96 protein-coding genes (1 of these 96 running past the window's edge) are annotated in these 115343 nt (G+C 65.8%); 42 read left to right on the top strand and 54 right to left on the bottom strand.

The features are described from left to right. The 3 genes from K8M09_RS20115 to K8M09_RS20105 all read left to right on the top strand — a co-directional run. On the top strand, nucleotides 1–1432 hold the 3' portion of the coding sequence (locus tag K8M09_RS20115; RefSeq protein ID WP_160785780.1) for an aldehyde dehydrogenase family protein. It extends 2 nt beyond the left edge of the window; 1432 of the gene's 1434 nt are visible here — the last part of the coding sequence; its start codon straddles the left edge of the window (only 1 of its three bases is visible, at nucleotide 1); its stop codon occupies nucleotides 1430–1432. 274 nt (nucleotides 1433–1706) lie between these two features. Continuing rightward, the gene (locus K8M09_RS20110; protein ID WP_229342491.1) at nucleotides 1707–2585 is read left to right on the top strand and encodes a DMT family transporter; all 879 of its coding nucleotides are present in this window, start codon (nucleotides 1707–1709) and stop codon (nucleotides 2583–2585) included. Between the two features lie 80 nt (nucleotides 2586–2665). After that, a complete protein-coding gene (locus tag K8M09_RS20105) occupies nucleotides 2666–3574 on the top strand; it encodes a DMT family transporter (protein ID WP_160785781.1) in 909 nt (302 codons plus the stop codon). Here the strand turns inward: K8M09_RS20105 and K8M09_RS20100 are convergent. Together K8M09_RS20100 and K8M09_RS20095 are read right to left on the bottom strand one after the other, a co-directional pair. Continuing rightward, on the bottom strand, nucleotides 3567–3962 hold the full coding sequence (locus K8M09_RS20100; protein WP_160785782.1) for a VOC family protein: 396 nt from the start codon (nucleotides 3960–3962) through the stop codon (nucleotides 3567–3569). The genes K8M09_RS20105 and K8M09_RS20100 overlap by 8 nt on opposite strands. Nucleotides 3963–4023: 61 nt before the next feature. After that, a complete protein-coding gene (locus K8M09_RS20095; protein ID WP_160785783.1) occupies nucleotides 4024–4839 on the bottom strand; it encodes a MerR family transcriptional regulator in 816 nt (271 codons plus the stop codon). Between the two features lie 203 nt (nucleotides 4840–5042). Between K8M09_RS20095 and K8M09_RS20090 the strand changes: the two genes are divergently transcribed. Then, the gene (locus K8M09_RS20090; protein ID WP_160785784.1) at nucleotides 5043–6320 is read left to right on the top strand and encodes a 4-aminobutyrate--2-oxoglutarate transaminase; all 1278 of its coding nucleotides are present in this window, start codon (nucleotides 5043–5045) and stop codon (nucleotides 6318–6320) included. Nucleotides 6321–6411: 91 nt separating this feature from the next. Continuing rightward, nucleotides 6412–7893 carry an NAD-dependent succinate-semialdehyde dehydrogenase gene (locus K8M09_RS20085; RefSeq protein ID WP_160785785.1) on the top strand — a complete coding sequence of 494 codons (1482 nt, stop codon included), beginning with the start codon at nucleotides 6412–6414 and terminating at the stop codon, nucleotides 7891–7893. Between the two features lie 35 nt (nucleotides 7894–7928). Here K8M09_RS20085 and K8M09_RS20080 read toward each other — a convergent pair whose 3' ends face one another. From K8M09_RS20080 to K8M09_RS20065, 4 genes are read right to left on the bottom strand one after another with little or no spacing between them, the layout of a single operon-like run. Further along, nucleotides 7929–8324 (bottom strand): type II toxin-antitoxin system VapC family toxin, encoded by a 396-nt coding sequence (locus K8M09_RS20080; protein WP_160785786.1) that lies wholly within the window; start codon nucleotides 8322–8324, stop codon nucleotides 7929–7931. Beyond that, on the bottom strand, nucleotides 8324–8563 hold the full coding sequence (locus K8M09_RS20075) for a type II toxin-antitoxin system VapB family antitoxin (RefSeq protein WP_160785787.1): 240 nt from the start codon (nucleotides 8561–8563) through the stop codon (nucleotides 8324–8326). Before K8M09_RS20075 ends, K8M09_RS20080 begins: the two co-directional genes overlap by 1 nt. Before the next feature lie 57 nt (nucleotides 8564–8620). Beyond that, nucleotides 8621–9265, bottom strand: a complete 645-nt coding sequence (maiA, locus tag K8M09_RS20070; protein WP_160785788.1) for a maleylacetoacetate isomerase — start codon at nucleotides 9263–9265, stop codon at nucleotides 8621–8623. A 4-nt stretch (nucleotides 9266–9269) separates the two neighbouring features. Then, nucleotides 9270–10286, bottom strand: coding sequence for a fumarylacetoacetate hydrolase family protein (locus tag K8M09_RS20065; protein ID WP_160785789.1), 1017 nt, complete (start codon nucleotides 10284–10286; stop codon nucleotides 9270–9272). Between the two features lie 113 nt (nucleotides 10287–10399). Here K8M09_RS20065 and K8M09_RS20060 point away from each other — a divergent pair, with 113 nt between their 5' ends. Further along, complete coding sequence (locus K8M09_RS20060; RefSeq protein WP_170299471.1) at nucleotides 10400–10960, top strand: DUF2585 domain-containing protein; 561 nt, start codon at nucleotides 10400–10402, stop codon at nucleotides 10958–10960. Nucleotides 10961–10962: 2 nt separating this feature from the next. Here K8M09_RS20060 and hmgA read toward each other — a convergent pair whose 3' ends face one another. After that, a complete protein-coding gene (hmgA, locus tag K8M09_RS20055) occupies nucleotides 10963–12291 on the bottom strand; it encodes a homogentisate 1,2-dioxygenase (RefSeq protein WP_160785790.1) in 1329 nt (442 codons plus the stop codon). Nucleotides 12292–12372: 81 nt separating this feature from the next. On the opposite strand from hmgA, the gene K8M09_RS20050 reads away from it, so the two are divergent. Then, nucleotides 12373–12828, top strand: coding sequence for a MarR family winged helix-turn-helix transcriptional regulator (locus tag K8M09_RS20050; RefSeq protein WP_160785791.1), 456 nt, complete (start codon nucleotides 12373–12375; stop codon nucleotides 12826–12828). A gap of 11 nt (nucleotides 12829–12839) precedes the next feature. On the opposite strand, the gene K8M09_RS20045 is transcribed toward K8M09_RS20050, so the two are convergent. Further along, a complete protein-coding gene (locus tag K8M09_RS20045; RefSeq protein WP_160785792.1) occupies nucleotides 12840–13031 on the bottom strand; it encodes a DUF3008 family protein in 192 nt (63 codons plus the stop codon). Between the two features lie 87 nt (nucleotides 13032–13118). Continuing rightward, nucleotides 13119–13601 (bottom strand): Lrp/AsnC family transcriptional regulator, encoded by a 483-nt coding sequence (locus K8M09_RS20040; protein WP_160785793.1) that lies wholly within the window; start codon nucleotides 13599–13601, stop codon nucleotides 13119–13121. A gap of 165 nt (nucleotides 13602–13766) precedes the next feature. Here K8M09_RS20040 and K8M09_RS20035 point away from each other — a divergent pair, with 165 nt between their 5' ends. The 7 genes from K8M09_RS20035 to K8M09_RS20005 all read left to right on the top strand — a co-directional run bounded on the left by K8M09_RS20035 (nucleotide 13767) and on the right by K8M09_RS20005 (nucleotide 22663). Then, a complete protein-coding gene (locus K8M09_RS20035) occupies nucleotides 13767–13976 on the top strand; it encodes a hypothetical protein (protein WP_160785794.1) in 210 nt (69 codons plus the stop codon). Between the two features lie 35 nt (nucleotides 13977–14011). Then, the gene (gene putA, locus K8M09_RS20030) at nucleotides 14012–17674 is read left to right on the top strand and encodes a trifunctional transcriptional regulator/proline dehydrogenase/L-glutamate gamma-semialdehyde dehydrogenase (protein ID WP_160785795.1); all 3663 of its coding nucleotides are present in this window, start codon (nucleotides 14012–14014) and stop codon (nucleotides 17672–17674) included. Between the two features lie 422 nt (nucleotides 17675–18096). Then, nucleotides 18097–18840, top strand: coding sequence for a septum site-determining protein MinC (gene minC, locus K8M09_RS20025; RefSeq protein ID WP_160785796.1), 744 nt, complete (start codon nucleotides 18097–18099; stop codon nucleotides 18838–18840). A gap of 26 nt (nucleotides 18841–18866) precedes the next feature. Beyond that, the gene (gene minD / locus K8M09_RS20020; RefSeq protein ID WP_160785797.1) at nucleotides 18867–19682 is read left to right on the top strand and encodes a septum site-determining protein MinD; all 816 of its coding nucleotides are present in this window, start codon (nucleotides 18867–18869) and stop codon (nucleotides 19680–19682) included. Then, nucleotides 19679–19942: a cell division topological specificity factor MinE gene (minE, locus tag K8M09_RS20015; RefSeq protein WP_160785798.1), complete on the top strand. Its 264-nt coding sequence runs from the start codon at nucleotides 19679–19681 to the stop codon at nucleotides 19940–19942. The genes minD and minE overlap by 4 nt, the downstream gene beginning before the upstream one ends. Nucleotides 19943–20067: 125 nt before the next feature. Further along, nucleotides 20068–20253 (top strand): hypothetical protein, encoded by a 186-nt coding sequence (locus K8M09_RS20010; protein ID WP_160785799.1) that lies wholly within the window; start codon nucleotides 20068–20070, stop codon nucleotides 20251–20253. Nucleotides 20254–20512: 259 nt separating this feature from the next. Further along, entirely contained in the window at nucleotides 20513–22663 is a 2151-nt protein-coding gene (locus K8M09_RS20005; protein WP_160785800.1) for a right-handed parallel beta-helix repeat-containing protein, read from the top strand. Nucleotides 22664–22713: 50 nt separating this feature from the next. Here K8M09_RS20005 and K8M09_RS20000 read toward each other — a convergent pair whose 3' ends face one another. Then, nucleotides 22714–23577, bottom strand: a complete 864-nt coding sequence (locus K8M09_RS20000) for a DMT family transporter (RefSeq protein ID WP_160785801.1) — start codon at nucleotides 23575–23577, stop codon at nucleotides 22714–22716. Between the two features lie 102 nt (nucleotides 23578–23679). On the opposite strand from K8M09_RS20000, the gene K8M09_RS19995 reads away from it, so the two are divergent. Continuing rightward, on the top strand, nucleotides 23680–25092 hold the full coding sequence (locus tag K8M09_RS19995) for an aminotransferase-like domain-containing protein (RefSeq protein ID WP_160785802.1): 1413 nt from the start codon (nucleotides 23680–23682) through the stop codon (nucleotides 25090–25092). A 7-nt stretch (nucleotides 25093–25099) separates the two neighbouring features. On the opposite strand, the gene K8M09_RS19990 is transcribed toward K8M09_RS19995, so the two are convergent. The 5 genes from K8M09_RS19990 to K8M09_RS19970 form a co-directional block, all read right to left on the bottom strand. After that, complete coding sequence (locus K8M09_RS19990) at nucleotides 25100–25852, bottom strand: ABC transporter ATP-binding protein (RefSeq protein ID WP_160785803.1); 753 nt, start codon at nucleotides 25850–25852, stop codon at nucleotides 25100–25102. Then, nucleotides 25849–26658 carry an ATP-binding cassette domain-containing protein gene (locus K8M09_RS19985; RefSeq protein ID WP_160785804.1) on the bottom strand — a complete coding sequence of 270 codons (810 nt, stop codon included), beginning with the start codon at nucleotides 26656–26658 and terminating at the stop codon, nucleotides 25849–25851. Before K8M09_RS19985 ends, K8M09_RS19990 begins: the two co-directional genes overlap by 4 nt. Then, nucleotides 26655–27512 (bottom strand): ABC transporter permease, encoded by an 858-nt coding sequence (locus K8M09_RS19980; protein ID WP_160785805.1) that lies wholly within the window; start codon nucleotides 27510–27512, stop codon nucleotides 26655–26657. Before K8M09_RS19980 ends, K8M09_RS19985 begins: the two co-directional genes overlap by 4 nt. Beyond that, nucleotides 27509–28474, bottom strand: coding sequence for an ABC transporter permease (locus K8M09_RS19975; RefSeq protein ID WP_160785917.1), 966 nt, complete (start codon nucleotides 28472–28474; stop codon nucleotides 27509–27511). The genes K8M09_RS19980 and K8M09_RS19975 overlap by 4 nt, the downstream gene beginning before the upstream one ends. Before the next feature lie 75 nt (nucleotides 28475–28549). Next, entirely contained in the window at nucleotides 28550–30073 is a 1524-nt protein-coding gene (locus K8M09_RS19970; RefSeq protein WP_160785806.1) for an ABC transporter substrate-binding protein, read from the bottom strand. 198 nt (nucleotides 30074–30271) lie between these two features. Here K8M09_RS19970 and K8M09_RS19965 point away from each other — a divergent pair, with 198 nt between their 5' ends. Further along, the gene (locus K8M09_RS19965; protein WP_160785807.1) at nucleotides 30272–31501 is read left to right on the top strand and encodes a M24 family metallopeptidase; all 1230 of its coding nucleotides are present in this window, start codon (nucleotides 30272–30274) and stop codon (nucleotides 31499–31501) included. Nucleotides 31502–31513: 12 nt separating this feature from the next. Here K8M09_RS19965 and rhaI read toward each other — a convergent pair whose 3' ends face one another. Next, the gene (gene rhaI / locus K8M09_RS19960; RefSeq protein WP_160785808.1) at nucleotides 31514–32806 is read right to left on the bottom strand and encodes an L-rhamnose catabolism isomerase; all 1293 of its coding nucleotides are present in this window, start codon (nucleotides 32804–32806) and stop codon (nucleotides 31514–31516) included. Nucleotides 32807–32830: 24 nt separating this feature from the next. Further along, nucleotides 32831–34927: a bifunctional rhamnulose-1-phosphate aldolase/short-chain dehydrogenase gene (locus tag K8M09_RS19955; RefSeq protein WP_160785809.1), complete on the bottom strand. Its 2097-nt coding sequence runs from the start codon at nucleotides 34925–34927 to the stop codon at nucleotides 32831–32833. Between the two features lie 201 nt (nucleotides 34928–35128). Between K8M09_RS19955 and K8M09_RS19950 the strand changes: the two genes are divergently transcribed. The 13 genes from K8M09_RS19950 (at nucleotide 35129) to K8M09_RS19895 (ending at nucleotide 50319) form a co-directional block, all read left to right on the top strand. Further along, nucleotides 35129–35941, top strand: coding sequence for a DeoR/GlpR family DNA-binding transcription regulator (locus K8M09_RS19950; protein WP_160785810.1), 813 nt, complete (start codon nucleotides 35129–35131; stop codon nucleotides 35939–35941). A gap of 49 nt (nucleotides 35942–35990) precedes the next feature. Further along, entirely contained in the window at nucleotides 35991–36986 is a 996-nt protein-coding gene (gene rhaS / locus K8M09_RS19945; RefSeq protein ID WP_160785811.1) for a rhamnose ABC transporter substrate-binding protein, read from the top strand. Between the two features lie 64 nt (nucleotides 36987–37050). Then, a complete protein-coding gene (locus K8M09_RS19940) occupies nucleotides 37051–38586 on the top strand; it encodes a sugar ABC transporter ATP-binding protein (RefSeq protein ID WP_160785812.1) in 1536 nt (511 codons plus the stop codon). Nucleotides 38587–38598: 12 nt separating this feature from the next. After that, the gene (locus K8M09_RS19935; protein WP_119254938.1) at nucleotides 38599–39588 is read left to right on the top strand and encodes an ABC transporter permease; all 990 of its coding nucleotides are present in this window, start codon (nucleotides 38599–38601) and stop codon (nucleotides 39586–39588) included. 5 nt (nucleotides 39589–39593) lie between these two features. Then, the gene (locus tag K8M09_RS19930) at nucleotides 39594–40601 is read left to right on the top strand and encodes an ABC transporter permease (RefSeq protein ID WP_160785918.1); all 1008 of its coding nucleotides are present in this window, start codon (nucleotides 39594–39596) and stop codon (nucleotides 40599–40601) included. Further along, the gene (rhaM, locus tag K8M09_RS19925; RefSeq protein WP_160785813.1) at nucleotides 40601–40915 is read left to right on the top strand and encodes an L-rhamnose mutarotase; all 315 of its coding nucleotides are present in this window, start codon (nucleotides 40601–40603) and stop codon (nucleotides 40913–40915) included. The genes K8M09_RS19930 and rhaM overlap by 1 nt, the downstream gene beginning before the upstream one ends. Beyond that, nucleotides 40912–42300: an FGGY-family carbohydrate kinase gene (locus K8M09_RS19920; protein WP_160785814.1), complete on the top strand. Its 1389-nt coding sequence runs from the start codon at nucleotides 40912–40914 to the stop codon at nucleotides 42298–42300. The genes rhaM and K8M09_RS19920 overlap by 4 nt, the downstream gene beginning before the upstream one ends. 194 nt (nucleotides 42301–42494) lie before the next feature. Then, nucleotides 42495–42581 carry a K(+)-transporting ATPase subunit F gene (gene kdpF, locus K8M09_RS23785; RefSeq protein WP_160785919.1) on the top strand — a complete coding sequence of 29 codons (87 nt, stop codon included), beginning with the start codon at nucleotides 42495–42497 and terminating at the stop codon, nucleotides 42579–42581. 18 nt (nucleotides 42582–42599) lie between these two features. Continuing rightward, nucleotides 42600–44309, top strand: coding sequence for a potassium-transporting ATPase subunit KdpA (gene kdpA, locus K8M09_RS19915; protein WP_160785815.1), 1710 nt, complete (start codon nucleotides 42600–42602; stop codon nucleotides 44307–44309). A 10-nt stretch (nucleotides 44310–44319) separates the two neighbouring features. After that, the gene (gene kdpB / locus K8M09_RS19910) at nucleotides 44320–46356 is read left to right on the top strand and encodes a potassium-transporting ATPase subunit KdpB (protein ID WP_160785816.1); all 2037 of its coding nucleotides are present in this window, start codon (nucleotides 44320–44322) and stop codon (nucleotides 46354–46356) included. 2 nt (nucleotides 46357–46358) lie between these two features. Further along, the gene (kdpC, locus tag K8M09_RS19905) at nucleotides 46359–46928 is read left to right on the top strand and encodes a potassium-transporting ATPase subunit KdpC (protein WP_160785817.1); all 570 of its coding nucleotides are present in this window, start codon (nucleotides 46359–46361) and stop codon (nucleotides 46926–46928) included. A gap of 8 nt (nucleotides 46929–46936) precedes the next feature. Beyond that, nucleotides 46937–49627, top strand: coding sequence for a sensor histidine kinase (locus tag K8M09_RS19900; RefSeq protein WP_160785818.1), 2691 nt, complete (start codon nucleotides 46937–46939; stop codon nucleotides 49625–49627). After that, nucleotides 49624–50319, top strand: coding sequence for a response regulator (locus K8M09_RS19895; protein WP_160785819.1), 696 nt, complete (start codon nucleotides 49624–49626; stop codon nucleotides 50317–50319). Before K8M09_RS19900 ends, K8M09_RS19895 begins: the two co-directional genes overlap by 4 nt. A 184-nt stretch (nucleotides 50320–50503) precedes the next feature. Here the strand turns inward: K8M09_RS19895 and K8M09_RS19890 are convergent, their stop codons facing one another. From K8M09_RS19890 to cyoA, 5 genes are read right to left on the bottom strand one after another with little or no spacing between them, the layout of a single operon-like run. Next, nucleotides 50504–51223 carry an SURF1 family protein gene (locus K8M09_RS19890; RefSeq protein WP_380734751.1) on the bottom strand — a complete coding sequence of 240 codons (720 nt, stop codon included), beginning with the start codon at nucleotides 51221–51223 and terminating at the stop codon, nucleotides 50504–50506. A 17-nt stretch (nucleotides 51224–51240) separates the two neighbouring features. Then, nucleotides 51241–51627, bottom strand: coding sequence for a cytochrome o ubiquinol oxidase subunit IV (gene cyoD, locus K8M09_RS19885; RefSeq protein ID WP_160785820.1), 387 nt, complete (start codon nucleotides 51625–51627; stop codon nucleotides 51241–51243). Then, nucleotides 51624–52247 carry a cytochrome o ubiquinol oxidase subunit III gene (cyoC, locus tag K8M09_RS19880; RefSeq protein WP_160785821.1) on the bottom strand — a complete coding sequence of 208 codons (624 nt, stop codon included), beginning with the start codon at nucleotides 52245–52247 and terminating at the stop codon, nucleotides 51624–51626. Before cyoC ends, cyoD begins: the two co-directional genes overlap by 4 nt. 3 nt (nucleotides 52248–52250) lie before the next feature. Further along, nucleotides 52251–54254: a cytochrome o ubiquinol oxidase subunit I gene (cyoB, locus tag K8M09_RS19875; protein ID WP_160785822.1), complete on the bottom strand. Its 2004-nt coding sequence runs from the start codon at nucleotides 54252–54254 to the stop codon at nucleotides 52251–52253. A gap of 60 nt (nucleotides 54255–54314) precedes the next feature. Continuing rightward, nucleotides 54315–55373: a ubiquinol oxidase subunit II gene (cyoA, locus tag K8M09_RS19870; protein WP_380734753.1), complete on the bottom strand. Its 1059-nt coding sequence runs from the start codon at nucleotides 55371–55373 to the stop codon at nucleotides 54315–54317. 312 nt (nucleotides 55374–55685) lie between these two features. Between cyoA and K8M09_RS19865 the strand changes: the two genes are divergently transcribed. Then, nucleotides 55686–57014 carry an MFS transporter gene (locus tag K8M09_RS19865; RefSeq protein WP_160785824.1) on the top strand — a complete coding sequence of 443 codons (1329 nt, stop codon included), beginning with the start codon at nucleotides 55686–55688 and terminating at the stop codon, nucleotides 57012–57014. A gap of 54 nt (nucleotides 57015–57068) precedes the next feature. Here K8M09_RS19865 and K8M09_RS19860 read toward each other — a convergent pair whose 3' ends face one another. Together K8M09_RS19860 and K8M09_RS19855 are read right to left on the bottom strand one after the other, a co-directional pair. Then, on the bottom strand, nucleotides 57069–57779 hold the full coding sequence (locus K8M09_RS19860) for a YczE/YyaS/YitT family protein (RefSeq protein WP_160785825.1): 711 nt from the start codon (nucleotides 57777–57779) through the stop codon (nucleotides 57069–57071). A gap of 155 nt (nucleotides 57780–57934) precedes the next feature. Next, complete coding sequence (locus K8M09_RS19855) at nucleotides 57935–59662, bottom strand: amidohydrolase family protein (RefSeq protein WP_160785826.1); 1728 nt, start codon at nucleotides 59660–59662, stop codon at nucleotides 57935–57937. Between the two features lie 219 nt (nucleotides 59663–59881). Between K8M09_RS19855 and K8M09_RS19850 the strand changes: the two genes are divergently transcribed. The 8 genes from K8M09_RS19850 to K8M09_RS23675 all read left to right on the top strand — a co-directional run bounded on the left by K8M09_RS19850 (nucleotide 59882) and on the right by K8M09_RS23675 (nucleotide 73332). Next, nucleotides 59882–60499, top strand: a complete 618-nt coding sequence (locus K8M09_RS19850; RefSeq protein WP_160785827.1) for a helix-turn-helix domain-containing protein — start codon at nucleotides 59882–59884, stop codon at nucleotides 60497–60499. A gap of 46 nt (nucleotides 60500–60545) precedes the next feature. After that, nucleotides 60546–61616, top strand: coding sequence for an extracellular solute-binding protein (locus K8M09_RS19845; protein ID WP_160785828.1), 1071 nt, complete (start codon nucleotides 60546–60548; stop codon nucleotides 61614–61616). A 70-nt stretch (nucleotides 61617–61686) separates the two neighbouring features. Further along, nucleotides 61687–62544, top strand: a complete 858-nt coding sequence (locus K8M09_RS19840; RefSeq protein ID WP_160785921.1) for an ABC transporter permease — start codon at nucleotides 61687–61689, stop codon at nucleotides 62542–62544. A 3-nt stretch (nucleotides 62545–62547) separates the two neighbouring features. Next, nucleotides 62548–63333: an ABC transporter permease gene (locus K8M09_RS19835; protein ID WP_160785829.1), complete on the top strand. Its 786-nt coding sequence runs from the start codon at nucleotides 62548–62550 to the stop codon at nucleotides 63331–63333. Between the two features lie 2 nt (nucleotides 63334–63335). Then, nucleotides 63336–64451, top strand: coding sequence for an ABC transporter ATP-binding protein (locus K8M09_RS19830; protein WP_160785830.1), 1116 nt, complete (start codon nucleotides 63336–63338; stop codon nucleotides 64449–64451). Nucleotides 64452–64467: 16 nt separating this feature from the next. Continuing rightward, nucleotides 64468–65853 carry an NAD(P)/FAD-dependent oxidoreductase gene (locus K8M09_RS19825; RefSeq protein ID WP_160785831.1) on the top strand — a complete coding sequence of 462 codons (1386 nt, stop codon included), beginning with the start codon at nucleotides 64468–64470 and terminating at the stop codon, nucleotides 65851–65853. An 18-nt stretch (nucleotides 65854–65871) separates the two neighbouring features. After that, the gene (locus K8M09_RS19820; protein ID WP_160785832.1) at nucleotides 65872–66231 is read left to right on the top strand and encodes a cupin domain-containing protein; all 360 of its coding nucleotides are present in this window, start codon (nucleotides 65872–65874) and stop codon (nucleotides 66229–66231) included. Nucleotides 66232–66528: 297 nt separating this feature from the next. Beyond that, nucleotides 66529–73332, top strand: a complete 6804-nt coding sequence (locus tag K8M09_RS23675; RefSeq protein ID WP_160785833.1) for a hypothetical protein — start codon at nucleotides 66529–66531, stop codon at nucleotides 73330–73332. Here K8M09_RS23675 and K8M09_RS19805 read toward each other — a convergent pair. Beyond that, entirely contained in the window at nucleotides 73317–74612 is a 1296-nt protein-coding gene (locus K8M09_RS19805) for a GGDEF domain-containing protein (protein WP_160785834.1), read from the bottom strand. The two genes, K8M09_RS23675 and K8M09_RS19805, sit on opposite strands and share 16 nt — an antisense overlap. Before the next feature lie 178 nt (nucleotides 74613–74790). Beyond that, nucleotides 74791–75195: a MerR family transcriptional regulator gene (locus K8M09_RS19800; RefSeq protein WP_160785835.1), complete on the bottom strand. Its 405-nt coding sequence runs from the start codon at nucleotides 75193–75195 to the stop codon at nucleotides 74791–74793. 51 nt (nucleotides 75196–75246) lie between these two features. Here K8M09_RS19800 and K8M09_RS19795 point away from each other — a divergent pair, with 51 nt between their 5' ends. Beyond that, a complete protein-coding gene (locus tag K8M09_RS19795) occupies nucleotides 75247–76029 on the top strand; it encodes a MauE/DoxX family redox-associated membrane protein (protein ID WP_160785836.1) in 783 nt (260 codons plus the stop codon). A 10-nt stretch (nucleotides 76030–76039) separates the two neighbouring features. Here K8M09_RS19795 and K8M09_RS19790 read toward each other — a convergent pair whose 3' ends face one another. The 4 genes from K8M09_RS19790 to K8M09_RS19775 form a co-directional block, all read right to left on the bottom strand. Continuing rightward, nucleotides 76040–78628: an AMP-binding protein gene (locus tag K8M09_RS19790; RefSeq protein ID WP_160785837.1), complete on the bottom strand. Its 2589-nt coding sequence runs from the start codon at nucleotides 78626–78628 to the stop codon at nucleotides 76040–76042. Between the two features lie 108 nt (nucleotides 78629–78736). After that, nucleotides 78737–80458: an acetyl/propionyl/methylcrotonyl-CoA carboxylase subunit alpha gene (locus K8M09_RS19785; protein WP_160785838.1), complete on the bottom strand. Its 1722-nt coding sequence runs from the start codon at nucleotides 80456–80458 to the stop codon at nucleotides 78737–78739. Beyond that, on the bottom strand, nucleotides 80455–82062 hold the full coding sequence (locus tag K8M09_RS19780) for a 5-oxoprolinase subunit B/C family protein (RefSeq protein WP_160785839.1): 1608 nt from the start codon (nucleotides 82060–82062) through the stop codon (nucleotides 80455–80457). The genes K8M09_RS19785 and K8M09_RS19780 overlap by 4 nt, the downstream gene beginning before the upstream one ends. A gap of 4 nt (nucleotides 82063–82066) precedes the next feature. Next, nucleotides 82067–82834 carry a LamB/YcsF family protein gene (locus K8M09_RS19775; protein WP_160785840.1) on the bottom strand — a complete coding sequence of 256 codons (768 nt, stop codon included), beginning with the start codon at nucleotides 82832–82834 and terminating at the stop codon, nucleotides 82067–82069. 177 nt (nucleotides 82835–83011) lie between these two features. Here K8M09_RS19775 and K8M09_RS19770 point away from each other — a divergent pair, with 177 nt between their 5' ends. Further along, nucleotides 83012–83674: a GntR family transcriptional regulator gene (locus K8M09_RS19770; protein ID WP_160785841.1), complete on the top strand. Its 663-nt coding sequence runs from the start codon at nucleotides 83012–83014 to the stop codon at nucleotides 83672–83674. 2 nt (nucleotides 83675–83676) lie between these two features. Here K8M09_RS19770 and K8M09_RS19765 read toward each other — a convergent pair whose 3' ends face one another. The 14 genes from K8M09_RS19765 to K8M09_RS19700 all read right to left on the bottom strand — a co-directional run bounded on the left by K8M09_RS19765 (nucleotide 83677) and on the right by K8M09_RS19700 (nucleotide 102458). After that, nucleotides 83677–85689 carry a putative bifunctional diguanylate cyclase/phosphodiesterase gene (locus K8M09_RS19765; RefSeq protein WP_160785842.1) on the bottom strand — a complete coding sequence of 671 codons (2013 nt, stop codon included), beginning with the start codon at nucleotides 85687–85689 and terminating at the stop codon, nucleotides 83677–83679. A gap of 447 nt (nucleotides 85690–86136) precedes the next feature. After that, nucleotides 86137–87762 (bottom strand): GMC family oxidoreductase, encoded by a 1626-nt coding sequence (locus tag K8M09_RS19760; RefSeq protein ID WP_160785843.1) that lies wholly within the window; start codon nucleotides 87760–87762, stop codon nucleotides 86137–86139. Then, on the bottom strand, nucleotides 87759–89288 hold the full coding sequence (locus tag K8M09_RS19755) for an FGGY-family carbohydrate kinase (RefSeq protein WP_160785844.1): 1530 nt from the start codon (nucleotides 89286–89288) through the stop codon (nucleotides 87759–87761). Before K8M09_RS19755 ends, K8M09_RS19760 begins: the two co-directional genes overlap by 4 nt. Nucleotides 89289–89319: 31 nt before the next feature. Next, nucleotides 89320–90162, bottom strand: a complete 843-nt coding sequence (locus K8M09_RS19750; protein ID WP_160785845.1) for a class I fructose-bisphosphate aldolase — start codon at nucleotides 90160–90162, stop codon at nucleotides 89320–89322. Beyond that, complete coding sequence (locus K8M09_RS19745; protein WP_160785846.1) at nucleotides 90135–91883, bottom strand: glycerol-3-phosphate dehydrogenase/oxidase; 1749 nt, start codon at nucleotides 91881–91883, stop codon at nucleotides 90135–90137. The genes K8M09_RS19750 and K8M09_RS19745 overlap by 28 nt, the downstream gene beginning before the upstream one ends. 12 nt (nucleotides 91884–91895) lie before the next feature. Then, nucleotides 91896–92891, bottom strand: coding sequence for an aldo/keto reductase (locus tag K8M09_RS19740; RefSeq protein WP_160785847.1), 996 nt, complete (start codon nucleotides 92889–92891; stop codon nucleotides 91896–91898). Beyond that, nucleotides 92888–93886: a sugar-binding transcriptional regulator gene (locus tag K8M09_RS19735; RefSeq protein WP_160785848.1), complete on the bottom strand. Its 999-nt coding sequence runs from the start codon at nucleotides 93884–93886 to the stop codon at nucleotides 92888–92890. Before K8M09_RS19735 ends, K8M09_RS19740 begins: the two co-directional genes overlap by 4 nt. A 1-nt stretch (nucleotide 93887) precedes the next feature. Next, nucleotides 93888–94877: an ABC transporter permease gene (locus K8M09_RS19730; protein ID WP_160785849.1), complete on the bottom strand. Its 990-nt coding sequence runs from the start codon at nucleotides 94875–94877 to the stop codon at nucleotides 93888–93890. Nucleotides 94878–94899: 22 nt separating this feature from the next. Beyond that, entirely contained in the window at nucleotides 94900–96426 is a 1527-nt protein-coding gene (locus tag K8M09_RS19725; protein ID WP_160785850.1) for a sugar ABC transporter ATP-binding protein, read from the bottom strand. 67 nt (nucleotides 96427–96493) lie between these two features. Beyond that, on the bottom strand, nucleotides 96494–97522 hold the full coding sequence (locus K8M09_RS19720) for a substrate-binding domain-containing protein (RefSeq protein ID WP_160785851.1): 1029 nt from the start codon (nucleotides 97520–97522) through the stop codon (nucleotides 96494–96496). A 254-nt stretch (nucleotides 97523–97776) separates the two neighbouring features. Further along, nucleotides 97777–98727 carry a CDF family Co(II)/Ni(II) efflux transporter DmeF gene (gene dmeF / locus K8M09_RS19715; protein WP_160785852.1) on the bottom strand — a complete coding sequence of 317 codons (951 nt, stop codon included), beginning with the start codon at nucleotides 98725–98727 and terminating at the stop codon, nucleotides 97777–97779. A gap of 23 nt (nucleotides 98728–98750) precedes the next feature. Then, nucleotides 98751–99023, bottom strand: a complete 273-nt coding sequence (locus K8M09_RS19710; RefSeq protein ID WP_160785853.1) for a metal/formaldehyde-sensitive transcriptional repressor — start codon at nucleotides 99021–99023, stop codon at nucleotides 98751–98753. Between the two features lie 85 nt (nucleotides 99024–99108). Continuing rightward, the gene (locus K8M09_RS19705; protein ID WP_160785854.1) at nucleotides 99109–101550 is read right to left on the bottom strand and encodes a GcvT family protein; all 2442 of its coding nucleotides are present in this window, start codon (nucleotides 101548–101550) and stop codon (nucleotides 99109–99111) included. Beyond that, a complete protein-coding gene (locus K8M09_RS19700; RefSeq protein WP_160785855.1) occupies nucleotides 101547–102458 on the bottom strand; it encodes a phosphotransferase in 912 nt (303 codons plus the stop codon). Before K8M09_RS19700 ends, K8M09_RS19705 begins: the two co-directional genes overlap by 4 nt. Nucleotides 102459–102660: 202 nt before the next feature. Between K8M09_RS19700 and K8M09_RS19695 the strand changes: the two genes are divergently transcribed. Further along, nucleotides 102661–103422, top strand: coding sequence for a DeoR/GlpR family DNA-binding transcription regulator (locus K8M09_RS19695; protein ID WP_160785856.1), 762 nt, complete (start codon nucleotides 102661–102663; stop codon nucleotides 103420–103422). A gap of 75 nt (nucleotides 103423–103497) precedes the next feature. Here K8M09_RS19695 and K8M09_RS19690 read toward each other — a convergent pair whose 3' ends face one another. The 6 genes from K8M09_RS19690 to K8M09_RS19665 form a co-directional block, all read right to left on the bottom strand. Then, nucleotides 103498–105003, bottom strand: coding sequence for a tripartite tricarboxylate transporter permease (locus K8M09_RS19690; protein WP_160785857.1), 1506 nt, complete (start codon nucleotides 105001–105003; stop codon nucleotides 103498–103500). A 9-nt stretch (nucleotides 105004–105012) separates the two neighbouring features. After that, nucleotides 105013–105474: a tripartite tricarboxylate transporter TctB family protein gene (locus K8M09_RS19685; RefSeq protein WP_160785858.1), complete on the bottom strand. Its 462-nt coding sequence runs from the start codon at nucleotides 105472–105474 to the stop codon at nucleotides 105013–105015. Between the two features lie 97 nt (nucleotides 105475–105571). Next, entirely contained in the window at nucleotides 105572–106555 is a 984-nt protein-coding gene (locus tag K8M09_RS19680; protein WP_160785859.1) for a tripartite tricarboxylate transporter substrate-binding protein, read from the bottom strand. A gap of 197 nt (nucleotides 106556–106752) precedes the next feature. Continuing rightward, nucleotides 106753–108108 carry a sigma-54-dependent transcriptional regulator gene (locus tag K8M09_RS19675; RefSeq protein ID WP_160785860.1) on the bottom strand — a complete coding sequence of 452 codons (1356 nt, stop codon included), beginning with the start codon at nucleotides 108106–108108 and terminating at the stop codon, nucleotides 106753–106755. Continuing rightward, nucleotides 108105–109928, bottom strand: coding sequence for a sensor histidine kinase (locus K8M09_RS19670; protein WP_229342488.1), 1824 nt, complete (start codon nucleotides 109926–109928; stop codon nucleotides 108105–108107). Before K8M09_RS19670 ends, K8M09_RS19675 begins: the two co-directional genes overlap by 4 nt. A gap of 112 nt (nucleotides 109929–110040) precedes the next feature. Further along, nucleotides 110041–110541, bottom strand: coding sequence for a heme-degrading domain-containing protein (locus K8M09_RS19665; RefSeq protein ID WP_160785861.1), 501 nt, complete (start codon nucleotides 110539–110541; stop codon nucleotides 110041–110043). Nucleotides 110542–110677: 136 nt separating this feature from the next. Here K8M09_RS19665 and K8M09_RS19660 point away from each other — a divergent pair, with 136 nt between their 5' ends. Continuing rightward, nucleotides 110678–111259: a LysE family translocator gene (locus K8M09_RS19660; RefSeq protein ID WP_160785862.1), complete on the top strand. Its 582-nt coding sequence runs from the start codon at nucleotides 110678–110680 to the stop codon at nucleotides 111257–111259. 2 nt (nucleotides 111260–111261) lie between these two features. On the opposite strand, the gene K8M09_RS19655 is transcribed toward K8M09_RS19660, so the two are convergent. From K8M09_RS19655 to repA, 4 genes are all read right to left on the bottom strand, one after another. After that, nucleotides 111262–111540, bottom strand: coding sequence for a DUF6074 family protein (locus tag K8M09_RS19655; protein ID WP_160785863.1), 279 nt, complete (start codon nucleotides 111538–111540; stop codon nucleotides 111262–111264). 90 nt (nucleotides 111541–111630) lie between these two features. Continuing rightward, complete coding sequence (gene repC, locus K8M09_RS19650; RefSeq protein WP_160785864.1) at nucleotides 111631–112953, bottom strand: plasmid replication protein RepC; 1323 nt, start codon at nucleotides 112951–112953, stop codon at nucleotides 111631–111633. A gap of 156 nt (nucleotides 112954–113109) precedes the next feature. Beyond that, on the bottom strand, nucleotides 113110–114132 hold the full coding sequence (gene repB / locus K8M09_RS19645) for a plasmid partitioning protein RepB (RefSeq protein ID WP_160785865.1): 1023 nt from the start codon (nucleotides 114130–114132) through the stop codon (nucleotides 113110–113112). Nucleotides 114133–114134: 2 nt separating this feature from the next. Next, nucleotides 114135–115337 (bottom strand): plasmid partitioning protein RepA, encoded by a 1203-nt coding sequence (gene repA / locus K8M09_RS19640; protein WP_380734723.1) that lies wholly within the window; start codon nucleotides 115335–115337, stop codon nucleotides 114135–114137. Nucleotides 115338–115343: the final 6 nt, after the last annotated feature.

Genomic DNA, 115343 nt, shown 5'->3' with positions numbered 1-115343 from the left:
GCTCGACAAGCGCAAATTCTACATCGACGGCCAGTGGGTCGACCCGCTGAAGCCCAATGACCTCACCGTGATCAACCCGGCGACGGAAAAGCCGGTCGCGGTCATCACCATGGGCACCGCCGCCGATATCGACCGCGCCGTCGCCGCCGCCAAGAAGGCTTTTGCGACCTACAGCCAGACCAGCGTGGAAGAGCGCCTCGCCTTGCTCGAAAAGCTGCTGGAAATCTACAAGCGCCGCTATGACGAGATGGCCCGCACCATCACGCTCGAACTCGGCGCACCGATCACCATGAGCACCGAGCAGCAGGCCGATGTCGGCGTCGGCCACCTCCAGGGCTTCATCGATGCGCTGAAGCGCCTCAAGAACCGCGAAGTGCTGCCGAACGGCGACGTCGTGCGCCGCGAACCCATCGGCGTGTGCGGCCTCATCACACCCTGGAACTGGCCGATCAACCAGATCGCGCTGAAGGTGGTTCCGGCGCTCGCCACGGGTTCGACCTGCGTGCTGAAGCCTTCCGAATTCACCCCGCTCAACGCCATGCTCTATGCCGAGATGGTGCATGAGGCCGGCTTCCCGGCGGGCACGTTCAACCTCGTCAACGGCGACGGCATCGAATGCGGCGCGGCGCTTTCCAAGCACAAGGACGTCGACATGATGTCCTTCACCGGCTCCACCCGCGCCGGCATCGCCGTCAGCAAGGATGCGGCCGAAACGGTCAAGCGCGTGACGCTGGAACTGGGCGGCAAGTCGCCGAATCTCGTCTTCGCCGATGCCGACCTTGAAGACCGCGTTTCCGGCACCATCCGCGAATGCTTCAACAATTCCGGCCAGTCCTGCGACGCGCCGACCCGCATGCTCGTCGAACGCTCGGTCTACGACAAGGTGGTCGAGATCGCCGAGCGTACCGGCAAGGAAGCCACCGTCGGCAACCCGGAGGAAGAGGGCACGCATATCGGCCCGCTCGTCTCGCATATCCAGTTCGGCCGGGTGCAGGCGCTGATCGAGGCGGGTGTTGCCGAAGGCGCGCGGCTTCTCGTCGGCGGCCCCGGCAAGCCGGACGGTTTCGAGACCGGCTATTTCGTCAAGCCGACGATCTTTGCCGATGTGAACAACAACATGCGCATCGCGCGGGAAGAAGTGTTCGGCCCGGTTCTCGCGATCATCCCCTTCGACACGGAAGAGGAAGCCATCGCGATCGCCAACGACACGGCCTATGGCCTTGCCGCCTATGTGCAGACGGGCAACCCCGACCGCGCCGAGCGCGTCGCCGCCCGCCTTCGCGCCGGCATGGTGCATATCAACGGCGGACCGCACCGCTACGGCAGCCCCTTCGGCGGCTTCAAGCAGTCCGGCAACGGTCGCGAAGGCGGCATGTTCGGCCTCGAGGACTTCCTTGAAGTGAAGACGGTTCACCGGCCGGACGCAGCCTGAGACAGGCCCAAAGGCGGCGTCCGACAGGACGCCGCTAAACATCTGCCCCCTCTCTTTCGTCATGCCCGGGCTTACCCCGGGCATCTGCGAACCTCGCGATCTTCGATAGGTTGGCAGATCCCCGGCACGAGGCCGAGGATGACGGAGAGAGTGGAGAGCGGCTCGCCGAAGCCCTCGGCACCCGAAAGATTCCCCCTAAATTAGCGCCCGCCATCTGGTTCAAACCGGTGCGGTCTGATAGCTCGCTGGCACCCTCCCCATTCGGACTGCCATCGTGTCGTCACTTGCCGCCTCCCGCCATAGCCGCCTTGCCCTGATCGCCCTTCTCATCGGGGGCGCCGCCATCGGCGGGTCGCCGATCTTCGTGCGACTTTCCGAGGTGGGGCCGATGGCCACGGCCTTCTGGCGCGTCTCGCTGGCGCTGCTGCCCTTCCTCCTGATCTCGCGCGTGACGAAGCAGGCGGACGAGACGCCCGCCGGCCTCCGCGACTACCTTTTCCTGGCGCTGCCCGGCGCATTCCTCGCCATCGACCTTGCCGCCTGGCACCTCTCGCTCACCATGACCTCCGTCGCCAATGCAACGCTGCTCGCCAACCTCGCGCCCGTCTTCGTGACGATCGGCTCCTGGCTCATATTCCGCACGCGCATCACCCCGGTCTTCCTCGCAGGACTGGCGCTGGCGCTCATCGGCGTGATCGTGCTGAAGGGCGGGCCGGCAGCCATCGGCGGCGGGCAGCTTGCGGGCGATGCGACGGCCATCGTCGCTGCGATCTTCTATGCCTGCTACATGCTGTCGCTCGGCCATGTGCGCTCGCGCTTCTCCACCCTGCGCATCATGATCTGGACGACCTTCTCGGCCGCCGTCTGCATGCTGCCGCTCGCCTTCTTCTTCGAGAGCGGCATGGTGCCGGTAACGCTCTTCGGCTGGGCCATGGTGCTGGGCCTTGCCTTCATCAGCCATGTCGGCGGACAGGGGCTGGTGACCTACGCCCTCGCCTATCTGCCGACGGCCTTCTCCTCGCTGACGCTGCTCCTGCAACCCGTCGTCGCGGCAATCCTCGCCTGGCTTCTCCTGTCGGAACCCATCGGCCTCCTGCAGGCTGTCGGCGGCCTGATCGTGCTCGCCGGCATCCTCGTCGCCCGACGCGGCTGATCGAGCCATCAAAATTGCTGATTGGATCGGCCGGGTGGAATGTGCCAAAGCCCTGCCGTTCCAATATCCGGGTTTCCGCCATGTCCGATATCGCCGCCTCCCCATCCGCCTCCGGCTCCGCCCGTCTCGGCGTGCTGCTGATGCTGCTCGGCATGGTGATGTTCTCGCTGAACGACGTGCTCGGCAAATGGCTGGTCGCGACCTATTCCGTCGGCCAGCTCATGCTGATCCGCAGCTTTGCCGCGCTCGTCGTTCTCGCCCCCTTCTTCTGGCGGGTGGGCTGGCGGCGGCTGATCGAGGTCGACCGGCCGAGGCTGCATCTGCTGCGCGCCGCCCTCTTCGCCTTCGAAGCCTCGGGCTTCTACTTCGCCGTCGCCTATATGCCGCTTGCCGACGCCATGACCTATTGGCTCGCCGCCCCCATCTATGTCGCCGCGCTTTCCTCCTTCATGCTGGGCGAAAAGGTCGGTTGGCGGCGCTGGACGGCGATCATCGTCGGCTTCGTCGGCGTGCTGATCGCGCTTTCGCCCTCGAAGGAAACCTTCACCCTGCCGGCCCTGATCGCGCTGGCCGGCAGCATCGCCTTCGGCCTTGCCATGGTGCTCGGCCGGTCGCTGCGCGCCGCGCCCGATACGACGCTGGTCTTCTGGCAGGTCGCCGGCGCGGGCATCTTCGCCGCCGTCATGTGCCTTGCCGATCCCGCCGGCTGGGCGCCGGTGAGCGGCGTCGATTTCGGCCTGCTGAGCCTGCTCGGCATCGTGGCGATGAGCGCACATATGCTGGTCAACCGCTCGCTCAAGCTGGCGGATGCCGCAACCGTCGTGCCGCTGCAATATACGCTGCTGCTCTGGGCCGTGGTCTTCGGCTGGATGTTCTTCGGCGACATGCCGCGCCCGGCCATGCTGGTGGGCGCCGGCTTCATCGTCGCCTCAGGCCTTTTCATCTTCTTCCGCGAACAGCAGTTGAAGCGGCGCGCGCCCTCTACTTGAAGCGGCCGTGCCGCTGCAGGACCTCGATCTTGTAGCCGTCCGGATCCGTGACGAAGAAGAAACGGGCCAGGAGGCCGCCGTCGCGGTTGAAGTCGACGATCTTGCCGGGCGCAAGGCCAAGATCGCGCATGCGGGCGTGCTCCGCATCGAGATCGCCGACCGAAACCGCGAAATGGCCGTAGCCATCGCCAAGCTGGTAGGGTTCGGTACGGCCCTTGTTGACCGTCAACTCCAGCTCGAATTCGCTTTCCGCATTGCTGAGATAAATGAGCGTGAAGGTCTCGAAATCGAGCCTTTCCGCGACGGCAAGACCGAAGGCCCTGCCATAGAAGTCCACGGATTTTCCCTCATCCAGCACGCGGATCATGGAATGGATGGATTTCGCCATGGCTTTCTCCTGTTTTTCAGACGCTGCGGACAGGAACCCCATGGCCGGCGGCGCGTCAAGCTCAGAAGGTCGGCGGCGTATTGATCCAGATCAGCACCGTCTCGCTGTCGTGGCGGTTGCGCCAGGCGTGTCCCCGGCAGCTTTCGAAATAGAGGCTGTCGCCGGGGCCGAGGTCGTGGAACTCGTGGCCGTCGAGCACGATCTCGATGCGGCCGGCAAGTACATGGACGAACTCCTCGCCGTCGTGCCGGTACGCGCCATCGCTCGACGCGCCGGGGGCGAGCACGAAGCGGTGGCAGTCCATCATGTTGCGCCCATCGGCCAGCACCTGCACGGTGACGCCCGGCGATGTCTCCGGCCACAGCTTCCATTCTCCCGCCCGGACGATGGAGCGGTTGTCCTGCTCCTCCTCGCCCGAGAGCTTCGAGACGGTCGTGCCGTAGTAATCGGCAAGGTCGTGCAGCACGCGGAAGGTCACGCCCTGCGAGGTGCGCTCGAAGGTGGAGAGAACGGAAGTTGCGACGCCGATATCGCCGGCGACCTGCTCCAGCGTCTTGCCGGCGGCATGGCGCAGGCTGCGCAGCTTGCGCCCGACGCCCTGCGGCGCGTCGCCCTCGAATGCGCCGGTATCCGTCGCCGGCTCCTCGGCCTCCAGCGCCTCGCGGATGGCGGCGGGGTTGAGGCCGCGTTCGGTGCGATACCAGGCGATGCGCTTCAGCCGCGCAACGTCCTCGGCGCTGTATTGCCGGTGGCCGGTATCCGAGCGGCCGGGCACGACGAGGCCCTGCGCCTCCCAGAGCCTGAGCGTGGAGGCCGAAACGCCGGCAATCCGCGCGGCTTCCGCCACCTTGTAATGCACCGGCTCGCCGGAACCCATCGCGTCAAATCCCTGATTCTGTGGTATCGTTCTATCGCATTCCCGCGTGAGCCGCGCGGGGTTTGAAATTCCGTCGCATTGCGCTCGTAAAATGCCATTGCATTCTTGCAGAAAAAATGTAGGAATTCCACTTGAGACTTGCAGAAAAAATGCAAGTTAATGCAAATCCCGCAAAACGAAGCCTCCAGATTCAGGATAGCGCCATGACCGCCACGCCTCTGACAGACCGCAAGAACGCCGCCATTTCGCGCGGCGTCGGCATGACCACGCAGATCTATGCAGACCGCGCGGAGAATGCGGAAATCTGGGACAAGGAAGGCAATCGCTATATCGATTTCGCCGCCGGCATCGCCGTGGTCAATACCGGTCACCGTCACCCGCGCGTCATCGAGGCCGTCAAGAAGCAGCTCGACCGCTTCACGCATACCTGCCATCAGGTCGTGCCTTACGAGAACTATGTCGAACTGGCCGAGCGCCTGAACGCCGTCACCCCCGGCAACTTCGCCAAGAAGACGATTTTCGTCACGACCGGCGCGGAAGCCGTCGAGAACGCCGTGAAGATCGCCCGCGCCGCCACCGGCCGCCAGGCCGTCATCGCCTTTTCGGGCGGCTTCCACGGCCGCACCTTCATGGGCATGGCGCTGACCGGCAAGGTCGTGCCCTACAAGGTCGGCTTCGGCGCCATGCCGGGCGACGTCTTCCACGCGCCCTTCCCGATCGAAGCCCACGGCACGACGGTCGAGCAGTCGCTGAACGTCTTGAAGAAGCTCTTCGCCGCCGACGTCGACCCGAACCGCGTCGCCGCGATCATCGTCGAGCCGGTGCAGGGCGAAGGCGGCTTCTACCCGGTTCCGGCCAGCTTCATGAAGGCGCTGCGCGAGATCTGCGACCAGCACGGCATCCTGCTCATCGCCGATGAAGTGCAGACCGGCTTTGCCCGTACCGGCAAGATGTTCGCCATGGAGCATTACGGCATCGCGGCCGACCTGATGACCATGGCCAAGGGCCTCGGCGGCGGCTTCCCCATTGCGGCCGTCACCGGCCGTGCGGAAATCATGGATGCCCCCGGCCCGGGCGGCCTCGGCGGCACCTATGCCGGCAGCCCGATCGGCGTTGCGGCGGCCCATGCCGTTCTCGACGTCATCAAGGACGAGGACCTGTGCAACCGTGCTGAAAACCTCGGCGCGCGCCTCAAGCAGCGCCTCGCCTCGTTGCAGGACAAGATTCCGGAAATCGTCGACATCCGCGGCCCGGGCTTCATGAACGCCGTCGAATTCAACGACGTCGCCACGAAGCAGCCGAGCGCCGACTTCGCCAACAAGGTGCGCCTGAAAGCCCTCGAAAAGGGCCTGATCCTGCTCACCTGCGGCGTACACGGCAACGTCATCCGCTTCCTCGCGCCGATCACCATCCAGGACGAGGTTTTTGCCGAGGCGCTCGACATTCTCGAAGCGTCCATGGTCGAAGCCCGCAGCGCCTGACCGGCACAAGCGACCGAACCCAATCCTCTCAAGGCGACACCCGGGGCATAGCCCCGGGTGAACGGCCTTCCATGTCCCAAAGGAACGAACCATGGCTTTCCATGATGCTCTTACGAAGCACCTGAAGTCGACCGACCTCCTGCGCGATGCCGGCTATGTCAACGGCAACTGGATCGGCGGCAACGGCGCTGCGACCTTCGACGTCCTAAACCCGGCGACCGGCGAGAAGCTGGCGACGCTGCCGGAAATGGGCGCGAGCGAGACGGCCGCCGCCATCGACGCTGCCTATGCGGTCCAGCCGCTCTGGGCCGCCCGTCCGGCCAAGGACCGCTCCGTGCTGCTGCGCAAGTGGTTCGACCTGATCATCGCCAATGCCGATGAACTCGCCGCCATCCTCACCGCCGAAATGGGCAAGCCGCTGGCCGAAGCCAAGGGCGAAATCCTCTATGCCGCCTCCTATATCGAATGGTACGCGGAAGAGGCCAAGCGCATCAACGGCGAGACGATCCCGGCTCCCTCCGCCGACAAGCGCATGCTCGTCATCAAGCAGCCGGTCGGCGTCGTCGGTACGATCACGCCCTGGAACTTCCCGGCCGCAATGATTGCGCGCAAGGCCGCCCCGGCGCTTGCCGTCGGCTGCACGGTGGTCTCCAAGCCGGCCGAGCAGACGCCGCTTTCGGCCATCGCCCTTGCCGTTCTGGCGGAAAAGGCCGGCATTCCGGCCGGCGCCTTCAACATCATCCTCGGCACCGATGGCCCCGCCATCGGCAAGGAGCTGTGCTTCAATCCGAAGGTGCGCAAAATCTCCTTCACCGGCTCCACGGAAGTCGGCCGCATCCTGATGCGTCAATGCTCCGACCAGATCAAGAAGGTCAGCCTGGAACTTGGCGGCAACGCGCCTTTCATCGTCTTCGACGATGCCAATCTCGACGCCGCCGTCGAAGGCGCGATGGCCTCGAAGTACCGCAATGCCGGCCAGACCTGCGTGTGCGCCAACCGGCTCTACGTGCAGTCGAATGTCTATGACGCCTTTGCGGAGAAGCTGGCGAAGAAGGTCGCCGAGCTTTCGGTTGGCGACGGCTTCGACAAGGGCACGACCATCGGCCCGCTGATCGAGGAAACCGCCATCGACAAGGTCGAGGCGCACATCGCCGACGCCGTTTCCAAGGGCGCGACGGTCATTGCCGGCGGCAAGCGCGTCACGGGCAAGGGCACTTTCTTCGAGCCGACCGTGCTGAAGGGCGTCGCCCGCGGCATGACGGTGGCGAAGGAAGAGACCTTCGGCCCCGTCGCCCCGCTCTTCCGCTTCGACACGGTCGAGGATGTGATCGAGCAGGCCAACGACACCGAATTCGGCCTTGCCGCCTACTTCTTCGCCGGCGACCTCAAGAAGGTCTGGAAGGTGGCGGAAGCGTTGGAATACGGCATGGTCGGCGTCAATACCGGCCTCATCTCCTCCGAAGCCGCCCCCTTCGGCGGCATCAAGCAGTCCGGCCTCGGCCGCGAGGGCTCGGCCCACGGCGCGGATGATTATCTGGAGCTGAAATACGTCTGCATGGGGGATGTCGCCTGACGATCCCGAATCGCCCCGCTTCGGCGGGGCGGTTTCTATGCGGCTTCGATATCCGTTTTGGCGAAGTCATCGCCTTTGTAGAGCAGCGGCATGTTGAAATGCCGGGCGCAGGCATAGGCGAAGCAATCGCCGAAATTGAGGCCCGCGGGATGACGCCCCTTGCCGAAACGTTGATAGGCATCGACGGCAGCCGCCGTCATTGCCGGCTCGATCGCAGCGACGGTAACATCGAAGGGACGAATATAGGCCTGAACCTCACGCAAGGCCGCTTGCGGCTCAAGTCCGAAAATCCTGCTGTAAGCGACAGACGCTTCCCAAAGCGCCATCGGCGATGTCACCCTCGTACCAGCGCTCATCAAACGCGCGGATAGTATCGTCGCATCGCTTTCATCCGCCATCATGGCGACGATGGCCGAGGCATCGATAAACATCAGTCCTCGTATAGGCTATCGATGAAGGCCTTATCGGCCTTGAGACCAGTCGGAGAATACTTCTGGTTCAGCGCTCGGGTCATGGCGACAGCCTTCTCCACCAGCGTCGGCTCGCTTTCAACCCGCTCCAGTTCATGCGCCAAAGCCTGCCGCACCGCCTCGGTCTTGCTGACCTTGCGCAGAGCGGAAAGCCGGTCGGCGAGCCTGTCGACTTCCTGATCCTTCACATAGAGCGGCATGGTATATCCCTTTACTGCTAGGGGTATATATAGCACGCTTCATCCGCCTTTCAAAGCTCAAGCCCCCTTCGCCGCCTCCGGATGCGCCGCCTTGAAGGCCGGTAAATCGAGGCAGGTTTCGGCGATGCGGCGCACCTGCTTCAGGCCGGATATGTCGGCACCCCAGCGGTTGGCGTTGTAGACCTGCGGGACGAGGCAGAAGTCGGCCATGGTGGGGGTGTCGCCGTGGCAGAAGGTGCCGGTGGCGGGGTTGTCGAGCAGGGCTTCGACGGCGGCGAGGCCTTCGCCGATGAATTTCTTCATCCAGTTGCTGCGAACCTCGTCTCCACCACCGGTGATATCCATGACGTGGCCGACGATGCCCGTGTTGCAGACGGCGTGGATTTCCATGGCGATGGCATAGGAGAGCGTGCGTACGCGCTGCCGCCCGAGCGGATCGGCGGGGAGGAAACGCGCCTCGGGGCGCGTTTCCGAGAGATATTCGATGATGGCGAGGGATTGCGTCAGCGTCTGACCGTCGATCACCAGCGCCGGGACGAGGCCCTGCGGGTTGCGGGCGCGGTGTTCCGGGGCGCGCTGTTCACCGGCCAGAAGGTCCACGGAGACCCGCCTATAGGCGAGGCCGAGGCTTTCGAGCGCGATGCGCACGCGATAGCTGGCGGAAGAGCGCCAGTAGTCGTAGAGCACGATCTCCTCGCTCATCGGGTCAGTCCTTTTCGTAGCGCGTCACGGTCTGCTCGATGGCGCCGAAGATGGAGTGGCCGGACTTGTCCTTCATCTCGATGCGCACGATGTCGCCGAACTTCATGAAGGGGGTCTTCGGCGCACCGGTCGAGATCGTCTCGATGGTGCGGACCTCGGCAATGCAGGAATAACCCGCCCCGCCCTCGGAAACCGGCTTGCCGGGACCGCCGTCGAGCTTGTTGGAGACCGTGCCGGAGCCGATGATCGAGCCGGCGACGAGCGGGCGAGTCTTGGCCGCATGGGCGACGAGCTGACCGAAATCGAAGGTCATGTCGACGCCGGCATTGGCCTTGCCGAAGGCCTTGCCGTTGAGCGAGACGAGGAGCGGCAGGTGCAGCTTGCCGCCGTCCCAGGCGTCGCCCAGCTCATTCGGCGTCACGGCGACGGGGGAGAAGGCGGAAGACGGCTTCGACTGGAAGAAACCGAACCCCTTGGCAAGCTCGCCCGGAATGAGACCGCGCAGCGAGACGTCGTTGACGAGCATGACGAGGCGGATCGCATCGCGCGCCTCTTCCACGCTCGCGCCCATCGGCACGTCGTCGACGACGACGGCGATCTCGCCCTCCATGTCCACGCCCCAGGCCTCGTCGGAAGCGAAGATCGGATCGCGCGGACCGAGGAAGCTGTCGGAGCCGCCCTGGTACATCAGCGGGTCGGTCCAGAAGCTCTCCGGCATCTCGGCATTGCGGGCCTTGCGCACCAGTTCGACGTGATTGACATAGGCCGAGCCATCCGCCCACTGGTAGGCGCGCGGCAGCGGAGAGGTTGCGTCGTGCTCGTGGAAGCGGGTTGTCGGCTGCGAGCCGGTTTCCAGCCCTTCGGCGACCCGTTCCAGCCGTGGCGCGACATGCGCCCAGTCGTCCAGCGCCGCCTGCAGGGTGCGGGCGATATGGCCCACTTCCGAGCAGCGCGTCAGGTCGCGCGAAACGACGACCAGACGGCCGTCGCGGGTGGAATCCTTCAGTGTCGCAAGTTTCATGCGTGTCGCTCCCGATCTTGTTTCCGGCCGGCGGATCGTGTCATCTTCCGGCCGCCTGTCTCCACCCGCATGCGCCGCATCCGCGCCGCATCGCCTCTCCAAGGAAATCCCGCTTGAACCGCACGGTCCGAAATTCCCTGCTGATCACCGCCGGCTTCATCGCCGCGACGGCAGCCATCCTTTATACGATGGGTCAGCCGCTCATCTGCAAGTGCGGATATGTGAAACTGTGGCATGGCGTGGTGTTTTCTTCGGAAAACTCGCAGCACCTTTCCGACTGGTACACGCCGAGCCACATCATTCACGGCATCCTGTTCTACGGCCTCTTCACATTGATCCTCCCCAGGGCGGGCATCAATGTGCGGCTGACGCTGGCGCTCATCGTGGAATGCGCCTGGGAAATCCTCGAAAACACCGACATGATCATCAACCGCTACCGCGAAGCGACGATCTCGCTCGACTATTTCGGCGACAGCGTGATCAATTCCAGCGCGGATATTTTCGCGATGGTCGTCGGCTTCTTCCTCGCTTCGCGCCTGCCCGTCTGGGCAAGCGTCGCGCTCATCGTCGTCTTCGAGGCAACCACGACCTGGCTCATCCGCGACGGGCTGGCGCTGAACATCCTGATGCTCGTCTGGCCGCTGGACGCCGTGAAGGCCTGGCAGGGTGGTTAGGTTCACTTAATACCCGGCGTGCCGTCGAACTTGCGTTCCAGACCGTCCCAGCATTCGAGATAGTTGTCCTGCAGCGTCTCCAGTTCGGCGGCGAACCTGGTGAGTTGCTGCGGGAAGCGCGTCTCGAACATGAAGGCCATGGTGTGGTCGAGCTTGACGGGCTTCAGCTCGGTGTTGGACGCCTTCTCGAAGCCCGTCGCGTCCGGGCCGTGCGGCAGCATCATGTTGTGCAGGCTCATGCCGCCGGGCACGAAGCCCTCCTCCTTGGCGTCGTACTGGCCGTGGATCAGGCCCATGAACTCGCTCATGATGTTGCGGTGATACCACGGCGGGCGGAAGGTGTGCTCGGCCACCATCCAGCGCGGCGGGAAGATGACGAAGTCGATATTCGCCGTGCCGGCCTCCTCGGTCGGGGCCGTAAGCACAGTGAAGATCGACGGATCGGGATGGTCGAAGAGGATCGCGCCGACCGGGGAATAGGTGCGAAGGTCGTATTTGAACGGCGTGTAGTTGCCGTGCCAGGCGACGACGTCGAGCGGCGAATGGCCGATCTCGGTGACGTAGAACTTGCCGCACCATTTGACGTGCACGCGGCAGGGCGTCTCCTTGTCCTCATAGGCGGCGACGGGGGTCTTGAAGTCACGCGGATTGGCAAGGCAGTTCGCGCCGATCGGGCCGCGATCCGGCAGGGTGAACTTCGCGCCGTAGTTCTCGCAGACATAGCCGCGCCAGACATCGCCCTCGCCGATACGCGAGACCTTGAACATCATGCCGCGCGGGATGAGGCAGATTTCCAGCGGCTCGACATCCATGATGCCCATTTCGGTGAAGACGCGGATCGCGCCGAGCTGCGGCACGACCAGCAGTTCGCCGTCGGCATTGAAGAAATAGTCGTCCACCATGTCGGCATCGAACGTATAGGCGTGTGCGGCCATGCCGACCTGCGTCAGCACGTCGCCGGCCGTCGTCATGGTGCGGAGGCCTTCGAGAAAATTCTGCGTTTCCTCCGGCGCGGGCAGCGGGTTCCAGCGGAGCTGGCCGAGCGGCAGGGAGTGGTCGTCGAGGCAGGGCGCGGTCTTCCAGTGCGGATAGCTGGCATTGGAGAAACGGCGGGTGTGGCGCACGCTCGGGCGGATGCGATAGAGCCAGGAGCGCTCGTTGGTGCCGCGCGGGGCAGTGAAGGGCGAGCCGGAAAGCTGCTCGGCATAGAGGCCATAATTGCACTTCTGCGGGCTGTTCTGGCCCTGCGGCAGCGCGCCCGGCAGGGATTCCGTCTCGAAATCGTTGCCGAAGCCCGGCATGTATTTCAGGCTGCTGGTGCTCTCCGCCATGGCTTGCCCTCCTCTGCAAGGCTCTTTATCAGATGGTTGCAGATGTAACTGTCCATTTTGTAACCATCAAGGCGGCCTGCCATGGATTTCAAGCTCGAGACTTTCCTGCCCTACCGGCTCAACCAAGCGGCCGAGCGGGTGAGCCAGCGTTTTGCCGCGCAATATCGCAGCCGCTACCGGATGACCCGGCCGGAATGGCGCGCGCTCGCCGCCCTCGGGTCCTATGGCCGCATGACGGCGACGGAGATCGGCGCCAATTCCAGCATGCACAAGACGAAGGTGTCCCGCGCGGTGCGCGCGCTGGAGGAAAAGCGCTGGCTGAAGCGCAGCGAGGACATGAGCGACCGCCGCATCGAGCATCTGGAACTGACGCCGGCGGGCAAGCGCATCTACGGCGAGATGATCACACTTGCCCGGGCCTATGAGGAGGAGATGGCGCGGCTTCTGGCGGACGGCCTCCGGCAGCTCGAAGCGGGCCTTGCGGCCATCGAGGCAAAACTGCCGCCGGAACCCGTCCGGCGCGGCCCGAAGGATTGACGGCGCCCGCGTCAGCCCGATTTCGATACGTGCTCAGGCTTGCCCTTGTGGCTGGTCGAGGCCAATTCCTCCAGTTCCTTTTCCGACATGGATTTTTCCATGCTCCGTGATGCGCCCTTGAGCGCGCTCTTCTTCATGTCGCCGCGTTTCGCGGCGAGCGCCGCTCCCGCAGCTTTCTGCTGCGCTTTCGATTTTGCCGGCATGGCGGCCTCCCTTGACGATATCAGCGTCGATATCGGCAAACGCCCGCCGTCACCCGATGTTCCGGGGTGGCCGTGCCGAACGGCTCGTCACCCCCGCTCCTTCACCGTCTCCATCGCCACATTGGTCGAGGTATTGGCGACGTAAGGCAGGTTCGAGATGCGCTCGCCGAGCACGAGGCGGTATTTCTTGATGTCGCGGGTGCGGATCTTCAGAAGATAGTCGAAGCGGCCGGCGATCATGTGGCACTCCTCCACTTCCTTGATCTTCTTGACCGCCGCGTTGAAGCTGTTCAGCGCCTCCTCGTGGGTGTTGGTCAGCTTCACCTCGGCGAAGGCGATATGGTCGAGGTTCATCTTCGACGGGTTGAGGATCGCCTTGAAGCCCTGGATGAAGCCTTCCGCGATCAGCCGCTTGAAGCGGTTCTGGCAGGGCGTCTTGGAGAGGCCCACCTTTTCCGCCAGCTCCGCGACGGGGATGCGGCCGTTTTCCGTGAGTTCCTCGAGGATTTTCCGGTCGAAGGCGTCCAACGACCCATCCACATGGGAAATATCAGGCAAATCGCCCTCCATTCTTCAAAAAATAGATGCGATCAGCCTAAACGAAGACAATTTGAAGTCCATTTGTTTTTCAGCATCGTGATATTGTCCGCGCCAGTTTCCCGGATCGACCATGCAAGATCCGGCCGTCTTCGATGCGGCCGGCGCGCGCGGCGATCCGGCGTCAAGCACAGGGGGATGATGGTGCACGACAAGAGCTTCGATGATAGCATGCGGCCGGACCTTCTCAGCCACTACAAGCCGCTCGGCATAAGGGCGCTGGTTGCGGCCTGCAGCATCAAGGCGGAGCGGTCCGCGCGCGGTGAGCCGAGCATCCTGCTCCACCACGCGCCGGAGTTCCATGACGTCCCCGACTGGGACGAGCCGTCGATTGCCTTCATCCGCTGATTTCCTACCGAACCCCGCGTCTCATAGGTCTTTCCATGCAGAACCCCTTCGCCAATTTCGCCCCGCCGATCCGCCCGCAGAGTGAACTGCGCCAGGCCATCACCGCCGCCTATCGCCGCCCGGAAACCGAATGCCTGCCGCCGCTCGTCGCTAGCGCCCGCGTCACGGAAGCCGAGCGCTACGACATCCGCAGCACCGCCCGCACGCTGATCGAGGCGCTGCGCGCCAAGCACAAGGGCACCGGCGTCGAGGGTCTGGTGCAGGAATATTCGCTGTCGAGCCAGGAAGGCGTGGCGCTGATGTGCCTTGCCGAAGCGCTGCTGCGCATTCCGGACACCGACACGCGCGACGCGCTGATCCGCGACAAGATCGCCGAGGGTGACTGGACCTCCCATATCGGCGGCGGCAAGTCGATGTTCGTCAACGCCGCGACCTGGGGCCTCGTCGTCACCGGCAAGCTCACCTCCACCGTCAACGACCGCGGCCTTTCCGCCGCGCTGACGCGCCTCATCGCGCGCGCCGGCGAGCCGGTCATCCGCCGCGGCGTCGACATGGCGATGCGCATGATGGGCGAGCAGTTCGTCACCGGCGAGACCATCGAGGAGGCGCTGAAGCGCTCCAAGCCGCTCGAAGCGCGCGGCTTCCGCTATTCCTACGACATGCTGGGCGAAGCCGCGACGACGGCCGCCGACGCCGAGCGCTACTACCGCGACTACGAGAAGGCCATCCACGCCATCGGCAAGGCCTCGGACGGGCGCGGCATCTATGACGGCCCCGGCATCTCCATCAAGCTCTCGGCGCTGCATCCGCGTTATGTCCGCGCGCAGGCCGAGCGCGTCATGGGCGAATTGCTGCCGAAGGTGAAGGCGCTCGCCGCCATCGCCAAGAGCTACGATATCGGCCTCAATATCGACGCCGAGGAAGCCGACCGTCTGGAACTCTCGCTCGACCTGCTTGAAGGCCTCTGCTTCGACGAGGACCTCAAGGGCTGGAACGGCCTCGGCTTCGTGGTGCAGGCCTATGGCAAGCGCTGCCCCTTCGTGCTCGACTTCATCATCGACCTTGCCCGCCGCTCCGGCCGGCGCGTCATGGTGCGCCTCGTCAAGGGTGCCTATTGGGACGCCGAGATCAAGCGCGCCCAGCTCGATGGTCTCGAAGGCTTCCCGGTCTATACCCGCAAGATCTATACCGACGTCGCCTATGTCGCCTGCGCCCGCAAGCTGCTGGCCGCGCCGGATGCCGTCTTCCCGCAATTCGCCACGCACAACGCCCAGAGCCTTGCGACGATCTACCAGCTCGCCGGCCCGGATTTCTCCGTCGGCAAGTATGAATTCCAGTGCCTGCACGGCATGGGCGAGCCGCTCTACGACGAGGTCGTCGGCAAGGAGAAGCTGGACCGGCCCTGCCGCATCTACGCGCCCGTCGGCACGCATGAGACGCTGCTGGCCTATCTCGTCCGCCGTCTTCTCGAGAACGGCGCGAACTCCTCCTTCGTCAACCGCATCTCCGACCCCAAGGTCTCGGTGGAATCGCTGATCGCCGATCCGGTCGATATCGTCGCCGCCATGCCCGTCGTCGGCGCACAGCACGACCAGATCGCCCTGCCGGGCGACCTCTTCGGCAAGAACCGCGAGAACTCCAAGGGCCTCGACCTCTCCAACGAGACGACCCTTGCCGAGCTTGCCGGTGAGCTCGCCGGCACCGCCGCGAAACAGTGGCACGCCGCACCGCTTCTGGCGGATGGCTCCACCGCCGGCGAGACGAGCGACGTGCTGAACCCCGCAGACCACCGCGATACCGTCGGCAGCGTCACCGAGATCAAGGCGGAGCATGCCGAGCGCATCGTCGCCATGGCCGCCGACAGCGTCGCGGCCTGGGCCGCGACCTCGCCTGCCGAGCGCGCCGCCTGCCTCGACCGCGCGGCGGACCTCATGGAAGCCCGCATCGAGCCGCTGATGGGCATCATCATGCGCGAAGCCGGCAAGTCGGCGGCCAATGCCATCGGCGAAGTGCGCGAGGCGGTCGACTTCCTGCGCTACTATGCCGAACAGGCGCGCCGCACGCTCGGCCCGGCGCATCTGCCGCTCGGCCCGATCGTCTGCATCAGCCCGTGGAACTTCCCGCTCGCCATCTTCACCGGACAGGTCGCCGCCGCACTCGTCGCCGGCAATGCCGTGCTGGCAAAGCCTGCCGAGGAAACGCCGATCATCGCCCATGAGAGCGTGAAGATCCTGCACGAAGCCGGCGTTCCGGCCGGCGCGCTGCAATTTGTGCCGGGCGCAGGCCGCGTCGGCGCGGCGCTTGTCGGCGCGTCGAAGACGGCCGGCGTCATGTTCACCGGCTCGACGGAAGTCGCCCGCCTCATCCAGGCCCAGCTTGCCGAGCGCCTTTCGCAAACCGGCAAGCCGATCCCGCTGATCGCCGAAACCGGCGGGCAGAACGGCATGATCGTCGATTCCTCGGCGCTTGCCGAACAGGTCGTCGGCGACGTCATCGCCTCGGCCTTCGACAGCGCCGGCCAGCGCTGCTCGGCGCTGCGCGTGCTCTGCCTGCAGGACGACGTCGCGGACCGCACGCTCACCATGCTGAAGGGCGCGCTGAAAGAACTGACGCTCGGCCGCACGGACAGCCTCAATGTCGATATCGGCCCGGTCATCACCGCTGAGGCCCGCGACGGCATCGTCAAGCATATCGAGCACATGCGCGAACTCGGCAACAAGGTCGAGCAGCTTCCGCTGCCGGCCGGCACCGAGAACGGCACCTTCGTTCCGCCGACGATCATCGAGCTGAAGACGCTCTCCGACCTCAAGCGCGAGGTCTTCGGGCCCGTGCTGCACGTCATCCGCTTCCGCCGCGCCGATCTCGACCGGCTGATCGACGACATCAACGCCTCCGGCTACGGCCTCACCTTCGGCCTGCACACGCGCCTCGACGAGACGATCGCGCATGTCGTCAGCCGCATCAAGGTCGGCAATATCTACGTCAACCGCAATATCATCGGCGCGGTCGTCGGCGTGCAGCCTTTCGGCGGACGCGGCCTTTCCGGCACAGGCCCCAAGGCCGGCGGCCCGCTCTATATCGGCCGCCTCGTGCAGAAGGCCCCGGTCCCGCCGCAGCAGGATTCGGTGCATACCGACCCGGCGCTGCGCGACTTCATCACCTGGCTCGACCACAAGGGCAAGGCGGCGGAAGGCGGCACGGCGCGCAGCTTCGCCAACCGCTCCGCGCTCGGCCTGGAACGGGAACTGCCCGGCCCGGTCGGTGAACGCAACATCTATGCGCTGCATCCGCGCGGCCGCATCCTCCTCGTGCCGAAGACCGAAGACGGCCTCCTGCGCCAGATCGCGGCGGCGCTCGCAACGGGCAACCAGATCGTCATCGACAGCGTCGATGCGCTGAAGCCCGTCCTCGCCGACCTCCCCGCCTCCGTCGCCGCCCGCCTGTCGTGGACGGCGGACTGGGCGAAGGACAGCCCGTTCGCCGGCGCGCTCGTCGAGGGCGAGGCCGAAGACGTGCAGCGCGTCAACCGCAAGATCGCCGCCCTTCCCGGCCCGCTCGTGCTGGTGCAGGCGGCGACCACCGCGGAACTGACCAGCGACCCGGAAGCCTATTGCCTCAACTGGCTGCTGGAGGAGGTTTCGACCTCCATCAACACCGCCGCCGCCGGCGGCAATGCCAGCCTGATGGCCATCGGCTGATCCTATGTCGCGGCGGGTTCCGCCGCGACACTCTCTTCAGGACGGCCCCTCATCCGGCCTGCCGGCCACCTTCTCCCCGTAAACGGGGAGAAGGGATATGCCGCGCCGTTTTCCCAAATCACCAATGTTGCGTGGGGCACGTCCCCTCTCCCCGCTTGCGGGGAGAGGGCTAGGGTGAGGGGCAGTGCTCCACACGCCCCCCAATTCCCGTGCCCGAATCACCCCACATCACCCCCGCCAAAATCGCCTCCGCCACCCGCCCCGGGCGCGGCAAATAAGGCGCGTCTACCTCTACGTTTCCTCCTGCCGCCGGATCGCCGATATCGGCGTCGGCAAGGCATGCCTCGCGCCAGCCTGACCTGCAAATTAACCATTTGTTAACCATTTCACCGCTACACCGGGGCTACCGAAAATTAACCAAGATGACTGACGTGTTAACTCAACCCCGGCCGATCCGCCTCAAGGGGCGGTCCTTCCTTGCGCTTGCGCTGACCCCGGAGCTGCCCTTCGCGGACTGGCTGCGGCGGCTCGACGACCTCGCCGCCCGTTCGGCCGGCTTCTTCCTTCGCCGGCCGGTGGTGCTGGACGTCGAAGGGCTGGATATCGACCGCGCGGAGCTGCGCGAGCTGGTCGACCAGCTCAATGCGCGCAATGTGCGCGTCATGGGCATCGAGGGCGCGCGCTCCTCCCTGCTCGGCCCCGACATGCCGCCGGCCATGACCGACGGACGCCCGGCGGGCGATATCGAGGCCCCGGAAGGCGAGCCGGCGGCACCGGCGCAAGCCGCCAGACCGGTGGCAGACCCGGCACCCGTCGCCGCCGTGCCGGTCCCGACGACGCCGTCGCTGGTCGTCTCGCGGCCCGTGCGTTCCGGCCAGTCGATCTTCTTCCCGGAAGGCGACGTCACCATCATCGGTTCCGTCGCCTCGGGCGCGGAGATCGTCGCGGGCGGCTCCATCCACGTCTACGGCCCCCTGCGCGGCCGGGCGATGGCGGGGTCCACGGGCAATGCCGCAGCGCGCATTTTTTGCCGCAAGCTGGAAGCCGAGCTGATCGCCATCGACGGGTTCTACAAGACGGCGGACGACATGGAGCCGGAGCTGCGCGGCAAGCCCGGGCAGGTCTGGCTGGAAGGCGAAACAATCAAGGCCGCGACTCTCGGCTGACGAAATCCAACGCACTGGAGACACATATGGGCAAGGTAATCGTTGTCACATCGGGCAAGGGCGGCGTCGGCAAGACGACGTCGTCGGCTGCACTGGGCGCCGCGCTGGCGCAGAACGGCGAGAAGGTCGTGGTCGTGGACTTCGATGTCGGCCTGCGCAATCTCGACCTCGTCATGGGCGCCGAGCGCCGGGTCGTCTACGACCTCGTCAACGTCATCCAGGGCGAAGCCAAGCTGACGCAGGCGCTGATCCGCGACAAGCGCGTCGAGACGCTCTACCTGCTGCCCGCCTCGCAGACCCGCGACAAGGACAATCTCACGCCCGAAGGCGTCGAGAAGGTCATCGCGGCCCTGAAGAACGCCTTCGACTGGGTGATCTGCGACAGCCCCGCCGGCATCGAGCGCGGCGCGACGCTCGCCATGCGCCACGCCGACGTCGCCATCGTCGTCACCAATCCGGAAGTCTCCTCGGTGCGCGACTCGGACCGCATCATCGGCCTGCTCGATTCCAAGACGCTGAAAGCGGAAAATGGCGAGCGCATCGAAAAGCACCTGCTGCTGACCCGCTACGACGCCGTGCGCGCCGAGCGCGGCGACATGCTGAAGGTCGACGACGTGCTGGAAATCCTCTCCATCCCGCTGCTCGGCATCATCCCGGAAAGCATGGACGTGCTGCGCGCTTCCAACGTCGGCGCCCCCGTGACGCTGGCCGACGGCCGCAGCGCCCCGGCGCTCGCCTATTTCGAAGCCACGCGCCGCCTCAAGGGCGAGGACCTGCCGGTCACGGTTCCAGGCGACAAGCGCAGCTTCCTCGGCAAGATTTTCGGAAGGAAGGCGGCATGAACCCGTTCCGTTTCTTCTCCCGCAACCAGTCGGCCCCGGCAGCGCGCGAGCGCCTGCAGGTGCTGCTCGCCCACGAACGGGCCTCCACCGGCGACTCGGACCTCGTCAACAAGCTGCGCGATGAAATCCTGAAGGCGATTTCCAAGCACATGCAGGTCGACGACGAGAAGGTTTCCATCAAGATGGAACGCGGCGCGCAGGTCTCGACCCTCGCCGTGGACATCGAGATCCCGTTCGACGCCGGCAAGAAAGCCGCCTGACACCCACCCGTCTCTCAATCCGGGCATCCGCGGATGCCCGGCGCTCCGGAAGCGAAGGACCACCCAGACCAAACCGGCTCCCATCAAGCCGGCCATTACATCACCAGTTATCGAAGGAGTATGTCATGACCCGTTTAGCTCTTCTGGAAAGGCTGAAGGCAGCCCAGCAGACGCCCCGCCACCAGGGACGTGACATCACCACGATCAGCGCCATCCTCTCCAATCAGGCGCTGGCGCGGCATGTCGAAGTCTGCGAGCAGGCCGCCGGCATCGCGGCCCCGCAGGACGAGCCTGCCGGCAAGGTGAACTGAAAACCCGCCAGCCCGTCTCGCGCGCCTGGCTGCCCCCCTTCCAACCAGTGAACGACCGCCCTCCCCGCCCGGAAGGCGGTCGTCTGTTTTTCGGCCCCGCTTCGACAGATCGCGCCCCGTCCCCGGCAATTCCAAAAGCGACCCGGGCACCCGCTCAAAAGCGTCATCCACAGCCTTCGATTCTTAAAGTTGACTCTTCTAGTCATATATAATATCGGCCATCGCATCCGCTCCCCGGATAGTCGAACTGGAGATATTTATGAACATTGTTAAAGGGTTAGCCGGGTCGCTAGCAGCGGTGGCCGTTGGGGTCGCGCACGCCCATGCCACGGATATTCGTGGCTTCACCGAATTCGAAGGACGATGGCTGGGCGGCGAGGCTGCAGGCGATCTCGGCATCATGCTGCCCTTCCGCCTCGACGACAGCCAGTCGTTCTTCCTCGACCTGAGCGGCACGCTCGTCGAGGGCGGCATCCGCCAGGGATCGCTCGGCGCGGGCTACCGCATGGGAACGCCGGGTCAATGGACATTCGGCTTCTACGGCTACTACGATTATCTGCAATCGAGCTACGGCAACGACTTCCACCAGCTCTCCTTCGGGGCGGAAGCTCTCGGCCCCGTCTTCGAAACGCGCGCCAACATCTATCTGCCGCAACACGGCAGCAAGGCGGCGGACGGAGCCGGACGCGGCGAGATCGTCAACGGCGCGCTGAAGTTCCGTGCCGCGCGTGAAGAAGGCCGCGCGGGCGCGGATGCGGAAATCGGCGTCAAGGTTCCGGGCATCTCGCCGGATGGCAATGCCGAACTCAAGCTCTTCGCCGGCAGCTACTGGTACAACGGCCGCAATGTCAGCGACATGTTCGGCGGCAGGCTGCGCGCCGAACTCACGGTCGCCAATATCGCCGGCCTTCCCGGCGGCTCGACATTCTCCTTCGGCGCCAGCGCTTCCTACGACAACGAGGACAAGCTGACCGGCGGCGTCATGGCGCGGGTCCGCATCCCGTTCGGCGCGCCCGCCGGCGAGACGGTCGACCCGTTCGACGCAACGACGCAGGCCGTTCGCCGAAGCGCATCCATCCGCACCGAGGTCGCCGCGAGCGGCGCGCTGGAAGACGCCGTCTTCCTCGTCAACGGGCAGACCGTGGGCACGGTGCTGAACATTTCCGGCGCTAGCGGCAACGCCGCCGCCATCAACGCCCTGATGGCCGGAGCCGGAAACGGCGCCCTCATCCTGGCGAATGGCGATCTCGGCCTCAACGGCTCGCTGGCGCTCGGCGAGGGCCAGACGCTGCTGGGCGGCGGCGGGACGCTGGCCCTGCGCGGCGCATCGAGCGGCGGACGCGGCACATTCACCAACCGGGGCGCGGCAACGACCCTGACCGGCTACAATCCCGCGCAGGACGTGGTGACCATGGCGTCCGGCAGCATGCTCTCGTCGCTGGCGATCACCGGCGGCCTTGCCGGCATCGGCAGCACCGATACGTCCGGTGTCGTCATCGACTCCGTCGACATTTCCCGCACCGCCCATGACGGCATCCGCCTGACGCGCGTCGACGGCGCCACCGTCGCAAACAGCGTCATCCACGATCTCTACATCTGCACGAACAACACGACCTGCGAGTTCGCCGTCGGCGATCCGAACCGCGCACCCTATGCCGCCATCAGCGCGCACGGCACGAAGAACCTCACGGTTCGCGACACGACCATCGACAGCGTCACCTACGGCATCTTTTCCGGCAGCGCGATCGACGATACCGGCTGGCCGCCGGTCATTACCGATCTCGCCAGCAACATCGTGATCGACAATGTGACGATTTCCCGCTCGCGGCGCGAGGGCATCCTGCTCGTCGCGGCCGACGGCGTGAGCATGAACAAGGTGACCATCGACAATACGGCGCAGGATCGCGATATGGACCTTGTGGTGCTACAGGCGACGTCGAATGTCAGGATCACCGACATGTCGCTGAAGGGCGGCATCAACGGCCTGATGCTGGTCACCGCCTCCACGCTGGAAGACGTGGGCCGGACGACCAATGTCAGCGTCGATGGCCTGAAGATCGACGGCCCGACCAATGCCGGCATCTTCTTCAACCCCGTCTCCGGGATCGACCTGAAGAACGTGACGATCACCAATGCCGGCACATATGGCATGTTCTTCTACGGCTCCGACTGGACCGGCCCCGTCGCCGACATCTCCTTCGAGAACGTCGTCATCGACAATGCCAGGCAGGCCGGGATTTATCTCATGGGACCGTTGGAGGACCTTTCCGGCAGCGTCACCCTCAAGAACACGCCACGCGATTGCGAGACGAACCCCTGGCTGGGAAGCTCGATCACGCAGTCAGGTGGTTCGGTCTTCATCGTGAACGGCCAGGAGCTTGGCGCAAGCACTCTCGCGCGGTGCGATTGAGCGAAAACAGGGTCTCGCGGGGCACGGCCGCGGGACCCCCGTCGACCATGCTAGCGCGCGAACTTTCGCGCGCCGGCAACGCAAAGCACGATGGCGAGCGTCGTGGCGATCATCAGCGGGCTGACCTTCTCGTGCAGCAGCACGGCGGCGAGCAGCAGGCCGAAGAAGGGCTGGAGGAGCTGCAATTGCCCCACGGCCGCAATGCCGCCAACGGCGAGGCCGCGATACCAGAAGACGAAGCCGACCAGCATGCTGAAGATGGAGACATAGGCAAGGCCCGCCCATGCCCCGCCGGTAATGCCGGCCCAGGTCGCGGGAAGCGAGACCAGCGCGACGACGGCCATTGGCGGCAGCGCGATCACCAGCGCCCAGGAAATGACCTGCCAGCCGCCGAGCCGACGGGAAAGCTGCGCGCCCTCCGCATAACCGAGACCGCAGGCGATGATGGCGGCGACCATCAGGAGATCGCCGGCAAGCGAGATTTCCGCGCCGGAATTCAGCGCGAAGCCCACCACCATGGCGCTGCCGAGGCAGGAGAAGAGCCAGAAGAGCGGCTTCGGCCGCTCCCCGCCGCGCAGCACGCCGAAAATGGCGGTCGCCAGCGGCAGCAGGCCGACGAAGACGATGGAATGGGCGGCCGTGATATATTGCAGCGCCAGCGCCGTCAGCAGCGGGAAGCCGACCACCACGCCGAGCGCCACGACGGCCAGCGAGAGGAGATCGGTCCGGGACGGTTTGGGCTGGCGCAGGGCGAAAAGCAGCGCCGCGCCGAGAAGCGCGGCGATGACCGCCCGCGCCGATGTCAGGAATATCGGTGAGAAATCCGCGATGGCGACGCGCGTCGCCGGCAGCGACCCGCTGAAGATGACGACCCCGAGCAGCCCGCTGCCCCAACCTTCCAGAGATGTTTTCATGATACCTCGCATTCTCCCTTCTCCATAATATCGGGGGGCTGGCGAAGGCAGAGACAAAACAGTACAATTCTTCAAAACTGTACTGATACATGAGACCATACAATGAGAATACAGGCGACGACCGAAGCCGGCGGGAACCGGACCCTCGACGTCATGACGGCCATACGCGGGCGGATTGCCGGGCGCGCCCTCGCACCGGGCGACCGGCTGCCTTCCATCCGCCGTTTCGCGGCGTCCATGGGCGTCTCGCCATCGACCGTCGTCGAGGCCTATGACCGTCTCGCGGCGGAAGGACTGATCCGACCGCAGCGAGGGTCCGGCTTCTATGTCTCGAACGCCGCGACGCCGCCCCTGAAACTGGCGGAAGCGGAAACGCCGAAGGCGCGGGCGGTCGATCCGTTCTGGGTGTCACGCCAGTCGCTCGATGCGGACGAGGCCGTGCTGAAACCGGGCTGCGGCTGGCTTCCGGCCGACTGGATGCCGGACGAGGCGTTGCGCCGGGCGGTGCGCAGCCTTGCGCGCGGCGGCGGCGACCTTCTCACCTACTACGGCAGTACCCGCGGCTCGCCGGCGCTGCGCCGCCTGCTGCTCGGGCGGCTCGGCGAAGACGGTATCGAGGCCGGGCCGGGCCACCTGATGCTGACCAGCACGGGCACGCAGGCGCTCGACCTCGTCTGCCGTTTCCTGCTGCGGCCGGGCGATACGGTGCTTGTCGACGATCCCTGCTATTTCAACTTCCAGGCCCTGCTGAAGGCGCATCAGGCGCGGATCGTCGGCGTGCCCTATAGCGTGCACGGCCCCGATATCGCGGCGTTCGAAGCCGTGCTTGCCGCCGAGCGCCCGCGGCTCTACATCACCAATTCGGCGATCCACAACCCGACCGGCGCGACGCTTGCCCCGCAGGTGGCGCATCGGCTGCTGAATGCCGCCGCGGAGAACGACACGATCATCGTCGAGGACGATATCTTCGCCGATTTCGAGCCGGAACCCTCGACCCGGCTTGCCGCGCTCGACGGGCTTTCCCGGGTCATCCGCATCGGCAGTTTTTCCAAAACCCTCTCCGCCTCCGCGCGCTGCGGCTATATCGCGGCGCGGCCCGACTGGATCGAAGGGCTGGTCGACCTGCAGATCGCCACCAATTTCGGCGGCCCAAGCCCGGTTTCCAGCGAAATCCTCGCGCATATGCTGGCGGGCGGCGGCTATCGCAAGCATATGGAGGAACTGCGCCGCCGCCTCGTGCGCGCAAGGCGCGAGACCGCCGACCGGCTGCATCGGCTGGGTATCGAGCCGGTGCTTCTGCCGCGCGGCGGCTTCAATCTGTGGTGCCGGTTGCCGGAGGGCATGGATTCGACGCCGGTGGCGCAGGCCGCCGTCGCCGAAGGCGTGGTGCTCGCGCCCGGCAATGTCTTCAGCGTCTCGCAGGGCGCTGCCGGCTTCATGCGCTTCAATGTGGCGCATATGATCGAACCGCGCGTCTATAGCGTTCTCGAGGCGGCGATGAAGCGCGCGAGCTGAGCGGGGATCAGGCCCGTTTGGGCATGCGCGGCGTGCCGGCCAGCAGCTTCTGCGTATAGGGATGAGCGGGGCGCGCAAGAATATCGCGCGTTGCGCCCTGCTCCACGATCCGCCCCTTCTCCAGCACGACAAGCCGTTCGCAGAGCAGCGCGACGAGCGCGATATCGTGCGAGACGACGATGAAGGTCGTGCGCGCCGAAAGGGTGCGCAGGAGATCGATGATGCGGGTACGCGTGGTCAGGTCCAGCGCGCTCACCACCTCGTCGGCGATGATCAGGTCCGGGTTGGCGACGATGGCTCGTGCGATGGCGATGCGCTGGCGCTGGCCGCCGGAGAATTCGTGCGGATAGCGCTGCGCGGCGTCGGCCGGCAGATCGACGTCCCGCAAGGCCTGCGCCACGGCTGCCGCGATATCGGTCTCGATCTTCAGCGAGCGCAGCGGCTCGGCGATGATGTCGAAGACCCGCTGCCGCGGATCGAGCGAAGAATAGGGATCCTGGAACACCGCCTGCACGCTGCGGCGGAACCCGCGCATGAAGGTCCGCTCAGTGGTATCGAGTGCAGTGCCCCGGAACGCGATCGTCCCTGTGGAGACGCGCTCCAGCCCCAGCAGCAGCTTCAAGAGGGTCGTCTTGCCGGAACCGGATTCCCCGACGATGCCGAGATTGTCGCCGGCGGCCACGGCAAGGTCGATGCCGTGCAGCACCGTCTTTCCCTTCGCATAGCCGAAGGATACGCCGGAAAGGTCGAGCAGCGTCACAGGGCGGCCTCCAGGGCTTCGTCGAAGGCGCGGGCGGCAGCGACCAGCCCTTGCGTGTAGGGATGGACGGGGCGGTCGAAGAGCGTGCCGACCGGGCCGTGCTCGATCAGTTCGCCCTGGCGCATCACCAGCGCCCGCTCAGCGATGGTGGCGACGACCGGCAGGTCGTGGCTGATGAAGAGAAGGCCCATACCCTCGTCGCGCACCAGCGTTTCCAGCAGTTTCAGGATCTCGGCCTGTGTCGTCACGTCGAGCGCCGTCGTCGGCTCGTCGGCGATCAGCAGCTTCGGGCGGCAAGCGAGCGCCATGGCGATGGCCGCGCGCTGGCGCTGCCCACCGGAAATCTCATGCGGGAAGGCGCGGGCGATACGCTCCGGTTCCGGCAGGGCGATGCGTTGCAGAAGCCCCGCCACCTTTGCCTTCACATCCGCCCCGGCGAGCGTGGCCCCATCGCGCCGCGACCTGCGCCGCACCACCTCGGCCACCTGATCGCCGATGCGCATCAGCGGGTCGAGCGCGGTCATCGGCTCCTGGAACACGGCGGCGATGCTGCGGCCGCGCAGGGGCACGAGGTCACGGTCGCGCGCGCCGACGACCTGCCGGCCATCCAGCAGGATGGAACCGGAAACGCGCATCGTTTCCGGCAGGAGGCCGAGCACGGCAAGCGCCGTCAGCGACTTGCCGGAGCCGGATTCGCCGATAAGGCCGATCCGTTCGCCCGCAGCGAGCGAGAAGGAAATGCCGGAAACCAGCACGCGGTCGGCCGTGCGGATTTCGAGGTTTTCGACGGACAGCAGCGCGCTCATCGGCTCCTCCTGCGGGTGGGATCGGCGATGTCGCGCAAGCCGTCGGCAAAGAGGTTGAGGCCGATGACGAGGGAGACCAGTGCAAGGCCGGGCGCAATCGCGCCGAAGGGCGCGGTGTAGACGGAGGCCTGCGCCTCCTGCAACAGCCGCCCCCAGGAGGCGTTCGGCGGCGGCGCGCCGAGGCCGAGATAGGAAAGCGAAGCCTCGGCAATGACCGCAAGGCCGAATTGCAGGGCGAAATTGACGATCAGCATCGGCCAGATATTCGGCAGGACATGGATGCGCACGATGCCCGCCCAACCCGTGCCGGCAACCCGCGCGGCGGTGATGTAGTCCATGGCGAGGACACGCTTGGAGAGGATGCGGGTCAGCCGCGCGACGATGGCCGACCCGGCGATGCCGATGGCGAGGATCGCCGTCCACAGGCTCGCCCCGTCGCTGGAGGCGACGATCAGCATGGCGAGAAGCAGCGTGGGGAAGGCGATGAGGATATCGAGCGCGGCGGCGAGGATATCGTCGAGCGTGCGGCTGGCGAAAGCGGCGAAAACGCCGGCCGTTACGCCGATCATCGCGCTCAGCGCCACCGCGCCGCAGCCGACGAGAAGGGCAATGCGCGAGCCGATCATGATCTGGGTCATGAGATCGCGGCCGAGCCGGTCCGTTCCCGCCCAATGGGCAAGCGATGGGCCTTCCAGACGCCCGCCCACCATGTCGCCGACCCCGTAAGGCGTCCAGACGAGGGAAAGCAGCCCGACGACGACATGCAGGCCGACCAGAAACCCGCCGCCGGCCAGCGGCCACGGGATCGGGGCTTTTTTCGCGGTGCTTTCGCCCGAAGACACGGTATCGCTCATGCGCCGCCTCCCGCTGCCCGGCCGCGCAGGCGCGGATCGACCAGCCTTTGCAAGAGGTCGGCGGCAAAGCCGACCAGCAGCACCAGCAGCGTCGAGACGAACAGCACGCCCTGCACATTGGGGTAGTCGCGCTGCTCTATGCCGAGCAGCAGCATGGAGCCGAGGCCCGGCAGGGCGAAGACCCGCTCCACCACCACCGCGCCGAGCAGCGTCGAGGCAAGCTCGATGCCGAGAATGGAAATGACCGGCACCGCGCCGTTGCGGATACCGTGGCGCAGCAGCGCCTCGGAAAAGGTAGACCCGAGCGCGCGGGCCGTGCGCAGGTAGTCGCTGCCCAGCACGTCCTGCGTGGCCGAGCGCACATAGCGGATCAGCGAGGCGGACATGACGAGGGCGATGGTCGCGACGGGCAGGACGAGGTTCTGGAAGGCGGCGCCCGGCGCCTGCCAGCCGCGCGAGGGGAAGCCGCCGGAGGGAAAGAGCCGGAGATTCACCGCAAAGACCGTAACGAGAAGGATACCGATCCAGAACACCGGTATGGCGATGCCGAGCTGGGAGACGACGGAGATGAGCCCGCCGTACCAGCGGTTCTGCCGCACGACCGAGAGGATGCCGAGCGGCACCGCGAGCACGATGGCGACGACGAAGGCCATCAGCGTCAGCGGCACGGTGACGACGAGGCGCTTGCCGATCTCCTCCAGCACCGGCGCGCCGCTGACGAAGGAATGGCCGAGGTCGAAACGGGCGAGGCTGCCGGCAAAGCGCACGAACTGTTCAAGGAGCGGCAGGTCGGAGCCGACCTGCTTGCGCGCGGCCTCGATCTGCGCGGCGTCCGCCCCGACGGAGACGAGCGCATTGGCGGGATCGCCCGGCAGGAGACGCAGCAATATGAACAGGATAACGGCGGCAATGACGACCGACAGCGCCAGGATGGCGGTGCGGCGGACTATGTAGGAAAGTATGGTATCAACCTCTCATGGAGACGCCGCCCGAACATAGTTCAGGCGGCATTTCATGTCGAGCATCCCGGCCGGCGCTTACTCGGCCTTGGTGATGCCGTAGGCGAAGAACTGCGAGTTCAGGCCGTTGACCGGGTAGCCGCTGACGGTGTTCTTCGACACCACGATCTGCGGATAGAGATAGAACCAGTTGCTGGCCGCATCCTCCGCGATGATCGTGTTTGCTTCCTTCAGCTTCTCGGTCTGCTCGGCTTCCGTCGCGCTGGCTTCGGCTTCCTTGATCAGGTCGACGACCTTGGGGTTGTTGTAGCCCCAGTAGAAGTCCGGGTTGCCGTAGAAGACGATGTCGCGGTGGTTGACGTGCTCCTGCAAGGTCGCCTGGAAGTCATGCGCCTTGTAGACCTTGGTGTACCACTCGTTGGCCGTGATGACGTTGATGTTCACCTTCACGCCGATCTTGGCCAGCTCGCTCTGGATGAACTGCGCGGCGATGGGGTGCGGATCGTAGTTCGGCGTGTCGATGGTGAAGGTGAAGCCGTCGGGATAGCCCGCCTCCTTCAGCAGCGCCTTGGCGCTTTCCGGGTCGTAGGCGTCGGTCTTGGTGAGGTCCGAATACCAGGCGTCGGTCGGCGGCACGAAGGAGCCGATCAGGGTGCCGTAATCGCCCCAGACGGCCTTCAGCAGCTTCTCGTCGTCGATGGCGCGGGCGAGCGCCTTGCGGACCTTCACATTGTCGAAGGGCGCGACGCGGTCGTTATAGGCGAGCAGCAGCTTGGTGGTCGACTTGCCCTCGCTGACGGTGAATTCCGGGTTGTCCTTGAACTGCGCCAGCGAATCCGGGCTTTGCACCGAGGTGACGATATCGACCGAGCCGGTCAGCAGCGCGTTGTTGAGCGCCGTCGCCTCGGTGAAATACTGGAAGACGACCTCGCCGTTCTTCGGCTTCTCGCCCCAGTATTTGTCGAAGCGGGCAATCGAAAGCGACGAGCCGCGGCGCCATTCCTCCAGCGCATAGGGACCGGTTCCGTCTTCCTTCGACTGGAAATCCGTCGCCTCGTCATTGGCGATCCAGACATAGCTCAGATTGTAGGGCAGCGAGATCGAGCGCGAGGCGAGCTTGACGACCACGGTCGCATCGTCCGGCGTCTCGATGCTGGCGATGGATTTCAGGCTGTTCTTGCGCGAGCTTTTCGAGGCTTCCGCCGTCACGCGCTCGATGGAGAACTTGACGTCCTTGGAGGTCAGCGGCGCGCCGGAATGGAAGGTGACGCCCGGCTGCAGCGTGAACGTATAGGTCAGGCCATCGTCGCTGACCTTGGTGTCCTTCGCCAGAACCGGCTCCACCGTGCCCGCATCCGTCAGGCGGAACAGCGCCTCATAGACATTGCCGTTGAAGGCTTCGTTGATGCCCTGGCCGGCGCCGGCCGTGTTGTCGAGGTTCTGCGGCTCGTAGAGCGAGCCGATATTGATCGTGGCGTCGGGATCACTGTCCGCGGCAAGGGTCTGGCCGGAAACGCCCAATGCAAGCGCGGCCGCGAGCGCCGCGATCACGGCCCTGTTGCTGCGGCCCGCGGCTCCGCCGAGGATGTTGAAACCGTTCATCGCATTCTCCTGTTTCGATGCGGGCGCAATCGACGCCCGCCATGGGGACAGATTGTATTGATCCTAACGGGACAACGGTATGCGTTTCCACTCCAATTTGCGGAAATTAAAGGGAATTGTCTTTCAAGGAGCGGCAAATCCATGGATAGTTTTCGCGCCTGCGAAGCAGGCCGCGACGAAGGAAGAGGCGAGGCACGAATGAGCGACTTGAACCGCATGAGGGCGCAGGCGCTGCTTGCGGCGGACGGACTGGACGGGATGATCCTCTTCCGGCCGGAGGCTTTCCGCTATGCGACCGGCCTTGCCGCCGGCGTCGCGACCATGTGGGGCCGCGCCGGCTCGGCCACCGCCCTCGTGCCTGCGGATGCGGCCGCGCCCTTGGCCGCCGTCATGAGCGATCACGCCGCGGCCGGCGCAAGGCATCTTGCGGAAACGATCGATATCCGCACGCATCGTATCTGGATCGACGGCGTGACGCTCACGGATGCGCGCATGGTGGCGGATATCGACGCCGCCTATCGCGCGGACGGCAATGTCGGGCCGCGCCCGGAAACCTTCGACCAGCCGGCCTGCTTCCGCCTTCTTGCCGATATCCTCGCCGAGCGCGGGCTTGCCGGGGCACGGCTCGGGGTGGACCTCGACTTCATGCCCGCCGCCGATTTTTCTGCGCTGAAGGCGGCCATCCCCGGCGTCGACTGGCGCGACGCCTCCGATATTCTCCGCCGCCTGCGCCTCATCAAGAACGAACGGGAGATCGAACGGCTGCGCCGGGCGGCCCATTGCGCGGAAGCAGGGCTTGAGAGCCTGATGCGGGCGGCGCAGCCCGGCGTGCGCATTCCGGAGCTTTCGGCGGCGTGGCTTGCCGGCGCGCGCGAGGCGGCAAGGCTCGGCGGATACGGGCTTTCCGGCCACTGGGACTATATCTCCATCGGCCCGAACCTGCAGGATACCGCCGCTGCCCTCGGCCCTGGCGGTCTCGTGAAGGCGGATGTCGGCACGCTGGTCGAGGGCTATTCGTCCGACGGCGCGCGCACCTTCGTCTGGGGCACACCCTCGCCGCTCGCCGCAGACATCTACAAGGCCCTGCTCGATGCGTTCCTTGCAGGCGTCGAGGTTCTGCGGCCCGGCAACACCTTCGGCCATGTACATGCGACGATGCTCGCCGCCATGCGCCGACACGGCTTCCATGAATATTACCGGGGGCACTTCGGGCATTCCGTCGGTGCGGCGGCGGGCATCGAGGAATGGCCGTTCCTCTCCCATGGCAACGCCATCGTCATCGAGCCGGGCATGGTGCTGGCGCTCGAGGCCCCCTTCTATGCCGAGGGCCTCGGCGCGCTGATGATCGAGGAACAGTTCCTCATCGCGCCGGACGGTCCGCAGACCATGAACCGGCTGCCGCGCGAGCTGGTCTCGCTCGGAGCCTGAGCCGGGCGACCTTCAGATGATGCCGCCGCCGCCGGCCGCCGATGCCGGGCGCTCCGCCGCGACTTTCGCCCGATAACCGCTGGCGCGATAGGTCGCGACCGGATCGATTGCGCCGCCCGTGCGCCGGCGGGCTTCCGCGAGGATCGGCTCCACATCGGCGCGATAGGCGCGCTTCAGCGTTTCCGTCGCCATCAGGGCGTCGTTGTCGTCCTGATAGCCGGCGAGCGCCGCGCGGTCGACAAGCAGGGCCTGCGCATAGGCGCGGCGGATTTCATTGGCGCTGTTGATCAGGCTCTCGATCGGGTCGGTGACATTGTGCGACTGGTCGATCATGTGGGCCGGATGGAAGCCTTCGACGCCCCGCGCCTCCGCATCCACAAGCTCGTTGAAGACGAGGAACAGGCGGTAGGGTTCTATCGCGCCGGCATCGAGGTCGTCGTCGCCGTATTTGGAATCGTTGAAGTGGAAGCCGCCGAGCTTGCCGAACTGGATGAGCCGGGCGACGATCATCTCGATATTGGTGTTCGGCGCGTGATGGCCGAGATCGACGAGGCATTGCGCCTTGGGGCCGAGGGTCTGGGCGATCAGGTAATTGGTGCCCCAGTCCTGCACGACCGTCGAATAGAAGGCCGGCTCGTACATCTTGTGTTCGGAGAAGAGCTTCCAGTCGTCCGGCATGCCCTTGTAGATTTCCGCCATCGCCGCGAGGTAGCGCTCGAAAGCCTTGGTGAAGTTGCTCTGGCCGGGGAAGTTGGAGCCGTCGCCGACCCAGACCGTCAGCGCCTTGGAGCCGATGGCCTTGCCGATCTCGATGCATTCCAGATTGTGCTCGACCGCCTGGGCGCGCGTCGCCGCGTCCGTATGGCTGAGCGAGCCGTATTTGTAGGAATGCGTCTGGCCGGGCGCGTCGGAGAAGGTGTTGGAGTTCATGGCGTCGAAGCCGAGGCCGAGCGCATCGCCCCTGGCCTTCAGTTCCTTCGGATCGGCCTTGTCCCACGGAATGTGCAGCGAGACGGTAGGTGTGGCGCGCGTCAATTGCTGGATGACGGCGCAGTCGTCCAGCTTGTCGAAGATGCCGCGCGGCTCGCCGGTTCCGGGAAAGCGCGCGAAGCGCGTGCCGCCCGTGCCGACGCCCCAGGAGGGAACGGCGACGAAGAATTTCTCGACCTTGCGCGTGATCGCCTCGATATCGACGCCGCGCCGGGCGAGATTCGCGCCGAGCGCCACGTAGTCCTCCTTCAACGCCGCGGCCCGCTTGTCGTTTTCCCGCGCGACCACATCCGCTGCGATCCTGAACTCAGCCATTCCGTCCTCCCTGACCCACGCGGCTTAGCGCGGGAAACTCTGCGCGTTGCCGGCATCCACATTGATGATGTTGCCCGTCGACTTGGCCGAAAGGTCCGAAGCGAGGAAATAGATCGCCTCGGCAATGTCCTCCGGGAAGACGTTGAGCTTCAGCATGGAGCGTTTGCGGTAATGCTCCTCCAGCTCGCTCACCTCGATCTTCGAGGAGGCCGCGCGCTGCTCGCGCCACTCGCCGCCCCAGATCTTCGAGCCGCGCAGCACCGCATCGGGGTTCACCGTGTTGACGCGGATGCCCGCTTCCGCGCCCTCCAGCGCAAGGCAGCGCGCAAGGTGGATCTCGGCGGCCTTGGCCGTGCAATAGGCCGAGGCGTTGGGCGAGGAGGCAAGGCCGTTCTTGGAGGCGACGAAGACCACGTTGCCGCCGATATTCTGGCGACGGAAGAGGCGGAACGCCTCCCGCGAGACGAGGAAATAGCCGGTCGCAAGAATCTCGATGTTCTTGTTCCACATCGAAAGCTCGGTGCTCTCGACCGGGGCCGAGGAGGCAATGCCGGCATTGGAGACGAGGATATCGACACCGCCGAATTCGACGCAGGCCTCCGCGAAGGAGGCGATGACGCCCGCTTCGTCCGTCACGTTGAGCGTGACGGTGCGCACCGCATCGCCGCTGTATTTCTTCGCGAAATCCGCGCCGACCTCCGCCAGCGCATTGGCGTCGATATCGGCCAGAACCACGCAGGCGCCCTCGCCCGCCAGCCGTTCGGCCGTCGCGCGGCCGATGCCGCCGGCCCCGCCCGTCACGAAGGCGACGCGGCCGGCAAGGCTCTTCGGCTTCGGCATGCGCTGGAGCTTCGCTTCTTCCAGCAGCCAGTATTCGATGTCGAAGGCCTCCTGTTCCGGCAGGCCCTGATATTCGGAAACGGTGGACGCGCCGCGCATCACATTGATGGCGTTGACATAGAATTCACCGGCGATGCGCGCGGTCGCCTTGTCCTTGGCGAAGGAGAGCATGCCGACGCCGGGAACGAGGAAGATCACCGGGTTGGGATCGCGCATGGCGGGCGAATTGCGGCGCTTGCAGGTCTCGTAGTAGCGCGCGTAGTCGGCGCGGTAGTCCTCCAGCGCCTTGTCGAGACCGGCGATCACGGCGTCCACATCGGGCCTTGCCGGGTCGAAATCGACGATCAGCGGGCGGATCTTGGTGCGCAGGAAATGGTCCGGGCAGGAGGTGCCGAGCGCACCAAGCGGCTTCAGGTCCTTCGAATTGACGAATTCCAGCACGGCGGCCTGATCGTCGAAATGGCCGAGCTTGCGCTCGCCCTTGCCGATGCGGCCACGGATTTCCGGCATCAGCTTCGCGGCAACGGCGCGGCGCTCGGCTTCACCGAGGCTTTTTGCGACGGCACCGCCGAAGATCGTCTTGCCCTCCGTCTCCATTGCGAACCACTCGATCGCACGGTTGATGATGTCGAGCGTCAGCAGATAGCAATCCCTGGCGTCGTCCGCCCAGGTGAAGAGGCCGTGGCTTTCGAGCACGACGCCCTTGGCCTTCGGATTGGCCTTCACGAAGGCTTCGAGGTCGAGGCCGAGCTGGAAGCCGGGGCGGCGCCAGGGCAGCCAGCCGATCTCCTCGCCGAAGATATGCGCCGTCAGCGCCTTCGAGTTCTTCGAGGCTGCGATGGCGATGATCGCATCGGGGTGCATGTGATCGACATGCGCGTAGGGCACGAAGCCATGCAGCGGCGTATCGATGGAGGCGGCGCGCGGATTGAGGTTGAAGGTGCAGTGCGGCAGGAAGCCGACCATGCGGTCTTCGTCCTCGACGCCCTTGTAGATGCCCTTCAGCGCTTCCAGCTTTTCCATGTAGAGGGTGGCGAAACCGTCGAGCTTGATGGTTCCGACGTCGCCGCCGGACCCTTTCACCCACATGACGCGGGCCTTTTCGCCCGTCAGCGGGTCGGTTTCCAGCACCTTGGCCGAGGTGTTGCCGCCGCCGTAATTGGTGATGCGCTTGTCGGCGCCAAGGAGATTGGAGCGATAGAGCAGCTTGCCCGGCTCATCGAGTCCTGCGGCATGGGCGTCGTCCCAACGGTTTTCGAGAAGGCGGGTCTGACCCGTCATGACATCCTCCCTGGTCTGTCCAATCACGGGAATCCGCGGCGGCTTCCCGTCTCCTTTCTTCGAGCTATGGCGCATCTCCCTTCGCAATGTCAATCAATTTTGATCATGAAAGATCATTGTGCAGCGCAGCATGATCTTTTTTGATCGTTTATGATTGACAGGATAAATTGAATGCGAATAAATCATACTTAGGAGGAGACCATGCACGAACGCGAACGCCATCGCATCATTTTGAGCGCCATCCAGGAAAAGCCCGTCGTGACGGTGCAGGATATCGCCGAACTGACCGAGGCATCCGAGGCCACCATTCGCCGCGATATCGCCGCGCTGCATGTGCAGGGCAAGCTGCGCCGCGTGCGCGGCGGCGCCGAGGCCGTGCATCCGCCGCAGCTCGGCAATCTGGCGGCGCGTCCGTTCAAGGTGTCCGAATCGATCAACATCGATCGCAAGCGCGCAATCGCCCGTCGCGCGGTGGAACTGTGCGAGGAAGGCGACTCGATCATCATCAACGGCGGCACCACGACCTTCCAGATGGTGCATTTCATGTCGGCCCGCCGCCTTCAGGTGATGACCAATTCCTTCGCCATCGCCGAGCATCTGGTAAAGCACTCCAAATGCACGGTGAGTGTTCCGGGCGGCGCGATCTATCGCGACCAGAGCCTCATCCTCTCGCCCTTCGACAATGACGCGATCCGCAATTTCTATGCGCGGCGCATGTTCATCGGCGCGCAGGGCGTCAATGCGCTCGGCATCATGGAAGCGGACGCGCTGGTCATCCAGAGCGAGCAGAAGCTGATGCGGCAGGCGGAAGAGCTGATCGTGATGGTCGATTCCAGCAAGTTCGAGCGGCGCTCCAGCCTCATTTTATGCCCGCTGGAGAATGTGACGACGATCATCACCGACGACAGGATTTCGGACGAGGCGGCCGCCATGGTCGCCCATGCCGGCATAAGGCTCATCACGGTCAAGCCGATGGCTTCGGCCGAGAGGGAGGATTCCACCTCGGCGGCCTGACAAGGCGGCGGCCGGGAGGAGTGAACGGTTCAACACTGGGAGGAAGACCATGAAACTGACCACGAAACTGCTCGCCGGCGCGGCGTTCGCGCTTGCCGCCATGGCATCCACGGCCAATGCCGCGGACGTGAAGATCGCCCTGCTCGTCAAGTCGCTCGGCAACGGTTTCTTCGAGGCCGCCAACAAGGGCGCCGAGGAAGCCGCCAAGGAATTGGGCGGTGTCGAGATCATCTATACCGGCCCGACCACGACGACGGCCGAAGGCCAGATCGAAGTCATCAATTCGCTGATCGCCCAGGGCGTCGACGCCATCGCGATCTCCGCCAACGACCCGGACGCCGTCGTGCCGGCGCTGAAGAAGGCGCAGCAGCGCGGCATCAAGGTCATCTCCTGGGATTCGGGCGTGGCGCCGGAAGGCCGCATCATGCACCTCAACCCCTCCTCCAACGAGCTGATCGGCAAGATGTGCCTGCAGCTCGCCAAGGACCACCTGCCGGACGGCAAGGGTGACTTCGCGATCCTCTCGGCAACGACGACCTCGACCAACCAGAACACCTGGATCGAGGAGATGAAGAAGCAGATCAAGGACTTCCCGGGCCTCAACCTCGTCACCACCGTCTATGGCGACGACCTTGCCGACAAGTCCTACCGCGAGGCGAACGGCCTCCTGACCTCGCAGCCGAACGTCAAGGTCATCGTCGCCCCGACGACGGTCGGCGTTCTCGCCGCCTCGCAGGCCGTCAAGGATGCCGGCAAGATCGGTGAAGTCTACGTGACGGGCCTCGGCCTTCCCTCCGAAATGGCCGGCGCCATCAAGTCGGGCGCGACCAAGGAATTCGCCATCTGGAACCCGATCGACCTCGGCTATTCCGCCACCCAGATCGCCTATCGCCTCGTCAAGGGCGAGACGGACGGCGCGCCGGGCTCGGAAATCGAAGCCGGCCGCATGGGCAAGATCAAGGTCGGCGACAATGGCGAAGCCGCCATGGCCGATCCCTTCGTCTACGACGCCTCGAACATCGACCAGTTCTCGAAGATCTTCTGATCCTTCGAAACAGCCTCCCGGCGGCTCCGGCCGCCGGGTTTCCTTTCCTTTTCCGGTGTAGTCGATGACGAGCGCAGCAGCTTCCATTCCGGTCGCAAGGGCCGAGGCGGCGGGAACGCCCATTCTGGAGATGCGCGGCATCTCGCAGATCTTTCCCGGCGTGAAGGCGCTCGACGGCGTCGATATCGCCCTTTATCCCGGCGAAGTGACAGCGCTGATCGGCGAGAACGGCGCGGGAAAATCGACACTGGTGAAAATCCTGACCGGCATCTACCGCCCGAACGAGGGCGAGATCGTCATGGACGGCAAGCCCGTCACCTTCGCCAATGCGCAGGCCGCCATCGATGCCGGCGTTACCGCCATCCATCAGGAAACCGTGCTTTTCGATGAGCTGACGGTCGCGGAAAACATCTTCCTCGGCCATGCGCCGCGCACGCGCTTCGGCCTCATCGACTGGAAGACCATCAACGAGCGCGCCCGCGCGCTGATGCACCAGCTCGAAAGCAATATCGACCCGACGATCAAGCTGAAGGACCTTTCCATCGCCCAGCGGCATCTGGTGGCGATCGCCCGGGCGCTTTCCGTCGAGGCGCGCATCGTCATCATGGACGAGCCGACGGCCGCCCTTTCGCGCAAGGAGATCGACGATCTCTTCCGCATCGTCGGGAACCTGAAAAAACAGGGTAAGGCGATCCTCTTCATCAGCCACAAGTTCGATGAGCTTTATGAGATCGCCGACAGCTACGCCGTCTTCCGCGACGGGCGCATGGTCGGCGCAGGCCGGCTCAAGGAAACGCCGCAGGAGGAGATCGTGCGGCTGATGGTCGGCCGCGACGTGCATGACGTCTTCCCCAAGAGCAAGGTCGCCATCGGCGAGACCGTGTTCCGGGTCGAGGGCTATTGCCACGATACGGAATTCCGCGACATCTCCTTCGACCTCCGGCGCGGCGAGATTCTCGGCGTCTATGGCCTGATCGGCGCGGGACGCTCGGAACTCTGCCAGTCGCTGTTCGGCATGACCGTCCCTGCCTCTGGAAAGACCTTCCTCGACGGGCGCGAGATCGCCATCCGCTCTTCGGCCGATGCCATTGCCGCCGGCATCGTCTATGTGCCGGAAGAGCGCGGCCGCCACGGCCTTGCGCTGGAAATGCCGATCTACCAGAACATGTCGCTGCCCTCGCTCGCCCGCACCTCGGCGCGCGGCTTCCTGAAGGCGGTCAACGAATTCGCGCTGGCGCGCAAATATGCCGAGCGGCTGGACCTGCGCGCCGCCGCGCTCTCCGTGCCGGTCGGCACGCTTTCGGGCGGCAACCAGCAGAAGGTCGTCATCGGCAAGTGGCTCGCCACCAAGCCGAAGGTGATCATCCTCGACGAGCCGACCAAGGGTATCGACATCGGCTCGAAGGCGGCCGTGCATGCCTTCATCTCGGAACTTGCCGGCGCGGGCCTTTCCATCGTCATGATCTCCTCCGAACTGCCGGAAATCCTCGGCATGTCGGACCGCGTGATGGTGATGCGTGAGGGACTGATGGCCGGCATATACGACCGCGAGGGGCTGACGGCGGAAACGCTGGTGCGCGCGGCGACCGGCAATGCATAGGGGCGGATGAGCATGCAGCGTCTTCTCAAGAACCGTGAACTCCTGCTGGCGCTGATCATCCTCGTGATGATCGCCGGCTTTGCGACGCGCGCGGCCGGCTTCGCCTCCCCCGCCAATCTCGCCAATATCTTCAACGACACGTCGATCCTGATCATCCTTGCCCTCGGCCAGATGACGGTCATCCTGACCAAGTCCATCGACCTTTCCGTCGCGGCAAATCTTGCCTTCACCGGCATGGCCGTCGCCATGCTGGATGCGGCCTATCCCGGCCTGCCGCTGGCGCTGCTCATCGTGCTCGCCGTCGGCATCGGCGCGGCGCTCGGCGCGATCAACGGCTTCCTCGTCTGGCTGCTGCAAATCCCGCCTATCGTCGTGACGCTCGGCACGCTCACCATCTATCGCGGCATGGCCTTCGTGCTGTCGGGCGGCGGCTGGGTGAACGCCCACCAGATGACGCCCGACTTCCTCAATCTGCCGCGTTTCCCCGTCCTCGGCCTGCCGATCCTCTCCTGGCTCGCCATCGCCATCGTGCTGATGATGTGGTTCGTGCTGACGCGCACGCCCTTCGGCCGCGCCGCCTATGCGTCCGGCGGCAACCCCACGGCTGCCGTCTATGCCGGCATCGATGTCGGCCGCTCGCGCTTCCTCGCCTTCGTGTTGTCGGGCGCGCTCGCCGGCCTTTCCGGCTATCTCTGGGTGTCGCGCTATGCGGTCGCCTATGTCGACATCGCCGCCGGCTTCGAGCTGGACAGCGTCGCGGCCTGCGTCATCGGCGGCATTTCCATTGCCGGCGGCATCGGCAGCGTGATCGGCACCGTGCTCGGCGCGCTCTTCCTCGGCGTCATCAAGAACGCACTGCCCGTCATCGGCATCTCGCCCTTCGCGCAGATGGCCATTTCCGGCGTCGTCATCATCCTCGCCGTCGTCTTCAACGCCCGCGCCGAGAAGAAGAAGGGCCGCATCATCCTGCGCGACCGCGCCGCCAAGGAGAAGCTGGCATGACCCAAATGGCACCGGGCGAGACCACGATCCGCCGCCAGATTCCCGACCGGCTCGGCACGCCGATGAAGCGCCTGCTGGCAAGCTGGGAGGTGCTGCTCTTCTGCGTGGCCGTCCTCATCTTCATCGCCAATTCGCTGGCCTCGCCCTATTTCCTCGACGCCTGGAACCTCTCGGACGCGACGTTCAACTTCACGGAAAAGGCGCTGGTCGCCTTCGCCATGGCGCTGCTGATCATCGCCGGCGAAATCGACCTTTCCGTCGCCGCGATCATCGCGCTCGCCTCGACCGCCATGGGCGCGGCGGTGCAGATGGGCGTCGGCACGCCGGGCCTCGTCCTGATCGGCATCGGCACCGGCCTTGCCTGCGGCGCGTTCAACGGCCTGCTCGTCGCAGGCCTCAAGCTGCCCTCCATCGTCGTCACCATCGGCACGATGAGCCTCTTCCGCGGCATCTCCTATATCGTGCTCGGCGATCAGGCCTATGGCAAATACCCCACCGACTTCGCCTGGTTCGGCCAGGGCTATGTCGCCTGGGTCTTCTCCTTCGAATTCATGCTCTTCCTCGTCATGGCCGTGGTCTTCGGCGTGCTGCTGCACCGGACGAATTTCGGCCGCCACGTCTATGTCATCGGCAACAATGCCATGGCCGCGCGCTTTTCCGGCATCCCGGTCGACCGGGTGAAGTTCATCCTCTTCCTGCTGACAGGCCTGATGAGCGGTATCGCCGCCGTCTGCCTCACCTCGCGCCTCGGCTCCACGCGTCCCTCCATCGCGCAGGGCTGGGAACTGGAGATCGTCACGATGGTCGTGCTCGGCGGGGTCTCGATCCTCGGCGGGGCGGGCACGATTGCCGGCGTCGTCATCGCCGCCTTCGTCATGGGTCTCGTCACCTTCGGTCTCGGCCTTCTCAACGTGCCGGGCATCGTCATGTCCATCTTCATCGGCCTACTGCTGATCGTCACCATCGCCCTGCCGATCGTCGCGCGCCGGATCAAGCATGCGAGGAAAGCCTGATGGAACGCCATGCTTTCAAGATGAAACTCCATCCCGGCATGGAGGCCGAATACAGGAAGCGGCACGACGAGATTTGGCCGGAACTGGTCGACCTGCTGCACGAGGCCGGCGCGTCCGACTATTCCATCTATCTCGACCCGGAAACGAACATCCTCTTCGGCATCCTCACCCGGCCGAAGGATCACGCCCTCGCCGCTTTGCCCGAGCATCCCGTGATGAAACGCTGGTGGGCGAATATGGCGGATATCATGGAGACCAACCCGGACAACTCTCCGGTCCAGAGCGACCTCGTTCCCGTCTTCCACATGCCATGACTGCTTATCGTCGCATCGCCGTCCTCGATATCGGCAAGACCAATGCCAAGGTGGTCGTCCTCGACGCCGCGACGGGCGCGGAAATCGCCGCCGCCCGGATGGCCAATGTCGCGCTCAAGGACGGCCCCTACCCACATTACGACGTCGAAGCCCTCTGGTCCTTCGCGCTCGACGCTTTCCGCCGCTTCGCGAAAGCGCCGGGCTTCGATGCCATTTCGATCACGACGCATGGCGCATCGGCCGCCCTGCTCGATGCGGATGGCCGGCTCGCCTTGCCGGTGCTCGACTACGAACACGAATACCCACAGGCGATCCGCGAAGCCTATGACGCGATCCGCCCGGCCTTTGCCGAGACCCGCTCACCGCGTCTGTCGATGGGCCTCAATGTCGGGGCACAACTGCACTACCAGAAGACCGCGTTTCCCGACGAATTCGCCAAGGTCGCGGCCATCGTCACCTATCCGCAATACTGGGCGGCGCGGCTGACCGGCGTTTCGGCCAACGAAATCACCTCGCTCGGCTGCCACACCGATCTCTGGAACCCCGAGACCGGCGACTATTCCACGCTTGTCGACACGCTCGGCATCCGCCCGCTGATGGCCCCGATCCGGTCTGCCTTCGATACGCTCGGCCCCGTCCTGCCCGAAATCGCCGAAACCCTCGGCGTCCGCGTGCCCGTCTATTGCGGCATCCACGATTCCAATGCCTCGCTGCTGCCGCATCTGGTGACGCGGCAAGCGCCCTTCTCGGTCGTCTCGACCGGCACATGGGTGATCAACTTCGCCGTCGGCGGCGATCTGGAGCATCTCGACCCGGCGCGCGACACGCTCGCCAATGTCGATGCCTACGGCCGCGCCGTCCCCTCCTCCCGCTTCATGGGCGGGCGCGAATTCGAAATTCTTTCGGCCGAGATCGGCGACGCGGCGGAGGCGGATATCCGCGCCGCCCTGCCGTTCGTGATCGAAAGGGGGCTGATGCTCACGCCGAATGTCACGCCCGGCTCCGGCCCCTTCCCCGGGCACGAGCGGCAATGGCTGAACGCCGAAGGCGCAAGCGCCGCCGAGCGCCACGCTGCCGCCTGCCTCTACCTCGCCCTGATGAGCGAGGCCTGCCTCGACCTGATCGGGGCCGGGGGACCGAGCATCGTCGAAGGCCCCTTCGCCGCGAACGGCCTCTACCTCACCCTGCTCGCCGCCCTGACCGGGCGGCCGGTCGCCGCCGTACCCGGTTCGACGGGCACGAGCCAGGGCGCGTCCCTCCTTGCAGGCATCGCGCCCGTGGCGACGCCCGAGACCGTCGTCCCGCCGGCCGCGATAGCCGGGCTGGCGGCCTACCGCACCACCTGGCTGACCGCTCTCGGGCAGAAGCCGAACCGCGCGGGATAAAGCGGCACCTTTATCTTTTCCTTACGTCGCCCCGACGCCTTCCCAATCGAAACCTGACCCCAGCCGGGCCTAGTCTCTCCTTGCAAAACAGGAGAACGGACATGTCCGATGTCATCTTTCTTACGCTCGGCTGCGGCGCGTTCATCGTCTTCGCCGCCTATGCCCGCGCGCTCGACCGGCTGTGAGGCGACGCGATGATCGAACCTCTCTTCGGCCTTTTCGTCGCCCTCGCCCTCGGCGTCTATCTCGTGGTCACGCTGCTGCGGCCCGAACGCTTCTGAGTTTCCAGGAGAAATTCCATGACCATGATCGGGTGGCTACAGATCGCCATCTTCTTCCTCGCGGTTCTGATCACCGTCAAGCCGCTCGGCCTCTACATGGCGCGCGTCTTTTCCGGTGAGCGCACCGCACTATCGCCGGTTCTCGGGCGGCTTGAAACCGACCTCTACCGCCTTTCCGGCGTCTCACCGGGCAAGGAACAGGGCTGGCTCGCCTATACGGTCTCCATGCTGGTCTTCTCGCTTGCCGGTTTCGCCGCGCTCTATGCGATCCTGCGCCTGCAGGCCTATCTGCCGCTCAATCCGCAGGGCTTTGCCGGCATGGCGCCGGACCTTGCCTTCAACACGGCGGTATCCTTCGTCACCAACACCAACTGGCAAAACTACGGCGGCGAAACCACGCTCAGCCATTTCAGCCAGATGGCGGGTCTGACGGTGCAAAACTTCCTGTCGGCCGCAACCGGCATGGCGCTCGCCGTGGCGCTGACGCGGGCGCTGGCCCGCTCCAAGGTCTCGACCCTCGGCAACTTCTGGGTGGATATGACGCGGGCGACGCTCTACGTCCTGCTGCCGCTCGCCGTCGTCGTGGCGCTCGTCTTCGTCGCCATGGGCCTGCCGCAGACGCTCGACGCCTCCGTCACGGCAACGACGCTCGAAGGCGCGAGCCAGACGATCTCGCTCGGCCCGGTCGCCAGCCAGGAGGCGATCAAGCAGCTCGGCACCAATGGCGGCGGCTTCTTCAACGTCAACGCCGCCCATCCCTTCGAGAACCCGACCACCTTCTCCAACTATCTCAACATCTTCGCCATGCTGTCGATCTCGGCCGCGCTGGTCTACACCTTCGGCGAACTCGTCGGCAACCGCCGGCAGGGCTGGGCGATCATCAGCGCCATGGCGGTGCTGCTGATTGCGGGCGTTGCGACCGTCTACTGGGCGGAGGCGGCCGGCAACCCGATCCTCACCGCGCTCGGCGTCGATGGGTCAGCCGGCAACATGGAAGGCAAGGAAGTCCGCTTCGGCCAGGCCATGACGGCGCTCTACGCCGCCGTGACGACCGGCCTTTCCGATGGCGGCGTCAACGGCATGCACGGCTCCTTCACCGGGCTTGGCGGCCTTGCGCCGATGTTCCTGATGCAGCTCGGCGAAGTGCTGCCGGGCGGCGTCGGCTCCGGTCTCTACGGCATGCTCGTCTTCGCGCTGCTCGCCGTCTTCGTGTCCGGCCTGATGGTCGGCCGCACGCCGGAATTCCTCGGCAAGAAGATCGAGGGCCGCGAGATGAAATACGCCATGCTCGCCGTGCTGGTCCTGCCGCTCGCCATTCTCGGCTTCACCGCCGTCTCCGCCATGCTGCCCTTCGCGGTCGCCAGCATCGGCACCGCCGGCCCGCACGGCCTGTCGGAAATCCTCTATGCCTATACCTCGACGGCCGGCAACAACGGCTCGGCCTTCGGCGGGCTGACGGGCAACACCGTCTGGTACAACACGACGCTCGGCATCGCGATGCTGCTCGGCCGCTTCGCCTATGTCGTGCCCGTCATGGCGATTGCCGGCTCGCTGGCCGCCAAGGTCAAGGTGCCGCCGTCGTCGGGCACGTTCCCCACGGACGGGCCGCTCTTCGTCGGCCTGCTGATCGGCATCATCCTCATCCTGGGCGGCCTGCAATTCTTCCCCGCGCTCGCCCTCGGCCCCATCGTCGAGCACCTCGCAATGCTCGCAGGCCAGACCTTCTAAGGAAAAGAGCATGTCCAAGGACCATCACGCTCCAAGCCTCCTCGCCCCCGCCATCCTGCTGCCGGCCGTGCGCGACGCCTTCGTCAAGCTCGACCCGCGCCAGCTTGTGCGCAATCCCGTGATCTTCGTCACCGAAGCCGTCGCGGCGGTCGTCACCGTGCTCTTCCTGCGCGACCTTTCCACGGGCAGCGCGGAAGCCGGCTTCTCCGGCCAGATCGCCGCCTGGCTCTGGTTCACGGTGCTGTTCGCGACCTTCGCGGAGGCCGTCGCCGAAGGGCGCGGCCGGGCGCAGGCCGACAGCCTCAAGCGCACGAAATCCGAACTCGTCGCCCGGCGGCTCACCGCCACGGGCGCGGCCGAGACGATCCCGGCGACCACGCTTGCCGTCGGCGACATCGTGCTCGTGGCCGCCGGCGAGCTGATCCCCGGCGACGGCGAGGTGATCGAAGGCGTCGCCTCGGTCAACGAAAGCGCCATCACCGGCGAATCCGCCCCCGTGATCCGCGAATCCGGCGGCGACCGCTCGGCCGTCACCGGCGGCACGCAGGTGCTGTCCGACGAGATCAGGGTCAGGATCACCGTCGCGCCCGGCTCCTCCTTCGTCGACCGCATGATCGCGCTCATCGAGGGCGCGCAGCGCCAGAAGACGCCGAACGAGATCGCGCTTTCGATCCTGCTCTCCGGCCTCACGCTGATCTTCCTCTTCGTCTGCGTCGCCATCTGGGGCCTTGCCGGCTATTCCGGCACTGTCCTCACCGTCACAGTGCTCGCCGCCCTCCTCGTCACGCTCATCCCGACGACCATCGGCGGCCTGCTCTCGGCCATCGGCATCGCCGGCATGGACCGCCTCGTGCGCTTCAACGTCATCGCCACCTCGGGCCGCGCGGTGGAGGCGGCCGGCGACGTCGATACGCTGCTGCTCGACAAGACCGGCACGATCACCTTCGGCAACCGCATGGCCAGCGACTTCCTGCCCGCCCCTAGCGTCTTACAGGCCGAGCTTGCGGAAGCCGCACTCATCGCCAGCCTTTCCGACGAAACGCCGGAGGGCCGCTCCATCGTGGCGCTCGCCGCCGGCGAATTCGGCGTCAAGGCACCCGAAGCCCGCTTCGACGCGGTGATCGAGTTCACCGCCGAAACCCGCCTGTCGGGCGTGGACGTCGCCGGCCGCCGGCTGCGCAAGGGCGCGGTGGATGCCGTGCTGCGCTTTGCCGGCACCACCGAGAACGAAGCCTCCGACGAGTTCCGCCGCGCCGTCGAGACGATCGCCCGCAGCGGCGGCACGCCGCTCGCCGTCGCCGACGGCAACCGGCTCCTCGGCGTCATCCACCTGAAGGACGTGGTGAAGCCCGGCATCAAGGAGCGTTTCGCGGCGCTGCGCGCCATGGGCATCCGCACCATCATGGTGACGGGCGACAACCCGGTCACCGCCGCCGCCATCGCCTCGGAAGCCGGCGTCGACGATTTCCTCGCCCAGGCCACCCCGGAAGACAAGCTCGCCTATATCCGCCGCGAACAGCAGGGCGGCCGGCTCATCGCCATGTGCGGCGACGGCACCAACGACGCCCCTGCACTGGCCCAAGCCGATGTCGGCGTCGCGATGCAGACCGGCACGCAGGCGGCGCGCGAGGCGGCGAACATGGTCGACCTCGATTCCAGCCCCACCAAGCTCATCGAGATCGTCGAGATCGGCAAGCAGCTCCTCATGACGCGCGGCTCGCTCACCACCTTCTCCATCGCCAACGACGTCGCGAAATATTTCGCGATCATCCCGGCGCTGTTCGTCGCGACCTATCCGGCCCTTAACGCGCTCAACGTCATGAACCTCGCCTCGCCGCAATCGGCCATCCTGTCGGCGGTCATCTTCAACGCGCTGATCATCGTCGCGCTCATTCCGCTGGCGCTGCGCGGCGTCGCCTACCGCCCGGCGGGCGCGGCCGCGCTCCTGCGCCGCAACCTCCTCGTCTACGGCCTCGGCGGCCTGATCCTGCCCTTCGCCGGCATCAAGGCCATCGACCTTGCCGTCAGCGCTCTCCATCTGGTGTAATCATGCTGAATCATCTTCGCCCGGCCATCACCCTCGTCCTCACGCTCACAGCCCTTCTGGGGCTTGCCTATCCGCTCGCCGTGACGGGCGTCGCGCAGGCCGTCATGCCCGCCGCGGCAAACGGCTCTCTGATCGAAAGGGACGGAGCCGTCGTCGGCTCCGCCCTGATCGGCCAGTCCTTCACGACGGACCGCTACTTCTGGCCGCGCCCCTCCGCGACCGGCCCCAATGCCTATAACGCCGCCTCTTCCTCCGGCTCGAACCTCGGCACGACCTCGGCCAGGCTCAAGGAGCGCGTCGCGGCCGATGTCGAGCGGCTGAAGGCGGCGGGCTTGGCTACGCCCGTTCCCGCCGATGCCGTCACCACCTCCGGCTCCGGCCTCGACCCGCATGTCTCGCCCGCCTTTGCGCGGGCGCAGATCGCCCGGGTGGCAAAGGCCCGGGGACTTTCGGAAACGGACGTGGCAACCCTTGTCGAAAGCCGTATAGAAGGCCGGCTTTTCGGATTCATCGGCGAGCCGCGGGTGAACGTGCTACAGCTCAATCTGGCGCTCGACGCACACGGAACATGAGAGTGAGAATGACGGACAACGAGCGCGACGACAGTCGCAGGCCCGATCCCGATGCATTGCTTGCCCTGGCGGAGAAAGACCGCCGGGGCAAGTTGACCGTTTTTCTGGGCGCGGCCCCCGGCGTCGGCAAGACCTACGCCATGCTCTCGCGCGCCAGACGCCTGAAGGCGGAGGGCGTGGACGTCGTCGTCGGCCTCGTGGAGACCCACGGCCGCAGCGAGACGGCCGCCCTGCTCGAAGGGCTGGACGTGCTGCCGCGCCTCGAAGCCAGCCATCGCGGCAAGGCGCTGGAAGAGTTCGACATCGACGGCGCGCTCGCCCGCCGGCCGCGCATCGTGCTGGTGGACGAGCTTGCCCATTCCAACCCCGAAGGAAGCCGGCACCCCAAGCGCTACCAGGATATCGAGGAGCTGATCGCCGCCGGCATCGACGTGTGGACGGCGCTCAACATCCAGCATCTGGAAAGCCTCGCCGACCTCGTGGCGCAGATCACCGGCGTCACGGTGCGCGAGCGCGTGCCCGATGTCGTCCTGAAGAAAGCCGACGAGGTCGTGCTGGTCGACCTGCCGCCGACGGAGCTGATCGAGCGTCTCAAGGAAGGCAAGGTCTACCTGCCGGAAAGCGCCAGCCGCGCCGTCGACCGCTTCTTCCGCCTCGGCAACCTGACGGCGCTGCGCGAGCTTGCCCTTCGCCGCACCGCCGACCGGGTGGACGACCAGATGGTCGACTATCTCAAGCAGAACGCCATCGAAGGCCCATGGGCGACGGGCGAGCGGCTGCTCGTCTGCGTCGGGCCGGACGCGCTTTCGGAAAAGGTCCTGCGCGTGGCGAGCCGCCTTGCCTCCGGCCTCAACGCGCCCTGGCTCGTCGTCTCCATCGAGCGCGCCGACCGCGAGGTGGAAACGACCGAGCGGCTGCAGCGCATGGAAGCGCTGTTCCGCCTTGCCGAACAGCTCGGCGCGGAAACCCGGCGCGTGGTCGGCAACGACTTCGTCGAGGAAATCCTGAAGCTCGCGCGCCGCGAGCATGCGACGCAGATCGTCATCGGCGCAAAGCGCCGGCGCGGCTTGACGCGGTTTCTCTCCCCTTCCCTGCCGGATTCGCTTTCGCGCAAGGCGGCCGGCATGGGCGTCCATTTCGTGACGCCGGAAAAGGCCGAGAAGGCGCCCGCCGCGGCGCGCCCCTCCCTTCCCGCCGTCGCCTCCTACCGCCAGTCGGCACTGATCGCCGCCGGCCTCACCGCCGTCATGGCGGTCGTCGGCAAGCTGGTCTATGTCTTCGCGGAATTGCCCAATATCTCGCTGCTCTTCCTGCTGGCCGTTCTCGGCGCGGCGGTGCTGGGCGGCTACGTCTCGGCCTTCATCGCGGCGATCCTCTCGGCGCTCGCCTACAACTTCCTCTTCATCGACCCGCTGCACACCTTCACCATCACCGCGCCGCACGAGGTCTTCGCACTGTTCGTCTTCCTATCCGTGGCGATCATCGCCGGCGGCTTCGCCTCGCGCATCAAGGAGCAGGCGGAGGTCGCGCGCGTGCGCGCCACCGCCCTGCAATCGCTCTACGATTTCTCGCGCAAGCTCTCGACCACCGCGACGGCGGACGATGCGATCTGGGTGGCGGTCTCGCATCTTCAGGCAAGCCTCAAGCGCAACATCGTGCTGCTGCTGCCGGACAGGGCCGACCTGCGCGTCGCCGCCGTCTGGCCGCCGGACACCGAACTCGACGTCACCGACTTCACGGCGGCGCGCTGGACGCGCGACAAGCAGGAAACCGCCGGCTCCGGCACCGGCACGCTGCCCAACAGCCGCTTCGAGTTCCGCCCGCTGATGGGTCCGCACGGACTGGTCGGCGTCTGCGGCATCCAGCAGACCGAGGAGCGGCTGGACATCAACGCCGAACGCGCCCTCTCGGCGATCCTCGACCAGACTGCCATCGCCATCGACCGCGCCCGGCTTTCGGAGGAGAGCGTGGAACAGGCGGCCAAGCTCGAGGGCGAGCGCTACCGCGAGGCGCTGCTTTCCTCCATCTCGCACGACCTGCGCACCCCGCTTGCGACGATCATGGGTGCCGTCACCAGCCTGCGCCAGCTCGGCGACCGCATGACCTCGGAAAGTCGCGACGACCTGCTCCAGTCCATCGAGGAGGAGGGCAGCCGCATGAGCCGCTTCGTTTCCAACCTTCTCGACATGACGCGCATCGAATCCGGCACGCTGAAGCCGAAGGGCGACTGGCTCGACGTCTCCGACGTGGTGCAGGCCGCCGTCGAGCGCGCCCGCAAATATTTCCCCGGCAAGGTCATCGAGACCGGCATTGCACCCGACCTGCCGCTCGTCGAGGGCGATAGCGTGCTGCTCGGGCAGGTGCTCTTCAACCTGCTCGACAATGCGGTGAAATATGGCGGGGACGAGCCGGTCAACGTCTATGCCCGCAAGGACGGCGGCGACGTGCTGATCTCCGTCACCGATCTGGGCAAGGGCATTCCGCCTTCGGAGATCGACCGTGTCTTCGAGAAGTTCTACCGCCGCGGCAAGCCAGACGGCCGCGCACCCGGCACGGGCCTCGGCCTTTCCATCGCCCGCGGCTTCGTCGAGGCGATGGGCGGCAGAATCCATGCGGAAAGCCCCGCCGTGAAGAAGCGGGGCACGCGCATCGTCATCCGCTTCCCGGCCAGCGAGAAAAAGGCGGGCGGGGCGAAATGACGAGCGAACGCATCCTCGTCGTCGACGACGAGCCGCAGATCCAGCGTTTCCTGAAGCCCGCCCTCAAGGCGGCCGGCTACGACGTCGTCGAGGCCGCAACCGGCGGCGAGGCGCTGAAGGCGGTGGCGACGGCCGCGCCCGATCTCGTCATCCTCGACCTCGGCCTGCCGGACATGGACGGCAAGGAGGTCGTGGCCAGCCTGCGCGGCTGGACGACCATTCCGATCATCATCCTCTCGGCGCGCGAGCGCGAGAGCGAGAAGATCGCCGCCCTCGATCTCGGCGCGGACGACTATATCGAAAAGCCCTTCGGCATCGGCGAGTTGACGGCGCGCATCCGCACGGCGCTGCGTCACCGCGAGCGCGCCGCCGCGCCGCCGGCGACGCTTTCCACCGACGGCCTCATCATCGATACCGTGCGCCGGCTGGTGCTGCGCGAGGAAGAGCCGGTCCGGTTGACGCCGAAGGAATACGACCTCCTCACGCTGCTGGCCCGCCATGCCGGCCGCGTCGTCACCCACAAGACGCTGCTCACCTCCGTCTGGGGACCGGCGCATGGCGAGGACCTGCATTACCTGCGCGTCTTCATCGGCCAGCTTCGCCAGAAGATCGAGCGCGATCCGACACACCCGACGATCGTCCGGACAGAGCCGGGCGTCGGCTACCGGCTGGTGGTCGATCAGGAGGCCTAGGCGGCCGGCTGCGCATTTTTTTGCACAACCGTACCGGATTCGCCGAATCAGACCTTCCCTGCGCCCCCTTCAGACCCTACTTGAAAGATCACTCGCGCAACCCGCGAGCTTCCCCGCGTCATTGGGAGCCAACCGTGACGCTTGCTGCCCCGCTTCGTGCGGGGCTTCTTTTTTCCCGCAACACTCACGCCAGCCGGCGGCGATGGACCTGCCAGGCCGCAAACGCGCTCATGGCCGCCAACGCAAACCATGTCAGCGCATAGACGAGATGGCTGTTGCGGAAGGAAACGACCGTCAGGCCGCCGATGGGAAGACCGCCCGGATTGGGCGTCGCATCCGCATCGATGAAATAGGGCGCGACATCCTCCAGCCCTTTGGCGGCGGCAATCGCCGTGACGTCGCGGGAGAACCAGCGATCTTTCGCCGGATCGTTGGAGCGCAGGAACGCGCCGCCCGGCTCGCTCATACGCAGAAGGCCGGTGACCGCGACGGGGCCGGCTGCAAGCTCGCTCGCCACGCGCGCGTCGGGCGAACTGCGCTCGGCGGGCACGAAGCCGCGATTGACGAGCAGGGTGGAGCCATCAGCAAGGGCAAGCGGCGTCAGCACCCAGAAGCCGGCGCCGCGCTCCGTCACGGCCTGGACCAGCGCCGTCCTGTCATGCCGGAAAAGGCCGGTCGCGGTGACGCGGCGGTATTCGTCCTTCTGACGGGTGACGTCCGGCCATTCCGCCCGCACCGGCGCGGCCACGGGCGCGGCGTGGATGCGGCTTTCGACGCGCTCGATCAGGTCGAGCTTCCAGAAGAGCCGCTGCACCTGCCAGACGCCGAGCGCGAGGGAGACGGCGGCGAGGCAGGCGAGGAGGCCGGTGAGCAAGTGTCGGGCGCGAGGGGACGGCTCGGGCATCGGCTCGCACACCCGCATCAAGGCATGTTCTTCATCATCTCGTGGGTCATCGGCATCATGTTCGCATTGAGGTGATGCATGACCCAGAGGGAGCCGGCGATGGCGATGCCGACGATGATGAGCGTGAAGATCAGCGCCATCATCGTCCAGCCGCCTTCCGAACGCGGGTTCATGTGCAGGAAATAGACCATGTGAACGACGATCTGCACGACGCCGATGCCCATGACGATGACCGCCGTCAGCAATTTGCTGTCGAGCACGCCCGCCATGACCAGCCAGAAGGGAATGGCCGTCAGGATGACCGACAGGACGAAGCCGGTCATGTAGCCCCGGAAGGAGCCGTGGCCGGCCTCGTGGCCATGGCTGTGCGAGTGATGGGCGTCAGAAGCGCTTTCGTGGCTCATCCGAGAACTCCCAGGAGGTAGACGAAGGAGAAGACGCCGATCCAGATAACATCGAGGAAATGCCAGAACATGGAAAGGCAGGTCAGCCGGCGGCGATTTTCATGAGTGAGGCCGTGCTTTCTCACCTGCACCATCAGCGTGACCAGCCAGAGGATGCCGAAGGTGACGTGCAGGCCGTGCGTGCCGACAAGCGTGAAGAAGGACGACAGGAAGGCCGAGCGCGTCGGGCCTGCGCCCTCGGCGATCAGATGATGGAACTCGTAAAGCTCCAGCGCCAGGAAGGCCGCGCCGAAGACGCCGGTGATGCCGAGCCAGACCAGCGTCTCCATCTTCGCATTGCGCTCCATCTGGAGCATGGCGAAGCCATAGGTGATGGAGGACAGGAGCAGCATCGCCGTATTGATGGCGACGAGGTTGAGGTCGAAGAGGTCCGCCGGCGAGGGACCGGCCGCATAGCTGCGGCCGAGCACGCCATGGGTCGCGAAGAGCACGGCGAAGATCAGGCAGTCGCTCATCAGGTAGAGCCAGAACCCCAGCGTGGTGCTGTTTTCCGGGTGATACTCTTGCGTCAGGTAGAAGACCGGCTTTTCGTCCGGGTTGTGGACTTGGGTCGCGCTCATGGCTCAGGTCCGTTCTGCAAGCAGTTTGGTGCGCGCCTCTTCCGTCGCCGTCACCGTTTCGGCGGGGATGAAGAAGTCGCGGTCGTAGTTGAAAGTATGGGCGATCGACACCGCGAGGATCGCGATGAAGGAAACGGCCGCCAGCCACCAGATGTACCAGATCAGCGCGAAGGCGAGCACGACGGAGAGGCCGGCGAGGATAACGCCCGTCCCCGTGTTCTTCGGCATATGGATCGGCTTGAAGCCTTCCAGCGGGCGTACATAGCCGCGGTTCTTCATGTCGTACCAGCTATCGTGATCGTGGACGACGGGCGTGAAGGCGAAGTTGTAGTCCGGCGGCGGCGAGGAGGTCGACCATTCGAGCGTGCGGCCGTCCCACGGATCGCCGCTGTCGCAGCGAAGCTGGTCGCGCCTCAGATAGCTGACGACGAGCTGGACGATGAAGGAGCCGATGCCGAGCGCGATCAGGAAGGCGCCGAAGGCGGCGATGATAAACCATATCTGCAGCGAGGGGTCCTCGAACTGGCTGACGCGGCGGGTGACGCCCATCAGGCCGAGCACGTAGAGCGGCATGAAGGCGAAGAAGAAGCCGATCTGCCAGAACCAGAAGCTCATCTTGCCCCAGAAGGGATCGAGCTTGTAGCCGAAGGCCTTGGGGAACCAGTAGACGACGCCCGCCATCAGCCCGAACAGCACGCCGCCGATGATGACATTGTGGAAGTGGGCGATGAGGAAGAGCGAGTTGTGCAGCACGAAGTCGGCCGGCGGGATCGCCAGCATGACGCCCGTCATGCCGCCGATGACGAAGGTCACCATGAAGCCGACCGTCCACAGCATCGGCACCTCGTAGCGGATGCGGCCGCGATACATGGTGAAGAGCCAGTTGAACATCTTCGCCCCCGTCGGGATCGAGATGATCATGGTCGTAATGCCGAAGAAGGCGTTGACCGAGGCGCCCGAGCCCATCGTGAAGAAGTGGTGCAGCCAGACGATGTAGGAGAGGATCATGATCACGCAGGTCGCGTAGACCATCGACGTATAGCCGAAGAGGCGCTTGCCGCAGAAGGTCGCCACCACCTCGGAGAAGATGCCGAAGGCCGGCAGCACGAGGATGTAGACCTCCGGATGGCCCCAGATCCAGATGAGGTTGATATACATCATCGGATTGCCGCCGAGATCGTTCGTGAAGAAATGCGTGCCGACATAGCGGTCGAGCGAGAGCAGCGCGAGCGTGGCGGTGAGGATCGGGAAGGTCGCGACGATCAGGATGTTGGTGCAGAGCGAGGTCCAGGTGAAGACCGGCATCTTCATGAAGGTCATGCCCGGTGCGCGCATCTTCACGATGGTCGCGATGAGGTTGATGCCCGAGAGCGTGGTCCCCACGCCCGCCACCTGCAGGCCCCATATGTAATAATCGACGCCGACGCCGGGGCTGTAATCCGCGCCGGAAAGCGGCGGATAGGCGAGCCAGCCGGTGCGCGCGAATTCCCCCACGAACAGCGACATCATGATGATCACCGCGCCCGCCGTCGTCATCCAGAAGGAGAAGTTGTTGAGGAAGGGGAAGGACACGTCGCGCGCGCCGATCTGCAACGGCACGACATAGTTCATGAAGCCGGTGACGAAGGGCATCGCCACGAAGAAGATCATGATCACGCCATGGGCGGTGAAGATCTGGTCGTAGTGGTGCGGGTTGAGATAGCCCTCGCTGCCGTTGAAGGCGATGGCCTGCTGGATGCGCATCATGATGGCGTCGGCGAAACCGCGCAGCAGCATCACGATGGCGAGCACGATGTACATGATGCCGATCTTCTTGTGATCGACCGAGGTGAACCACTCGTGCCAGAGATAGCCCCAGAGCCGGAACTTCGTGATCAGCGCAAGAAGCGCGAGGCCGCCGACCGCCACGGCCGCGAAAGTCGCGACGAGGATCGGCTCGTGATAGGGGATCGCTTCCAGCGTGAGCCGCCCGAAGAGGAAGTGCGTGAAGCTGATGTCACCGAACATGGGATCGTCCAATAGCGTGTCGAATGCGTCCCCGCCGCTTAAGGCGGAGGCGATGGGAATCTAGTGCGACTGGTGCGCGTCGTGGTCCGTGGCGGCCGGCTCCTCCTGCCGGGTCTCCACGCCCTCGGCCGGCTCTTCGCTGCGCGCGGGATTGCCGGTTTCGGGGAAGGTGGCGCCGGGCGCCGCTTCGGCGGCATGGCGGTTGTCGTGCCGCAGCCGCTCCCGGTTCTCGTGGCTGTCTGTGCCCGCGCCGCCCGTCATGTCGATATGCATCATTTCCCGCATGCACATCTGTCCCTCGCGCACGCACATGTTGAGGATGGCCTGGTAGAGGCCCTCGTCGACGGAGGAGAAGTAGCGCACCGGCTCCCGGGCGCTCGGCCGCTCGAGCTTCAGATAGGCGTCGCGGTTGAGCGCCGTGCCGGTCTGCCGCACCCGGGCGACCCAGGCGTCGAAACCGGCCTGGTCGACCCCGTGGAACTTGAAGCGCATATGGGAGAAGCCGTCGCCGCTATAGTTGGACGACAGGCCCTCGTATTCGCCGGCCTTGTTGATGACGGCGTGCAGCTTCGTCTCCATGCCGGGCATGGTGTAGATCATGCCGGCGAGCGCGGGAACGTAGAAGGCGTTCATCACCGAGGAGGCGGTGAGCTTGAAGTTGATCGGTACGTCGACGGGCGCGGCCATCTCGTTGACGGTGGCGATGCCGTAATCCGGGTAGAAGAACAGCCATTTCCAGTCGAGCGCCACCACCTCGACGGTGAGCGGCTTCGTCTCGGCGGCCACCGGGCGCGCCGCGTCGATCCGGTCGAGTGGACGGTAGGGGTCGAGCTTGTGGGTGCTGACCCAGGTGATCGCCCCGAGCGCGATGATGATGGCGAGCGGCGCCGACCAGATGATGACCTCGAGGCCGGTGGAATGGTGCCATTCGGGATCGTATGTGGCGGCCGTGTTCGACTGGCGATAGCGCCAGGCGAAGAACAGCGTCAGGACGATCACCGGCACGATGATGACCAGCATCAGGATCGTCGAGACAACGATCAGGTCTCGTTGCTGCGCCGCGATGTCGCCCGAGGGCGACATGACCACCATGTTGCAGCCCGAAAGGGCGCCGAGCATCGGGGCGAGAAGGAGGGAGCGTCGGGCTAAACTGAATTGCTTCGGCATTTCGGCCTCAACTTGCGTTCTGTCTAGTCGGCAATAATCGGGCACGATGGCGCTTGAAAATGAGGTCCATCGTCGCAGCGCAGCATTCTGTCGCAGGAGGGTAGTCAATCGGGGGCTATCTGTCGATGCGCGTTTGTACTAGCGCAATAGAAATGCATGTTGTCAATTTCAGCGTTCCCGGCAGCGGGGCCTACTTGTCCTTGCCATCGGGCGCGGATTGATCAACAGTCCAGTGACATGACGCAAATCCGCGCGGAGGAGTTCATGAGTTCGGCTGCCCAACACCCCACATCGTCCGGTCTGGAGCGCGATGCCCGCCGCATGCATGCCGACGACAGGCCGCTCTCGCCCGGCAGCGTCGCTATCGGCGTCGTCATCGGCCGCACCTCGGAATTCTTCGACTTCTTCGTCTACGGCATCGGCTCCATCCTGGTCTTCCCCAAGCTGATCTTCCCCTTCGCGGGAAGCGCGGTGGCCGCCACGCTGATGTCCTTCGCGCTGTTTCCGCTGGCCTTTCTCGCCCGCCCGGTCGGCTCCTTCGTCTTCATGTGGGTCGACCGCAACTATGGCCGCGGCGTCAAGCTGACGGCGGCGCTGGTCATTCTCGGCGGCTCGACGGCGTCCATCGCCTTCCTGCCGGGCTATGAGGCGATCGGCTACTGGGCGGTGGCGCTGCTGGCGCTCTTCCGGCTCGGCCAGGGCTTCGCCCTCGGCGGGGCGTGGGACGGGCTGGCCTCGCTGCTCAGCCTCAGCGCGCCGCCGAACCATCGCGGCTGGTACGCCATGATCCCGCAGCTCGGCGCGCCCATCGGCTTTGCGCTGGCAAGCGTGCTCTTCGGCTATTTCGTCAGCCATCTTTCCGAGGCGGACTTCCTCGCCTGGGGCTGGCGCTATCCCTTCTTCGTCGCCTTCGCGATCAACGTCGTGGCACTCTTCGCACGCCTGCGCATCGTCGCCAGCAAGGAGTTCGGCGCGGCCATGGAAGCGCGGGAACTGGAAGCCCGGCCGATCTTCGAGATGCTGAGCAAGCATGCCATGGACGTTGTGCTCGGCGCCTTTGTGCCGCTGGCAAGCTTCGCCCTGTTCCACCTCGTCACCATCTTCCCGCTGAGCTGGGTCGTGCTGCACGGCAGCCAGCCGGTGCAGCAGTTCCTCTGGATGCAGGTTGCCGGCGCGGCGCTCGGAGCCGTCGGCATCGTGCTGTCCGGCTTCATCGCCGACCGCATCGGCCGTCGCTCGGAGCTGATGTTCGGCGCGATCCTGATCGCCGTCTTCTCCTTCTCCGCGCCCTTCCTGCTCGATGCCGGCAGCCGGGGGCAGGACGCCTATATCCTGATCGGCTTCTTCATTCTCGGCCTCACCTTCGGCCAGTCTTCGGGCGCCGTCTCCTCGCGCTTCACGCAGTATTACCGCTATACCGGCGCGGCGCTGACCTCGGACCTCGCCTGGCTCGTCGGCGCGGCCTTCGCCCCGCTCGTGGCGCTCGGCCTTGCCTCCAGTTTCGGCATCATCTTCATCGGCGGCTACCTGATCTCCGGCGCGATCTGCACCCTCGCCGCCCTGACGCTGACCCGGGCGCTCGACCAGCAGTAAAACGAAAACGGGGCGCTGAGAGCGCCCCGTCGTCTGTTCAGGAAGATCGCGTCTTCAGCTTGCGACCGTCTCGAGCTTGCCGGTTTCGGCCACGTCCTTCTTCGCGCTCATCTTCTTGTACAGGAAGAAGTAGAGGCGGATGTACTGGCCGACGAGGATAGCGTTGAGGATGGTGCCCTCGCGGATGAACTTGATCTCACCGAGGAAGGCGAGGCCGATCAGCGCCGAGGTGACCAGCAGCGTGCAGTCGAAACCCGTCTTGATGTTGCCCCACTTCCAGCCGGTGCGCTTGAAGATCGTGTTGACGAACATGTCGATGGGCATCAGCACGAGGTTGGCGCGGATCATCAGGAAGAGGCCGAAGGCGAGCGCGGCGTCTGCGAAGACCAGCAGCGCGACACGCAGGGCATATTCCTCCAGCACGATGAACTCGGTGAGCTTGAGGTTGAGGTCGAGAAACACCGCCAGCACGAAGGCCGGGATCAGCGAGGCGAAGTTCTTCAGCTTGAAGTCCTTCGGCAGGACCAGATAGGTCAGGCCGAGCATGATCAGCTCGAGCATGAAATTGTAGGTGCCCTGGCTGAGCGGCGTGTAGACGAGCGTCATGGTGCGCGTCAGGCTGCTCTGTGGCGAGATGCCGACGCCGGCGCGGATGGCGAGGCTGACGCCGAAGGTCAGGATATAGATACCCAGGACGTACATGATCCAGCGCCGGGTCAGGCTGCCGGTATCGACGATTTCGGCTTCCGCCGCATGATGTGCCATGATTTCCTCCCGATGGCATTGCGCGGGGCCACCCGTCACTCCCGGCCTTCCGCAGCATAATTCGTTTCGCGCATGTCCGGGAACTCCACCTCCCGGTCAATACGCTATTTCCGGTCCGGCAGGCGCTGGAGCGCCCGCCGGGTCCTCCACACCGCTCAGTGCATGAGCCTGAACCTGTGGAGGGAGATGAAGAGGGAGAGGAGCTTGTTGACGACGGGCTCGCCCTCGTTGCGGTTGCCGAGGTCCTCCAGCGCCGCATCGATGGAACTGGCCGCCGCCGTCAGCTCCTTCACCGTCATGTTCGCCATGACGCCGTAGATCTCCAGCGGCATAACCGCCTTCTCCTGCTTGTTCTCCGTCACGATGCAGGCGCCCGCATGGCTGTCCACCTGCTTGACGCAGTGGCACATCTCCGCACTGTCCTCGCCCACGATCACGAAGTAGGGCTTCGGCGCAGGCCAGAAGGTCGCAACAGCACCCCGGTCGATCGAAACGCCCTTGAACAGGCCGTTGACGATATGCCGCTTGCCATCCGCATAGCGCTGCACCACCGAAAGCCGGCTGTACTTCACACCGTCCACCTCAGGAACGATCCGGCCGTCCTTCAACGGAACCCAGACCTCCTGGTAGAACTTCGCATGCCCACGGCCATAGACGTCGAACAGATAGACCTTCGCCGACTTGCCGTCTTCCGACACTTCCAGCGGCACGATGTCGAGCTGGTCGGGGGTGAGGTCGGCGAGCCCCGGCACGCCCTTCTTGCACATGCCCGAGTAGTCGATCTCGGCGTTCTTCAGGATCTTGCGATCCTTCGCCACCAGTTCCCCGTCCTTGAACACATAGAGCGGGTTGATCTTCGACAGGCTGTCCGTCAGCACGATATCGGCGAAGCGGCCCGGCGTCAGCGAACCCAGCTTGTCCTCCATATGGAACGACCGCGCCGTGTTCAGCGTCGCCATCTTGATCGCATGGATCGGGTTGATGCCCATCTCCGCGCACAGCGAGATGATCCAGTCCATATGCCCCTGCGTCAGCAGGCGCTCGATGGAGATGTTGTCCGTGCACAGCATGAAATTGTCCGTCGGCCACTTGCGGTCGACGATGGCGCGCAGCAGCACCTTGATCACCTCGGCGCTGCCGACACCGAACTTGATATGGGTCGGGAAGCCGTAGCGGATGCTCTTCTCGATGTCCTTCTCGTTCCAGACGTCGTGGTTGTTCGAGCAGCCGATGGCCGGCAGGTAGTTCAGCACCATGTCGGAGAGCGCGGTCACGCCCCAGTGGCCGTTCATGAAGCCGCCGCGCGCGCGCACCCAGGCGGCCTTGCGGAAGTCGTCGTCATTGCCCGACGAATAGGTGAAGTGTTCGAACTCGCCCAGCCCGATCACCGGCTCCATGTCGAGCACCCGGTTGGTCACCGCCGCCGAGACCTTCTTGCCGGGGGCGAAGGCGTAGAGGCGGTAGGGCAGCTTGTCGTAGTCGCGGAAGAGGTTCTCCGCCGCTTCCACGCCTTCCTCGCCGGCCGCGCTCAGAAGGTCGAGGCATTCGGAATAGATAGTCGTGGTGCCGCAGGGCACCATCGCCTCGGCAAGCGCCGTCGGATGGGCGAGCTGGGATTCGAAATGGATATGGGCGTCGATCAGGCCGGGGATGGCATAGAGCCCCTTGCCGTCGAAGACCTCCTTGACCTTCACCACGCTCTCGTCCGGGTTCAGCGCGACGATGCGCTTGTCGTAGACCAGGATCGAGCCCTGGTAGACCGTCTCGCCGTGCACATCCAGGATGTTCAGGTTCTTCAAAAGAAGATCCGCCTCTCGCTCCCCCTGCAGGATCGCGTAGATCGCACGAACCTTGTCGTAGTGTACCGTTTCTTCAGCATTCATGATTTTTCCTCCGGTCGGCCACAGCGGCGCTTCATGCCCCCGCTCCTCTTGGCGGCGATAGAACGCGATTGAACCGCTTCCGAAAAGCAGTATTTTTCGCGCATATCGTGCGCTTTTCGAGAACGATAAATAACGGGCCGAAACAAAAGTCGTTCCGGCACAATTTCGCGGTTGCTAATCCGTCAGCCACTTAATATGTTGTTAAGTGAGGAGTGATCCATGGACGATTTCGTGGCCGTGACAGCGAAGCAGGGGGCCGTCGGCGACAAGGTGAAGGCCTTCCGCACCGCCCGCCGCATGTCGCTTCGCGCGCTCGGCGAGGCCACGGGCACGACCGCGAGTTTCCTCAGCCAGCTCGAACGCGGCCTCAGCGGCGTCAACACCAGCACGCTGATGCGCATCGCCGAAGCGCTCGGCATCCGCCTCACCGATCTGTTCGACGACGACGAGCCGCCCGTCGGCCGGGTTCTGCGCAAGGCCGAGCGCCCGGCGCTGCCGCCGGCCGAGGGCTATCGCAAGATGCTGCTGTCGCGCCGCCCGATCCGCGACATGGAAGTCTATATCGGCGAATTCGACCCCGGCGGCTCGACGGGCGAGCAGCCCTACAGCCACGGGGATTCGCACGAGCTTTTCTTCGTCGTCCGCGGCACGGTGGAACTGACGCTCGGCGACGAGCGCCATGTGCTGTCGGCCGGCGACAGCATCGAATATCCAAGCTCGGTTCCGCACAAGACCGAAAATACCGGCGCGGAGCCGGCCGAAGTGATCTGGATGATCGCCCCGCCCACCAGCGTGGCGGCCGACCTCGACCAATACCTGCCACGGCCGGGCTCGTAGCCGCGGCAGGAACAACTGGAAGCGAGCGCTACTGGGAGTATCAGCGATGAGGAAATTTGCAGGGGCTCTGGCCCTGACGATGACGTGCGCCCTGGCGTTGCCGGTGCTTGCACAGGAAAAGCCGGTCGCCGGCGCGGTGAAGGAAGGCTCGCTCAAGGGCAAGACGCTGACCTTCGTCTCCTACGGCGGCATCTATCAGGACGGCCAGGTCGCCGCCCTTCAGGAATTCGTCGAGAAATCCGGCGTGACGCTGCTCAACGACGGGCCGACGGAGATCGCCAAGCTGAAGGCGCAGGTCGATGCCGGCAACGTCACCTGGGATGTGGTCGATACCGCCGACCTGCCGCCCTACATCCATTGCGGCACGCTGTTCCAGAAGCTCGACTTCTCCAAGCTGGACGTCTCGAAGATCCCGCCCGGCCAGGTCGGCGAATGCTCGGTCCCGGCGATGAACTACGGCATGATCCTGATGTACAAGAACGACACCTACAAGGACAATCCGCCGAAGAACTGGCAGGACTTCCTCGATGTCGAGAAATTCCCCGGCACCCGCGCCATCGACGGCAGCGGCGACCCGATCGGCGCGCTGATCGAGCAGGGCTTCAAGGCGACGGGCGGCGATCCCAAGGCGATGACGGCCGACGACATCGAGAAGGGCATCCAGAAGCTGCGCGACCTCGGCCCCGACACGATCTACTGGAAGACGGGCGCCGAATCCCAGCAGCTCGCCGAATCCGGCGAAGCCGACATGATCATGATGTGGACCGGCCGCGCCATGACCGCCGTGAAGAACGGCGCCGCCTATACGCCCGTCTGGCAGGACTGGATGGTCGTGATGGATCAGATGACCATTCCGGTCGGCGTCAAGGACACGGATGCGGCCTATGCGCTGCTCAACGCCTATCTCGGCCAGCGCTCGCAGGAAATCCTCACCGAGAAGACCTCCTACACGCCGATCAACCTCGACGCCAAGCCGAAGGTCGACGAGACGACGGCCGCCTTCCTCACCTCGACGCCGGAGCGCATCGCGCAGGGCTACCAGCAGAACATCCCGTTCTGGGTGAAGAACTTCGACCTCGCCAGCGAGAAGTGGAACGCGCTTCTCTCCGGCAACTGAGCCTCTGACGGCCCGCAGGCCCGGCTCCGGCCGGGCCTGCCCTGAACCACGGGAGACGACCTTGACCGCCATGCCCGACCGACCCGCCCTTCTCACCCGGCTGCGCCCGCGCGGTGCGGTCTGGCTCGCCGCGCCGGCCGTGGCGATCCTGCTCCTCGTGCTCGCCTATCCGCTCGCCATCGTCGTGTGGCGCTCCTTCACCGATCCGGCTGTCGGCATCGACAACTATGTCTGGTTCTTCCAGTCCGCCGTGAACCGCACGGTGCTGCAACGAACCTTCATCGTCGCCGGCTGGGTGACGCTCGCCTGCCTCATCTGCGCCTATCCTTACGCCTACGCCATGACCATCGCCGGCCGGAACATGCGCCTCGCGCTCATCCTGTGCGTGCTCGTGCCCTTCTGGCTGAGCGGCGTGGTGCGCACCCTCGCCTGGGTGATCCTGCTGCAGGATTCCGGCGTCATCAATTCCATCCTGCGCGGCCTCGGCCTGTCGCCGGTCAAGCTCATCCGCACGCTGCCCGGCGTCGTCATCGGCATGACGCAGGTGTTGCTACCCTTCATGATCCTGCCGATCTATTCCGTGATGAAGGGCATCGACACACGCCTCCTCCAGGCCGCCCGCAGCCTCGGTGCAAAGCCATGGCGCGCCTTCCTGCAGATTTACGTGCCGCTGTCGCTGCCCGGCGTCTATGCCGGCGCCATCATCGTCTTCATCCTGTCGCTCGGCTTCTACATCACGCCGGCCCTGCTCGGCGGTCCGCGCTCGACCATGCTCTCCTCGCTGGTGCAAAACCAGGTGCTGAGCCTGCTCAACTGGGGCCGTGGCGGGGCGATGGGCGTGGTGCTGCTGGTCGCGACCTTCGTGCTGCTCGCCATGGCCGCCCCGCTGATGCGCCAGAAGCATTCCGCCGCGCGCAGGGAGGCCTGAACCATGCCGTCCTTCCCGCGCGTCCTTCTCGGCCTCTTCTGCCTGCTCGTCGCCGTGCTGCTGCTCGCGCCGACGCTGGTGGTGATCCCGATGTCCTTCAACGGCAACAAGTCGCTCGCCTTCCCGCCGGACGGTTTCTCCTGGCAATGGTACGAGAACTTCCTCACCAATCCGGACTGGACGACGAGCTTCACCAATTCGCTGTTCATCGCGCTCATCGTCGCCGTGGTGGCGACGACGGTCGGCACGCTCGCGGCCTTCGGCGTCACCCGCGCCGCCGCCCGCACCGGCGGATTGCTGCGCGCCCTGCTCATCACGCCCATGGTGGTACCCGGCGTGGTGCTCGCCATCGGCATCTATGCGGTCTATCTCGACACGCATCTCGTCGGCACCGTCACGGGCTTCGTGCTGGCCCACACCATGCTCGCCATCCCCTTCGTGCTGATCGCGGTGCAGGCAAGCCTGGAGGTCTTCGACCGCCGGCTGGAAACGGCCGCCGGCAGCCTTGGCGCGAACCGGCTGACGGTGTTCCGCACGGTCACGCTGCCGCTGATCTTGCCGGGGGTGCTCTCCGGCGCGCTCTTCGCCTTCATCACCTCGTTCGACGAGATCATCGTCGCGCTCTTCATCACCAGCCCCTATCTCAAGACCCTGCCGGTGCAGATCTACACGTCGATCACGCGTGACGCAGACCCGACCGTCGCCGCCGTCGGCACGCTGCTGTTCTTCGCAACGTCGCTCATCATCATTGCCGGCCTGCTCTTCGGCATGCGCCGCGGAAGGACCTGACCATGAACGCTCCCCAACGCTCCGCCGGCGCCGCCATCGAAATCCGCAAGGCCTCCAAGCGCTATGGCGCCTTCACGGCCCTGAACGATATCGACCTGCACATCCGCCCCGGCGAATTCATGACGCTGCTCGGCCCCTCCGGTTCGGGCAAGACGACGACGCTCAACCTCATCGCCGGCTTCACCGACATCAGCTCGGGCACGCTGGAAATCGGCGGCAAGAGCGTGACGGGCCTGCCCTCGCACAAGCGCAATATCGGCGTCGTCTTCCAGCACTACGCGCTCTTCCCGCACATGACCGTCGGCAAGAACGTCGCCTATCCGCTGGCGCTGCGCGGCATCAAGGGAGAGGACCGCGACAAGCGGGTCAGGCGCGCGCTCGACATGGTGAAGATGGCCGATTTCGCCCATCGCTACCCGAACGAGCTTTCCGGCGGCCAGCAGCAACGCGTGGCGCTCGCCCGCGCCCTGGTCTTCGATCCGCCGCTGCTTTTGATGGACGAGCCGCTCGGCGCGCTCGACAAGAAGCTGCGCGAATGGCTGCAACTCGAGATCAAGCGTATCCACCGCGAACTCGGCACCACCTTCGTCTATGTCACCCATGACCAGGAAGAGGCGCTGGTGCTGTCCGACCGCATCGCCGTGTTCAACGGCGGGCGCATCGAGCAGATCGGCACCGGACGCGAGCTTTACGACAACCCGGCAACGCTCTTCGTCGGCCGCTTCATCGGCGAATCCACCGTTCTGCGCGGCGCAGCGGAGGCGGCCGGTGACGACACGGTGATGACCGTCGGCGACCAGAAGGTCCTCGCCCATGGCCGCCTTGCCGGCGATGCCCGCCCGGTCATCCTGCTCAGGCCCGAGCGCGTGGCGCTGAAGCGGCCCGGCGCGGACACGGTTGCCGGCGAGAACCGCCTGACGGGCACCGTCGCCGAGGCGATCTATCTCGGCTCCGGCTCGAAATACGAGATCAGGCTGCGGGACGGCACTGTCGCCGTGGTGCGCAGCCCGCTCGGCGCGGCCGATTTCTCCATCGGCGAGACCGTCGACCTGGCCTTCACGCCCGCCGATCTCACCCTTCTTCCCGACGACGCCAGCGCCGATGTGACGCTGACCTGAACCGAAAGCCTCTTCCATGGACGTCAAGACCAACGGCAACATCTCCTTCTGGTACGCCGATATCGGCGGCATTCCGCAAAAGCGCCCCGCCCTTCCCGGCGACCGGAACGCCGATGTCTGCATCATCGGCGCGGGCTATACGGGCCTTTGGACCGCCTATTATCTGAAGAAGGCCAATCCGGCGCTCGACATCGTCGTCGTCGAGCGGGAATTCGCCGGCTTCGGCGCATCCGGGCGCAATGGCGGCTGGCTTTCGGGCGGCTTCGGCTGGTCGCGGGAAAAATACCTCAAGTCCTCCAGCCGCGAGGCGGTCGTCGGCATGCAGCGCGCCATGGCCGGCACGGTGGACGAGGTGATCCGCGTCACCGAGGCCGAGGGCATCGACGCCGACATCATCCGCGCCGACAACATCACCGTCGCCACCAACCAGCCGCAGCTCGACCGCGCCCGCGAGGAGTACCAGTTCTATCTCGACTGGCAGATGCCGGCCGAGCGCATCGAGCTGCTGTCCGCCGAAGACGCCGCGAAGCGCATCCGCATCGCCGACATCAAGGGCGCCTTCGTCATCCGCGACACCGCGCGCGTGCAGCCGGCCAAGCTGGTGCGGGGTCTTGCACGCGTGGTGGAAGGTCTCGGCGTGGCGATCTTCGAAGGCACGTCCGTGACGGGCTTCGAGAAGGGCCGCGTGACGACCGACCGCGGCACCGTGCGCGCGCCCGTCATCATCCGCGCGACGGAAGGTTTTACGGCCGGATTCCCCGGCGAGGAGCGCACCTGGCTGCCGCTCAACAGCGCGCAGATCGTCACCGAGCCGCTTCCCGCCGCGCTCTGGGAGGAGATCGGCTGGCAGGGCCATGAACTGCTGGGCGATGCGGCGCACGCCTATTGCTACGCCCAGCGCACCCGCGAGGGCCGCATCACCATGGGCGGGCGCGGCGTGCCCTACCGCTTCGGCTCGAAGACCGATGTCAACGGCCAGACGCAGCAGGCGACCATCGATGCGCTGCACGCGATCCTCACGCGCCTCCTGCCGCAGACGAAATCGCTCAAGATCGACCATGCGTGGTGCGGTGTGCTCGGCGTGCCGCGCGACTGGTGCACGACGGCCGGCTTCGACCGGGCGACGGGCATCGGCTGGGCCGGCGGCTATGTCGGCCTCGGCGTCTCCTCCTCCAATCTCGCCGGCCGCACGCTTACCGATCTCGTGCTCGGTCGCGACACCGAGCTGACCCGCCTTCCCTGGGTCAACCGCACGGTGCGCAAATGGGAGCCGGAGCCGTTCCGCTGGCTCGGCGTCCATTCCATGTACCAGCTCTACCGCATCGCCGACGAACGCGAATTCGCCGGCCTGCCGCACACCTCCAAGCTCGCGGCCATCGCCGACAGCATCACCGGCCATTGATATCCAGGGGACAGAACCATGATCCATGTCGACAATTTCGGCGAGCTTATCAGCCGTGACATCGGCGCCTTCGCGCCCAAGCCCACCTCCATCGAGGGCGACCAGCAGGAGGCGGCGACCGTGCTGTGGACCAGCCCGGACGGCAAGATGGAAACCGGCATCTGGGAATGCACGCCCGGCCGCTTCACCGCCGATCGCACGAAGATCGCCGAAATCTGCCACCTGCTCACCGGCCGCGTGACGCTACACAACGGCGACGGCACGAGCCGGGACATCGGCGCGGGCGAGATGTTCGTGCTGCCGCATGGCTGGCGTGGCGAGTGGACGATCCACGAGCGCACCCGCAAGATCTACACCATGGTTGCCGGCGGCGTCTGACGCCGGCTTAGGACCAATCGACATTCGGTCCATGCCGGCCTGCAAACGGCACTTTCCCGGGCTTCCGGTGCTCACGTACCGAAAGTACGCTGTGCTCCGGATCCCGCAAAAGCACCATTTTCGGCTCAGCCTGAACTGAATGTCGACTGGTCCTAGCGGGCCGGCCACACGGCCCGCGTGCAAGTCCGACAGGCGGGAACACACCTACAGGCTCAGGCAAGCTCACATCTGTATCGAGCAAGCTGCCAGACTATGGATTTGTGTGTTCATCCGTTTGTTTTTTCCAGGACTTTGCCCATGACGTCGATCGTTTCCACGCTCAGCCCCAGCCAGATCCGGCAGCTCTCGACGGATGCGATCAGGGCCTGGTCGACGGAAGACGTGGCCTCGCTTTCGTCGAGCCAGATCGGCGCCTTCTCCTCCCGGCAGATCGCCGCGCTGGAGGCGCAGGATATCGAAATCCTCAGCGCCAGCCAGATTCGCGCCATTTCGCAAAGCGCTATCGTCGGCCTGTCGCTCGACCAGATCGGGGCGCTCAACCGGAGCACGACGGGCCAGATCGAAGGCCTGACCTCCGGGCAGATCGCCGCGCTGACCACCAAGCAGATCAACACGCTCTCCTCCGCCCAGGCCGAGGCGCTGACGGCCTCGCAGGTCCAGGCGCTGAGCGCGGCCCAGCTTGCCGCCCTCGATATCGAGGACCTCCAGACCTTCTCGGCCGAGGACATGGCGGCGATCAGCTACAAGGGCGTGCAGGGGCTCGGCAACGAAGCGCTCGCGGCCCTTTCCAGCGAGCAGTTCGCGGCAATGAGCCCGCTCGCCATTGCCGGCCTCACCGCCACTCAGGTCGCCGGCCTCACCTCGGACCAGATCCAGGCGCTCACCACCGCCCAGGTCGCGCTGCTCAAGCCCGCCCAGATTTCCGCGCTCAGCGACGAGGCCGTCATGGCCTTTTCGACAGGGCAGATCGCCGCGCTCAGCACCAGTGCGATCACGGGCCTGCTGCCACGGCAGATCGTTGCCCTCGAGGACGAGCAGATCGAGGCTCTGACGGCCGCCCAGTCCAGGGCGCTCAGCGCCCCGCAGCTCGCGGCTATGAGCGCGGACGATATCGCCCTCTTCTCGCTCGACGAGCTGACCGCGTTTTCCGCAAAGGCCATACCCGGTCTCGGCACGGAGACGATCGCCAGCCTCACCGTCGAGCAGCTCGGGGCGATCAGCCTGCAGGCGCTGCCCGGCCTGACCATCGCCCAGATGAACGCGCTCAGCCCCGAGCAGATCGCCAGCCTGAAGCCCGCGCAGCTCGCCGTTCTCACCGCCGCACAGGTTTCCACCTTCGGCACCGACGATATCGCCGAGCTTTCCAGCGACAGCATCGCCGCCCTTTCGGTCGCCGGCATCAAGGGGCTGGGCACCGCCGCCATCGCCGCCCTGTCCGACGAGCAGGCCGGCGCCCTGAAGCCGGGCCAGATCGCCGCGCTCGACGCTCGGCAGGTCGCCGCCCTCAGCACCGACACGATCGAACTGCTGTCCAGCAGCCAGATCGCCGCGCTCGCCAGCACCGCCGTCAAGGGGCTGACCTCGGCGCAGATCGACGCGCTGACGCCCAGCCAGATCGAAGCCTTCTCGCAGACACAGCTCAGGGGCTTCACCGCCCAGCAGATCGGCGCATTCGACGAGGACGACGTCGCGGCGATGACGCCCGCGAAGATCGCGGCGCTTTCGGCCAACGCGCTCTCGGGCCTCACCACCGACGCGATTTCGGGCATGACCACGGCGCAGATCGCCGCGCTCAGCGTCGGCGCGATCGCCGGGCTGACGCCGGCGCAGATCGCGTCGATGAGCGAGGAACAGATCGAGGCGTTCACGCCGCTCCAGACGCGCGCGCTGACGGCCAAGCAGATCGCCGCCATCGACCCCGAAGCGCTGAAGCGCTTCTCCAAGGCGGATATCGGCGCGATCCAGACCGCCGCGCTGTCGGGCCTTAGCTCCGACGCGATGGCCGCGCTCTCCACCGACCAGATCCTCGCCCTCAGCGTCGTCCAGATCGCCGCCCTCAAGTCCACGCAGATCGCAGCCCTCGACGCCGAACAAGTCGAGGCCTTCACACCCACCCAGGTCAAAGCCCTCAGCGCCGTGCATCTCGCCGCGCTGTCGGGCGAGGCGCTCGCGACCTTCTCCACCGCCGATATCGCCGCTCTCACCGCCAAGGCCATCGTCGGCATCCGCAGCGACGCCATCGCGGAGCTTTCCTCCGAGCAGATCGCCGCCATCGCCACGGCCGCGCTTTCCGGCCTCGGCGCAGCGCAGATCCGCGCGATGAGCCCGGAGCAGATCGAGGCGCTGTCGCTCAAGCAGATCGCCGCGCTCACCTCCGTGCAGCTTTCGGCCATGAACTCCGACGCGCTCTCGGAATTCTCCACCGCGCATATCGCCGCCCTCAGCAGCAGGGCCGTCGCGGGCCTGCCCACCGCCGTCATCGCCGCGCTGACGCCAGACCAGATCGCCGCGCTCAGCCCGAGCGTGATCGCCGGCCTCTCCACCAGCCAGATCGACGTGCTCGGCACCGACCAGATCGAGGCGCTGACGCCGGGCCAGGTCCGCGTCATGAACGCCCGGCAGCTTCTCGCCCTCGGGCCGGAGGGCATCGCCACCTTCTCCACCGACGATCTCGCCGCAATCAGCACCCAGGCCATGGCAGGCCTCGACAGCCTTTCCCTGTCCGAGCTTTCGCCCGACCAGATCGCCGCCTTCACCAGCACGCAGATCCGCAGCCTCACACCCATGCAGATCGCCTCGCTGGATCCGGACTTCCTCGCCTCGCTGACGACGGCGCAGATTGCAGCCATCGGCGCGACCAGCATCGGCGGCATGACGCCGGACCAGATCGAGGCGCTGTCTACCGCGCAGGTCGAGGCGCTGACGCCCGGGCAGATTTCGGCGCTTTCCTCCACCCAGCTCGCCGCCCTCAGCGCGGCCGACCTTGCGACCTTCTCGACGGCGGATGTCGCCGCAATCGGCAACCGGGCCGTCAAGGGCATCAGCGGCGATGCGCTCGCCGGGCTGTCGCCGACCCAGACCACGGCGCTCAACCGCGCCGCGCTGGCCGCCATGACGGCCGACCAGATCGAAGCGCTGTCCACGGCGCAGATCGCCGCGCTCACCACCGCACAGATCGCCGCCCTCACCTCCGCGCAGATCGCCGGCCTCGAGGCGCGCGACATGCCCGCCCTTTCCACCGCGCAGATCGCCGCGCTGAACAAGGGGGCGGTTTCCGGCCTCTCGCCGCATCTCTTCGCCTCCCTCACGTCGGATCAGATCGCTGCGCTTGCCACCGGCAGCTTCGCCGGGCTGACGCCGAGCCAGATCGAGGCGCTGAGTTCGCTGCAGGTCAGCCAGCTCTCCGCCGCCCAGCTCAAGGCCCTGACGGGGACACAGGCCGCCGCGCTCGACGACGACCTCAAGGCTCTTTCCCCCGCGCAGATCGGCAGTCTCAGCCCGTCGGCGGTCAGCGGGCTGCGCACAGACCAGATCGGCCTCCTCACCCCGGACCAGCTCGCCGCCATGACGACGCTTCAGGTGGCGGCCCTCTCGTCCAAGCAGGTCGCCGCCCTCAAGGCGAGCGATGTCGCGGGGCTGACAACGCAGCAGATCGCCGCGCTCAGCGCCTCCGGCATCGCCGGCCTCACCTCCGGCCAGATCGCCGCCCTCGGCACAGGCCAGATCGCAGCGCTCAGCGTCCGCCAGATGGGCGCAATCACCTCCGGCCAGATTCCCGCCTTCGGCACGGACAAGATCGCCGCGCTGACGGCCGCGCAGATCGCCGCGCTGAATGCCGGCAGCATCGCCGGCTTCACCTCGCAGCAGCTTGGCGCACTCACCACCAGCCAGGCCGAGGCGCTGACCAGCGTGCAGGTCGGCGCGCTGAAATCCGAACAGATCGCCGAACTTGGCGCCGACGACATCGCGACCTTCACGGCGCGGGACATGGCGATGATCACCTCGGAGGCCATCCGCGGCCTGTCGCCGGCCGTCATCGCCGCCCTCACCACGTCCCAGATCGCCGCCCTGAACCCGGCGGCGGTCGGCGCGATGACCACCCAGCAGATCGCGGCCCTCAGCACCGCGCAGGCCGAAGCGCTCAACGCCGGCCAGATCGCAGCCCTCACCTCCGGCCAGGTCGCCGCCCTCGGCCCGGACGACCTTGCGACCTTCTCCCTTTCCGAGATGGGCGCCATCACCTCCGGCGCGATAGCGGGCCTGACGAGCGACACCATCACCGCGCTCACGACCGCCCAGATCGCACGGCTCAGCTCTGCCGGCGTCAGCGGACTGACCTCGGGCCAGATCGCCACGCTCAGCACCGCGCAGGCCGAGGCGCTGACGAGCGCCCAGATCGGCGCATTGAGCGCCGCGCAGATCGCCGCCTTCTCGAGCGGCGATATCGCCACCTTCGCCCCGCGCGAAATCGCCGCCATCCGCGCGGACGCCATCACGGGCCTGTCGACGGCGACGGTCGCATCGCTCTCGACGGCGCAGATCGCGGCGCTCAGCACCGCCGCCATCAACGGCATGGAGCCACGGCAGGTCGCGGCCTTCACCAGCGAGCAGATCGATTCCCTGAAACCGGAGCAGATGCGCGCGCTCAATGCGCGCCAGATCGCCATTCTCGGACCGGACTATATCGCGACGCTCTCGCCCGAGCAGGTCGCCGCCCTCAGCGCCGCCACCATCGGCGCGCTCTCGCCCGAGCAGGTCGCCGCCTTCACCAGCGCCCAGGCCGAGGCCCTGACGCCGACGCAGGTCGCGGCCCTCGGCTCGCGCCAGATCGCCGCCCTCGACGCTGGCGGGATCGCCACCTTCTCCACCGCCGACATGGCCGCAATCGGCGCCGCCGCCGTGCCGGGCCTGACCTCCGCCATGCTCGCCGCGCTGACGACCGCGCAGGTCGCATCCCTCGGCGCGGCCAGCATTTCCGGCATGACGAGCGACCAGGTCGCCACCCTTTCCTCCGCCCAGGTCGGCGCGCTCACAACGACGCAGCTCGCCGCCCTCGGCTCCCGGCAGGTCGCGGCCCTCGGCACCGAGGATATCGCGGCGCTTTCCCCCGCGCAGATCGCAGCGCTCGGCTCTGCGGGCGTTTCCGGCCTTACCGGCGCGCAGATCGGCGCCCTGACGGCCGCGCAGGCCGAAGCGCTCAGCAGCACGCAGATCGCAGCGCTCAATTCCACGCAGATCGCGGCGCTCAGCGCCGAAAATCTCGAAACCTTCACCACCGCGGAAATCGCCGCGATCAGTTCGCGCGCCCTTGCCGGGCTTCCGACGGCGGCCATCGCCGCCTTCACGCCGGGCCAGATCGCCGCGATCAACGCCGCCGGCCTTACCGGCGCGCAGATCGACGCGCTGAGCAGCACCCAGTTCGAGGCCCTGACGACGCTCCAGATGGCCGCATTCGGCTCCGCGCAGATCGCAGCGCTCGGCACGGACGATATCGCGGCGCTGTCGCCCCGGCAGATCGCGGCGCTCAGCACGGACGGTGTCCATGCGCTCGGCACCGATCAGGTCGCAGCCCTCAGCACCGCGCAGGCCGAGGCCCTGACCCCGGCGCAGGTCGGCGCGCTCTCCTCGCGGCAGATCGCGGCGCTCAGCGCCGACGACCTCGCCCTGTTCTCGATCGCCGATATCGCGGCCATCGGATCGCGGGCCGTGACGGGCCTGACGACCGGCATGATCGCCTCGCTGACCACCGCGCAGATCGCCGCCCTCAGCACGGCCGGCATTTCCGGCCTGTCGAGCGAGCAGATCACCGCGCTCAGCGCCGATCAGGTCGAAGCCCTGACCGCAACGCAGATCGGCGCCCTCACCTCCCGCCAGATGGCGGCCTTCGACGCGGCCGACATCGCGCTGTTCTCGCCTGCCGACATCGCGGCCATCGGCTCGGTCGCCATGCCCGGCCTTTCGGAAACGATCCTTGCCGGCTTCTCGCCCGAGCAGCTCGAGGCGCTCAGCCCCTCGGGCATCGGCGGCATGACGACGGGGCAGATCGCGGCGCTCGCGCCGGGCCAGATCGCCTCCTTCTCGACCGCGCAGGTGAATGCGCTCTCCTCAAAGCAGGTGGCGGCGCTCGCGGTCGCCGACATCGCGGCCCTGACACCCCGCCAGATCGCCGCGCTCAGCGCAAGCGGCCTTGCCGGCCTCACCGGCACGCAGGCCGCCGGCCTCACCTTCGAACAGGCCGAAGCCCTCGGCACCGGCCAGATCGCCGCGCTCACCGCCGCCGCAATCGGCGGCTTCTCCAGCGAGGCGCTCGACACTTTCTCGAAGGACAAGCTCGCAGCCATCGCCCCGGCCGCCATCAAGGGCCTGCCGGCGAGCTATGTCGCAACGCTGACGGTGGCCGAGATCGCCGCCCTCGGCACGGGCGCCATCGCCGGCCTCAGCAGCGCCCAGGTCGCCGCGCTCTCGACCGAACAGGTCGAAGCCCTGTCGCTCGCCCAGATATCCGCCCTGACCATACCGGGCACGTCGGGCCTTTCGACCGCGCAGATGCAGACGATCTCCACCGCCGAGCTTGCCGCCATGAGCGCGACGGCCATCAAGGGGCTTTCGTCATCCGTCATCGGCACTCTGCCGACCGAAAGCGTCGCCGCCCTGACAAAGGACCAGTTGGCCGCCCTCACCTATGGACAGATGGGCGCCATGAGCGTCTCGCAGGTCGCCGCGCTCTCGACCGGGCAGGTCGGCGCGCTGACGGCGACCCAGGCCGCGGCGCTCGGGGCCGACGACCTCGGCGCCTTCTCGGTGGAGCATATCCTCGCGCTCAGCCCGAACGCCATCGGCGGTCTCGGCACCGCCGCCCTTGCCGGGCTGACCAACGAACAGGCCAACGCCTTCACGCCGAGCCAGCTTGCGGCCATGACCTCGTCGCAGATCGCGGCCCTGCCGCGCGGTCCGGGCGTATCGGGCTTCGCCTTCAGCCTGACGGGAGCGGGCGACGGCGCTGCCGCAGGCGACACGGAGATCGTGACGGAGGAGCCGCCGGCCGCCAGCGACCCGCAGTCCGATATCGCCGCGCTGATTTCGTCCTATCTCGAAATCTGACCGTAGAGGAGGCGGGCCTGCGGGCCTTCCTCCGGCAGGGGCCAGTCCTCGCCGGATATAGCCGGCGGATCGCAGATCACCAGCCGCCCGGACGCCGGATCGTCCGGCGGTGAAACGTCGCCGGGCGCGGTCTCCACGCGGTTGCGGCCGTTTTCCTTGGCGCGGTAGAGCGCATCGTCCGCCCGGCGCAGCACGCTGTCATAGTCCGCATCGCCGGCGATGCGGACGGCAAGGCCCGCCGAGATGGTCAGCCCGACCCTGCGGCCATCGACGGAAAAATCGCTCTGTTCGACGGCGAGGCGCATGCGCTCGGCAATCGCAAGCGCATCATCCGGAGCAAGCACCCGCAGCAGCACGACGAATTCCTCGCCGCCCGTGCGGGCGATGATGTCCGTCGGGCGCAATTGCCCACTCAGCCGGTTGGCGACGTGGATCAGCGCGCGGTCGCCGGTGTCGTGCCCATAGCTGTCGTTGACCGCCTTGAACTTGTCGACGTCGAAGACCGCGACGGCGAACTCGCCGCCTCCGGCCCGCGCCTCGACGAAGGCGTCGGCCCCTGCCTTGGCAAGGCTGCGCCGGTTGGGAAGGCCCGTCAGGTAGTCGGTCGCCGCGGCGCGCTCCAGCCCGCGCCGCAGGCGGTCCGAGCACATCAGCAGAAAGGCCGTCGTGCCCATGACCGGCAGCAGCGTCATCAGGAGGGCCGACAGCACGTTCAGCCAGTTGCCGCCGGCCTCGACGGCGAAGTCCGCGGGCGGCGCGGCGAGGAGATAGAAACCGCAGCGCGCAACGGCATAGAGGCCGACCACGGCGAACATCGCGCCAAGGATCGAGCGCGCAAGGGAAGGATTTCCGCGCGACGGATCGGCAAGGTCCTTCACGCACACCAGCATCAGGCCGGCCCAGACGATGGAAACGATGACCATGCGGGCGGAAAAGCTGGGCATGACGGCCGAGAACCAGGCCACCGCACCCGAAGCCACCAGAGCCGGCAGGAAGAACCAGGCCTTGATCTCCAGCCGCAGGAACAGGCGGATCGCCACGAGATAGACCGTCAGACCGAAGGCGAAGGCCATATTGGCGGCCGATAGCATCAGCGGGCGCGGCAGCGGCCCGCCGAAGGCGAACACGACGCAGCCGAACGCGATCAGCAACGTGCCGAGGCACCAGTGGATGGCGGCGGGCCGCAGGCTCGCCGGCAGTTCCCGGCCCATGGCCGTCAGGATGGCGCCGTTGGCAAGCACCATCACGGAAGCCGTCGTGAATATGGTCTGCGCATCCATCGCCAACGCGATCTCCCCATCCTGCGGATCGCCGGGCCGCCGCAGGCGCCGGCATGCAAACGCGGCGCGCACGCGCCGCCCATGCCCGCACCTTAACGCCAGACTCCTAAATGCCTGTTGCAAGACTAGGCCAACAGACCGTTAAGACGCCCCTTCGCACCGCATCAGGGGCCGCTGCTCAGGTTTCGAAGGATTTCAGGATGGGGCATGGCCCCTTCTTGCCGACCGCGCATTCCGAAACGAGCGTCTGCAGCGACGCCCGCGCCCGTTGCAGGTCCTCCATGCGGGCATCCAGTTCGGCAAGGCGCTTCGTCGCCATTTCGCGCGCCGCAGCGCGGTCCTCGCCCGAATCGAACGCAAGGAGCTGGCGGATCTCCTCCAGCGTGAAGCCCGCCGTCTGCGCCTGCCGGATGAAGCGCAGACGCGAGACATCCGCCTCGCCGTAGCGGCGGATACCCTCGATACGCCTTGGCGTCGAAAGCAGACCGCGACGCTGGTAGAAACGCACGGTCTCGACGCCGACATTGGCGGCGGCCGCAAGTTTTCCGATTGTCAGCTCTTCAGGGTATTGACTCCGTACCATGGTACGGAACCTATAACCCATCCAACGGTTTCACAAGACAGGAGACGTGAGATGTTGGACAAGGTTCAGAACGCCGGCCGCAAGGCCATCCTCTACCGCATGGTGACGGCGCACCATACCTGCCCCTACGGACTGAAGGCGAAGGACCTCCTGCGCCGCTCGGGCTACGAGGTCGAGGACCGCCACCTGACGACCCGTGAGGAGACCGACTCCTTCAAGGCGCAGCACGGCGTCGCCACCACCCCGCAGGTCTTCATCGACGGCGCGCGCATCGGCGGCTACGACGACCTGCGCCGCTATCTCGGCAAGCCCGTCGCAGACCCGGCGGCGACCACCTATCGCCCGGTCATCGTGCTGTTCACGCTGACGGCGTTCATGGCCATGGCGGCGAGCTTCGCGGCCAGCGGCTCGCCCTTCACGCTGAAGGCGGCGGAATGGTTCATCGCCTTTTCGATGGTCGTGCTCGCCATGCTGAAGCTGCAGAACGTCGAAAGCTTCGCCACGATGTTCCTCAACTACGACCTGCTCGCCAGGCGCTGGGTGCCCTATAGCTACATCTACCCCTATGCCGAGGGGCTTGCCGGGGTGCTGATGGTGGCGGGCGCGCTCAACTGGCTGTCGGTTCCGGTCGCCCTGTTCATCGGCACGGTCGGCGCGTCCTCGGTCTTCAAGGCCGTCTATATCGACCGGCGCGAACTGAAATGCGCCTGCGTCGGCGGCGCGAGCAACGTTCCGCTCGGCTTCATCTCGCTGACGGAGAACCTGATGATGATCGCCATGGCCGTGTGGATGGCCGCCGCATCGCTCGGCTATATCGGCGGCCACGCCATGTAGCCGGCGGCCTTCAGGAAAGCGCCCGCTTCGCCCCCGGCCTGGAAACACCCTTCCAGGCCGGGGCTTCGAGGCGGGTGGCGGCAAGCCGCCGGACGGCGACCCGCTGGAGCGCCCATACGGCGATGCCGGCGGCAAGGCCGCCGAGAATGGCGGCCCCATGGAAGAGCGCAGGCGCGATGCCCGTACCGTGCAGGGGCGCCATCAGCACTTCCGGCACCAATCGGTGGAACAGGTAGATATGATAGCTCGCCGCCGCCACGGGCATCAGCGCGGCAAACAGCCATCGCGGCACCGGTAGCGCCGGCAGGAAGAGAAGCGCGAGGAAGCCGCTGAATACGACGAGGTATTTCACCGTCGTGCCGATCCACACGCCATCGACGAAGCCGAGAACGAAGAACAGGGCCGCCGCGAGCGTGGCGAGAAGCGCCCTGCTGCGCGGCCCGGGCGCCAGCCAGGCGCACCAGCCGAAGGCGACGAGGTGGAGGTTCCAGTACAGCGTGAAAATCTGCCGGTTGCCGATATCCACGACGAGCGGCGCCGAGAAGCGGAGGAAGACGGCGAAGGCCAGCACGAAAAGCCCGGCCGCGAAGGGGTTGCGCGCAACGGCGGTCCGCGCGCACGGCACGAAGGAAAGTACGGCGAAGAGCAGCAGGATCTGCGTGAAAAGCTCCACGAACCAGTAAAGATAGGGCAGCATGGTATGGCGCACCGGATCGGCGAAGCCGAAGTTCCCGACCAGGAACACCGACGCCCAGGGAACCGCGCCCCATGCCAGCGCATAGCCGGCCAGCACCGCCGCATAGGGCACGAACACCATGACGAGCGGCCGCAACAGGGCTTTCCAGTCGCCTTCCGCGAAATTCGCCTGCTGGAACCGCGCCAGCGAGAAGCCGACCAGAACCAGCATCAGGGCGGAGCCGCCCGGGATCGGCCAGAGCATTTCGTGATGCAGGACCACGAGCAGAATGGCGAAGACCCGCAGGGCAATATCGGCACCGACCCTCGGCAAGACCGCCGTTTGCGGCTCCCGGGCGGCAAGCGCGCCGACTGTCATGCGGTCCCAGTCGTCCGGCAGGGCGCCGAGAGCCTGCTCCAGCCCGAGAGACAGCTCCACGAACCGCAGGGAATCCCCGCCCAGCGCAACGAAGCTGTCGTCGTCCCCGACGATCTTCGGGAAGAAGGCGCGCCGGAAGGCCTCGCGCACGCCACCGGCCTCGGCCGGGCGCGCGGCGGACAGGGCAGCCAGCGCCGCATAGTCGATCTTGCCGCTGGCATTGCGGGGAAAGGCGGCGATCCGCCGGGCGCTCACATGCAGCAGGGTCAGGCCGCTGGCCTCCGCAAGCCGGGCGCGCACATCGCCTTCACCGGCGGCGGCGGTGAAGAAGGCCGTCAGATGGCTGTCCGTGCCCGTCACGACGACATCGAGGCCGCTGCGGGCCAGCGCCTGCTCGACCGCATCGTGGGCGATGCGCAGGCCGGCGATCTTGGAAAAGCGCTTCAGGCGACCGACGACGCGATAAAGGCCGTCCGCCGTCCGTTCGGCCAGATCGCCGGTCCTGAGGTCACCCGTCTCGTGGCCGCGCGACAGGTCCGCCCGGCCGCCCGCATAGCCCATCATGACATTCGGGCCGGAATAGACGAGTTCGCCCGTCATGCCGGGCCTGGTGATCGCCGCCCCGTCGTCTCCGGCAAGGGCGAGCCTGCCGCCCGGGATGGCGATGCCGATGCAGTCTTCGTGCCCGGCCAGATGCTCCGGCGGCACATAGGCGATCCGCGCCGTCGCTTCCGTCTGTCCGTACATGACGAAGAACCGCCCGCCACGACCTTCCATCCGGCGGCGATAGAGGTCGATCAGGTCCGGCGAAAGCCGCCCGCCCGCCACCGTCATGAAGCGCAGCGCGGGAAGGGCGTGATCGCGCAGGCCGATGCGCTCGAAAAGATCGTAGCTGAAGGGTACCCCGGCAATATTGGTCACCCCATGCGCGGAGATATCGTCCGCGAACCCCGTATCCAGAACCGCATGGCGCGGCACGAAGAGGCTCGCACCGACCGCGAGATGGGAGTGCAGGACGGAGAGACCGTAGGAATAGTGCAGCGGCAGGAGTAGCAGGCCACGGTCATCCGCGCCGATCCGCAGGTAATCGGCAATCGACCGCGCATTCGCCTCGATGGCGGCGGCCGAGAGCCGCACGCTCTTGCTGATGCCGGTGGAGCCCGAGGTCGAAAGCAGCAGGGCAAGGTCGGGATGCAACGGCTGCGGATCGGGATGAAGGCCGGCATCCATCCGCCAGCGGCCATCGACGAGGCGGCAAACGGTTTCCGGCCGGAAATCCTCGCAGAAAGCGTCCAGCGCCGAAGATTGCCCGGGCGGCAGGAGCGCCACCGCATGTCCCGCCGAAAGCGCCGCCAGATAGGTGACGATCGCATGTTCGCAGGTGCCGGCCTCGATCGCCACAAGACGGCGGCCGCCGCCCAGAAGCGCCGCGCGGCTTGCGACACGCCGGGCTAGGTCCGCATAGGTGACGACGCGGTTGCCCGGAAGGACGAGGGCTGGCCGCTCGCCTCGTGCCTCGAACGCGCGGATGAAAGACAGGGACATCGACTAGGCCTCACGCATCTCGCAGCCAGCCGCGGCCACGACGATCCGCCTAATTTAACATGATGTAACGTGTCAAGAAATGTCGGAGGCGACGCGGCGTTCCTCCGTTCAGTCCTCGAACACCATCAGCGTATCGCCCGCCTGAAGATAATCGCCCTCCTTCACCCGAAGGCGCAAGCGGCCGGCCTTCGGCGCGAGAACCTGCGTTTCCATCTTCATCGCCTCCATTACCGCGACCACGTCGCCTGTGGCGACCGTCGCGCCATCGGCGATGCCGAAAGCCTGCAGGGTGCCGGAAACCGGGGCGGCGATGCCGTCGTCGGCCGCCTTGTCCTTCGCAGGCGCCCCGCCCTGCCCCACGGCGCCAAGGCCGGCCAGGAGCAGGCTCGGCAGCGCGAGCGCGACACGCCGGCCGTCGATTTCGAGATGGGTGCGGATCAGCGACGGATCGGCAGCCGGCTCCGGCCGGGCCATGGCGTCCGGCATGGCGGCGAACTCGGTCTCGATCCAGCGGGTATGCACCTTGAAGCCGTCCGCGCCGATGAAATCCTGCGTATCGATGGCCGCGCGGTGGAACGGCAGCACCGTCGCCACGCCCTCGATGCGGAATTCCCGCAGCGCCCGGCGGGCGCGGCGCAGCGCCTCCTCGCGCGTCGCGCCGGTGACGATCAGTTTGGCCATCAGCGAATCGAAGACGCCGGGGATCGTCGAGCCGGCAACGACACCGCTGTCGAGGCGCACGCCCGGGCCGGACGGCGGATCGAAGGCAGCGATCGTTCCCGGCGTCGGCAGGAAGCCGCGGCCGGGATCCTCGGCATTGATGCGGAATTCGATGGAATGGCCGCGCGGCTGCGGGGTCTCGGTGACGCACAGCGGCTTGCCCTCGGCGATGCGGAACTGCTCGATGACGAGATCGATGCCCGTCGTCTCCTCCGTCACCGGATGCTCCACCTGAAGGCGCGTGTTCACCTCGAGGAAGGAGATCGTGCCATCCGCGCCGAGCAGGAATTCCACCGTGCCCGCGCCGCAATAGCCCGCAGCGGCGCAGATCGCTTTCGCGGCGGCGTGGATGCGCTCGCGCTGCTCCGGCGTCAGGAAGGGCGCGGGGGCCTCCTCGATGAGCTTCTGGTTGCGGCGCTGGGCCGAGCAGTCGCGGGTGCCGAGCACCACGACATTGCCGTGCCGGTCGGCCATGACCTGCGCCTCGATATGACGGGGCCGGTCGAGGAAGCGTTCGAGGAAACATTCGCCGCGCCCGAAGGCAGCCGTCGCCTCGCGCACGGCCGATTCGTAGAGGTCGGCGACCTCTTCCATCTTCCACGCCACCTTGATGCCGCGCCCCCCGCCGCCATGCGCCGCCTTGATGGCGACCGGCAGGCCGTGGCGCTCGGCGAAGGCGATCACCTCGGCTGCGGAGGAAACGGGACCGTCGCTACCCGCGACGAGCGGCGCGCCGACGCCGGCGGCGATGCGCCGCGCCTCGACCTTGTCGCCGAGCGCCTCGATCACCTGCGGATCGGGGCCGATCCAGACGAGGCCGGCATCCTGCACGGCCCTTGCGAATTCCACCCGCTCGGAGAGGAAGCCGTAGCCGGGATGCACCGCATCCGCGCCGGAGCGCTTCGCGATGGCGATCAGCTTGCCGATATCGAGATAGGTCTCGGCCGGGCGCACGCCATCGAGGCCGTAGGCCTCGTCGGCAAGGCGCACGAAGAGCGCGTCGGCATCCGGATCGGCATAGACGGCGACCGACTGGAGGCCATGGTCGCGGCAGGCGCGCAGGATGCGCACGGCGATCTCGCCGCGATTGGCGATCAGGATTTTCTTCATGGCGCTCCTCCAGTCTGCGCGGCGATCTCGGCGAAGGGGCCGACCGGGCGAAAACGGATGCTGGCATTGACGGGAATCTGGCCGGCAAGGTCCAGATGATGATCGGCGACCGCGCCGATGACGGGATAGCCGCCCGTCAGCGGATGATCGGCAAGGAAGAGGACCGGCTGGCCGCTGTGCGGCACCTGGATCGCGCCCGTCGCCGTACCCTCGCTCGGCAGCTCCGCGCTGTCCCTGCGCTCCAGCGGCACCGCGCCGGCAAGGCGGATGCCCACGCGGTTCGATTGCGGCGTGACCTTCCAGATCTGGCCGGTCAGGGTCTCGATGCCCTTTTGCGTGAACCATTCCGTGCGCGGGCCGAGCACCACGTCGAGCGTCACGACGTCACCGGCAGCCGGCAGGTCGAAGGCGGGGAGCTCGTCGAGGGAAACGCTCGCCAGCCCCATGCTCTCCTCCTTGAGGGCCAGCACGCTCCCCATCGTCACCGGCTCCGGGCCGACGACGGCAAGCGTATCGGTCGATGCGCTGCCGAGAACCGGCGCGACGTCGAAACCGCCACGTACGGCGAGATAGGCGCGCATGCCTTTCTGCGGGTGTCCCATGGTCACGACATCGCCGGGTTCCAGCGAAATCGGCGCGTAGGTCGGAAAGTCCCGGCTGCGGCCGGCGGCATCGCGGACCGTCACCGTCAAGGCCGCGCCGGCAAGGCCGATCACGGCGCGGGTGCTGCTTTCGAAGGAAAAGCCGCCGAGCGTGAGTTCGAGCGCGGGCGTGCCGGCGGGATTGCCGACGATGCGGTTGGCGGCGTTGAACGCGGCGCGGTCGAGCGCGCCGGAGGCCGAGACGCCCTGCCCCGTCTGGCCGAAACGGCCTCGATCCTGGAAGACGGCGGGCATGGGCGTGGCGCGCACCCGAAATTGCGGCGCTTCCGGCGCAACGACGCGCTCCCTGCGGGGAGTAGCTTGCGGAATACTGATCGTCTTGCCCGCGGCCGCCATGTCGAAGAAGCGGACGCGGTAGCCGGGCTGGAACAGCGCTCCCGGCTCCCGGTCGATATCCCACATCTTCACCGGCGTCGTGCCGATGATCTGCCAGCCGCCGGGGCTTGCCTGCGGATAGACGCCGCTGAAGGCCCCGGCGAGCGCCACGGAACCGGCGGGAATGCGGGTGCGCGGGCTTTTGCGGCGCGGCACATGCAGCGCCGGATCGCCGCCGACGAGATAGCCGAAGCCCGGCGCGAAGCCGCAGAAGGCGACGGTGAACTCGCTCTGCGTATGGCGGCGGATGACCTCATCGACGGCAAGGCCCGTCAGCGCCGCCACATCGGCCAGATCCTCGCCGTCATAGCGTACCGGAATCTCCACCAGATGCTCCGACGGCGCGATCTTCGCCGACAGGTCGTAGGTGGCGATCCGCGCCGCAAGCGCCGCCGGCGTCACCTTTTCCGAGCGAAAGCCGATCATCAGCGTGCGCGCCGCCGGCACCATTTCCGCAATACCGTCGATGGGATCGGCCTGAAGCGCGGCGAAGAGCGCCAGCGTTTCATCGAGATCGGCCAGTTCGACGAGGATCGTGGTCAGGCTGACGGGAAGAAAGCGCGCCATGCCCTCATGCCTTGCCGGCGAAGGAGCGGATGGCGATGCCCTCGGCCTCAAAACGACGGCGGATTTCCTGCGCGATGGCGACGGCGCCGGGGCTGTCACCATGCACGCAGATCGACTGGGCCTCGACGCGGATCGTGCTGCCGTCGATGGCCTCCAGCGTGCCCGTGCGGGCAAGCTGCACCATGCGGTCGGCGATCTTCTTCTCGTCATGCAGCACGGAGCCGGCCTCGCGGCGGGAGACAAGCTCGCCCTTCGGCGTATAGGCGCGGTCGGCAAAGGCTTCCGCGACGACGGCAAGGCCGGAGCGGCGCGCCAGATCGAGGATCGGCGCATTGGCAAGGCCCATCAGGACCAGCGCCGGATCGACCGCCTTGATGCCGTCGATCACCGCCTGCCCCTGCTTTGCGTCATAGGCGATGCGGTTGTAGAGCGCGCCATGCGGCTTGACGTAGCGCACCGTGGTCCCGGCGGCGGCCGCAATGCCCTTGATCGCGCCGATCTGGTAGATCACATCGGCAATCAGCTCCTCGGCCGTCGCGTCGAGGTCGCGGCGGCCGAAGCCGACACGGTCCGGATAGGAGACATGAGCACCGATGACGACGCCGTTTGCGGCGGCGGCCTGAACCGTGCGGTAGATGCCCGCCGGATCGCCGGCATGGAAGCCGCAGGCGATGTTGGCGGAAGAGACGATAGCGAGCATCGCCGCATCGTCGCCCATGCGCCAGGCGCCGTAGCTTTCGCCGAGATCGCTGTTAAGATCGATCGCCGCCATGGTTTCCTCCGTCTTGCGCAGTCCTCTAAAAGCGTCCGATCATGCCCTGCCAGACAAAAATGTCAACATTGTTCAACAATATTTCCATTCTTCTCTCGTGACACGGACGATCGGCTGCACTTTTCGCCTCCCTTGTTCCCGCATTCATGCTAAGGCACAGCGGACAGGGAGAATGCAATGACCGACGACGCAGATGGCCTGCCGCTTGCCGACCGACTGGCGCGGCGCATGCGCGCGCTGCTGATTTCGGGTGAGCTTTCCCCCGGCCAGCGCCTTTCCGAGGCCGCGTTCAGCGAGCGCTTCGACGTTTCGCGCAATTCCCTGCGCGAAGCCTTCCGTCTTCTCACCAAGGATGGCCTGCTGCATCACGAGGCCAATCGCGGCGTCTTCGTCGCCGTGCCCTCCATGGCCTCGATCATCGATATCTACCGGGTGCGGCGCATGCTGGAATGCGGCGCGCTGCGCCAGGCCTGGCCGCAGCATCCCGCCATCCGGATCATGCGCCAGTCCGTTAGCGACGGGCAGCGCGCGCGCGATGCGAGCGACTGGACCGGCGTCGGCAGCGCCAACATGGTCTTCCACGCCGCCGTGGTCGATCTGTCCGACAGCGCGCGGCTCAACGAATTCTATGCGCGCATATCGGCGGAACTTCGCCTGTGCTTCGGCCTGCTGAACGACCCGGAGCACCTGCACGCCCCCTTCGTCGACATGAACGCCACCATCCTGTCGCTTGTCGAGGAGAACCGGCCCGTCGAGGCCGCGGCGCAGATGGAGACCTATCTCAACCTTGCCGAACGCACCATGCTGAAGGCGCTGGAGCGCGCCTCGGACCCGGCCTGACCTCAGCCCACGCTGGCGCGGCGCGGCTCGATTTCCGGAACGGACGGCCCCGGCTGGAAAGGCACGGGCCGGGCGATGGCGTAGCCCTGCACATAATCCACGCCGATGGTGCGCAGCGCCGCCAGAATCTCCGGGCTTTCCACGAATTCTGCAATCGTCCGGCGGCCGGCGAGATGCGATATCTGGTTGATCATCTCGACGGTCATCCAGTCCGTCTTGTCCGACAGCATGTCGCGCACGAAGCTGCCGTCGATCTTCACATAGTCGACCGGCAGGCGCTTCAGATAGGTCAGCGACGACATGCCGACACCGAAATCGTCGAGCGCGAAACGGCAGCCCATGGCGCGCATCGCATTCATGAAGGCGATGGCCTCGTCGAGATTCTCGATGGCGCTGGTCTCGGTGATCTCGAAGCAAAGCACGCCCGCCGATACGCGGCTGCGCTGCAACGCCTCGCGGAAGAACGGCAGGAACGTATCGTCCTTCAGCGTCAGGCCGCTGAGATTGATGGAATAGGTGCCCGAGGCGGGGCCGGCATTGCGGCCGATGAGATCGAGTGCGTTGCGGATCACCCAGCGGTCGAGCGACGGCATCAGCCCGTAGCGTTCGGCGGCGGGAATGAAGGCGCCGGGCGAAAGCAGCTTGCCGTTCTCTTCCAGCCGCAGCAGGATTTCGCAGTGCTCCCCCTCCTCCCCGCTCCCGTCCGCGGCGACGATCGCCTGCGAGAAGAGCTGGAAGCGATCTTCCTCCAGCGCCCGGTGCAGGCGCTGCACCCAGCTCAGGTTCGCGGTGAACTGGCTCTGCGCCGCGTCGCTCGTCTCATAGACATGCACGCGGTTGCGCCCCTTCTCCTTGGCCATGTAGCAGGCGATGTCGGCGGCGCGCAGGGCTTCCTGCAGGGTATAGCCGCGCCCGCCGAGATGGACCACGCCGATGCTGGCGCTGATCGAGTAGCGATGCCCGCTCCAGACGAAATCGATGCCCTCGGTGATCTCGCGCAGCCGCATGGCGATGCGCAGCGCATCGTCCGGCAGGCAGTTCGGCAGGACGATACCGAATTCGTCGCCGCCGAGCCGGGCGAGCACATCCGAGCCGCGAATGGCATTGCTGAGGTCGCGTGAGACCCGGCGCAGCAGCTCGTCGCCCGCCGCATGGCCGCCATTGTCGTTCACCGCCTTGAACTGGTCGAGGTCGATGAACATCAGCGCATGGCGCGCCTCCGCATTGTCGAGCACGCCCGCCAGCTTCTCCTCGAAGAGCCGCCGGTTCGGCAGGCCGGTGAGGTCGTCGTGGTTCGCGCTGTGCGAAAGCTGATCCTCGATGGTGCGGCGATGGGTGAGGAAACTGTTCAGCCGCCAGACGGTCAGCGCGATGAAGAGCAGCGCGATCGCCAAATTGACGGCGAAGAGCACCGTCTGCACCTGGCGCGTGCCCTCGCCGAGACGGTCGGAGAACCGTCTGGTCAGCGGCGTCACCAGCGCATTGATCTCGTCGAGCTGGCGCGTGATCTCGCGCCTGTCGGCCTCGCCGATATGGCGCGAGGCATCGATCGCCTCGCCGATCGGCAGCAATTGCATCAGCACGCCTTCCGCCGTGCGCCAGTCGCGGATGCTGGCGTCCATGATCGGCAGCCAGCGGAAATAGCGGAAGAGCCAGATGACGTTGGGAATATCGTCCGGGTGATTGCCGCCCTTCAGGAAGCCCTCGAAGGCGGCGGCATTGTCGGCGGGGCTCGCCTCCAGCGCCAGCCGCGCCGCGCGGTCGCCCATCGGGATCGCGATGGCCTGATGATAGCGGTCGACGAAGGAACGGTTGCCGGACTCGGCATAGCGGTTGAGATAATAGAGCGCGTCGTGCTGCCCCTTCGACCACAGGCTCTCGCCGGTGACGAAGGCCCGCAGCGACGAGGTGACCTGCAGGCTGAAGGTCGCAAGCGCCGTCTGCAGGATGACGATGAGGACGAAGGGCCAGGCGACCGCGAGGAGGCGCAGCGTTGTCTTGGGCGAGCGCGTCATGCAAGGCCCCGGCTTTGCCGGCAGCGCGCGGCGGCGGCTCCGGGCCGATCCGTCTTTCCGCTAGCGATCGCTGTCGTCCCGTCCAAAGGCCGCACCCGTCTCACCGTGCTTATCTTCGCCGAGGACACAACCGGAAAACCGGGGACTTCAGCAGGCAGATTGAAGCACGAGAGCGTAATGAAAAAGCTAATACAACCGTGAGATTGCATCCTATCTGCGTCATTTCGGGCGGAATGTAGCAGCGTGAAACAAAAAAATGGGCCGGCGAAAATCGCGGCCCATGAAGTGTGAAGGTCAAAAACCTCCAGAGGGGAACAGCCGGTGCGGCGGCACTGGGAGGAAAACCGCCATATGCATCAGCTACGTGCAATATGCCCAATTTTTGACCGGATGGAAAATATTTATTGTGCAATGCGGCTATGCAAATGCCGCATTGCTCGACATTTCCTAGACCCGTTCCAGCAGCGCCTCCGCCGCTTTCTCCGCGATCATGATCACCGGCGAATTCGTATTGCCGGAAACGATGGACGGCATGATCGACGCGTCGACGACGCGAAGCCCGCCAAGGCCGTGGACGCGCAGTTTCGCATCCACCACCGCCATCGGATCGCCGCCCATCTTGCAGGTGCCGACGGGGTGGAAGATGGTCGTCGCGATGTCGCCGGCGCGGCGGACAAGCTCCTCGTCGCTCTGGAATTCCCTGCCCGGCAGCATTTCCTGCGGGCGGAAGCGCGAGATCGCCTTTGTCTCCATGAGGCTGCGGGCATGGCGGATGGATTTTGCCGCCAGCAGCCGGTCGCCCGGCGTCGAGAGGTAGTTGGGGCGGATTTCCGGCGGCAGCGCCGCATCGCGCGCCGTCACATGCACCGTGCCGCGACTTTCCGGCCGAAGATTGCAGACGGAGACCGTGACGGCCGGATAGCGGTGCAGCGGCTCGCCGAGCCGGTCGGTGCTGAGCGGCTGGACGTGGTATTCGAGATCGGCGGTCGCGACGGCCGGATCGCTTTTGGCGAAGATGCCGAGCTGGCTCGGCGCCATGGAGAGCGGACCGGAGCGGCTGATTGCATATTGCAGGCCCATGCCGGCGCGGCTGAGGAGGTTGTGATAGAGTTGGTTCAGCGTGCGCGCGCCCTCGATGCGGAACACGGTGCGGATCTGGAGGTGATCCTGCAGGTTCTCGCCGACGCCGGGCAAGTCGTGATGGACCGGGATGCCGAGGCAGGAGAGCAGGTCAGGACGGCCGATGCCCGACAGTTCGAGGATTTTCGGCGAGTTGATCGCGCCGGCCGAAAGCACCACCTCGCGCGCGGCCCGCGCGACAGAGAGCCGGCCGTTCAGGCGGAAGCGCACGCCCGTCACGGCCTTGCCGTCGAATTCCAGCCGCTCCGTCTCCGCGCCGGTCAGCACGCGCAGGTTCCCGCGCTTCATCGCCGGGCGCAGGAACGCCTTCGCCGTGTTCCAGCGCAGGCCGCCGCGCTGGTTGACCTCGAAATAGCCGGAGCCTTCGTTGTCGCCGTCATTGAAATCATCGGTCTTGGCGATGCCGAGTTCTTCCGCCCCGTCGCGGAAGGCGTCGAGAATGGGCCAGGAGAGGCGCTGGCGCTCGACGCGCCATTCGCCGCCGGCGCCGTGCATGGCGGATTTTCCGCGATAGTTGTCCTCGGACTTCAGGAAATAGGGCAGCACGTCGTCCCAGCCCCAGCCGGCATTGCCCGCCTGCCGCCAGCCGTCGTAGTCGGCCGCCTGCCCGCGCATGTAGATCATGCCGTTGATCGACGAGCAGCCGCCCAGCACCTTGCCGCGCGGATAGTTGAGCGCGCGGCCGTTCAGCCCCGCCTCCGCCGCCGTCTTCATCATCCAGTCCGTGCGCGGATTGCCCATGCAGTAGAGGTAGCCGATCGGGATGTGGACCCAATGGTAGCGGTCCGAGCCGCCCGCCTCGAGCAGCAGCACCCGGTTTTTCGGATCGGCGGAAAGCCGGTTCGCCAGCACGCAACCCGCCGACCCCGCGCCGACCACGATGAAATCGTAGCTGCCCTCATCCACCGGCTTTTCATCCACAGGCCTGTTCACGCCGCAACTCCCGTCGCCATCTTCTGCGATGCCGAGAGCCGCCGCCAGAGCGGCGCCATCGCCTCGGCCATGTCCTTGTAGAGCACATAGCGCCTGTTGTAGTGCGCGGCGAGTGCGCCATTCGGCCTATAGTGCCGGTCGACCTTCACCATGGCATCCGCCCCTTCCGTGAAATCGGCGAAGAGGCCGACGCCCGTGCCCGCCGCGATTGCCGCGCCGAGCGCCCCGGTCTCCCGTGAAACCGCCACCGAGACGGGAACGCCCAGAACATCGGCAAAAATCTGCGGCCAGAGCCGGCTGCGCGAACCGCCGCCGGAAAGCACGGCTTCCTCGAAGGTCGCGCCCGCCTTGCGGATGGTCTCGATATGCTGGCGGTGGCCGAAGGCGACGCCTTCCAGCAGCGCACGGACGAGATGGCCCTTGGTGTGCCAGCCGGCCATGCCGTAGAAGCCGGCCCGCGCATGGCCGTCCTGCTGCGCGCCGTAGAGATAGGGATGGTAGAGCGGATCGTCCGCCGCCGGTTCGACGGCCGCCGCCAGCGCGCAGCAGGCATCGAAGGGCGAGACCTCTGCCTGATGATCGCCCTCGAAGAACTCCCGCACCAGCCATTCCAGATTGGCGGCCGAGGTGGCGCTGTTTTCCATCGCCATATAGCGGCTATGGTCGAAGGTGGAGGACATGAAGACCGGCCCGTCGAGATCGGGCTTGTCGATGATCACCTGGTTGATGCTCCAGGTGCCGGCGATAACCGAGGCGCTACCCGTGCGCGAGACGCCCGAGCCGAGCGCCGAGGCGACGACGTCGAACAGCCCGCCGACGACGGGCGTTCCGGCGGCAAGCCCGGTTTCCCGCGCCACCTCCTCCGTCACCCGTCCGGCGATATCGGCACTTTCGATGAGGGGCGGCAGCATATCCATGCAGTCGCCGAGGCCGTAGGCTTCCATCAGCGCCCTGTCATAGCGCCGCGCCGCAAGGTCGAGCAGCCCCGCGCCGGACATGTCCGACATCTCGCTGACGCGCACGCCCGTCAGCCGGTTGACGACGAAATCCTTGGAGAAGAATACCGTGCCGATCCGCTTGAAGAGGTCCGGCCGGTGACGCTTGAGCCAGGCAAGCAGGGTGGGTGTCTGGGAGGGCCAGGGGCGCTGGCGCGCGATGGGATAGGTCCGCTCGCCGACACCGGCAGACGCCCATTCCTCCACGAGGCCGGTCGCCCGCGTATCGAGCGACTGGATGCCGATCAGCGGCTCGCCGTCTTTGTCCAGCGCATAGAAGCCATTGCCGTGCCCGGCGCAGCCGATGGCCGCGATATCGTCCGCCGCAATGCCCGCCCTGTCGAGGCAGGCGCGGATGACGCGTTTGGCATTGGCCCAGAGTTCGTTCAGGTCGCGCTCGACATGGCCGGGCTGCGGCATGCGGCTATGGCCTTCCTCGCCGGCATGCGCCAGTTCCCGCCCCGCCCGGTCGAAGATCACCGCCTTGATGACGGTGTTGCCGGCGTCCAGCCCCAACAGATACTCACCCATTGTGAACCCCTCCCAAGGTCCGTGTCGTCCATCAACCCTGCTGGTAGACCGCGAAGGCTTCCTCGCCGCCCGCATCCGCATGGATGATCGCCATCAGCCCGCGCACCACGGCGCCCGGATTGGCGTGCTGGTAGATGTTGCGCCCATAGACCATGCCCATTGCGCCCTGCCGCATCAAGGCGGCGGATTTGTCGAAGACGGCGTGAAGGTCCTCCTTGCCGCCGCCGCGCACCAGAACCGGGCAGCGCGCCGCCTCGACGACCCGGTGGAAATCCTCCGCATTGGTCGTCGGATCGGCCTTGACGATATCCGCGCCCATCTCGCGGGCAAGCCGCGTCAGCGTGACGATCTTTTCCGCGTCGCCATCGACCATGTAGCCGCCGCGCTCGGTGACGGGCTGCATGACCAGCGGCTCGATCATCAGCGGCATGCCGTATTTCTCGCAGTCCGCCCGGACGCGGGAAATGTTCTGCACGCATTGACGGAAGAGATCGGGTTCATCCGGCAGCATGAAGAGGTTCACCACCACGCAGGCCGCATCCATCTCCAGCGCGCCCACCAGCGGCTCGGCCTCGTTCTGGAGAACGGCCCACATGTCGCGGTGGCGGATGCGGTTATAGGGATTACCCATATCGATGCGCATGACGAGCGCCGGCTTGTCCTTGCCGGGAATGTCCTGCAGCAGGTCGGCCTGGCCGTAGTTCATCTGGATCGCGTCGGGCCTTGCGTCGACCAGCGCCTTCACGACGGCCGGCATGTTCTCCAGCCCGTCGAGAAAGGACGGTTCGTTGCACACGCCATGATCGATCGCCACGTCCAGGCAACGGCCGTTGCCGAACAGCCGGTTCATCCGGACCTTGCGGTTGTTTCGCATAGTTCACTCCTGTGTTCGTTCCTTGCGGAAAGGGTTTGTTCCGAAACGCCGTGACGTTCGTGCATGAGATTGAGGAAGCGGGCGCGCTCCTCGGCGGTGCGCGGCGCGGACCAGCCCTTTTCGGCCGCCAGCAGCGCCAGAGCAGCCTCGGCCATGGCCAGCGAAAGCGCGCCGGAAATCGCCAGCGTCGTGCGGCGCAGCAGCAGGTCGTCGAGATGCTCGACCGCCTCGTTGCGGATCAGGAAGACAAGCTCCCGGGCGCTGTAGCCGCCATGCGGCAAGGGCTGGTCCGGGCCGGCGGCGATGAAAGCGGCGACATCCTCCGCATCCGTGCCGTAGCGCTCGAACAGCATCGCCGCCCTTTGCTCGGAGAGGTCGGACGCGGCCGCCAGTTTGCGGCTCCAGCCAGCGGGGTCCTTGGGGAAGGCCCTCCCCCCGCCGAAGGTCCGCTCGGCCGTATCGATACGGCGCGGCAGCCCCAGCCGCTCCAGAGCCATGTCCGCGGCAAGCTCCCCGAAGGAACGGAACGTCGTCCATTTGCCGCCGATCATGCACAGCACCGGCGGCCCGCCGCCCTCCCCTTCAAGCACCGTGCAGAAATGATCGCGCGGGATCCGGCCCGTAAAGCTGTCCTTGCTGGCCGGCAGGGGGCGCACACCGGCGAACTGGAAGACGACCTCCTCCGGGCGGATAGCGATGCCCGGCAGCACGAAGGCCAGCGACTGGAGGATATAGTCCCGCTCATCCGCCTCGCAGCGCACCGTGCCCGGATCGTCCACGCGGATATCCGTCGAGCCGACCAGCACCTTGCCGAGATAGGGAAACAGGATGCAGATGCGCCCGTCCTCGTTCTCGTAGTAGATCATGTGCCCGTCGAGCATGTCGCGCAGGGCCGGATTGTCGACGATCAGGTGCGAGCCCTTGGTGCCGCCCATCAGCGGCGCGGGACGGGCCTGCGGCGGGAACAGCGCCCCGTTCGCAATATCGATCCAGCCGCCCGTCGCGTTGATCACCAGCCGGGGCCGGACAAGCAGCGTCTCGCCGGAAAGACCGTCACGCAGCAGGAAAGTGCCGGCCCCGTTCTCCTCCACCGTCGCATAGTTCAGCGCCATGGCATTCGGCCCGGCCGAGAGGCCGTCGCGCAGAAGCTCGATACCGATACGCTCGGGGTGACTGACCCAGGCGTCGTAATAGGTCGCAGAGTTGCGGATGGCCGGATTGAGCGCCGGCCATTTGCCGAGCGTCGCCTTGCGGCTGCGGAACTGGTGTTTCGGCATCAGCGCCCGCTTGCGCGTCAGGAAATCGTAGATGCCGAGACCGGCCTTGATGGCGATGGCCCCGCGGCGGCTGGGACGGCGGGTAAGGCCGAGGAAGCGCACGACGCCGTTGGCAAGGCCGGAGAAGGTGTCGAAGATCGGCACCGTGGTCGGCAGCGGGGCGACATAATGCGGCGCGTTGCGCAGCAGCCGGTCGCGCTCGACGAGGGATTCCCGAACCAAGCTGAATTCACCGTTTTCGAGATAACGCAGCCCGCCATGCACCATGCGCGACAGCGCCGCGCTCGCGCCGGAGCAATAGTCCGCCTTCTCGACCAGCAGCACGTTGACGCCCTGCAACGCCAGTTCGCGGAAGACGCTGAGCCCGTTGATGCCGCCGCCGAGGACGCAAACGTCCACCTTCGGGCTGTGGCGCAGCCCGTGCAATATCTCGTTCCGGTTCATGATGGCAGTCCGTTATCCGTCCATGTCGGCCAGCTTCGCGGCGATCGCGGCATCGATGGCCGCAAGGTCATCGGCCCCGAGCCGCAAGGTGCCGGCCCGCGCGTTGTCGAGCGCCTGCGCCGGGCTGCGCGCGCCGCAGAGGGCGAAAGTCACGCCCGGCTGCGCCAGCGTCCAGGCAATGACGACCTGCGCGATACTCGCGCCGTGCCGCTCGGCGACCGACCGGATCGCCTCGGCAAACTCCGTCGCCTTCTGCCGGTTGGAAACCGAGAAGCGCGGATTGTCCTTGCGCTGGTCGTCGCCGGCGAAAACGCGTTCCGGGCCTATCGCGCCGGACAGCAGGCCAAGCGCCAGCGAGGAATAGCTGAGCGTCGACACGCCGCCTTGAACAGTGAGCGGCAGCAGGTCCGCCTCGATCTCGCGATCGATCATGCTGAACCGCTCCTGGATCGCGTCGAGCGATCCGGTCTGGATATAGGTTTCGAGTTCCGTCCGGTTGACGTTGCTCGCGCCGATGGCGCGGATCTTGCCGGCCTGTTTCAACGCCTCCAGCGCCGCGACGGTTTCCTCGATGGGCGTCGTCGGGTCCTGCCAGTGGGTGATGTAGAGGTCGATATAGTCCGTGCCGAGCCGGCGCAGGCTCTGCTCGACCTCATGGATAATCGAATCTCGGCCGAGATAACGGTGAACCGGCTTGCCGTCCTGATCGAAGAAGTGGTTGCCCTTCTGCGTGTGCCAGACGAGGCCGCATTTCGTGGCGATGACGGCCTTGTCGCGGCGGCCGGCGATGGCCTTGCCGACGATCTCCTCCGACCGCCCGAGGCCATAGGCCGGCGCGGTGTCGATCAGCGTCACGCCGGCATCGAGCGAGGCCTGGATGGCGGCGATGGATTGCGTCTCGTCCGTGCCGCCCCACATCCAGCCGCCGATGGCCCAGGTGCCGAGGCCGACGGCCGAGGCGCTGACGCCGGAGCGTCCGATTTCACGGGTCAACTGTTCGCCGCTCATGCGGAAAGTCCTTCTTCGGATGCAAGGTCGAGAATGCGCGCGCCGGTCGCCTCGTCCGTCACGAGCGTATCGAGATGGCCGCCGCGCAGGACGGAGAGGATGGAGCCGGCCTTGTTGAGGCCGCTCGCCACGCCGATCTTCGTCGGGATCGAGGCGAATTCCTGAAGCGTCAGGGAGACCAGCGCGCGGTTCAGGCTGTAGTCGCAGACCTGACCCTCGCCATCCAGCAGATGGGCCAAGAGTTCCGCGCTCGCGCCGGAATGCTCGATGGCGGAGCGGTCCGTGCTGGAGGACGGGTGCAGGTCGTAATAGGTGGAATCCGCGCTGAGGATCGAGCCGATGCCGACCACGGCCACCTTGGCCTCCCGCGCCCGCTGGAAGACCTCCGCGACGGAACGCATGTTCATCAGCATCGCCCGCTGGGCGGCGTCGTCGGCAAAGAGCGGCGCGTGAATCTGGTAGGAACGCCCGCCCAGCCGCTCGGCCATCAGCGTCGAGACGTGATTGACGTCCGTATAGTGCTTGCCCTGCACGCAGCCCGTCGCGGGAATGACTTCCACATCGAAGCGGCGCGACGCCTGAAGACCGGCGACGACCGCCCCGACACCCTTGCCGCCGGTAATGCAGATCGTGTCGCCATCGGCGATCTCCTCGAGCAACAGCCGCGCGGCCGCCTCCCCCACTGCGAGAAGCGCGGTCTGCGGATTGTCCGAGACGGTCGGCACCACGACGGCGCGGCCGATGCCGCCGAGCGCCAGAAGCCGCTCTTCCATGTCCACCAGCGGCTCGACCGGCGACTTGATCTTGATCTCGACGAGGCCGAGCTGGCGGCCGCGCTTGATGAGGCGGTTGACGGTGGCGTGCGAGAGGCCGAGCTGGTCGGCGATCTGCGCCTGCGTCAGCCCTTCCAGGAAGTGCAGGACGAGCGCCTGATGCATCTGGCGGGCAATGACGATCTCTTCGCGCGGGGCGGGCTTCAGTTTGGCAATCGGCATATCAGGCAGCCTTCCGCTTGTGCAGGAAATGATCGATGGAGACGGCGGCAAGCAGAATGCAACCCTTGATCATGTCCTGCCAATAGACAGAGACGTTAAGCAGGATCAGCGACGAGGTGACGAGCGAGAGCAGGGCGATACCGAGGATGGCCCCAAGGATGGTGCCCGAGCCGCCGTTGAGCGAGGCCCCGCCGATGACCGCGGCGGCGATGATGTTCAGCTCCATGCCGACGCCGAAGGTGGGCGTCGCCGCGCCGAAGCGGGACATGTAGATGACGCCTGCGACACCGGCGAGCGTCGAGCACAGAACCGTCACCCAGAACTTCACCTGATTGGTCTTGATGCCGGAATAGAGCGCGGCCTTCTCGTTGCTGCCGGTATAGAAGACCTTGCGGAAGGCGGTCGCCCGGCGCAGCAGGAAATCGAACAGGATGACGACGGCAACGAAAATCAGGATGACATAGGGAACGCCATAGAAGGTGCCCTGCCCTACCGCCTTGAAACCGGCTGGCAGCGTGAAGAGCGAGAGCGGCGTGCCCTTGGTGATGATGAGGCAGAGGCCGCGCACGATCACCATCGCCGCCAGCGACGTGATGAAGTGATTGAGGCCGACGACCGTCACGAAGAAGCCCATGATGCCGCCGATGGCGCTGCTGGCGAGGATACCGATCAGCGAGGCCGTCCAGGGATCGAGCCCGGCAAGGAAGAGCGAACCCGACAGCACCATGGCGAAGCAGACGACGGAGCCGACCGCAAGGTCGATGCCACCGACGATGAGCAGGATCGTCATGCCGACGACGACGATGCCTTCCACCGAGAAGCTCATCAGCATGGCGCGGAAATTGCCGAGCGTCAGGAAGTGTGGCGAGGCGAAGCTCATGATCAGCCCAAGCGCCAGAATGATCGCGATCAGCCCGGCCTCGCGCATCGTGCCGATGCGCTTGAAGGACGATGTCCTCGGCGCTGCGCCTGCCATGGTGTCGATTGCCATTTCCCTGTCTCCCCTCTTCTCTTCACGCGGCATTGTCTGTCGCCTGCGCCGTAGCCAGTCCCGATGCCAGGCGGATCACGGCCTCTTCCGACATTTCTTCAGCGCCGAGTTCCCCGGCGATGCGCCCCTCCCGTACGACCAGAACGCGGTCGGCAAGGCCGAGCAGTTCCGGCATTTCCGAGGAGATGACGACGATGCCGATGCCCGAACGGGCAAGCTCGCGCAGCAGGCGGTGGATTTCCGTCTTGGCGCCGACATCGATGCCGCGCGTCGGCTCGTCCATCAGGATGACCTTAGGCTTGACGGCAAGCTGCTTGGCTATCGCCACCTTCTGCTGGTTACCGCCGGACAGCGATTTGACAGGCGCTTCGATGCCGCCCATGCGCACGGCGAGCCGCCTTGCGAAATCCTCGGCAAGCGCCGCCTCGGCGCGGCCGTCGAGCAGGCCGGCGGCATTGGTCAGCGACTTCAGGTCCAGCACGGCAATATTCTGCGCGATGGACATGTCGAGGAAGACGCCGGAACCCTTGCGGTCCTCAGAAAGGTAGACGATGCCGGCCTTCACCGCATCGCAATAGGCCGCGATCTTCTGCACCGCGCCATGCAGGCGCACCGCGCCCGCCGTGCGGGGGCGCAGGCCGCAGATGCCTTCCGCGATCTCCGTGCGGCCGGAGCCGATCAGGCCGCCGATGCCGAGGATTTCGCCCTTACGTAAGCTGAAGCTGACATTATGGAAGCGCCCACCGTCCCCGATGCCCTCGACCTCGAGGATCGTTTCGCCCGTCGCCTCTGCGGGGCGGAGCTTTTCGGGATAGAGCTGCGTGATCTCGCGGCCCACCATGCGGCGCACCACGTCATCCGGCGTCACATCCGCAATGCGGTCGGTGCAGACATAACGGCCGTCGCGGAAGACGGTCACGCGGTCGCAAAGCGAGAAAATCTCGGCCATGCGGTGGCTGATATAGATGATCGAAATGCCGTTCGCCTTGAGGTCGCGGATGATCGAGAAAAGCTGCTGCGCCTCGGTTTCGGTGAGCGCGGCGGTGGGTTCGTCGAGGATCAGCACGCGGCAATCGAGCGTCAGCGCCTTGGCGATCTCGACGAGCTGCTGGCTGGAAATCGGCAGGTCCGCGACCTTGCGGCGCACATCGATAGCGGCAAGGCGGTTCATCACGGCCTGCGCATCGCGCTCCAGCGCACGGTAATTCATGAAGGGCGAGCGGCGGCGATTGGTGGCCGCCATGAACATGTTTTCGGCCACCGTCGCATCCGGGCACAGGGCGATTTCTTGATGCACGAGGCCGATGCCGAGCGCCTGCGCGGCGGCCGGGGATGGGATGCGGACAGGCTGGCCGTCGACGCGGATTTCGCCCGCGGTCGGCTGGAGCACGCCGGCGATGATGTTCATCAGCGTCGACTTGCCGGCGCCGTTCTCGCCGCAAAGCGCATGGACCTCGCCGCGTTCGAGCGTGAAGTCGACATCCGTCAACGCCTTCACCGCCCCGAAATGCTTGGTCACGCCATGAATGGTGAGCACCGGCTCCGCCATCGTCTTCCTCCCTCTCCCTTCGAGACCATCCGCGCCGCAGGGGCGCGGATGGCATTCGCCTGGGAGCTTACTCCTCGATGCCCTTGGTGCCGCGACGCTTCAGGTACTTGTCCCAGTAGAAGTCGTCGGCATTGTCGGCCGTCACGATGGAAAGGCCGTTGTCGACAACCGGGATGCTCATTGGGTTGAAGCCCGAGCGCTTGGCGTCGTTCATCGGGTCGATGAGTTCCGGGTGCTTGGCGAGCCACAGCAGCATGAAGCCCATATAGCCCTGCATGCCCTGGTTCGGGTTGATCGAGCCGAAAACTTCGCCGGCCTTGATCATGTCGAGGATATTGGCGTTGACGTCCGCATTCATGATGAGGACCTTGCCGCCGGCTTCCTTGTTGGCCTGCGCCGCGCCGATGGCCGAGTTGGCTTCCGGCATGAAGACCGCCGCGAGGTTCGGATTGGCCTGGATGAGGCTCGACAGGCCCTGATAGGCCTTGGTGGGATCCTGGTTGGAGGCAGCGCGGCCGACGAGCTTCATCTCCGGCCACTTCTCCTCCATGCGGGCGATGAAGGCGGCGATGCGCTTGTCGTGATTGTCCTGGCCGGGATTCTCCAGAACCGCATATTCGCCCTTGCCGCCCAGCTTCTCGGCAATCGCATCGGCCGCATAGGTGCCTTCGCGGGTGTTGTCCGAGGTGATGAAGGAGACGCGCTTGGAAAGCGGCGAGTCGGCCGCGAAGGTCACGACGGCCGTGCCCTGATCGATGGCGCGGTTGATCGGCTCGATGAACGGGTCGGAATTCATGGGATGGACCAGAATGCCGGCGGGATTCTGCGCCAGCGCCTGGTCGAAGGTGGCGATCTGCTTGTTGACGTCATATTCCGGCGTGCCGGTATATTCCGTCTCGCAGCCCATCTGCTGGCCGGCCTGCTTGAACATTTCATAGACCGGGAACCAGTATTCCACGCCCGAAACCATGACGTTCATGACGCATTTCTCACCCGGCTTGCAGCGGAACGGGTTCTCCGTCTCGGCGGAAGCGGAACCGGCAAAAAGCGTGGTCGCAAGGACCGCCATGGCGGTCGTCGTCAAAAAAGTGCGCAAGTATCCTCCTCGGGGCCAAAGCCCCTCCCAAAAGCCCATGGGCGTCGCATTCCGACGCCGCTGATCTCGATGAAGACCGAACTTCCTCCTCGAAGTCCGGTATGGGCAGCTAACCGCAAGGCGCATTGCGTGTCAATATAATTCACACAATGAAATATATTTCATATTGAAAGGATGAAATCAAGGCCGCGCGTTGAAATATCTTTCACGCAGAGAATGGCAGGCGACGCTCGATACGTCGCCTGCCGGCTCGTTCATACCCGCTGAATCTCGATAGTCACATGGGAGAGGCCAGCAAGATGAGCCAGACGCGCCTTATAGTCCGCCGGGGTTTTCGGCTCCGGCGAGGCAAGGGAGATGATCGCGGCGTGATGCCCCGGGCCGACCTGCCAGACGTGAAGATCCGTGACCCGCTCCCCGCCATGTTCCAGTTCGGCGCGGATATCCTCCGCCAGCCCCTCCCCTTGCGGTGCGGCGTCGATCAGCACGCCGCCCGTCTCGCGGATAAGCCCCCAGGACCAGCGCGCGATGACCAGCGCGCCGACAATCCCCATCACGGGGTCCGCCCAAAGCCAGCCATAGCTGCGACCAAGCAGCAGCGCGGCGATGGCAAGCACCGAGGTCAATGCATCCGCAAGGACATGCAGATAGGCAGCACGCAGGTTGTTGTCGCGGGCGTGGTGGCCGTGATGGCCATGGCCATGTTCATCATGCGCGTGCGCATGGCCGTGCCCATGGTGGTGATGGCCATGGTCGTCCCGCAGCAGCCAGGCACTCAGGAGATTGACCGCAAGACCGGCAACAGCCACGGCAATCGCCTGTTCGAAGCTGATGGCGACCGGATTGGCGAGGCGCACAAAGCTCTCCCAACCGATGAGCAGGGCAATCAGCACCAGTACGATCGCGCTGGCAAAGCCGGCGAGATCGCCGAGCTTGCCCGTCCCGAAGGTGAAGCGCGGGTCACGCGCATGTCGGCGCGCATAGGAATAGGCCAATGCCGCAATCAGCATGGCGCCGGCATGGGTGGACATGTGCCAGCCGTCAGCCACCAGCGCCATCGAACCATAGAGCGTGCCGGCAATGATTTCCGCCACCATCATGCTTGCCGTCAGCGCGATGACGAGCCAGACCTTGCGTTCGTTGCGATGGTGATCCGCTCCCAGAAAGACGTGTTCATGCAGGAGACAGGAAATGGAGGGTGTCATGACAGATTCCTTTCGCTTGCTCGCTATTTCACATAGGTCCGCAGAACCGAGATCAGCTCCTCGCCGCCCTGCTGACACTCAGCCTTGGTCTCAGCAGCCATGACATGGTGGCGCAGATGATCCTCCATGACCTCCGCAGTCAGGCCACCCAGCGCACCCCGCACAGATGCCAACTGGCGCAAGATCTCCCCACAGCCCGCCTCCGCCTCCAGCGCCCGCTCGACGCCGTCCAACTGCCCCCTGAGACGACGCACACGGGCAATCAGCCGGTCCTTCTGCTGAACAGTATGGCTCATCGCCGCCTCCACATTCATTATAGTATACCCCCCTATACTATAATGATCACCGAGGGAAAAGGCCGATGGCCTCCTCCGTTATCGCTCAGTTTTTCACACGAGCGGATGCTCGGTCATAAAGCGGCACAAGATGAATTTTTGCCGGTGTGCGTTCCATTGCGACGACAAGTTCATAAACGCCACCCGTAAGGAAAGCGGCATCCACCCCTTCGGCGTTTCGCACATAGCCATAGCCAATGTTCTGGCCAAGCGTGTAACCATAGCCACCGCTGGTGAGATAGCCGACTGGCTCGCCGTTCCGCAGGATCGTTTCTCGGCCGACAAGCACGATATCCGGGGCGTCGACCGTGAAACCGGCAAATACCTTCCTGCTTGGTGCGTCCTGCAAGGCTTCGAGCGCGCGACGCCCCAGGAAATCCGTGGCCTTGCGCAGCTTCACCGCCCAGCCCAGCCCGGCTTCGAGGGGAGTATCGTTCGGCGTGATATCGGAACCCCAGGCGCGATACCCTTTTTCAAGGCGCAAGGATTCCAGCGCGCGATAGCCGACCGGGCGGATGCCGAAGGGCGCGCCCGCCGCCATCAGGGCATCGAAGACCGCCCCGATCCCGCCAATCGGCATATGCAGCTCCCAGCCAAGTTCGCCGACATAGGTCACGCGCAGCGCCCGCACGGCATGGCCGGCAATGACGATCTCGCGAACATGACCGAAGGGGAAACCGGCATTGGAGACATCTGCTTCTGTCACCGCCGCAAGCACATCGCGCGCCTTCGGCCCCATCAGCGAGAGCGTGCCGAAATCCTCCGTCACGTCGCTAAGCGTAACATCGAGGCCGGCGGGGATGTGATCGGCGATCCAGCCAAGATCGTGCGTACGGAATCCGGTGCCCGTGACGATGTAGAACCTGTCATCGGAAAGCCGTGCGACCGTCAGGTCCGCCTCGATGCCGCCGCGGGTATTGAGAAGCTGCGTATAGGTGAGCCGGCCTGCCGGCTTGTCGACGTCGTTGGCGCAGAGCCAGTCGAGCGCCTTCAGTGCGTCCGGGCCGGTCATCTCGTACTTGGCGAAGGAGGACTGGTCGAAGATACCGACGGCCTCGCGCACATGGCGATGCTCCTCGCCCACGGCATCGAACCAGTTCTGCCGGCCCATGGAATAGACGTCCTTCGGCTCCATGCCGTCCGGCGCGAACCAGTTCGGCCGCTCCCAGCCAAGCTTGGAGCCGAAGACAGCGCCCCGCGCCTTCAACCGTTCGTAAAGCGGCGAGACGAGGCGCGGACGGCCGCTGTCATATTCCTCGTGCGGGAAGGCGACGGTGTAGTGTTTACCGTAGGCTTCCAGCGTGCGGTCGAGCACCCATTGGCGGTCGCGGTGCATGGCGGCGAAACGGCGGATATCGACAGTCCACAGATCGAGCGGCGCTTCGCCATCGACCACCCATTGCGCCAGCACCCAGCCCGCCCCTCCCCCGGACGCGATGCCGAAGGCGTTGAAGCCGGCGCCCACGAACATGTTGGCGCATTCCGGCGCGACGCCGAGGATGAAGTTTCCATCCGGCGTAAAGCTCTCCGGCCCGTTGATCATCTGCTTGACGCCGACCTTTTCCAGTGCCGGCACGCGGGCGATCGCCTGCACCATATGCTGCTCGAAATGGTCGAAGTCGTCGTCGAACAGGCGATAGGCCCAGTCGTCCGGTACATCGCCGGTCGTCCAGGGCTGCGGGTTCGGCTCATAGCCGCCCATCACCAGCCCGCCGACCTCCTCCTTGAAATAGGTGCGGCGGTCGGGATCGCGGATGGTCGGCGCATCCGTGGCAAGGCCCGGCACCTTCTCCGTGACGATATACTGGTGCTTGACCGGCTGGAGCGGCACGTTGATGCCCGCCATCGCCCCCACCTGCCGCGCCCATTGCCCGGCGCAGTTGACGACCTTCTCGCAGGCAATGTCGCCCATCGTGGTACGCACGCGGCGGATGCGGCCGTTCTCCATGTCGAAGCCGATGACACGCACATTCTCGACGATCTTCGCCCCGTGCATGCGCGCCCCACGGGCGAGCGACTGGGTGATATCGGAGGGACTTGCCTGACCGTCCGTCGGCAGCCAGCTTGCGCCGACGAGATCGTCGACCTCCATCAGCGGCCACATCGCTTTCACCTCCTGCGGCGTCAGCAAGTGCATCTCCACGCCGAAGCTTCCGGCCGTCGTGGCGAGGCGGCGGAACTCCGTCCAGCGGTCCCGGTTGGTGGCGAGGCGCAGACACCCCGTCATCTTCCAGCCGGTGGCAAGCCCGGTCTCGGCCTCCAGCCCCTTGTAGAGATCGACGGAATATTTCAGCACGCGGGTGATCGACGCCGAGGAGCGCAACTGGCCGACGAGACCGGCGGCATGCCAGGTCGAGCCCGATGTCAGCGTCCCCTGCTCCAGAAGCACGACATCCGCCTTGTGGTCGCGGGCGAGGTGATAGGCGGTCGAGCAGCCGATGATGCCGCCGCCGATGACGACGATCCCGGCATGGGAAGGCAGGGTCATGTGGTAGGTTTCCCGTATGTCGTTCTGTAGTGATCGAGCGCCCTGTCGAGCCGTGCGAGATTTTCCGCGGTATAGCCGGCATAGTCGGCCCCCGGCGCTGCAAGATGGAGTTCCGACACCATACTCCACATGGCCTCGCGCAGCAGCGAGGCGCATTGCATGGCCGCGTGCGCGCGCCGGATCGCGGGAGCCGGCGCGCCGTCGAAGTAGACGGCGAGGAAATCCTCCGCCTCCTCCGCCGACAGGCCTGCATTGGAGGTCGCGCCGGCAAGATCGAACATCGCCGTGGAAAAGCCGGCATATTCGAAATCGATCAGCCAGAGCCGGTCGCCATCGTCGAGGATATTGGCGGGCAGAAGATCGTTGTGGCCGAAGACGATGGGCAGCGGCGCCTGCGCCGCCTCCAGCTCCTGCGCCAGCGCAAGGTATTCGGGCAGGCGGGCCATCATGCGGCTGCCGCCCGCTGCAAGCGTGCGCGCATAGTCGCGCACCACATGGAACGGCCAGAAGAAAAAGGCGGCGCCGCTGATTTCGGCCGGCATTTCGGCGTGGAAGCGGCGCAGCAGGAGCGCCACACGGCGACGCTCCGCCGCGACGTCCTGTGCGCCGAAGGTCCGCGCCCCGAGATAGGCCGAGACCATGACCCCCGGCTCCGCATAGCGCACCGCCGGCCCGAAACCCGCCGCATGCGCCGCCCGCGCCACCATCAGCTCCCGTTCGCGGAAAACGTGATGGAACGGATAGTCCCGCCCGAAGCGCACCACATGACGCCCCGCCCCGTCGGCCACCAGATAGCTCTCATTGCTGATGCCGCCCTTCAGCGGCGCAATATCGATGCGCCCGCGCCAGCAGGGCAAGGCGCGGATGCGATCCTCCACGGTTCGGCCGGGCGTAGTCAGGCCCTCCATCCACTCCCCCTCCCGAGGTGCGCCCGGCGTCTTCCCCAATTGTTCTTGTCGATGCCGCGGTTCGTCCATGTCATGCCGGACGGGCGCGGCTGTCAATTCCGGCTTGTGGTTTTTTCTGTCTTTACGCCCGATTCTGCGGTTTTCTTGCAAGGCGATCTGCAAAAGGGTATGAAACAGAGGCAGTCTCGTGGGTCGAAAAGCGATGAACCATTCCAAACGCCACAGCGACATCCTCCGGCTTCTCCAGCAGGACGGCACGGTTTCGATTGCGGATCTGGCCCGGGAACTCGATGTTTCGCTGGAAACCGTGCGACGGGACATCAAGCCGCTGACCACCAGCGGCGCGGTGGTGAAGATGCACGGCGCGGTGGCGCTGGCCTCAAGCGTCGGCGAAGCCCCCTTCGAGAAGCGTATGCGCGAGAACAGCGAGGCCAAGAAAGCCATCGCCATGGCCGTGGCGGCGACGATCCGCGACGGCGATTCCATCATGCTCGATACGGGCACGACAACGAGCTACCTTGCCCGCGAGCTTCTCGGCCATCGGCAACTGACCGTCGTGACCAACTCGTCCGACATCGCCCGCACCCTGTCGACCGTCAACGGCAATCGCGTCTACATGGCCGGCGGCGAGTTGCGCAGCGACAATGGCGCGGCCTTCGGGGTCTCGGCCATAGAATTCATCAGCCACTTCACCGTCGGCCACGCCGTCATCACGACAGGCGCCATCGACGCCGGCATCGGCATCATGGACTACGACCTCGAAGAAGCCGAATTCGCCCGCGCCGTCGTCTCGCGCGGCCGGCGGGCCATCGTCGTCACCGACCACAGCAAGTTCGGCCGGCAGGGGCTGGTGCGCGTCTGCGCGTTCGATGCGCTGACCGACCTTTTCACGGAGAAGGCCCCTCCCCGCGATATCTCGACCGCGCTGAAGGCGGCCGGCGTCACCATCACCCTCGCCGGCTGAAGTTGCCCGCAGTAAACTTGGCGATGGCCCCCACGAATGCGGCGGGGCGCCCGTGGACGCCCCTCCCCCTTTCCGTCAGTCCTCTTCCTGGAAGACCTGTTCACGCTTGGCCTTGACCGAGGGCAGGAAGACCACGACCAGCACCGCCAGCGCGATGACGAGCAACACCGCGCTGATCGGGCGCGTGACGAAGGTGCTCGGGTCGCCGCGCGACAGGATCATGGCGCGCCGCAGGTTCTCCTCCAGCAGCGGCCCCAGCACGAAGCCGAGCAGCAGCGGCGCGGGCTCGCAGCGCAGCTTCACCAGAAGATAGCCGCCGAGGCCGAACAGCGCGACCGCGTAAAGATCATAGACATTGGAGTTCACGCTGTAGACGCCGATGGAGCAGAAGGCCATGATGATCGGGAAGAGCACGTAGTAGGGCACCGTCAGCAGCTTCACCCACAGGCCGATGAGCGGCAGGTTCAGCACCACGAGCATCAGATTGCCGATCCACATGGAGGCGATGATGCCCCAGAACAGGGTCGGCTGCTCGGTCGCCACATTCGGCCCCGGCACGATGCCCTGGATGATCATCGCCCCGACCATCAGCGCCATGACCGGATTGGCGGGAATGCCGAGCGTCAGCAGCGGGATGAAGGACATCTGCGCGCCGGCATTGTTGGCCGATTCCGGCCCCGCGACGCCGGCGATTGCGCCCTTGCCGAATTCCTCCGGATGATCGGAAACGCGTTTTTCAACCGTGTAGGACGCGAAGGCCGCCAGGATCGCCCCGCCGCCCGGCAGGATGCCGAGCGCCGAACCGATGGCCGTGCCGCGCAGCACCGGCCCGACCATGCGCCTGAAATCGTCCCGGGTGGGCCACAGGCCGGAGACCTTGGCCATCAGGACGCTGCGCGTCTTTTCCCCTTCGAGGTTGCGCAGGATTTCCGCGATGCCGAAGACGCCCACGGCGACCGCCACGAAATTCAACCCGTCGGCATATTCCCGAATGCCCAGGGTGAAGCGCGGCGTGCCGGTATAGATATCCGTACCGACCAGACCGAGAAGCAGGCCGAGCGCGACCATCGCCAGTGCCTTGACGATGGAGCCATGGGCAAGCGCAATGGACGATACGAGGCCGACGACCATCAGTGAGAAATATTCGGCGGCGCCGAACTCCAGCGCGATAGACGTCAGCGGCCCCGCGAAGATCGCCACGAGAAAGGTCGAGACCGTGCCGGCGAAGAAGGAGCCGAGCGCGGCGATGGATAGCGCTGCCCCGGCCCTGCCCTTGCGCGCCATCTGGTAACCGTCGATGGCGGTCACGGCGGAAGAGGATTCGCCCGGCATGTTGATGAGGATCGCCGTGGTCGAGCCGCCATATTGCGCGCCGTAATAGATGCCGGCGAGCATGATCAGCGAGGAGACCGGCTCGAGCTGGAAGGTGATCGGCAGGAGCATGGCGATGGTCGCCGTCGCGCCGATGCCGGGCAGAACGCCGATCAGCGTGCCGAGCAGGACGCCGATGAGGCAGAAGGCGAGATTGGCGGGCGAGGCGGCGGTGGAGAAGCCGAGCGCGAGATTGCTGACGAGATCCACGAGCGCCTCCTAGAGCCGGGTCCAGGGGCCGAACCGTTCGAACGGCAGGCCGAGGGCGTAGCTGAATACCGCCGCGGAAAAGACCGTGATGGCGGCGGCAAGCGCGAGCGCCATGCCGGGCTTCATGCGCGACGAGGCGAAGGCGGCGATCAGGGCCGTGAAGAACAGCGATGGGACGAAACCGAGGCCGCGCACCGTCAGCCCGAAAAAGACGGGGGCAGGGAGGATGAAGAGCATGCCGCGCAGCGCCAGCGGCCCCATCGGTTCCCCCTCCACCCGCATCGCCTGAACCAGCACAACGACGCCGAGCAACGTGAGAATGGCGGCGAGGATCAGCGGGAAATAACCCGGCCCCATGCGGAACGCGGTGCCCAGTTCAAGGTTAAGGCATTGATAAACAAAGAAGCAGCCGAGCGCGATGAATGTCAGGCCGCAGAGCGCATTGGTGCTGTCGAACTGCACATGTTTCATGGATATCCCTTTCCCGGCGGCCTCTCCGGGCCGCGATGGCGGTCGAGGCCCGCGACGGCATGAGCGCCGCCGCGAGCCTGTTCCTGCGGGTCCTGCCTCAATCGGCGAACTGGCCGGCGGCCTCGATGATCGGCTTCCAGCGTGCGATCTCGCTTTCCAGCTTCGCCTTGAGCGCGGCCGGCGTCGCATCCTCCTGGGAGGAGGGCGTCGTGCCGAGTTCGGCGAACCGGGCGACGACATTCGGGTCCTTCAAGGCAAGCTGGAGCGATTTGGAGAGGCGTTCGGTCACCTCCGCGGGCGTGCCCTTCGGGGCGTAGACCCCATGCCAGATGCCGATCTGGAAGCCGGGCAGGCCGCCTTCCTCCGCCGTCGGAATGTCCGGCAGGTTGCCGAGGCGGGCAGGGGAGGTCACCGCATAGGCCTTGATCGTCCCGCCCTGAATCTGCTTCGTCGTGTTCGTCGTCTGGTCGCACAGCACGTCGACCTGACCGCCCAGAAGGTCCGTCATGGCCGGCCCCGTTCCCTTGTAGGGGACGGTGGTAAACTGCGTCTGCAGGGCGCTCATCAGCATCATGCCGCAGAGATGCGAGGCCGCGCCGATGCCGGCATTGGCCACCGTGACGGTGTCCTTGTTGGCCTTCATATAGTCGATCAGGCCCTTCAGATCGGTCGGCTCGAGGTCCTTGCGGGCGACGATCGTCATCGGCACATCCGTGACGAGACCGACATATTCGAAGGCATTCAGGGTGTCATAGGCCAGTTTGCGATAGAGCGTTGCGCTCGCCGCCATGCCGATATGATGCAGCAGCAGCGTATAACCATCGGGGTCGGCGCTCGCCACGCGCCCCGCACCGAGCGTGCCGCCCGCACCGCCGACATTCTCGACGACGATCTGCTGCCCGAGGTCCTTCGACATGGCTTCCGCGACGAGGCGCGTCACCGTGTCGGTCGGACCGCCGGCGGAGAAGGGCACGACCATGGTGATCGTCCGCTCGGGATAGGTCTGGGCGAAAGCGGATGTGGCGAGCAGCGATACGGCAAGCGCCGCGGAAACGCCGGCAAGGGTCTTCAAGGTCTTCATCGAATCCTCCGGATGAAATCCCAGCCGGCGCGGCTCCTCCCGTGCCGGTTCTGGATGCATCAAGAGTGAAGCACGCGACGCTCGGGGCAAGACGGGTAGGGGATATCCAGTCCTGTTTACTGCCGTAAACTGCGCCCTGCGGGTGGAAACGGGGACAAAAGCCCATCGAGGGCGGGTGGATTTCCACCCATCCGGCCTCAGATATCCTCGGAAAGCACCGAATATCCGAGGCTCTTGTCGAGGCCGTATTTCTGCATCTTCTCGTAAAGCGTCTTGCGGGAAACGCCGAGCTGTTCGTAAACAGGCTTGAGACTGCCGCCATGCGCGGCAAGCGCGCTGGCGATAAGGCCGCGCTCATAGGCAGCGACCCTGTCGGCCAGCCGCTGCGGGCCGGCCTCCGGCGACGCGCTCTCGGCCGCCATGTCCAGCCCCAGGACGAAGCGGTCGGCCGCATTGCGCAGCTCTCGCACATTGCCGGGCCAGCTTCGGCCCGCGACATCCGTGATGACTGACGGCGGCACATCGGCATCGCTGCGCCCATAGCGCGCCGCGGCCTCGCGCACGAGCTGGAGGAAGAGGAGGGGGACATCCGCCCGGCGCTGCGCCAGCGAAGGCACATGCAATGTCGCAACATTCAGCCGATAGAAGAGGTCCGGGCGGAAGCGGCCGGCCGCCACCTCCGCACCGAGATCCACCTTGCTTGTCGCGATGAAACGCACATCGAGCGGAACCGGCTCATTCGAACCGAGCCGCGTGATGACCCGCTCCTGCAGGACGCGGAGGAATTTTGCCTGCAAATCGAAGGGCATAGAGCCAATCTCGTCGAGCAGGATCGTGCCGCCACGACCATGCTCGAACTTGCCGTAACGGGGCCGCAGCGCCCCGGGAAACGCGCCGGCCTCATGACCGAAAAGCTCGCTTTCGATGAGATTTTCGGGAAGCGCCGCGCAGTTGATGGCGATGAACGGCTTGTTCGCCCGTGCGCTGACATCATGCAGCGCCCGGGCGACGACTTCCTTGCCGGCCCCCGTATCGCCGATGATCAGCGTATCGGCATCCGTCGCACCGATCGCCCGCAGCCGGTAGCGTAGGTCTACCATCACCTGCGTGCGCCCGGGAAGGCGCGCCTCGATATCGTCCCGCTTGCCGGCAACCGCGCGCAGGCGGCGATTTTCGAGCACGAGGCTTCGCCGGTCCATCGCCCGGCGAATGATGACCGCCAGATGCTGCGCCGTGAACGGCTTTTCAAGGAAGTCGTAGACCCCGGCGCGCATGGCGCTGACGGCGAGTTGCACATCGGCGTGCCCCGTCACGAGAATGACCGGAATTTCCGGGTCCACCTCGCGGATATGCTGCAACAACGTCATGCCGTCCATGCCCGGCATGCGGATATCGCTGACCACGACACCGTCGAAAGCGTAACCGACCCGCTCCAGCACCGGCTCGGCGCTCGAATAGGTCTCCACCGCAAGATCGAACAATTCGAGCGCCTGCGCCGAGGAACGGCGCATCTCTTCCTCGTCGTCGATGAGAAGAATACGGGCGCCGGTCATTCGGCAGCCTCCTGAACCGTCCGCGCATCCTCCAGCACGATCTGGAAGACCGCACCGCCCTCCGGGTGGTCGAAGACCGTGAGGCTTCCGCCGAAGTCCTTGACAATATTATAGGAAATGGAAAGGCCGAGGCCAAGTCCCTTGCCGACACCCTTGGTGGTGAAGAAGGGATCGAAGATGCGTTCGGTAATCGCGCCCGGCACACCGGGGCCGCGGTCGCGCACCTCGATGCCGATGCGCCCGTCGCGACGGCACGCGGTCAGCACGATATCCCGCTCGGCAAGTCCCTCCACGGCATCCGCCGCATTGCTGATGATATTGACGAGAACCTGCTGAAGCCGCACCGGACCGGCCAGCACCGCCAGGTCCGGGTTTTCCAGTTCGACGACAAGCCGCGCATCCGCCGCCTTCAGGCGCGGCGCGACGATCTCCATCGTATCGGCAATCGCATCCGACAGGCGGACCGACCCCAGACGCTCGTTCGGCTTGCGGGCAAAATTGCGTAAGTGCCGACTTATCGATGCCATGCGGTCGATGAGGGCGGAGATACGGCGCACATTATCCTGCGCCTCCGGCACACGACCTCGCTCGATCAGCAGCCCGGCGCTGTCGGCATAGGTTTTCGCCGCCGCCAGCGGCTGGTTGAATTCATGGGAGAGTGCCGCAGACATCTGGCCGAGGCCGGCCAGCTTGCCGGCCTGGATCAGATCGGCCTGCGTCTTGCGCAACTCCTGCTCCGTCAGCCGGCGTTCGGCGATCTCCAGCTCGATCTGCTCGTTGACGCGCGCCAGATCCGCCGTGCGCTCCTCGACGCGATGCTCGAGTTCGTTGCGCGCCTCCTCCTGAAGCCGAAGCCGCTCCACGACGCGGGCGCGGCGCTGCCAGATGACCGCGGCCGCCGCCGCCGCAAGGCAGATGAACAGCAGGACCGCAATCAGCGTGGTTCGCGCCTGCGCCCGGACAGACGCGGTATCGAGCAGGACATTCACCGTCCAGTCGGCATCCGGCATATAGTGCGACAGCCGCAGATATTCCCGGCTCGTCCCGTCACCGGCGATCCGCAGAAGATGTTGACCATGGTAAACCGACTCGGTGACGGAGAGCGGCCGCAATTGCGCCTCCGCATAGCGCCGGGAGGCCTGGGTGCGGGCAAGACGCGGGCCGTCGAGCGGCAGGATGCCGGTATAGAGCCATTCCGGCGCGCCGGTCATGAAGATGATGCCTTCCGGGTCCGCGACGAAAATCTTGTATTCGCCGCCGCGCCAGGAACTTTCGATGGAATCGATATCGACCTTGAAGACGATCACACCGAGTATCTTTCCGGCGACCTCCACCGGCGAGGAGAAGTAATAGCCGCGTTTCAGCGATGTCGTGCCGAGCGCATAGAACCGCGCCGGCCTGCCGGCGACCGCATCCTGAAAATAGGGGCGGTAGCTGAAATTCTCCCCGACGAAGGTTCCCGGCTTGTCATAGTTGCTCGCCGCGACCGTGTTGCCGTCCGGGGTCATCACATAGATATCGGATGATCCAAGCAGGCTATTGATTTCCTTAAGGTAATTGTTCGCTACCTTGCGAAGCGCCGGGTTTTCCGGCGCTTGCAGCAGGCCTTCGATGTCATCGTGATCGGCGATCAGCGCGGGGAGGGGCTCGTAGCGGCCGAGATGACCGGCAAGCGCCGCGACGGCAAGGCGCAAAGCCGAGTTCGCCTGCAGGGATGCTTCATCCATGTAGCTGCGGGTCAGCAACGTGCCGCCCTGAAGAATGGCAAGGACCAAGACGATCGGCAAGATCACGAAAGCCAGGGCATGGCGCAGCTTCACGGAATGACGGCTCCTCTCCGTTTCCCCGCGACCGACCGGCCGCCGCCTCTATCCTACCGAGCGGGCCTCGTCTTTCCTAGAGGGGAGGGGAGGGGAGGGGAGGGGAGGGACCTCACTCGGGCAGGCGCGCCCCGCCAAGATCGATCCCGAGAAAATCGGCCAGCGCATCGACGACAATCGCATGGTCGATCCGCTCCGGCACGCCCGAGACCGTCGCGGTCCCGACACAGCCGAGATCGGCGACAAAAAGCGGAACGCTGCCACCATGCACGGAAAAATCGGCATAGGACAGGTTGCGGGCCTCCACCTGGTCACGCCCGGAAAGCGCAAGCCTGCGCCCGACGAGATAGGACGCGCTCCAAAGCCGCAGGACAGTGTTTCGCTTGCGGCGGATCCACTCGACATTGTCCGTCGTGGTGCCGGGGAGGGCGCAATGGAAAAGCGTGCGGTCACGCAAGGAGATATCGATCGCGACGCTGGCGCCGCGAGCCAGCGCCTTTTCCCGAATGCAATTGCCGAGCGCCCAGGCATCGTCAGGGCTGAACCGGCTGAAACGCAGCAGCCGTTCCTGCTCTTCGAGCCTGCGAATATCCTCAGCCAGCATCTCCGTCATTCTCGCCTCCCAGCCGAAACCCGTCCGCTGTTCCTATCGGGACTCGCGCCCGAGAGAAAGGGGGTTGACGGAGATCAAGGTTGCCCTGCACGAAGACCATAGGGTAGGGAAGTTTCACACCGACCGACGGACGATCATGCCGGACAGCTTTTTCACCTTCGCCATTCTCGCATTGCTGCTGACGCCCGGCCCGACCAACACGCTGCTGACCGTCGCCGCCGCAACGCGCGGGCTGCGGGCGAGCGTTCCGCTGCTGGCCGGGGAACTTCTCGGCTATCTTGCCGTGATTGTTCCGCTTGCAACCGTCGCCGCCCCGCTTCTCGACGGACGTCCCGCACTTTCCGCCGGTCTGCGGATCGCCGCTGCGTGCTGGGTGCTCTTCCTGGCGATGCGTCTCTGGCGCGTGTCCTCGGAACAGAAGGCCGAGCGCGAGGCGGCGCCGATAACGATCGGCCAGGTTTTCCTGACGACCATGCTCAATCCGAAAGCGCCGATCATCGGGCTGGTCATCATGCCGCATGGCTCTCTCATGGAGATCGCACCTGCACTTGGGCGTTTCAGCCTGCTCGTGCTGGCAGCCGGGACAAGCTTCCTGACACTTGGCAGCCTTGTCGGCAAGGCGCCGGTTCTGTCCCCGCGCCTCGTCTACCGCATTGCCGCCGTCTTCCTGCTCATCTTCTCGGCCGGGCTGGTCGGAAGCGCGTCAAGCCTGATCTGAAATCAGCCGTTCCCGGCCTGATGCAGACGGGACAGCTCCTGCTGCACCTCGTCCTGAAATGCAAAGACGGCCGCGCGCGCCTGATGCTCGCTCGAGCCGAGCTTGCGAAGCTCTTCCGCCAACTCCCGGCAGACACGCATCCAGTAATGGCGCGCCTCTTCACCCTGCAAGCCATCCAGCTCCCCCGCACAATGGCGAACATGAGCCGTACGGCGCTCGGCCGGAAACGGAACGACGGTATCGGAATGGCGGCGCGGCTGGGCCGAGGCAGATGGCGGCATTGATTCGGGCTTCCTTGTCTTCCGCCCATGATTAGGAACCGCATGGTTAACATGCGGTTTCCAAAGCAGATTCGCCGCACCGCTTTGTCATCATCCGGCACGCGTCACCGGATGCGCATTCGCCCGCACCAGCGCCATCAGCATCGGGCCAAGAGCGAATTCACCGCGCTCCGCCCTGCGGGTCAGATCGCGCAGATAACCGCCGGCCGAGTTGATGTGTCCCGAGCGCTCGAAAATGCAGGCGATGACCGTCGCCGCATTTTCAGGCCCCAGCACCTCGCAGGCCTTTTCGTAAGCCGAGGGACTGACGGCCAGCATCGAGCGGACCACCACGGCCGCCGTCATCAAGTCGCGCCAACCGGAGATCGCCCCTCCAGGACCGAAGGGGATAATCTCCGGGCAGGCCTGCAGGACGAGACCCAGCGGGTAGGGCTTGTGCGGCTCGCTGGCCGTTGGCGGCCGGGGCTGGCGGCGGCGATCCCTGTCGCCCGGTATTGCACCGTCTGTTGGGTCATCTGCGGTTCGGCTTGTACCTGCTGCCGCTTGCCCACCCTCCAGCGCTTCATGTCGGATATCGCCATCGCCGCCCTGCTTCGGTTCGAAGCGAGGTTCAAAGTCAGAAGTGGAGTCGGGTTTTGAATTCTGTTTGTGCCGCTCAGTATGGTCGGCATTGCCAGCCGTATTTCTTAAAATTAACTGCTGTTCCATGCACTTGAGGATTTCTTCCCGCAAGGCTTCGAGCGCTGCGAGGATCGGCGCCAGGATTTCGGGCGTCGCAACCCGCGGCAGCGCCAGAACCTGCTGGCGATATTCCGCCTCATACCGCATCCACTCGCCCTGAAGGCCGTCTTCCAAAGCCGTCTCGATCAGCTTGGCGATATCGCGGCGAACCAGCGTGATCCGTTCACGCATACGCTGCAACAGCAGACGCTCTGCCGTGACCTCCGCCGCGACGGTCTCGATCTCCCCTGCCCGCGCAAGCAGGGGCGCAAGCGAAAAGCCGTAAGCCTCGCCGATCTCACCCTGCCGGTCGCGGCGCACATAGCGCTTGCCGTTCGGGCTGTCCCTGCGCGTCAGAAGGCCCACTTCGACCAGCGCGGCGAGATGGCGGCGCAGCGTCGTTTCCGCCATGCCATGGGTGCGCAGCGAGAGCTGGGCATTGGAGGGGAACACGACGAGGCCCTCATTGCCGCAAAGCTCGGTCTTCGGATAAAAGCTCATCAGCGCGTTGAGGACGGAGAGCGCCCGATCGCTGATGCCGAGTTTCGGCCGCGCCTCGCAGAGCCAGCGATAAAGCTTCCACTTGTCGACGCTCGCTTCCGGCGAAACCGTCTTCGCAATCGCCTGGCTTGCCAGCATGCCAAGTGTCATCGCCCGCCGCCCGAAGGGCGTCGTTATGTCGTCCGTCTCCATGTCTCTTCACCTTTCAACAGGCAAAAGAGACCCCATCACCGAAACCGGCGCCGAAAAGGCTTGACTGTGATTCGGGGAAGTGCGATTCTCAGGCTGCTAAACGATGAGAAGGGCTTCCGCGACGGTAACGTTGAGGGGGCCTTTTTCTTTTGCGGATTAATCTCCTGATTTCTGTTTGTTTTCCGAACGATACGCCTCGTAGAGGCGGTCCAGATTGCGTGTGATGTAAGCGCCGAAGCCGGCCGCATCGGCCGCTTTCAGCGCAATCGTGTACTGGCGGCCATTGGCCTTGATATTGGCCTGGACGTCCTTGCGCTCCCAGGTGGCGGGAGCGGGCTTGTGCGTCGCCGCCGACCCCTCGCCCTTCGCGAGATGGCCGCTGACGAGATTGAAGCGCTCCTCCGGCGAGCGGACCTTGATACGCTCGCGGGCGAGGAATTCGACGGCGCGATCCTCATTGGCCGGTTCGTCGAAACGGGTCGCCAGTTCATGCCAGCGGTCGCGGCCGATGGCGAGCGCCGGGCCGATGCCGGCGCGAACGGCCTTGGGAATGCGGTTGACCACGGACAGCATCTTCGAAACGGTCGTCTTGTCGGCGCTGAGCGCGGCCATGATCGTCTCGCGGTCGAAGCCCCTCGTTTCCAGCTCGCCGGCGAAAGTCGCCCGTTCGAGGAAGGAAAGGTCGGCGCGCGCGCTGTTCTCCTGGCCCTGCGCGATCACATGATCGCGGTCGGTCAGCGCCTTGACCACGGCGCGAACCGGCCGGCCGAGCAGGCGGGCGGCCTTGGCGCGGCGATGGCCGAAGGCGATCTGGTAGACGCCGTCCTTCGCGGGATGCGGACGCACGAGAATGGGCGAATCCTGCCCGCGCACGCGCATCGCCTCGACAAGTTCCTGGAATTGCTGGTCGGAATGCGCCAGACGGTCGGAAACGAAGGATTCCTCGATCTGGTCCGGTTCCAGCTCGATGACGACCTCGCCGGCCGTCAGCTTGGCCTCGATCTCCTTGGCCGCATCGGCCTTGGCCGCCAGCGCATCGATGCTGCGGGTCACCGCGCCGAGCGCGCCGATGCCCTTGTAGGTGACATGCTGGCGGTGCTCGTCCTGAACGGGGTTTACCGGCGTCAACTTCTCGGAGGCCGGTGCGATCAGGTTGGAGAGAACGTTCTTGCGCGCCATGATCAACGCCCCCATGCCTTGTGAATGAGATCGACGATTTCCGCGTTGACCGCCTCCATGGATTCGAGCGCGCGGTCGTAGGTGGCGCGCGTGAACTGGCTGCGGTCGACCTCGTAGAGCGTCTGGTTGGTGAGCGCCGCATCGGCAATGGCGACGCTTCGCACCATCGAGCTCGTCAGGACGTGCTGCTTGAAGAGCGAGCGCATGAAGGCGACCATCTGCGTCTGCGGCCCGTCCGCCGGATCGTAGCGGGTGACGAGGTAGCGCAGCCAGTCGAGGTTCATGTTGCCGCCCGCGCTCTTCAGCGTGTTCAGCACCTCGCCCAGCATCTGCAGGAACTGGCACATGGACATGACGTCGAGCATCTGCGGATGCACGGTGATCAGCACGGCCGTCGCGCCGCAGATCGCGCTCATCGTCAGGAAGCCGAGCTGCGGCGGGCAGTCGATCACCACCACGTCGTAATCGTCGGCGACGGTGGAAAGCGCCTCGTCGAGACGGGCAAAGAAGATCCGGCCGTAATCGCCGCTGTTGCCCTGCGCGAGAATGCGCGGCGTGTCGTGCTCGAACTCCATGAGTTCCAGATTGCCGGGCACGATGTCGAGGCCCGGGAAATTCGTCTTGCGGATGATTTCCTTCAGCGGCCGGCGCTGGTCGTCGTAGCGGATGGCCCCGTAAAGGGTCTCGTTCTCGTTGACGTCGAATTCCGGCTGGAAGCCATGCACCGCCGAAAGGCTGGCCTGCGGGTCGAGGTCGACGGCAAGGACGCGGTGACCGGTCAGCGCGAGATGCTGCGCCAGATGCGCCGTCGTCGTCGTCTTGCCGGAGCCGCCCTTGAAGTTCACGACGGCGATGACCTGCAGATGCTCGGTGCCGCGCCGGCGCGGAACATAGCGCTGGCCACGGCTGTTCTGCTCGAGATATTCGCGCATCTCCTGCAACTGCTCGGCCGTATAGGAACGGCGGCCGGAGGGCGTCACCTGCGGCAGCGGGCCCTTGGATTCGAGCGAAAGGTTGCGCAGATACCCACTGGTCACCCCGAGGAAATGGGCGGCCTCGCTGAGCTGGAACTGGCGCAGGCTCTTCTGCGCGACCGGCGGGAACATTTCCAGCCGGTGCTGCTTCAGCTTGTCTGACAGTTCGTGCGCCTGCCCGATGATCAGTTGATCGACCTCGGAAATTGCCTGTCCGAACGTTGCGGCCATATTCAT

The organism is Shinella zoogloeoides, from assembly GCF_020883495.1.
Lineage (GTDB): Bacteria > Pseudomonadota > Alphaproteobacteria > Rhizobiales > Rhizobiaceae > Shinella > Shinella zoogloeoides.
Note: the sequence above shows the minus strand (reverse complement) of the source record. Positions and strands in the feature narration are given on the sequence as shown.

Excerpts from the sequence above, each read along its gene's own strand:
- K8M09_RS20105 (WP_160785781.1), top strand. The coding sequence starts at position 2,666 with ATGTCCGATATCGCCGCCTCCCCATCCGCCTCCGGCTCCGCCCGTCTC.
- K8M09_RS20100 (WP_160785782.1), bottom strand. The coding sequence starts at position 3,962 with ATGGCGAAATCCATCCATTCCATGATCCGCGTGCTGGATGAGGGAAAA.
- K8M09_RS20095 (WP_160785783.1), bottom strand. The coding sequence starts at position 4,839 with ATGGGTTCCGGCGAGCCGGTGCATTACAAGGTGGCGGAAGCCGCGCGG.
- K8M09_RS20090 (WP_160785784.1), top strand. The coding sequence starts at position 5,043 with ATGACCGCCACGCCTCTGACAGACCGCAAGAACGCCGCCATTTCGCGC.
- K8M09_RS20085 (WP_160785785.1), top strand. The coding sequence starts at position 6,412 with ATGGCTTTCCATGATGCTCTTACGAAGCACCTGAAGTCGACCGACCTC.
- K8M09_RS20080 (WP_160785786.1), bottom strand. The coding sequence starts at position 8,324 with ATGTTTATCGATGCCTCGGCCATCGTCGCCATGATGGCGGATGAAAGC.
- K8M09_RS20075 (WP_160785787.1), bottom strand. The coding sequence starts at position 8,563 with ATGCCGCTCTATGTGAAGGATCAGGAAGTCGACAGGCTCGCCGACCGG.
- maiA (WP_160785788.1), bottom strand. The coding sequence starts at position 9,265 with ATGAGCGAGGAGATCGTGCTCTACGACTACTGGCGCTCTTCCGCCAGC.
- K8M09_RS20065 (WP_160785789.1), bottom strand. The coding sequence starts at position 10,286 with ATGAAACTTGCGACACTGAAGGATTCCACCCGCGACGGCCGTCTGGTC.
- hmgA (WP_160785790.1), bottom strand. The coding sequence starts at position 12,291 with ATGGCGGAGAGCACCAGCAGCCTGAAATACATGCCGGGCTTCGGCAAC.
- K8M09_RS20050 (WP_160785791.1), top strand. The coding sequence starts at position 12,373 with ATGGATTTCAAGCTCGAGACTTTCCTGCCCTACCGGCTCAACCAAGCG.
- K8M09_RS20045 (WP_160785792.1), bottom strand. The coding sequence starts at position 13,031 with ATGCCGGCAAAATCGAAAGCGCAGCAGAAAGCTGCGGGAGCGGCGCTC.
- K8M09_RS20040 (WP_160785793.1), bottom strand. The coding sequence starts at position 13,601 with ATGGAGGGCGATTTGCCTGATATTTCCCATGTGGATGGGTCGTTGGAC.
- K8M09_RS20035 (WP_160785794.1), top strand. The coding sequence starts at position 13,767 with ATGATGGTGCACGACAAGAGCTTCGATGATAGCATGCGGCCGGACCTT.
- putA (WP_160785795.1), top strand. The coding sequence starts at position 14,012 with ATGCAGAACCCCTTCGCCAATTTCGCCCCGCCGATCCGCCCGCAGAGT.
- minC (WP_160785796.1), top strand. The coding sequence starts at position 18,097 with ATGACTGACGTGTTAACTCAACCCCGGCCGATCCGCCTCAAGGGGCGG.
- minD (WP_160785797.1), top strand. The coding sequence starts at position 18,867 with ATGGGCAAGGTAATCGTTGTCACATCGGGCAAGGGCGGCGTCGGCAAG.
- minE (WP_160785798.1), top strand. The coding sequence starts at position 19,679 with ATGAACCCGTTCCGTTTCTTCTCCCGCAACCAGTCGGCCCCGGCAGCG.
- K8M09_RS20010 (WP_160785799.1), top strand. The coding sequence starts at position 20,068 with ATGACCCGTTTAGCTCTTCTGGAAAGGCTGAAGGCAGCCCAGCAGACG.
- K8M09_RS20005 (WP_160785800.1), top strand. The coding sequence starts at position 20,513 with ATGAACATTGTTAAAGGGTTAGCCGGGTCGCTAGCAGCGGTGGCCGTT.
- K8M09_RS20000 (WP_160785801.1), bottom strand. The coding sequence starts at position 23,577 with ATGAAAACATCTCTGGAAGGTTGGGGCAGCGGGCTGCTCGGGGTCGTC.
- K8M09_RS19995 (WP_160785802.1), top strand. The coding sequence starts at position 23,680 with ATGAGAATACAGGCGACGACCGAAGCCGGCGGGAACCGGACCCTCGAC.
- K8M09_RS19985 (WP_160785804.1), bottom strand. The coding sequence starts at position 26,658 with ATGAGCGCGCTGCTGTCCGTCGAAAACCTCGAAATCCGCACGGCCGAC.
- K8M09_RS19980 (WP_160785805.1), bottom strand. The coding sequence starts at position 27,512 with ATGAGCGATACCGTGTCTTCGGGCGAAAGCACCGCGAAAAAAGCCCCG.
- K8M09_RS19970 (WP_160785806.1), bottom strand. The coding sequence starts at position 30,073 with ATGAACGGTTTCAACATCCTCGGCGGAGCCGCGGGCCGCAGCAACAGG.
- K8M09_RS19965 (WP_160785807.1), top strand. The coding sequence starts at position 30,272 with ATGAGCGACTTGAACCGCATGAGGGCGCAGGCGCTGCTTGCGGCGGAC.
- rhaI (WP_160785808.1), bottom strand. The coding sequence starts at position 32,806 with ATGGCTGAGTTCAGGATCGCAGCGGATGTGGTCGCGCGGGAAAACGAC.
- K8M09_RS19955 (WP_160785809.1), bottom strand. The coding sequence starts at position 34,927 with ATGACGGGTCAGACCCGCCTTCTCGAAAACCGTTGGGACGACGCCCAT.
- K8M09_RS19950 (WP_160785810.1), top strand. The coding sequence starts at position 35,129 with ATGCACGAACGCGAACGCCATCGCATCATTTTGAGCGCCATCCAGGAA.
- rhaS (WP_160785811.1), top strand. The coding sequence starts at position 35,991 with ATGAAACTGACCACGAAACTGCTCGCCGGCGCGGCGTTCGCGCTTGCC.
- K8M09_RS19940 (WP_160785812.1), top strand. The coding sequence starts at position 37,051 with ATGACGAGCGCAGCAGCTTCCATTCCGGTCGCAAGGGCCGAGGCGGCG.
- K8M09_RS19935 (WP_119254938.1), top strand. The coding sequence starts at position 38,599 with ATGCAGCGTCTTCTCAAGAACCGTGAACTCCTGCTGGCGCTGATCATC.
- K8M09_RS19930 (WP_160785918.1), top strand. The coding sequence starts at position 39,594 with ATGGCACCGGGCGAGACCACGATCCGCCGCCAGATTCCCGACCGGCTC.
- rhaM (WP_160785813.1), top strand. The coding sequence starts at position 40,601 with ATGGAACGCCATGCTTTCAAGATGAAACTCCATCCCGGCATGGAGGCC.
- K8M09_RS19920 (WP_160785814.1), top strand. The coding sequence starts at position 40,912 with ATGACTGCTTATCGTCGCATCGCCGTCCTCGATATCGGCAAGACCAAT.
- kdpF (WP_160785919.1), top strand. The coding sequence starts at position 42,495 with ATGATCGAACCTCTCTTCGGCCTTTTCGTCGCCCTCGCCCTCGGCGTC.
- kdpA (WP_160785815.1), top strand. The coding sequence starts at position 42,600 with ATGACCATGATCGGGTGGCTACAGATCGCCATCTTCTTCCTCGCGGTT.
- kdpB (WP_160785816.1), top strand. The coding sequence starts at position 44,320 with ATGTCCAAGGACCATCACGCTCCAAGCCTCCTCGCCCCCGCCATCCTG.
- kdpC (WP_160785817.1), top strand. The coding sequence starts at position 46,359 with ATGCTGAATCATCTTCGCCCGGCCATCACCCTCGTCCTCACGCTCACA.
- K8M09_RS19900 (WP_160785818.1), top strand. The coding sequence starts at position 46,937 with ATGACGGACAACGAGCGCGACGACAGTCGCAGGCCCGATCCCGATGCA.
- K8M09_RS19895 (WP_160785819.1), top strand. The coding sequence starts at position 49,624 with ATGACGAGCGAACGCATCCTCGTCGTCGACGACGAGCCGCAGATCCAG.
- K8M09_RS19890 (WP_380734751.1), bottom strand. The coding sequence starts at position 51,223 with ATGCCCGAGCCGTCCCCTCGCGCCCGACACTTGCTCACCGGCCTCCTC.
- cyoD (WP_160785820.1), bottom strand. The coding sequence starts at position 51,627 with ATGAGCCACGAAAGCGCTTCTGACGCCCATCACTCGCACAGCCATGGC.
- cyoC (WP_160785821.1), bottom strand. The coding sequence starts at position 52,247 with ATGAGCGCGACCCAAGTCCACAACCCGGACGAAAAGCCGGTCTTCTAC.
- cyoB (WP_160785822.1), bottom strand. The coding sequence starts at position 54,254 with ATGTTCGGTGACATCAGCTTCACGCACTTCCTCTTCGGGCGGCTCACG.
- cyoA (WP_380734753.1), bottom strand. The coding sequence starts at position 55,373 with ATGCTCGGCGCCCTTTCGGGCTGCAACATGGTGGTCATGTCGCCCTCG.
- K8M09_RS19865 (WP_160785824.1), top strand. The coding sequence starts at position 55,686 with ATGAGTTCGGCTGCCCAACACCCCACATCGTCCGGTCTGGAGCGCGAT.
- K8M09_RS19860 (WP_160785825.1), bottom strand. The coding sequence starts at position 57,779 with ATGGCACATCATGCGGCGGAAGCCGAAATCGTCGATACCGGCAGCCTG.
- K8M09_RS19855 (WP_160785826.1), bottom strand. The coding sequence starts at position 59,662 with ATGAATGCTGAAGAAACGGTACACTACGACAAGGTTCGTGCGATCTAC.
- K8M09_RS19850 (WP_160785827.1), top strand. The coding sequence starts at position 59,882 with ATGGACGATTTCGTGGCCGTGACAGCGAAGCAGGGGGCCGTCGGCGAC.
- K8M09_RS19845 (WP_160785828.1), top strand. The coding sequence starts at position 60,546 with ATGAGGAAATTTGCAGGGGCTCTGGCCCTGACGATGACGTGCGCCCTG.
- K8M09_RS19840 (WP_160785921.1), top strand. The coding sequence starts at position 61,687 with ATGCCCGACCGACCCGCCCTTCTCACCCGGCTGCGCCCGCGCGGTGCG.
- K8M09_RS19835 (WP_160785829.1), top strand. The coding sequence starts at position 62,548 with ATGCCGTCCTTCCCGCGCGTCCTTCTCGGCCTCTTCTGCCTGCTCGTC.
- K8M09_RS19830 (WP_160785830.1), top strand. The coding sequence starts at position 63,336 with ATGAACGCTCCCCAACGCTCCGCCGGCGCCGCCATCGAAATCCGCAAG.
- K8M09_RS19825 (WP_160785831.1), top strand. The coding sequence starts at position 64,468 with ATGGACGTCAAGACCAACGGCAACATCTCCTTCTGGTACGCCGATATC.
- K8M09_RS19820 (WP_160785832.1), top strand. The coding sequence starts at position 65,872 with ATGATCCATGTCGACAATTTCGGCGAGCTTATCAGCCGTGACATCGGC.
- K8M09_RS23675 (WP_160785833.1), top strand. The coding sequence starts at position 66,529 with ATGACGTCGATCGTTTCCACGCTCAGCCCCAGCCAGATCCGGCAGCTC.
- K8M09_RS19805 (WP_160785834.1), bottom strand. The coding sequence starts at position 74,612 with ATGGATGCGCAGACCATATTCACGACGGCTTCCGTGATGGTGCTTGCC.
- K8M09_RS19800 (WP_160785835.1), bottom strand. The coding sequence starts at position 75,195 with ATGGTACGGAGTCAATACCCTGAAGAGCTGACAATCGGAAAACTTGCG.
- K8M09_RS19795 (WP_160785836.1), top strand. The coding sequence starts at position 75,247 with ATGTTGGACAAGGTTCAGAACGCCGGCCGCAAGGCCATCCTCTACCGC.
- K8M09_RS19790 (WP_160785837.1), bottom strand. The coding sequence starts at position 78,628 with ATGTCCCTGTCTTTCATCCGCGCGTTCGAGGCACGAGGCGAGCGGCCA.
- K8M09_RS19785 (WP_160785838.1), bottom strand. The coding sequence starts at position 80,458 with ATGAAGAAAATCCTGATCGCCAATCGCGGCGAGATCGCCGTGCGCATC.
- K8M09_RS19780 (WP_160785839.1), bottom strand. The coding sequence starts at position 82,062 with ATGGCGCGCTTTCTTCCCGTCAGCCTGACCACGATCCTCGTCGAACTG.
- K8M09_RS19775 (WP_160785840.1), bottom strand. The coding sequence starts at position 82,834 with ATGGCGGCGATCGATCTTAACAGCGATCTCGGCGAAAGCTACGGCGCC.
- K8M09_RS19770 (WP_160785841.1), top strand. The coding sequence starts at position 83,012 with ATGACCGACGACGCAGATGGCCTGCCGCTTGCCGACCGACTGGCGCGG.
- K8M09_RS19765 (WP_160785842.1), bottom strand. The coding sequence starts at position 85,689 with ATGACGCGCTCGCCCAAGACAACGCTGCGCCTCCTCGCGGTCGCCTGG.
- K8M09_RS19755 (WP_160785844.1), bottom strand. The coding sequence starts at position 89,288 with ATGGGTGAGTATCTGTTGGGGCTGGACGCCGGCAACACCGTCATCAAG.
- K8M09_RS19750 (WP_160785845.1), bottom strand. The coding sequence starts at position 90,162 with ATGCGAAACAACCGCAAGGTCCGGATGAACCGGCTGTTCGGCAACGGC.
- K8M09_RS19745 (WP_160785846.1), bottom strand. The coding sequence starts at position 91,883 with ATGAACCGGAACGAGATATTGCACGGGCTGCGCCACAGCCCGAAGGTG.
- K8M09_RS19740 (WP_160785847.1), bottom strand. The coding sequence starts at position 92,891 with ATGAGCGGCGAACAGTTGACCCGTGAAATCGGACGCTCCGGCGTCAGC.
- K8M09_RS19735 (WP_160785848.1), bottom strand. The coding sequence starts at position 93,886 with ATGCCGATTGCCAAACTGAAGCCCGCCCCGCGCGAAGAGATCGTCATT.
- K8M09_RS19730 (WP_160785849.1), bottom strand. The coding sequence starts at position 94,877 with ATGGCAATCGACACCATGGCAGGCGCAGCGCCGAGGACATCGTCCTTC.
- K8M09_RS19725 (WP_160785850.1), bottom strand. The coding sequence starts at position 96,426 with ATGGCGGAGCCGGTGCTCACCATTCATGGCGTGACCAAGCATTTCGGG.
- dmeF (WP_160785852.1), bottom strand. The coding sequence starts at position 98,727 with ATGACACCCTCCATTTCCTGTCTCCTGCATGAACACGTCTTTCTGGGA.
- K8M09_RS19710 (WP_160785853.1), bottom strand. The coding sequence starts at position 99,023 with ATGAGCCATACTGTTCAGCAGAAGGACCGGCTGATTGCCCGTGTGCGT.
- K8M09_RS19705 (WP_160785854.1), bottom strand. The coding sequence starts at position 101,550 with ATGACCCTGCCTTCCCATGCCGGGATCGTCGTCATCGGCGGCGGCATC.
- K8M09_RS19700 (WP_160785855.1), bottom strand. The coding sequence starts at position 102,458 with ATGGAGGGCCTGACTACGCCCGGCCGAACCGTGGAGGATCGCATCCGC.
- K8M09_RS19695 (WP_160785856.1), top strand. The coding sequence starts at position 102,661 with ATGAACCATTCCAAACGCCACAGCGACATCCTCCGGCTTCTCCAGCAG.
- K8M09_RS19685 (WP_160785858.1), bottom strand. The coding sequence starts at position 105,474 with ATGAAACATGTGCAGTTCGACAGCACCAATGCGCTCTGCGGCCTGACA.
- K8M09_RS19680 (WP_160785859.1), bottom strand. The coding sequence starts at position 106,555 with ATGAAGACCTTGAAGACCCTTGCCGGCGTTTCCGCGGCGCTTGCCGTA.
- K8M09_RS19675 (WP_160785860.1), bottom strand. The coding sequence starts at position 108,108 with ATGACCGGCGCCCGTATTCTTCTCATCGACGACGAGGAAGAGATGCGC.
- K8M09_RS19665 (WP_160785861.1), bottom strand. The coding sequence starts at position 110,541 with ATGACGGAGATGCTGGCTGAGGATATTCGCAGGCTCGAAGAGCAGGAA.
- K8M09_RS19660 (WP_160785862.1), top strand. The coding sequence starts at position 110,678 with ATGCCGGACAGCTTTTTCACCTTCGCCATTCTCGCATTGCTGCTGACG.
- K8M09_RS19655 (WP_160785863.1), bottom strand. The coding sequence starts at position 111,540 with ATGCCGCCATCTGCCTCGGCCCAGCCGCGCCGCCATTCCGATACCGTC.
- repC (WP_160785864.1), bottom strand. The coding sequence starts at position 112,953 with ATGGAGACGGACGACATAACGACGCCCTTCGGGCGGCGGGCGATGACA.
- repB (WP_160785865.1), bottom strand. The coding sequence starts at position 114,132 with ATGGCGCGCAAGAACGTTCTCTCCAACCTGATCGCACCGGCCTCCGAG.
- repA (WP_380734723.1), bottom strand. The coding sequence starts at position 115,337 with ATGGCCGCAACGTTCGGACAGGCAATTTCCGAGGTCGATCAACTGATC.